General features: G+C 68.5%; 92 protein-coding genes, 1 pseudogene and 1 riboswitch (2 of these 94 cut by a window edge). Of the genes and pseudogenes, 47 read left to right on the forward strand and 46 right to left on the reverse strand.

What is annotated here, in order from left to right; translation table 11 throughout:
* The 3 genes in view from ACX9GQ_RS01435 to ACX9GQ_RS01445 are tightly spaced (at most 3 nt apart) and all read right to left on the reverse strand, a layout consistent with a single transcriptional unit that may run on beyond the window.
* Nucleotides 1–367 carry the start of a phosphoenolpyruvate hydrolase family protein gene (locus tag ACX9GQ_RS01435; RefSeq protein WP_459627744.1) on the reverse strand. 1,469 nt of this gene lie to the left of the window's left edge, so the window shows 367 of its 1,836 coding nt (coding positions 1–367); its start codon is at nucleotides 365–367; the stop codon falls past the left edge of the window.
* Nucleotides 336–1,400: a Gfo/Idh/MocA family protein gene (locus tag ACX9GQ_RS01440; protein ID WP_459627745.1), complete on the reverse strand. Its 1,065-nt coding sequence runs from the start codon at nucleotides 1,398–1,400 to the stop codon at nucleotides 336–338. Before ACX9GQ_RS01440 ends, ACX9GQ_RS01435 begins: the two co-directional genes overlap by 32 nt.
* 3 nt (nucleotides 1,401–1,403) lie before the next feature.
* Entirely contained in the window at nucleotides 1,404–2,039 is a 636-nt protein-coding gene (locus ACX9GQ_RS01445; RefSeq protein ID WP_459627746.1) for a cupin domain-containing protein, read from the reverse strand.
* Nucleotides 2,040–2,377: 338 nt separating this feature from the next.
* Between ACX9GQ_RS01445 and ACX9GQ_RS01450 the strand changes: the two genes are divergently transcribed.
* Entirely contained in the window at nucleotides 2,378–2,905 is a 528-nt protein-coding gene (locus tag ACX9GQ_RS01450) for a phosphoenolpyruvate hydrolase family protein (RefSeq protein ID WP_459627747.1), read from the forward strand.
* A gap of 38 nt (nucleotides 2,906–2,943) precedes the next feature.
* Here ACX9GQ_RS01450 and ACX9GQ_RS01455 read toward each other — a convergent pair whose 3' ends face one another.
* On the reverse strand, nucleotides 2,944–3,534 hold the full coding sequence (locus tag ACX9GQ_RS01455) for a hypothetical protein (protein WP_459627748.1): 591 nt from the start codon (nucleotides 3,532–3,534) through the stop codon (nucleotides 2,944–2,946).
* A gap of 87 nt (nucleotides 3,535–3,621) precedes the next feature.
* Here ACX9GQ_RS01455 and ACX9GQ_RS01460 point away from each other — a divergent pair, with 87 nt between their 5' ends.
* The 10 genes from ACX9GQ_RS01460 to ACX9GQ_RS01505 all read left to right on the forward strand — a co-directional run bounded on the left by ACX9GQ_RS01460 (nucleotide 3,622) and on the right by ACX9GQ_RS01505 (nucleotide 13,699).
* Complete coding sequence (locus tag ACX9GQ_RS01460; protein WP_459627749.1) at nucleotides 3,622–4,575, forward strand: NUDIX hydrolase; 954 nt, start codon at nucleotides 3,622–3,624, stop codon at nucleotides 4,573–4,575.
* 778 nt (nucleotides 4,576–5,353) lie between these two features.
* Entirely contained in the window at nucleotides 5,354–5,704 is a 351-nt protein-coding gene (locus tag ACX9GQ_RS01465) for a helix-turn-helix domain-containing protein (RefSeq protein WP_459627750.1), read from the forward strand.
* The gene (locus ACX9GQ_RS01470; protein ID WP_459627751.1) at nucleotides 5,701–7,701 is read left to right on the forward strand and encodes a VIT domain-containing protein; all 2,001 of its coding nucleotides are present in this window, start codon (nucleotides 5,701–5,703) and stop codon (nucleotides 7,699–7,701) included. The genes ACX9GQ_RS01465 and ACX9GQ_RS01470 overlap by 4 nt, the downstream gene beginning before the upstream one ends.
* 85 nt (nucleotides 7,702–7,786) lie before the next feature.
* Nucleotides 7,787–7,892, forward strand: a riboswitch (SAM-I-IV-variant riboswitch).
* A gap of 48 nt (nucleotides 7,893–7,940) precedes the next feature.
* Nucleotides 7,941–8,477, forward strand: coding sequence for a hypothetical protein (locus ACX9GQ_RS01475; protein ID WP_459627752.1), 537 nt, complete (start codon nucleotides 7,941–7,943; stop codon nucleotides 8,475–8,477).
* 116 nt (nucleotides 8,478–8,593) lie between these two features.
* Nucleotides 8,594–8,920 (forward strand): hypothetical protein, encoded by a 327-nt coding sequence (locus tag ACX9GQ_RS01480; RefSeq protein ID WP_459627753.1) that lies wholly within the window; start codon nucleotides 8,594–8,596, stop codon nucleotides 8,918–8,920.
* A gap of 119 nt (nucleotides 8,921–9,039) precedes the next feature.
* Entirely contained in the window at nucleotides 9,040–9,594 is a 555-nt protein-coding gene (locus ACX9GQ_RS01485) for an HD domain-containing protein (protein ID WP_459627754.1), read from the forward strand.
* Nucleotides 9,595–9,719: 125 nt separating this feature from the next.
* A complete protein-coding gene (locus ACX9GQ_RS01490) occupies nucleotides 9,720–10,724 on the forward strand; it encodes an ADP-ribosylglycohydrolase family protein (protein WP_459627755.1) in 1,005 nt (334 codons plus the stop codon).
* Nucleotide 10,725: 1 nt separating this feature from the next.
* Nucleotides 10,726–11,421, forward strand: coding sequence for a hypothetical protein (locus ACX9GQ_RS01495; RefSeq protein ID WP_459627756.1), 696 nt, complete (start codon nucleotides 10,726–10,728; stop codon nucleotides 11,419–11,421).
* 159 nt (nucleotides 11,422–11,580) lie between these two features.
* Entirely contained in the window at nucleotides 11,581–11,898 is a 318-nt protein-coding gene (locus tag ACX9GQ_RS01500) for a hypothetical protein (protein WP_459627757.1), read from the forward strand.
* A gap of 94 nt (nucleotides 11,899–11,992) precedes the next feature.
* The gene (locus tag ACX9GQ_RS01505; protein ID WP_459627758.1) at nucleotides 11,993–13,699 is read left to right on the forward strand and encodes a DEAD/DEAH box helicase; all 1,707 of its coding nucleotides are present in this window, start codon (nucleotides 11,993–11,995) and stop codon (nucleotides 13,697–13,699) included.
* 22 nt (nucleotides 13,700–13,721) lie between these two features.
* Here ACX9GQ_RS01505 and ACX9GQ_RS01510 read toward each other — a convergent pair whose 3' ends face one another.
* A complete protein-coding gene (locus tag ACX9GQ_RS01510; RefSeq protein WP_459627759.1) occupies nucleotides 13,722–15,110 on the reverse strand; it encodes a M24 family metallopeptidase in 1,389 nt (462 codons plus the stop codon).
* Nucleotides 15,111–15,575: 465 nt separating this feature from the next.
* Here ACX9GQ_RS01510 and ACX9GQ_RS01515 point away from each other — a divergent pair, with 465 nt between their 5' ends.
* The 4 genes from ACX9GQ_RS01515 (at nucleotide 15,576) to ACX9GQ_RS01530 (ending at nucleotide 29,481) form a co-directional block, all read left to right on the forward strand.
* Nucleotides 15,576–18,821 (forward strand): hypothetical protein, encoded by a 3,246-nt coding sequence (locus ACX9GQ_RS01515; RefSeq protein ID WP_459627760.1) that lies wholly within the window; start codon nucleotides 15,576–15,578, stop codon nucleotides 18,819–18,821.
* Nucleotides 18,818–24,700 carry a DEAD/DEAH box helicase gene (locus ACX9GQ_RS01520; RefSeq protein ID WP_459627761.1) on the forward strand — a complete coding sequence of 1,961 codons (5,883 nt, stop codon included), beginning with the start codon at nucleotides 18,818–18,820 and terminating at the stop codon, nucleotides 24,698–24,700. The genes ACX9GQ_RS01515 and ACX9GQ_RS01520 overlap by 4 nt, the downstream gene beginning before the upstream one ends.
* Before the next feature lie 217 nt (nucleotides 24,701–24,917).
* Nucleotides 24,918–28,532: a DUF3427 domain-containing protein gene (locus ACX9GQ_RS01525; RefSeq protein ID WP_459627762.1), complete on the forward strand. Its 3,615-nt coding sequence runs from the start codon at nucleotides 24,918–24,920 to the stop codon at nucleotides 28,530–28,532.
* A 532-nt stretch (nucleotides 28,533–29,064) separates the two neighbouring features.
* Nucleotides 29,065–29,481 (forward strand): very short patch repair endonuclease, encoded by a 417-nt coding sequence (locus ACX9GQ_RS01530; RefSeq protein ID WP_459627763.1) that lies wholly within the window; start codon nucleotides 29,065–29,067, stop codon nucleotides 29,479–29,481.
* Between the two features lie 39 nt (nucleotides 29,482–29,520).
* Here the strand turns inward: ACX9GQ_RS01530 and ACX9GQ_RS01535 are convergent.
* A protein-coding gene (locus tag ACX9GQ_RS01535; RefSeq protein ID WP_459627764.1) for an IS3 family transposase occupies nucleotides 29,521–30,749 on the reverse strand; the annotation gives its coding sequence in 2 pieces (ribosomal slippage) (nucleotides 29,521–30,413 and nucleotides 30,413–30,749; 1,230 coding nt in all).
* Nucleotides 30,750–30,927: 178 nt separating this feature from the next.
* Here ACX9GQ_RS01535 and ACX9GQ_RS01540 point away from each other — a divergent pair.
* Nucleotides 30,928–31,172 (forward strand): annotated as a pseudogene (locus tag ACX9GQ_RS01540) (transposase); the annotation flags it as partial.
* A 33-nt stretch (nucleotides 31,173–31,205) separates the two neighbouring features.
* Here the strand turns inward: ACX9GQ_RS01540 and ACX9GQ_RS01545 are convergent.
* The 11 genes from ACX9GQ_RS01545 to ACX9GQ_RS01595 form a co-directional block, all read right to left on the reverse strand.
* On the reverse strand, nucleotides 31,206–34,154 hold the full coding sequence (locus tag ACX9GQ_RS01545) for a restriction endonuclease (protein WP_459627765.1): 2,949 nt from the start codon (nucleotides 34,152–34,154) through the stop codon (nucleotides 31,206–31,208).
* Nucleotides 34,155–34,173: 19 nt separating this feature from the next.
* Complete coding sequence (locus tag ACX9GQ_RS01550) at nucleotides 34,174–35,679, reverse strand: site-specific DNA-methyltransferase (protein ID WP_459627766.1); 1,506 nt, start codon at nucleotides 35,677–35,679, stop codon at nucleotides 34,174–34,176.
* 293 nt (nucleotides 35,680–35,972) lie between these two features.
* Nucleotides 35,973–37,232 (reverse strand): DNA cytosine methyltransferase, encoded by a 1,260-nt coding sequence (locus ACX9GQ_RS01555; RefSeq protein ID WP_459627767.1) that lies wholly within the window; start codon nucleotides 37,230–37,232, stop codon nucleotides 35,973–35,975.
* A 156-nt stretch (nucleotides 37,233–37,388) separates the two neighbouring features.
* Nucleotides 37,389–40,181, reverse strand: a complete 2,793-nt coding sequence (locus ACX9GQ_RS01560; RefSeq protein ID WP_459627768.1) for an SNF2-related protein — start codon at nucleotides 40,179–40,181, stop codon at nucleotides 37,389–37,391.
* 123 nt (nucleotides 40,182–40,304) lie between these two features.
* The gene (locus ACX9GQ_RS01565) at nucleotides 40,305–40,490 is read right to left on the reverse strand and encodes a hypothetical protein (RefSeq protein ID WP_459627769.1); all 186 of its coding nucleotides are present in this window, start codon (nucleotides 40,488–40,490) and stop codon (nucleotides 40,305–40,307) included.
* A gap of 54 nt (nucleotides 40,491–40,544) precedes the next feature.
* Entirely contained in the window at nucleotides 40,545–40,895 is a 351-nt protein-coding gene (locus tag ACX9GQ_RS01570; protein WP_459627770.1) for a helix-turn-helix domain-containing protein, read from the reverse strand.
* Nucleotides 40,896–41,142: 247 nt separating this feature from the next.
* The gene (locus ACX9GQ_RS01575) at nucleotides 41,143–41,577 is read right to left on the reverse strand and encodes a hypothetical protein (protein WP_459627771.1); all 435 of its coding nucleotides are present in this window, start codon (nucleotides 41,575–41,577) and stop codon (nucleotides 41,143–41,145) included.
* A 39-nt stretch (nucleotides 41,578–41,616) separates the two neighbouring features.
* A complete protein-coding gene (locus ACX9GQ_RS01580) occupies nucleotides 41,617–41,820 on the reverse strand; it encodes a hypothetical protein (protein ID WP_459627772.1) in 204 nt (67 codons plus the stop codon).
* A 144-nt stretch (nucleotides 41,821–41,964) separates the two neighbouring features.
* Entirely contained in the window at nucleotides 41,965–45,270 is a 3,306-nt protein-coding gene (locus ACX9GQ_RS01585) for a TM0106 family RecB-like putative nuclease (protein ID WP_459627773.1), read from the reverse strand.
* A 136-nt stretch (nucleotides 45,271–45,406) separates the two neighbouring features.
* Nucleotides 45,407–45,952, reverse strand: coding sequence for a thermonuclease family protein (locus ACX9GQ_RS01590; protein ID WP_459627774.1), 546 nt, complete (start codon nucleotides 45,950–45,952; stop codon nucleotides 45,407–45,409).
* Between the two features lie 244 nt (nucleotides 45,953–46,196).
* Nucleotides 46,197–49,100 (reverse strand): UvrD-helicase domain-containing protein, encoded by a 2,904-nt coding sequence (locus ACX9GQ_RS01595; RefSeq protein ID WP_459627775.1) that lies wholly within the window; start codon nucleotides 49,098–49,100, stop codon nucleotides 46,197–46,199.
* 242 nt (nucleotides 49,101–49,342) lie between these two features.
* Between ACX9GQ_RS01595 and ACX9GQ_RS01600 the strand changes: the two genes are divergently transcribed.
* From ACX9GQ_RS01600 to ACX9GQ_RS01625, 6 genes are all read left to right on the forward strand, one after another.
* A complete protein-coding gene (locus ACX9GQ_RS01600; protein WP_459627776.1) occupies nucleotides 49,343–49,975 on the forward strand; it encodes a hypothetical protein in 633 nt (210 codons plus the stop codon).
* Between the two features lie 144 nt (nucleotides 49,976–50,119).
* On the forward strand, nucleotides 50,120–50,449 hold the full coding sequence (locus tag ACX9GQ_RS01605; RefSeq protein ID WP_459627777.1) for a hypothetical protein: 330 nt from the start codon (nucleotides 50,120–50,122) through the stop codon (nucleotides 50,447–50,449).
* The gene (locus tag ACX9GQ_RS01610; protein WP_459627778.1) at nucleotides 50,446–51,639 is read left to right on the forward strand and encodes a DUF3293 domain-containing protein; all 1,194 of its coding nucleotides are present in this window, start codon (nucleotides 50,446–50,448) and stop codon (nucleotides 51,637–51,639) included. Before ACX9GQ_RS01605 ends, ACX9GQ_RS01610 begins: the two co-directional genes overlap by 4 nt.
* Before the next feature lie 82 nt (nucleotides 51,640–51,721).
* Nucleotides 51,722–53,563 (forward strand): adenylate/guanylate cyclase domain-containing protein, encoded by a 1,842-nt coding sequence (locus ACX9GQ_RS01615; protein ID WP_459627779.1) that lies wholly within the window; start codon nucleotides 51,722–51,724, stop codon nucleotides 53,561–53,563.
* On the forward strand, nucleotides 53,563–54,726 hold the full coding sequence (locus ACX9GQ_RS01620) for a M24 family metallopeptidase (RefSeq protein ID WP_459627780.1): 1,164 nt from the start codon (nucleotides 53,563–53,565) through the stop codon (nucleotides 54,724–54,726). Before ACX9GQ_RS01615 ends, ACX9GQ_RS01620 begins: the two co-directional genes overlap by 1 nt.
* 166 nt (nucleotides 54,727–54,892) lie before the next feature.
* Nucleotides 54,893–55,876, forward strand: coding sequence for an NAD(P)H-dependent flavin oxidoreductase (locus ACX9GQ_RS01625; RefSeq protein ID WP_459627781.1), 984 nt, complete (start codon nucleotides 54,893–54,895; stop codon nucleotides 55,874–55,876).
* 82 nt (nucleotides 55,877–55,958) lie between these two features.
* Here the strand turns inward: ACX9GQ_RS01625 and ACX9GQ_RS01630 are convergent, their stop codons facing one another.
* From ACX9GQ_RS01630 to ACX9GQ_RS01690, 13 genes are all read right to left on the reverse strand, one after another.
* Nucleotides 55,959–56,105 (reverse strand): hypothetical protein, encoded by a 147-nt coding sequence (locus ACX9GQ_RS01630; protein ID WP_459627782.1) that lies wholly within the window; start codon nucleotides 56,103–56,105, stop codon nucleotides 55,959–55,961.
* 22 nt (nucleotides 56,106–56,127) lie between these two features.
* Nucleotides 56,128–57,006: a cobalamin B12-binding domain-containing protein gene (locus ACX9GQ_RS01635; RefSeq protein WP_459627783.1), complete on the reverse strand. Its 879-nt coding sequence runs from the start codon at nucleotides 57,004–57,006 to the stop codon at nucleotides 56,128–56,130.
* A gap of 424 nt (nucleotides 57,007–57,430) precedes the next feature.
* Nucleotides 57,431–58,552 carry a baeRF11 domain-containing protein gene (locus ACX9GQ_RS01640; RefSeq protein WP_459627784.1) on the reverse strand — a complete coding sequence of 374 codons (1,122 nt, stop codon included), beginning with the start codon at nucleotides 58,550–58,552 and terminating at the stop codon, nucleotides 57,431–57,433.
* Between the two features lie 188 nt (nucleotides 58,553–58,740).
* Entirely contained in the window at nucleotides 58,741–59,067 is a 327-nt protein-coding gene (locus tag ACX9GQ_RS01645; protein WP_459627785.1) for a DUF3303 domain-containing protein, read from the reverse strand.
* 181 nt (nucleotides 59,068–59,248) lie between these two features.
* On the reverse strand, nucleotides 59,249–61,345 hold the full coding sequence (locus ACX9GQ_RS01650) for a trypsin-like peptidase domain-containing protein (protein ID WP_459627786.1): 2,097 nt from the start codon (nucleotides 61,343–61,345) through the stop codon (nucleotides 59,249–59,251).
* A 4-nt stretch (nucleotides 61,346–61,349) separates the two neighbouring features.
* The gene (locus ACX9GQ_RS01655; RefSeq protein ID WP_459627787.1) at nucleotides 61,350–62,042 is read right to left on the reverse strand and encodes a hypothetical protein; all 693 of its coding nucleotides are present in this window, start codon (nucleotides 62,040–62,042) and stop codon (nucleotides 61,350–61,352) included.
* Entirely contained in the window at nucleotides 62,039–62,722 is a 684-nt protein-coding gene (locus tag ACX9GQ_RS01660) for a hypothetical protein (protein WP_459627788.1), read from the reverse strand. The genes ACX9GQ_RS01655 and ACX9GQ_RS01660 overlap by 4 nt, the downstream gene beginning before the upstream one ends.
* A gap of 7 nt (nucleotides 62,723–62,729) precedes the next feature.
* Nucleotides 62,730–64,082: an ATPase gene (locus ACX9GQ_RS01665; RefSeq protein WP_459627789.1), complete on the reverse strand. Its 1,353-nt coding sequence runs from the start codon at nucleotides 64,080–64,082 to the stop codon at nucleotides 62,730–62,732.
* A 243-nt stretch (nucleotides 64,083–64,325) separates the two neighbouring features.
* The gene (locus ACX9GQ_RS01670) at nucleotides 64,326–64,856 is read right to left on the reverse strand and encodes a hypothetical protein (protein ID WP_459627790.1); all 531 of its coding nucleotides are present in this window, start codon (nucleotides 64,854–64,856) and stop codon (nucleotides 64,326–64,328) included.
* Nucleotides 64,853–66,148 carry a Fic family protein gene (locus tag ACX9GQ_RS01675; protein ID WP_459627791.1) on the reverse strand — a complete coding sequence of 432 codons (1,296 nt, stop codon included), beginning with the start codon at nucleotides 66,146–66,148 and terminating at the stop codon, nucleotides 64,853–64,855. The genes ACX9GQ_RS01670 and ACX9GQ_RS01675 overlap by 4 nt, the downstream gene beginning before the upstream one ends.
* A 4-nt stretch (nucleotides 66,149–66,152) precedes the next feature.
* Nucleotides 66,153–66,608, reverse strand: coding sequence for an HNH endonuclease (locus ACX9GQ_RS01680; protein ID WP_459627792.1), 456 nt, complete (start codon nucleotides 66,606–66,608; stop codon nucleotides 66,153–66,155).
* Nucleotides 66,605–68,050, reverse strand: a complete 1,446-nt coding sequence (locus ACX9GQ_RS01685) for a recombinase family protein (RefSeq protein WP_459627793.1) — start codon at nucleotides 68,048–68,050, stop codon at nucleotides 66,605–66,607. The genes ACX9GQ_RS01680 and ACX9GQ_RS01685 overlap by 4 nt, the downstream gene beginning before the upstream one ends.
* 155 nt (nucleotides 68,051–68,205) lie before the next feature.
* On the reverse strand, nucleotides 68,206–69,159 hold the full coding sequence (locus tag ACX9GQ_RS01690) for a hypothetical protein (RefSeq protein ID WP_459627794.1): 954 nt from the start codon (nucleotides 69,157–69,159) through the stop codon (nucleotides 68,206–68,208).
* 82 nt (nucleotides 69,160–69,241) lie between these two features.
* Here ACX9GQ_RS01690 and ACX9GQ_RS01695 point away from each other — a divergent pair, with 82 nt between their 5' ends.
* The 4 genes from ACX9GQ_RS01695 to ACX9GQ_RS01710 all read left to right on the forward strand — a co-directional run bounded on the left by ACX9GQ_RS01695 (nucleotide 69,242) and on the right by ACX9GQ_RS01710 (nucleotide 72,340).
* Nucleotides 69,242–69,493: a helix-turn-helix domain-containing protein gene (locus tag ACX9GQ_RS01695; RefSeq protein WP_459627795.1), complete on the forward strand. Its 252-nt coding sequence runs from the start codon at nucleotides 69,242–69,244 to the stop codon at nucleotides 69,491–69,493.
* A 384-nt stretch (nucleotides 69,494–69,877) separates the two neighbouring features.
* Nucleotides 69,878–71,104 (forward strand): serine/threonine-protein kinase, encoded by a 1,227-nt coding sequence (locus tag ACX9GQ_RS01700; protein ID WP_459627796.1) that lies wholly within the window; start codon nucleotides 69,878–69,880, stop codon nucleotides 71,102–71,104.
* Entirely contained in the window at nucleotides 71,094–71,663 is a 570-nt protein-coding gene (locus tag ACX9GQ_RS01705) for a hypothetical protein (protein WP_459627797.1), read from the forward strand. Before ACX9GQ_RS01700 ends, ACX9GQ_RS01705 begins: the two co-directional genes overlap by 11 nt.
* A complete protein-coding gene (locus ACX9GQ_RS01710; protein ID WP_459627798.1) occupies nucleotides 71,660–72,340 on the forward strand; it encodes a hypothetical protein in 681 nt (226 codons plus the stop codon). The genes ACX9GQ_RS01705 and ACX9GQ_RS01710 overlap by 4 nt, the downstream gene beginning before the upstream one ends.
* Before the next feature lie 28 nt (nucleotides 72,341–72,368).
* Here the strand turns inward: ACX9GQ_RS01710 and ACX9GQ_RS01715 are convergent, their stop codons facing one another.
* Nucleotides 72,369–73,772, reverse strand: coding sequence for a sodium-dependent transporter (locus ACX9GQ_RS01715; RefSeq protein ID WP_459627799.1), 1,404 nt, complete (start codon nucleotides 73,770–73,772; stop codon nucleotides 72,369–72,371).
* 97 nt (nucleotides 73,773–73,869) lie between these two features.
* Between ACX9GQ_RS01715 and ACX9GQ_RS01720 the strand changes: the two genes are divergently transcribed.
* The 8 genes from ACX9GQ_RS01720 (at nucleotide 73,870) to ACX9GQ_RS01755 (ending at nucleotide 81,786) form a co-directional block, all read left to right on the forward strand.
* On the forward strand, nucleotides 73,870–75,669 hold the full coding sequence (locus tag ACX9GQ_RS01720; RefSeq protein WP_459627800.1) for an adenylate/guanylate cyclase domain-containing protein: 1,800 nt from the start codon (nucleotides 73,870–73,872) through the stop codon (nucleotides 75,667–75,669).
* Between the two features lie 111 nt (nucleotides 75,670–75,780).
* Nucleotides 75,781–76,503 carry a hypothetical protein gene (locus tag ACX9GQ_RS01725; protein WP_459627801.1) on the forward strand — a complete coding sequence of 241 codons (723 nt, stop codon included), beginning with the start codon at nucleotides 75,781–75,783 and terminating at the stop codon, nucleotides 76,501–76,503.
* A 257-nt stretch (nucleotides 76,504–76,760) separates the two neighbouring features.
* Nucleotides 76,761–77,597: a hypothetical protein gene (locus ACX9GQ_RS01730; protein WP_459627802.1), complete on the forward strand. Its 837-nt coding sequence runs from the start codon at nucleotides 76,761–76,763 to the stop codon at nucleotides 77,595–77,597.
* Entirely contained in the window at nucleotides 77,578–78,492 is a 915-nt protein-coding gene (locus ACX9GQ_RS01735) for a thermonuclease family protein (protein WP_459627803.1), read from the forward strand. Before ACX9GQ_RS01730 ends, ACX9GQ_RS01735 begins: the two co-directional genes overlap by 20 nt.
* A 254-nt stretch (nucleotides 78,493–78,746) precedes the next feature.
* On the forward strand, nucleotides 78,747–79,628 hold the full coding sequence (locus ACX9GQ_RS01740) for a transporter substrate-binding domain-containing protein (protein WP_459627804.1): 882 nt from the start codon (nucleotides 78,747–78,749) through the stop codon (nucleotides 79,626–79,628).
* A 45-nt stretch (nucleotides 79,629–79,673) separates the two neighbouring features.
* Nucleotides 79,674–80,345, forward strand: a complete 672-nt coding sequence (locus tag ACX9GQ_RS01745; protein ID WP_459627805.1) for an amino acid ABC transporter permease — start codon at nucleotides 79,674–79,676, stop codon at nucleotides 80,343–80,345.
* Entirely contained in the window at nucleotides 80,342–81,001 is a 660-nt protein-coding gene (locus tag ACX9GQ_RS01750; protein ID WP_459627806.1) for an amino acid ABC transporter permease, read from the forward strand. The genes ACX9GQ_RS01745 and ACX9GQ_RS01750 overlap by 4 nt, the downstream gene beginning before the upstream one ends.
* Before the next feature lie 2 nt (nucleotides 81,002–81,003).
* Nucleotides 81,004–81,786 (forward strand): amino acid ABC transporter ATP-binding protein, encoded by a 783-nt coding sequence (locus ACX9GQ_RS01755; protein ID WP_459627807.1) that lies wholly within the window; start codon nucleotides 81,004–81,006, stop codon nucleotides 81,784–81,786.
* Nucleotides 81,787–81,813: 27 nt separating this feature from the next.
* On the opposite strand, the gene ACX9GQ_RS01760 is transcribed toward ACX9GQ_RS01755, so the two are convergent.
* Complete coding sequence (locus ACX9GQ_RS01760; protein WP_459627808.1) at nucleotides 81,814–83,016, reverse strand: MFS transporter; 1,203 nt, start codon at nucleotides 83,014–83,016, stop codon at nucleotides 81,814–81,816.
* A gap of 57 nt (nucleotides 83,017–83,073) precedes the next feature.
* Nucleotides 83,074–83,862 carry an SDR family NAD(P)-dependent oxidoreductase gene (locus ACX9GQ_RS01765; RefSeq protein WP_459627809.1) on the reverse strand — a complete coding sequence of 263 codons (789 nt, stop codon included), beginning with the start codon at nucleotides 83,860–83,862 and terminating at the stop codon, nucleotides 83,074–83,076.
* Between the two features lie 380 nt (nucleotides 83,863–84,242).
* Between ACX9GQ_RS01765 and ACX9GQ_RS01770 the strand changes: the two genes are divergently transcribed.
* Genes ACX9GQ_RS01770 through ACX9GQ_RS01810 form a run of 9 tightly spaced genes read left to right on the forward strand, consistent with a single transcriptional unit; the run spans nucleotide 84,243 to nucleotide 93,521 of the window.
* Nucleotides 84,243–85,820 carry an ABC transporter substrate-binding protein gene (locus tag ACX9GQ_RS01770; protein ID WP_459627810.1) on the forward strand — a complete coding sequence of 526 codons (1,578 nt, stop codon included), beginning with the start codon at nucleotides 84,243–84,245 and terminating at the stop codon, nucleotides 85,818–85,820.
* A 27-nt stretch (nucleotides 85,821–85,847) separates the two neighbouring features.
* Nucleotides 85,848–86,855: an ABC transporter permease gene (locus ACX9GQ_RS01775; protein ID WP_459627811.1), complete on the forward strand. Its 1,008-nt coding sequence runs from the start codon at nucleotides 85,848–85,850 to the stop codon at nucleotides 86,853–86,855.
* Entirely contained in the window at nucleotides 86,852–87,736 is an 885-nt protein-coding gene (locus ACX9GQ_RS01780; protein ID WP_459627812.1) for an ABC transporter permease, read from the forward strand. Before ACX9GQ_RS01775 ends, ACX9GQ_RS01780 begins: the two co-directional genes overlap by 4 nt.
* Nucleotides 87,733–88,725 (forward strand): ABC transporter ATP-binding protein, encoded by a 993-nt coding sequence (locus ACX9GQ_RS01785; protein ID WP_459627813.1) that lies wholly within the window; start codon nucleotides 87,733–87,735, stop codon nucleotides 88,723–88,725. Before ACX9GQ_RS01780 ends, ACX9GQ_RS01785 begins: the two co-directional genes overlap by 4 nt.
* Nucleotides 88,718–89,719 carry an ABC transporter ATP-binding protein gene (locus ACX9GQ_RS01790; protein WP_459627814.1) on the forward strand — a complete coding sequence of 334 codons (1,002 nt, stop codon included), beginning with the start codon at nucleotides 88,718–88,720 and terminating at the stop codon, nucleotides 89,717–89,719. The genes ACX9GQ_RS01785 and ACX9GQ_RS01790 overlap by 8 nt, the downstream gene beginning before the upstream one ends.
* Complete coding sequence (locus ACX9GQ_RS01795; RefSeq protein ID WP_459627815.1) at nucleotides 89,716–90,807, forward strand: C45 family autoproteolytic acyltransferase/hydolase; 1,092 nt, start codon at nucleotides 89,716–89,718, stop codon at nucleotides 90,805–90,807. Before ACX9GQ_RS01790 ends, ACX9GQ_RS01795 begins: the two co-directional genes overlap by 4 nt.
* Nucleotides 90,804–91,814: a sigma-54 interaction domain-containing protein gene (locus ACX9GQ_RS01800; RefSeq protein ID WP_459627816.1), complete on the forward strand. Its 1,011-nt coding sequence runs from the start codon at nucleotides 90,804–90,806 to the stop codon at nucleotides 91,812–91,814. The genes ACX9GQ_RS01795 and ACX9GQ_RS01800 overlap by 4 nt, the downstream gene beginning before the upstream one ends.
* Nucleotides 91,815–91,824: 10 nt before the next feature.
* The gene (locus ACX9GQ_RS01805; RefSeq protein WP_459627817.1) at nucleotides 91,825–93,189 is read left to right on the forward strand and encodes an acyclic terpene utilization AtuA family protein; all 1,365 of its coding nucleotides are present in this window, start codon (nucleotides 91,825–91,827) and stop codon (nucleotides 93,187–93,189) included.
* A 17-nt stretch (nucleotides 93,190–93,206) separates the two neighbouring features.
* The gene (locus ACX9GQ_RS01810; protein ID WP_459627818.1) at nucleotides 93,207–93,521 is read left to right on the forward strand and encodes a DUF4387 domain-containing protein; all 315 of its coding nucleotides are present in this window, start codon (nucleotides 93,207–93,209) and stop codon (nucleotides 93,519–93,521) included.
* Between the two features lie 82 nt (nucleotides 93,522–93,603).
* On the opposite strand, the gene ACX9GQ_RS01815 is transcribed toward ACX9GQ_RS01810, so the two are convergent.
* Together ACX9GQ_RS01815 and ACX9GQ_RS01820 are read right to left on the reverse strand one after the other, a co-directional pair.
* Nucleotides 93,604–94,512 (reverse strand): 2-keto-4-pentenoate hydratase, encoded by a 909-nt coding sequence (locus tag ACX9GQ_RS01815; RefSeq protein ID WP_459627819.1) that lies wholly within the window; start codon nucleotides 94,510–94,512, stop codon nucleotides 93,604–93,606.
* Between the two features lie 257 nt (nucleotides 94,513–94,769).
* Entirely contained in the window at nucleotides 94,770–95,117 is a 348-nt protein-coding gene (locus ACX9GQ_RS01820) for a GYD domain-containing protein (RefSeq protein ID WP_459627820.1), read from the reverse strand.
* Between the two features lie 463 nt (nucleotides 95,118–95,580).
* On the opposite strand from ACX9GQ_RS01820, the gene ACX9GQ_RS01825 reads away from it, so the two are divergent.
* The gene (locus tag ACX9GQ_RS01825) at nucleotides 95,581–95,790 is read left to right on the forward strand and encodes a cold-shock protein (protein WP_459627821.1); all 210 of its coding nucleotides are present in this window, start codon (nucleotides 95,581–95,583) and stop codon (nucleotides 95,788–95,790) included.
* Nucleotides 95,791–95,947: 157 nt separating this feature from the next.
* The gene (locus ACX9GQ_RS01830) at nucleotides 95,948–96,196 is read left to right on the forward strand and encodes a hypothetical protein (protein ID WP_459627822.1); all 249 of its coding nucleotides are present in this window, start codon (nucleotides 95,948–95,950) and stop codon (nucleotides 96,194–96,196) included.
* A gap of 88 nt (nucleotides 96,197–96,284) precedes the next feature.
* Here the strand turns inward: ACX9GQ_RS01830 and ACX9GQ_RS01835 are convergent, their stop codons facing one another.
* The 4 genes from ACX9GQ_RS01835 to ACX9GQ_RS01850 form a co-directional block, all read right to left on the reverse strand.
* A complete protein-coding gene (locus ACX9GQ_RS01835) occupies nucleotides 96,285–97,187 on the reverse strand; it encodes a cobalamin B12-binding domain-containing protein (protein WP_459627823.1) in 903 nt (300 codons plus the stop codon).
* Nucleotides 97,188–97,377: 190 nt separating this feature from the next.
* The gene (locus ACX9GQ_RS01840) at nucleotides 97,378–98,853 is read right to left on the reverse strand and encodes a sensor histidine kinase (RefSeq protein WP_459627824.1); all 1,476 of its coding nucleotides are present in this window, start codon (nucleotides 98,851–98,853) and stop codon (nucleotides 97,378–97,380) included.
* 132 nt (nucleotides 98,854–98,985) lie between these two features.
* A complete protein-coding gene (locus ACX9GQ_RS01845) occupies nucleotides 98,986–102,750 on the reverse strand; it encodes an AAA family ATPase (protein WP_459627825.1) in 3,765 nt (1,254 codons plus the stop codon).
* A gap of 3 nt (nucleotides 102,751–102,753) precedes the next feature.
* A complete protein-coding gene (locus tag ACX9GQ_RS01850) occupies nucleotides 102,754–104,013 on the reverse strand; it encodes an exonuclease SbcCD subunit D (RefSeq protein WP_459627826.1) in 1,260 nt (419 codons plus the stop codon).
* 197 nt (nucleotides 104,014–104,210) lie between these two features.
* Here ACX9GQ_RS01850 and ACX9GQ_RS01855 point away from each other — a divergent pair, with 197 nt between their 5' ends.
* Nucleotides 104,211–105,401, forward strand: a complete 1,191-nt coding sequence (locus tag ACX9GQ_RS01855) for a M23 family metallopeptidase (protein ID WP_459627827.1) — start codon at nucleotides 104,211–104,213, stop codon at nucleotides 105,399–105,401.
* Between the two features lie 36 nt (nucleotides 105,402–105,437).
* Here ACX9GQ_RS01855 and ACX9GQ_RS01860 read toward each other — a convergent pair whose 3' ends face one another.
* Together ACX9GQ_RS01860 and ACX9GQ_RS01865 are read right to left on the reverse strand one after the other, a co-directional pair.
* Nucleotides 105,438–106,568, reverse strand: coding sequence for an alpha/beta hydrolase (locus ACX9GQ_RS01860; RefSeq protein WP_459627828.1), 1,131 nt, complete (start codon nucleotides 106,566–106,568; stop codon nucleotides 105,438–105,440).
* A complete protein-coding gene (locus ACX9GQ_RS01865; protein ID WP_459627829.1) occupies nucleotides 106,546–107,232 on the reverse strand; it encodes a Crp/Fnr family transcriptional regulator in 687 nt (228 codons plus the stop codon). The genes ACX9GQ_RS01860 and ACX9GQ_RS01865 overlap by 23 nt, the downstream gene beginning before the upstream one ends.
* A 215-nt stretch (nucleotides 107,233–107,447) precedes the next feature.
* Between ACX9GQ_RS01865 and ACX9GQ_RS01870 the strand changes: the two genes are divergently transcribed.
* Nucleotides 107,448–108,611 (forward strand): CapA family protein, encoded by a 1,164-nt coding sequence (locus ACX9GQ_RS01870; RefSeq protein WP_459627830.1) that lies wholly within the window; start codon nucleotides 107,448–107,450, stop codon nucleotides 108,609–108,611.
* On the opposite strand, the gene ACX9GQ_RS01875 is transcribed toward ACX9GQ_RS01870, so the two are convergent.
* The 5 genes in view from ACX9GQ_RS01875 to ACX9GQ_RS01895 are tightly spaced (at most 25 nt apart) and all read right to left on the reverse strand, a layout consistent with a single transcriptional unit that may run on beyond the window.
* A complete protein-coding gene (locus ACX9GQ_RS01875; RefSeq protein WP_459627831.1) occupies nucleotides 108,612–110,552 on the reverse strand; it encodes a CocE/NonD family hydrolase in 1,941 nt (646 codons plus the stop codon).
* Between the two features lie 25 nt (nucleotides 110,553–110,577).
* The gene (locus ACX9GQ_RS01880) at nucleotides 110,578–112,149 is read right to left on the reverse strand and encodes an ABC transporter substrate-binding protein (RefSeq protein ID WP_459627832.1); all 1,572 of its coding nucleotides are present in this window, start codon (nucleotides 112,147–112,149) and stop codon (nucleotides 110,578–110,580) included.
* A gap of 16 nt (nucleotides 112,150–112,165) precedes the next feature.
* A complete protein-coding gene (locus ACX9GQ_RS01885; RefSeq protein WP_459627833.1) occupies nucleotides 112,166–113,194 on the reverse strand; it encodes an ABC transporter ATP-binding protein in 1,029 nt (342 codons plus the stop codon).
* Complete coding sequence (locus ACX9GQ_RS01890) at nucleotides 113,191–114,162, reverse strand: ABC transporter ATP-binding protein (protein ID WP_459627834.1); 972 nt, start codon at nucleotides 114,160–114,162, stop codon at nucleotides 113,191–113,193. Before ACX9GQ_RS01890 ends, ACX9GQ_RS01885 begins: the two co-directional genes overlap by 4 nt.
* A 2-nt stretch (nucleotides 114,163–114,164) precedes the next feature.
* On the reverse strand, nucleotides 114,165–115,040 hold the 3' portion of the coding sequence (locus tag ACX9GQ_RS01895; protein ID WP_459627835.1) for an ABC transporter permease. Its footprint extends 45 nt past the window's final position; 876 of the gene's 921 nt are visible here — the last part of the coding sequence; its start codon lies beyond the right edge, outside the window; its stop codon occupies nucleotides 114,165–114,167.

Raw genomic sequence — 115,040 nt, forward strand, 5'->3', positions numbered from 1 at the left:
GCGCGTCTAGGTCCTCCCGCGGGTCGAAGCAGGACGCGCCGAAGAACACGGGAACCGACGCGCGCGGCAGGATCTCCGTGGTGGCGAAGCCGAGAACGAAGTCGTTGCTGGCGTGCATCGGCAGCATGGCGGCGATCGAGGGCTCGCCCATGTTGCGCATGCGGCCGGCGCTGAGCGCGATGAGGAAGTCGGCGCCGCCGCGGATGGCGGACTTCGCCGCGATGCCGGTGCCGATGGCCGCCCCCACGAGGAAGGACGGCCGGTTCGTCAGCCACGCCGGCCGCTGCCGGACCGGGCGGGAGCCGGCGGGAGCCCGGCCGCCGCCAGCCTTCGCCTCACTGGTGGGCGCGGATGTACTCCTGGACATCGACCGTGCGCCCCGAGCGCGCGCTCTCGATCCCGGCGAAGATGAGGGCGGCGGCGTGGAGGTTGGCGGCGACATTCGTCTCCATCTCCGGGCCCCCGTCGAGCCACTTGCAGAACTTCTCGATCAGCCACGTGTTCAGCCACTTGGGCTGCGTGATCAGCTGGATCTTCTGGCCCTGGCCTTCGCGGCAGCGCTGCCGCACGAGGTCGCTGCGGCTGAAGATCTCGATCTCGCGGTTGTTGAGGATGGCGGTTCCGAATTCGCAGTCAACCCGGACGTACTCCTTCGTCCAGTCGTTCAGGCCGACGGCGGCGCTCGACGAGCCCTCGTAGACGCCGCGCGCACCGTTGAGGAACGTCATCATCACGACGCCGTCGGTGTCGCCGGCGTACTTCGCCCAGTCCGGCTTCCACGTGGAGGCGGTGAGGGTGGCGCATTGTGCGCCGGCGAAGTCTGCCACGAGATCGAGGTGGTGCACCGCGCCCTCGATCATCAGCGGGTCCTGCATCGTGTGGCGGAAGAGTGCGCCCCACGCCATGTGCTCGCGCAGGTCGGCGGCGTAGCGGCAGCTCACAGAGTTTACCCGGCCGAGCTGGCCGGACCGGATGATCTGGCGCAGCGTCGTCTTGTCCTGGTCGAAGCGGTGGCTCATCGTCACCGCCATCTTGCGGCCCGCATCCTGCACCTTGCGGGCGATGCGGGCGGAGGCCTCCATCGTGTCGGCGATCGGCTTCTCGCAGAGGATGTCGACGCCGTGGCGGATGGCGACGTCGACGATGGCCTCGTGGAAGTTCGGCGGCACGACAATGGTGCAGAAGTCCGCCTTGTGGGCAGCGAAGGCCGCCTCCGGATCGGTGTAGCAGGCTGAGGCCGGCAGCTTCAGCGCGTTGCGGCCGAATTCCAGCGCCTGCGGGTTCACGTCGACGAGCGCGACCACCTCGATGGTGCGGTCGGCGATGTTGGTGGCCAGGAACTCCGTGCACCAGCGGCGCCCGAAGGTGCCGACGCCGACATGGATCACTTTCTTCGTCATGGGTCAGACTCGTTCCGGATGCGGGACCGCCGGGCCGTGGGTGTGGTTCCAGAGGTGCCCGACCCGCTTGAGGCCCTCCAGCGTCGTCTCGAAGAACACCGCCTTCACCGGCAAGGGCGCGTGCGGCATGTCGTGGTGGTGGCCCATGCCGATGCTCACGCAATCGCCCGGGCGCATGGCCATGTGATGGCTGCCCACGACCACCGTCGCCTCGCCCTCGAGGAGGATCCAGTACTCGTCGCAATCGTGGTAGTGGCTGTCGATGCGCGTCGTCTTGGGGTAGGGGACCGGGTCACCCTTGTCGGTGGGGTTCTCCTGGTCCTGCACGCGGAAGAGCCCGCAGCCGGCGATGTCCTCGCCCCAGCGGCCGCACAGCCGCACCGCCTGCGCGTCGGGCGTGCAGCCCTCGAGCGTCAAGGCCGTGCCCGGCAGGCGCTCGACGTCGACGAACTGTCCTTCCTTGAGCAGCGTCGAGCCGCCCTCGAAGCGGATGCGGCAGGTGCCGGCGGTGCCCATGACGCGCTCGCGCGGCGTCTCGCGGCGGCAGGCCTGCGCACCGCCCGCGCCGAGGTCGAGGATGTGGAACCGCTCCAGCTCGCACCAGCCCGGCGGCGCGTCCTCGCTGCGAAAGACCGGCACGCTCTCCTCCCTGTCGTTTCGTTCGTGCGACACGCTGCGCCGGCGGCCGCCACCGACAAACAAGCACGACTGGCGGCGCGGGGTAAGTTTGGGTAAAGCGGGGCAGGGCGGCTTCCAGCGGATGCCACCGCGTGCAGGTCGGCCGACAGCCCCGATGCCATGCCGGACGGCTGCGCTGGCTGCGACGGTGACGGTGGCAGGGTGGAACTCCGGCGACGGCCGGGAGGGAGCCGATAGGGAAGAGGGGCGGGGTGGTCGCCACGCGGCGCTCGCCGAGAAGCTTGGGATGGCGGGGCGACGGATCGCCACGCGGCGAGAGAGGAGGAGGACGGCGCGGCATGACGATCCCGACCCCCATGGTCTCGATCCATGCGAAGGTGCCGTCCGTCCGTGCGGTGCCGGCCGCGGGCCCCATCATCGTCTGCCCCTGCCTTGCGGGCTTTCCCGCCGCGACGGCGCTGCGCACCGCGATCCTGCCCGTACACGACGCCAATGCCTGGCTCGACGCCCCGAAGGCGCCGGCCATCCCGCCGGCGTTGCGCGAGCGCCTCTACTTCGGCGTTTTCGCCCTTGACCGGTTGCGCTCGCGCGAGCGCATCCTCACCCGCCTCGCCGCGCAGGGCATCCCCGGCGTCATCAACCTGCCGACGGTGGCCTGCTTCGACGGGCAGGCCGGCCTGACACTGGCCTCCCTCGGGTTCGGCACGGAGGAAGAACTCGAATTCCTCCTGGCCGCCCGCCAGGCCGGCCTGCGCGCCGGCTTCTGCACCCGCCCCGGCGACCACCCCCCGCCCCACGCCTTTGCGATGATTGACTTCGTCGCCTGGCAGGACGTCGCGACAGGGAGCGTGACGCTGGCGGGGTGAGCGGAGGTCATCCCCAGCGAACGGGCGCCGCTGCCGGGTCACGATGCTCTTAGACTCGTTCTTTCGATCGCGACGGCCAGTTCATCGTGCATCCTCCACAGCCAGTCGGGGGAATCGGGCCCTCCCGATCCCGGAATCGGCTGGGCGATCGCACAGGTCTTGAGTTCCTTTTTGGTGCCGTACGTAGGAAGTCTGATCTCCAGCCAGGCGGCCATCGCGCTGCCGAGGGTGCCGTAGTGGAGATTGGTATTCGTGTGGGACGCCCCCTGACCCCAGACTGCCTCGGACAGTCCACGCGACGTCAGCGATCGATCCGTTGCGTTTGCGTGGGCCAGCAGCATCTTGCGCTGAACCTCTGAGGTTTGGAGCGTCGAGAGCATTTCGACGAACTCGTCGATTGTACCAACTTCGCAATCCTCGCCACCCACCTTGATGCATCGACGAGCGGCCCTGCGGTCTGCGAGCATCTCATCGAGCCGTGCACCGGCCATGACGAAGGCCTCGTCGACCGTCCGGGCATCGATCCGGAAAATCATTCTACCGGAGCGCAACACCACTGCCGCTGCGCCAACTCCCTGCGTCCTGGCCTTGATGACATGCTGGCGATAGGACTTGATCTCGACGCTCATGTGTCCTGCCTGTGTTCCCGGTGTCGTTCATTGGATGCGCAAGGCTGCATGTCTTGCAAGCGACGACTTCCGGCCCGAGTCGTATCCATGACCGTTTTTGACATCCTTCTGGTGGATGCATGGCGTCGCCGGCCGCCCGAGACGGTCAACTGGTCGGACGAGAAGGAGAACGGCGACATGTGGCTCATCACGGACATCGGGTTCTTCAGCATCGTGCAGAAGCCGGGCGACGGGCCGAAGGGGCTGCTGACGGTCCGCGCGCGGGTGCGGTCGGACCTCGAGGCGCTCGTCGCAAAGCACCTTCCTGCCGTCGGTCCTATCGAGGAAAGCACGAACACCGACTACCGCTTCCGCGTGAAGGCGCGGCAGGCGGACGTGGCGGCGGCCATGGCGCGCCTCGCGGCGGCGATCGAGTACTCGAACTTCAAGGACCGCGTGGCTAAGACGCAAGGGCCGGCCCGTGCCGGTGTCTACCACGGCGTGTGGGACCTGCTGTACACGCTCCAATCCAAGGGCGCTGCGTCCGGCGGCCTGCCGTCTCGCGACCCCGAAAGGCCTGTCGCCAAGGCTCCTAGAGCCAAGGTCATCGGTTCGACCGGGCCAGGCGCGCAGACCGCCGCCGGCTCCGCCCTCAAGGCCGCCGCAGGTGGCGTCCTCGTCGACGGAGAGGGCTGCGTGCTCCTTCGCGAGCCCGCAGGCCACTACGACGGCTATGTCTGGACCTTCGCCAAGGGGAAGGTCGATCCGGGCGAGACGCCCGAACAGGCGGCGCTGCGCGAGGTGCGCGAGGAGACGGGCTACGACGCCGAGATCATCGCGCCCATCCCGGGCACGTTCGCCGGCGGCACCAGCCTCAACACCTACTACCTGATGCGCCCGGTCGGGCCCCAAGGCCCGTTCTGCAAGGAGACGCAGGCGACACGCTGGGTGACCTGGGACGACGCCAAGGCGCTCATCGCCTTGAGCACGAACGGGAAGGGACGGGCGCGGGATCTCGCCGTGCTGGAGGCGGCGCGGGCGGTGGCGGATGGAGGCAGATGAGCGGCGTGGTCAGCTTCCTCTGCCTGCCCGAGCCCGTCCCGATCCCAGCGCGATCCCGTACGAAGGATTGTGGACAGTGCAATTGTACCAGAGGTCGTCCGCCCGCTCGCAGACGCGGCCGGGCCGAAAGACCAGCATTCGCCCCTCGAGCCGGATCGGATGCCCGTCGAGCGACCGCAAGGCCCTCAGCACTGCCACGCGATGCCGCTTCTCGGGCGGGACGCCGTAGACGGCTTGGCAGAGTTCCGAAGTCGAGCGGACGGCATGAAGGTCCTGCGTGAAGATGGCGATGATCGCCCGCTGTACTGATCCGAGACCTCGCCCCACTGCGCAACCTTAAGTGTTTCCTTGAGAGAATGGTTCACCATCAGATGGAAGAAGCGTCAGCTTCGCAATCTCAGCACGTTCAGCGGGTGAAAGCTGCATCGTCATGGATCTCTCCATGGCCGTGCCTGTGCCCGCATGTTCGTGTCAGACTCAGGCAGGGGAGACACCATGACGATGCAGCGTCCGAAAGTGCCGTCGCCGCAGAACCCCCGTTCGGGAAGCGGAACCCGGCCTAGTCCCCACCGGTCGGAAACGGACGCGAAGCGTGCCCGCCGCCTCCCGTCCTACATGCTCGATGAGCGGGCCTATCTCCTGCACTTCGGATACTGGCAGAAGTAGACGGCGGTGACGAAAGAACGGCGCACAATAAACCCGACAAAAAATCTGTCGCCTTCTTGACTCCTCTCCTGGAACTCGACATATTCCATGTCACGTTCACGGGGAGATCGTCGTGACCCTGGCCGAACTGGCCGATGCGGCGGGTGTGCCGCCGCGGCAGATCCGCTTTCTCATCGCCGAGGGAATCCTGCCTCCGGCCACGAAGACCGGTCGCGGCGCGGACGGCTACGGCCAGGAGCATCTCGCCCGGGCGCGCCGCTACATGACGCTGCACGGCCTTGGCATGAAGCCCGCGGCGGTGAAGGTGCTCATGGCCTTCGACGAGGCCATCCCGATCCTGCAGGCGCACGGCGTGGAGCTGCGCGTCGATCCCTCCGTCGATCCCGGCACGATCGACCTGGAGGCCGTGCTCGCCGATGCGCGGCGGGCGCTCGAAACCTACGTGTCGAAGGAGAAACCATGACCGCTTCCGCCCTCGGACGCCCCCTTTCGACGCTGCGCGACGGCGTCACCGGCCTGGCCGGCGATCAGTCGCGGCCGATTCCCTTGTCGGCGATGCGCGTGGAGGTGGCGATCGAAGCCGGGCTCGCGGTGATCGCCACGACGCGCACGTTCCGCAACCAGGAGAGCGAGCCTGTCGAGGCCGTGCTCACCTTCCCGGTGCCGTTCGACGCCGTGGTCACCGGGCTTTCCGCCCAGGTCGACGGGCGCATGCTGACGGCAACCGCGCAGGCGAAGGCGCAGGCGCGTGAAACCTACGAGGGGGCCGTGGCCCGCGGCAAGCTCGCCATCCTGCACGAGGAGGCGCTGAAGGGTGTCCACGTGCTCTCGGTGGGCCAGCTTGGCCCCGGCGCGACGGCGGCGGTGACGGTGGAGACGGTGATGCCGCTCGCCGCGGTGGGCGACCTCCTGCTGCTGCGCCTGCCCATGACGGTGGGCGAGCTCTACGGCACCTCGCCGCTGATGCCGGCGGACGACCTCGTCACCGGCCCCGGTGCGCTCGCGGCGGCGACGCTGCGCGTGACGACGGACGCCGGGCGCGTCTCCCTCGACGGCCACGGCCCCCTGGCGGGCGAGGCGACGGTGCCGCTCGACCGCTCCATCGTGCTGCGGCTCGAGGGAGGGCGCCTCGGCGAGCGGCAGGGGCGCGATGCGTTCGGCCGCACCGTGCGCCTGTCGCTGCAGCCACTGCCGCGGGGAGACGGCGCGCTCGACTGCGCCGTGCTGTTCGACCGCTCGGGCTCCACGGGAGGCCGTGCGGGCGAGGGCGACGAGACGGTGTGGCAGGCCATGCGGCGGGGGCTGGCCGACGCGGCCGCCACGTTTCGCCCGACCGACTCCATCGCGCTGTGGCAGTTCGACAGCGGCTGCCAGAACCTCGGCGCCGGACGCGGCGCGCGGGCCGTGTCGGGCCTGCTCGCCCACCTCGGGCCGCCGGCCGGCGGGACCGAACTCGGCCAGGCGATCGACGCGCTGGCCGCGGCCGGCGTCCGCGACATCGCGGTGCTCACGGATGGGCAGACCCACGCCTCCGAGGCGCATGGCGCCGCTGCGAAGGGCTGCCGCGTCTCGGCCGTGCTGGTGGGCGACGGGAGCCTCGACGCCGGCGTCGACCACCTCGCCACGATGACCGGCGGTACTGTCGCCTGGGCTCCGGGCGCACAGGTCGGCACCGTCATCCGGCAGGCCCTCGAGAGCCTGCGGAGCGCCGGCGCCGCGACGACCGGAACGGTGCACGGCGGACGACCCGTCCGGGTCGATGCCCGCCGGTCCGGCGTGGCCCTGGCGGCGACGTGGGCGGACGACGGGGTGCCCGAGCCGGGCGCGCGGACCGCCGCGGCGGCCGATGCCGTGGGGCGCTTCTGCGCCGCGCTGGCCCTGCCGTTGATGGAGGAGGAGGAGGCTGGCGCGCTCGCGGCGGCGCACGGGCTGTGCACGCACCTCACCAGCCTCGTGCTCGTCGACGAGGCGGGGGAGGCGCAAGAGGGGCTGCCGGCGATGCGCAAGGTGCCGCTGATGGACCTGGCCCGATTCTCGATGCCAGCGCCCTCGGCGCGGCCTTCGCGGGTTGCTCATTTCGAGATGATCGCGCCATCCGCCGCGTGCATGCCGCCGCCTCCCAGCGCCGGGCCTCGTGGGAGCCGCGACCCGCGAGCGTTGGACCTGCTTCGCCGGCCCGATCTCATCGACTGGGCCACGCAGGGCGGCCGAATTGCCGCCGGCGACCTCAGCGCGCTGCCGCCCGCCGTCCTCCTGCGGCTGCGTCCGCTCGCCGCCGACCCGGAGGTGGAGGCGCTGGCGCGGGCACTAGGCCTCGACCCGCTGCTCGCCGTCCTGGCGCTCCTGGCGGAGCGCCATGGTGTGTTCGACCGCCATGCGCGGCGCGTGGCGCAGCGGCTGCTCGCGACGGCCGATCCGACGCTGCTGGCGGCCGCGCAGCTGTCGCTGGCGGCGGCGTGAGAGGCGATGGTCGAGGCACGGACGCCCGGGACATTCCGGGCCGCAGAATCCGTCTTGACGAACGCTACGTTCTGCACTAAGAACAATCCTGCATCGCGAGCAGGGTCTTTCGCCCTCGCCAACCTGCCCTCCCCGGGCAAGGTGGCACCCGCAAAGGGGATGCGGCCGAACCGGCAAAGAAACGGGGCTCCAGCCGCTCGGACGACAGATTTGCTGTGCGATGCTCGGAGGTGTTCGGCATGTTGCGCATCGTGCCCGGGGTTGACCTGACGGACCGGGAAGTCGTGGACGCACTCGTCGTCGACGCACTTCGCCACGGCCGGCCGGTGCCGAAGCCAGTGGCGGACGCGTTCTGGTCGCTGGTGGACGGGGACGAGGGACAGGCCTTCGTCGACCGGTTCGCCATCCGCCGGAGCGACGTTCCGGACGCCATCGACACGCGGCGCCTCGACCTCCTGGCCCCTGCCATGGATGACGCTCGCCTCGAGGAGCTCGAGGACGGCGCCGACCCCACGGCGGGCGAGCTGCGCCGGTGGCAGGAGGCGTGGATCGAGGCCGAGCTCCGCGGCGACGACCCGGACGTGGCGGGGGCGATCTGTCTCCTCCAGCTGCAGGGCGGGGGCGGCGCCGTGGCGGCGGCGATCCTGTTCGGGCACGAGGCGTACGGCTACCGGGTCGAGCGGATCGGCTTCTTCCCCGAAGCCGGGGTCGCGTTCGACGCGATGCGGCATCGCTTCCTCCTGTCGTGGGAGGCAGTGGACTGGCCTGACGCATAGTGACAGATTTTGTCATCTGCCGGTGCGATGCTCGCATCGTGGCGGACGGAAGCAGGAGGCGAGAAGACGGCGGCGGCGCCGCAAGGCCGCATGGCGCGAAGGAGGCGCCCTTCAGCATGGCAGAGGAGACCGACAAGACCGACGAGACGAAGACGGCGGAGGATCTGCAGCGCGACGAGGACCTGAAGTCCGCCGTCGCCATCGTGCGGATGATCGACGCCCTGGAGAAGGCCCACCCGGAGCGCATCCGGCGGATCGAGCAGGAGGTGGTGTGGGTGCTGGCGCGGCGCGCCGGATGGATGGGGCACGGCGACGCCTTCATCCGCTACGCCCACCGGGCCATCATGATCGGCGAGGACGACCGGCGCGAGGACGACGCCAAGGCCGCGCAGCCCGACCCCTCGCTGCCGCAGCCCACCACGGAATCGGTGGGCCACGCCTGACCGGCAGGCACGACGGGCGGCGCGCGACGGCGCCGCCTCCCCCGCCCGCGGGGACGAATACAACCGGGGCCGTCCATGCCTCGCGAACCGCATCCCATCCAACCGAGAAGGAGACGTTCATGGACCACTGGATCCGCGTGCTGAAGGCCGCCGACGCCGCCGCGCGCTGGCACGTGCACCAGCGCCGCAAGGGTCCGGCGCGCGAGCCCTACATCAACCACCTGCTCGAGGTGGCCGCCCTCGTCACCGAGGCGACCGAGGGGCGCGATCCCGACCTCGTCATCGCCGCGCTGCTGCACGACGCCATCGAGGACCAGGAGGTGCCGCGCGCCGTGATCGCCGCCCATTTCGGCGAGGACGTCGCCCGCCTCGTCGAGGAGGTGACCGACGACAAGGACGAGGACAAGGCGACGCGCAAGCGCCACCAGGTGGAGCACGCGCCGAAGAAGTCCGCCCGCGCCGCGCGGCTCAAGATGGCGGACAAGACCAGCAACCTGCGTGCCGTGGCGAAGAGCCCCGGCGACGACTGGTCCGTGCAGCGGCGCCTCGACTACGTCGCCTGGGCGCGCGAGGTGGTGGGCGGCCTCAAGGCGCAGGCCAACGACCCCTGGCTTCTGGCGCGCTTCGAGGAGGCGGCCGACGCGGCCGAGCGCTCGGTGCAGCCCTTCGCCTGAAGGGTCGAAGGAGCGGCACGTCAGCCGCACTTGGTATCGGGCCTGACACCAGTACTGCCGGCCGATGTCCCCCTTCCCATCACCGCACGACCCGATCCCACACCCCGAACCCCGCAGGAGGACGCATGACGCACGACCCGAACACCACGACCGCGTTCCCCGCCGGGGCCAACGTCGGGACACGCGACGCGGCGCTCGACCGCGCGCTGGGCGCGCTCGTGGGGCTTGCCGTGGGCGACGCGCTGGGCACGACCATCGAGTTTGCCGAGCGCGACACCTATGACCCCGTCACGGACATGGTGGGCGGCGGACCCTTCGGCCTCGATCCGGGCGCGTGGACCGACGACACCTCGATGGCGCTCTGCCTCGCCGACAGCCTCATCGCCACCGGCGGGGTTCTCGACCGGCACGACCTCGCGGCGCGCTTCGTGCGCTGGTGGCGTGACGGCGAGAACAGCGTCACGGGCCACTGCTTCGACATCGGCGGCGCGACTTCGTCGGCGCTCGACGCCTTCCGGCGCACCGGCTGGCCGGAGGGGAATACCGATCCCCGGTCCGCCGGCAACGGCGGCATCATGCGGCTCGCCCCGGCGGTGCTCGCGGCGCGCGGCGACCTCGACCGCGCCGTCGACCTCGCCCGACTGCAGTCGCTCGTCACCCATGCCGCTGCCGAGTGCCTCGACGCGGCCGAGGTGCTGGCGCGGGTGCTCCATGCCGGCATCGCCGGGTCGGGGTCGGCGGCGCTGGAGGCCGCGGCGGCGATCGGCGTTCCCTCGCCGAAAGTGAATGCCATCGCCCGCGGCGGCTGGCGCGGCAAGCGCCGGGTCGCGATCCGTTCCACGGGCTACGTCGTCGACACGCTGGAGGCGGCGCTGTGGGCCGTCGGCACGTCGGGCGGGTTCACGGAAGCGGTGCTCAAGGCGGTGAACCTCGGCCACGACGCCGACACCGTGGGTGCCGTGACGGGGCAGGTTGCGGGCGCCGTCTGGGGCTACGAGGCCATCCCTCGGCCTTGGCGCGACCGTCTCGCCTGGCATGACGCCATCGTGGCGCGCGGCCATGCGCTGTGGGGCGCCGGGCACGGGCCGGGCGCCGAAGCGGCCGGCGCGGATGCACGCGGGGAGGGCTGACATGGCCGGTCGTCCGCTCGGCCTCGGCCGGCTGCATCCCGATCATCCCGTCCTCACCGTCATGGACGAGGACCACGACGACTGGCGCGACGAGCTCGAGGCCGTGTCCGACGTGTTCCGCGAGCCGGAGCGCGAGGCGTGGCGGCGCCGCGCCTTCCGGCGGATGTTCATGTCGCACGGCGACGCTTTCGACGCGCTGGCGTGGTTCGACGGTGCGCCCGAGGCGCGGCCGGCCACCGTGGACGACTGGCGCTTCCTGCTCGCCGCCATGCTGCGCCAGTGCCCTCCGGCCCACCCGCGCGTCGGGCACCTGCAGGCGCTGCGGATCGTGGGGCAGGCCGGCGGTGGCCTGACGCGGGCGATGCTCGCGGAGCTTCGGGCCGCCGACCCGGACCTCTACCGCGAGGCAGGCGTGGCGCTGTGGCGCGGCATCCGGCGCGGCGCGCGCTTCGACGACCGCTTCGGCTTCCACAACGGTGCGGGCGGCATGGTGCACGCGGTCAAGACCGCCTTCGTCCGCTCGTTCGACCGCTTCCTCGTCACCTGGCCCGTGACCGTTGACCCGCTGCTCGAGGAGATCGCCGCCGACGTGGCGCCCATCTGGAACACGTGGGTGATGTGGATGGCGGAACACCGGCCGGACGAGCACCGGGAGATCGGCAAGCCGCTGCCGGAACTCTCCTCAGGAGACGACTAAACCTTGACGATTGAAGCGAAAATTGCCATTCTGGAGTCATCGAGGAACGAACCCGGGCATAATACCGGACAGGCCCTTCCCGCTCTCTTCCACACAAGGTTCAGCCCCTCCGCGGATTGCGCGGAGACGGTCGTTCTTTGTCACCGAGGGAGAGTTTCCATGAGCATCTATGCGCTGTCCGAGGCGGTGCGCCCGCTGTCCGATGATCCGGGCACGCAGTTCGCCCGGGACCTGCGGATCGAGATGGCGGTCCGCGAGGTTTCGGACTGGCATCTCAACCTCCAGACCGAGCCGAAGCTCGTCTGGCTCATCGCCTACCACGCCGCCTTCAACGGCGAGCAGGCGTTCTTCCGACGCTTCGTCGAGGAGGCGATCGCCGCCGGCATCCGGGACCGCGGCGACGTGCCGTTCCTGATGGACTTCGAGAACAACGACATCTCGCCGTGCCGCACCGTCTGCGACTTCGGCAACGCCTGACCCTTCACCCCCCGCGCCGGGGATTTGTCCTCCGGCTTGTGCCCCCGGCGCGGTCTTCGCCTGACACCCAACGCACTAAAGAGGAGAGAACCGAATGACCGACACGACCTTTTCCGTTCCGCATCTCGACGCCATCCGGAGCCTTCCCCCGGGCCTGCTCTACCCGCACCAGGCGGACGGCGTCGCCTTCCTGATCTCGAAGGGCCGCGCCATTCTCGCCGACGACATGGGGCTGGGGAAGACGCGGCAGGCCATCGTCGCCATGCAGGTGGCGGTGCCCACGGGGGCGATCCTCGTCGTCTGCCCGGCGTCCCTGAAGCTGAACTGGCGGCGCGAGATCCGCATGGTGGATCCCGCCGCCACGATCGAGGTGATCGGCGCGCGGGCCGACGCGGCGACCCCGGCGGACGACGCGCCGCCGCGCTGGGTGATCGTCAACTACGACCTCCTGCGCACGCACGCCGGACGCCTGCACGGCATCGGCTGGGCGGGCGTGATCCTCGACGAGGCGCACTTCATCAAGAACGCCTCGCAGCGGACCTCGCACGTGCTGAAGCTGCTCGGCGTTTCCGACAATGCCCGTGCGCCGGTGATCGGGCCCTCGCAGGTCTACCTCCTCACCGGCACGCCGATGACGAACCGGCCGCGCGACCTCTTCAACCTGCTGCGCTGCGTGGGGCACCCTGCAGCGCGCAGCTTCCTGAGCTTCGCCAGGCGGTACTGCGCCGCCTACCGCAACGACTACGGCTGGGTGACGAACGGCGCGTCGAACCTCGACGAGCTCAACCGCCTGATGAAGGAGGTGAGCCTGCGCCGGCTGAAGGAAGAGGTGCTCGACCTGCCGCCCAAGATCCGCACCTGGGTGCCGGTGGCCATCGAGGGCGAGAGCGCGCTCAACGCGCAGCGCGCCTTCGCCCGCTGGTTCGTGGAGAGCGACGCGAGCCGGCCGAACGACACCGCCTTCCTGGCCCATCTCACCAAGGTGCGCGTGGCGCTGCACAAGGCCAAGCACCGTGCCGTCGAGGAGCGCGTGAAGGACGTGCTGGCGACAGGGCAGAAGGTGATCGTCTTCACCGCCTTCCGCGAGGGGCTGGCGAAGCACCGCAAGACGTTCGGCGACTCCTGCGTCACCGTCGCCGGCGACGACACGGCGGAGCAGCGGCTCGCCGCGGTCGACCGCTTCCAGACCGATCCCGCGTGCCGCGTCGCGATCTGCAACCTCGTCGCGGGCGGCGTCGGGCTGACGCTGACGGCGGGCACGCACGTGATCTTCCAGGACCTCGACTGGGTGCCGGCGAACCACCGGCAGGCGGAGGACCGCGCCTACCGCCTCGGGCAGACGCAGCGCGTGACGGTGGAGTACATGCTCGCCGACGGCACGCTCGACGGTTTCATCGCAGAGCTCCTCGAGACGAAGCTCGCGCTCATCGGCGCGGTGGAGGGCGACCTGCCGCCCGACGCCTCGCTCCTCGACGATCTTTACGCGAAACTCCGCGCGCTCGGCCCTGCGCTGCTGCAGGAGACCCGGCTCGACGGCGCGGCCGGCGACGTCCGCGAGCGCCTCGAGGCGCTGGCGAAGGCGGGCCTCGGCGGCACGGCAGGTGGCGGCGCGTCCGACGCCGCATCGCAAGCCGCGCAGGATCTCCTCGACGCGGGCGTGCGCGAGTTCCGCTCCACCCGTGATCCCTCGCAGGTCTACCGCGTCACCTTCGGCCGGGCGGGTCACCTCGAATGCAGCTGCGACGGCTTCCGCTGGCGCGGCAACTGCAAGCACGTGCGGGAGGTGCGGGCGTCGGCGTGAGGGGGTGCGCGACCCGCTCCCTCTACAGCGTCAGATAGCTCCACTCTTTGCTGAAGGGTACGCGGCTCATCAGGACGCCGCCCTTCTCCGTCACCAGCACCGTGTCGCTCGGGTTGATGCCGAGGCCGCGGGCGGTGTCGTAAAGGCCGGGCTCGACGCTGAACATCATGCCGGCCTCGATCGTCGTCTCGTCGCCGAGCGAGAGGCAGGGCATCTGGTGGCCCTCGCCGTTCATGCCCATGCCGTGGCCGGGGCGATGGTAGATACAGTCGGCCATGCCGTTCTTCACCTGGTGGGCGTGCACGTCGCGCGCGACGTCGCAGCAGGCGCGGCCGGGTCGGCAGCCCTCCTCGATGATCTGTGCGGTCTCGGCGACCACCTGCCACATCCTGTCCTGGTAAGGCGCTACGGGGGCGATCTGGTAGTTGCGGTAACACTCGCCGCCATAGCCGCCGAGATACATGTCGGAGTTGACGTAGAGCGGTTCGCCGCGCTGCACCTTGTTGCAGAAGAACTGGTTGGGGTGCGGGTAGGCGGTGGCCGGGCCGCAGCGCACGTAGTGGGCCGTCACGTCGACGCCGACGGCACTGTGGGGGCGCCCGTCGCGCTGCACGTCCTGCAGCAGGAGGTGGATGCCGACGGCGCGCATGGCGAGGCCGATCTCGAAGTCCGTCGCCTCCGTGCCGCGCGCCAGAACGTAGTCGCGGGCGAAGCAGTGCAGCGTGTCGAAGGTACGGTAGACGCGCTGGGTGAGCGCGATCTCCTCCGGGGTCTTGCGGCAGCGCAGCGCGTGACAGTCCGCCGCGATGGGGACGACGCGCACGCCCGGCAGGATCGCCGCGACGGCTGCCTGCTCTTCCTCGGCGAGCCGCGCGTCGATGCCGACCGTGCGGTAGCCCTTGCCCTTCAGGTGCCCGAGCATCCAGGCGAAGAGGTCGACGCGGTGGCCCGGTGTCAGGCGCCCCTCGTTGGGATAACCGTCGGCGGCGTGGGGGTCGCAGAAGTAGGTGGTGCAGCTCGACGCCCACCACGCCTCGACCAGCGCGAGGTCGATGCGCGGGATGAACCAGTGCGCCGCTTTGGCCTCCCGCGCCGGCAGCAGCACCCACGAGCGCCGCGAGTCCCCGCCGCGGAAGCAGCCGGTGAAGTAGATCTGGTTCGTCTTGGTGGCGAGCAGGATCGCGTCCACGTCCGGCAGCCGCGCCTTCAGCGCCTCCGCCCGCGCCTGGTACCAGCCGACCGGCAGCCGGTCCGTCCCGAACGGCGCCGGCTCCGGCTGCAGCGGCCTATCGACGAGCAGCGCCGCCGAAGGCGAGACCGACGGATCCCGATACATCCGCGCCAACTCCACCGCGCCGTCGAAGCCGGCGCCGAGGGTGCGAAGGGCGGAAGTGAGGTCGGGGGAGGGCATGGGGAGCAGCCGGACGAGCGGGGAGCGGGATGATGCACCGCCATGGTGGCGACCAGGAACCGTAGCCGCGCTGTCGGCCCGGCCGCAATGGTCCTATGTGTGTGCCAAAGATCGCGATCGCGACCGGGATGAAACACTTTGCCATCCGCATCCGCTACTCGGTGCGCGAAAAGAGACACGGTTGCGGAGGCGTCTGACCACCACCTGCTGGCGTCGTAGTCCTCCCTTGTTCGTGTTCGATCGGCTACCCAACAAAGAGGCCTGTGCCGTGTGGAGGAGGATTAGATCCCGCACTTCTCAATAATGGCGACCCGAAGCCGCCAATAGCGTCGGGATTGCGACCATTTTCCATCGCGACAGCGTATTTTTGTCTCGCGACCTTTAGCGCACGCTACTCTTATGTGGTCTGGACGTGCGTAGCCGACGTCTTATGCTGGCGGGTGCGGCCTGACGGAGGGGGAGAACTTGGCTGGCACTGCCCATGACGCTCGTCTTGTCGTTCTTCAATCCGCCACTCACCAACTTCGGAAGCAACTCAACTCCGCTGACGCGTCCCCGTTTCTTGGGCATCATGCGCTTGAAGCCGCGTTGACCGACCGCGTTGCATTGGCGATCAAGACGATCGTTCAAGGTGACCAGGAGCGCTTCGTCAATCTCTTCAGAACTTTCCCGTTGGTTTCTGCTTGGTTCACAGTGTCTTCGCTTGCCACCCATTATGGTCATGAGGGCCACCTGGAAATCTATGGTCCAGTAGCGCGTGCGATCGGAGCGAATACTATCGATCCATCAATACGAGAGGCCTTGAGCAAGTGCTTCCGGGCTGCGTGCTTTAAATATGCCCTGCCTTTACCGCCGCCTGGTCAACACGATCGAACTGAGGACTATATTGTTCAGGCTGGAGCGGCTCATGCACAGCTCCCCGAACTTGCGAGGGCGTTCATTCGGGCGGAGCGAGACCATGGACCACCTCCCCTGGACGATACAGCCCAGCTCAGCGTCTGGTCGCTCCAGGCGATTTCGTTCGCCCATGTCGGCATGACGAGGCTCAGGCGTGTCATTCAGTACGACACTGCCGGGTATCATGCCGCGGCGTTCGAAAGGGTCCGTCGCGCGCAGGTTGCAAATACGCCGTTCGAGTCCAAGCTCCTAGAGGCCGTCAAGCGAGCGAGCGAGGACATTAAGCCGTCCTCCTCGGTGGTCGTTGCCCCCCCGAACCTCAGTTTTCTGGGAGGCGAACTCGCGTTGGAGTTGCCGAGGGGCGCCAACGCGGTAATGCTCGGCTTGCAAGCTCGAGAACGGCTTCTGCTTCCGGGCGAGCGTCTGGCGCTACCAGACCCATGGCCCGAGCATGTGTTTTGGAGCGTCGGCGACGGAACTCCGGCATCCATGCCCGTTGTTGGTTCGTCGGAAGGCTTGGCCTTCGATGCGAGCGACGGGCGTCTCCTGCGCCGCTTCCCGCTGACCAACGGGGAGACAAGCGTTGACGCGACGGCGGTCAATATCATTTCGCGCACTCGTTTCCAGGTCGACGGCGATGAAAGCACGACCATCGGGCGCGACGCCGAGGCCCACTATCTCGAGCTTTCCTCTAAGGCGACGGTCACGACGAAGCATGGCACCGTTATCCTGGTCCCGAGCGGCCGCCCGCGCCTGCTGTTCCATGAGGTGCCCATTGCCGTCGCAAGCTCTGCGGCATTGATCGCTTGCCCGGATCGGGTGGGCGTGACCGCCCATGCCGACACCCTCAAGGAAGAGCTCGAGGTCTTGGCCGAGCATCCCGCGCTTTCGGTGCCACTTCGCGTCCCGGTGCGCTTCAACGGCTCAGAGTGGTGTGCCGACCTGAAGGACCTGCCGCGCTCGGGGGTGTTCGGACGATTGAGGCTGTCGCTTGTGCAGCGTCAGCAGTTGCGGCCGCTCGCCCGCACCTCGGCTTGGCTCTGGCCGGGGTTGCGGGAACTCGTTGAGGGAATGGTCTTCGATGCGCTCGCCGTTCCAGGGAACCTGGACATTCAGGGATGCCGCAACGTGACTATTGTCGACGGAAAGCTCGGCCTCGACGTCCGAAGCAATTACGCGTCCGCGCAGATTTGCTTCCGTGACAAAGACGGGAGCCCAGTCATTTTCGATGTGCCTCGGCCCGGTTTGGGCCTCAGCATTGTCGCGAGAGACAAGACCGAGCGCGCACTGGCCCTGGGGTCCGAGGTTGTCATCTCCGGCGAGCTGGATTCGACGCTCGTCATCCGTTCGAGCGATCGAGCAGCAGAACTGGATGTGCTTGGCCGGAAGGAGAGGTCGCCGTTTCTCGCCGGACCCGAACGTCGATTGTCCCTCGCCTCGTTGCTCACCAACTCGGGCCACCAGGAGGTTCGCTACGCGCCCTACGGCGATTGGAACTTGGCCTATACGATCGCCACCGTCGTCAGCGGAACGGTGCCGCAGGCCATAACCATCGAAGGACAGAGCAACCGAAAGAAAATCACCTGGAGGTTTCGGCAGAAGTTGTCTGCAATTCAGGTCATCGGTCACAACCTGGTGTCTGGCGCCAGGGAGGAGATCACTTGCCGTCTCGAAGATCCACCCAATGACATCTTTGTAACGAGGTTTAGCCGTTCTCAAGATGGACGTGTCGGCTCCGTGGAATTGGACCCACGGCGCCTCGGCGCAGGCGTTTGGAGGATCGAGTTCCGCGCTCAGTTCGAGGGCGAAGCCCGCTGGGGACCGTTGATCAACGAACGCGCCGACGAGTTCAGTATCGCGATGTCGGGCAGCGTAGAGACTCGCCAAGAAGAAGATCCCGACAGCGCCATCGTCGAGCGGGAAACCGACGCCCTGATGCGCTGTTACGCTGTCGAATGCTGGCCCAGCATCGAGACCACCATCTTTGCCGATTGGCGACGCCGGGTAAGCCGATTGTCAGCAACCGATGACGGCCGGCGTGCCCTGCTGGCAGCGAGCGCGGCTGTCCCTCCGCCCTACTCCTCTCCGTCTTGGGTTCCGATCGTCCATCCATTGGAGGTCGTCCCGGATCTCTACGAGGCTCCCGCACGGGATTTTGCGGTTTTCAGCGAGGCGAATAGCGACGCTGGCGATCACCTTCAGAAAGTGGCTCTCCTCGCGAGATGTAAAATTGTGCAAGACGCGCGAGACCTTTTCCCGCTCACGCCAATGTTTCTGATCTCTTTTGCAAATGTAACCCGCGCCAAGCAAGATACATGGGTGCCGCTGCGCGGGTTCGACTTCGAGCGGTTCAAGAGCCTGTGTTCACTTTATTCCGTGGACCAGTTGGGTCGTTTCTGGACCCCTCGCCGCGAGTGGCTCAGTCTTGAACATCACAGTTGGTGTTGCGAGAGGGCCTTGAACCGTCTTCAGCGCGCCGCTCCCGAGGGAAGCGAGACGAACCTCCAGCGCTTGCCGGCAGCCACGCGCATCGCATTGAAGCTGGAGCGTGGAAGGTTGTCGTCTGCGCTTCCGGTCCCGGACGAGATTTCCGGAAGTTCGGCGCTCATCGGCGCTCTGCCTGCCGTCCTCTCTCATTTTGCGAGAGCGTGCCAATACAAGCGCAGTGCGTCCTTTTGGGATGACGTCAGAAACGATGCCGAGCCCGCGTTAGGCGTCCGAAGATCAATTGCGTTTCTGATCCGATTGGCTCCCGAGTTGTTTGCCTTCTACCTTATCTTGTGGGGGCTTGTCGCGATGAGTGAACCGAAATGAGCGACCTCGATCCAATCCGCTTCCGAGACGGCCTCGCCACCGCCATGGCGCGGTACATGGGAACGGCCGTTCCGGTGTCGCAGCAGAGGGCGCCTCAACTGTCCGCACGGATCGCTGCTGCGTTGCAGGACGGCCGGCCTGAGTTCGTGATCGGGCCCTTTCTCGAAAGCCTACCGGACTTTGAGAAGGGCCGGACGCTACGGGAACTCGTGGAAGCCGGTGTTCTGGTCAGAAGCTGGCTGAAGATGGACGAGACCGCTCATGGCTTCTTGCTGGATCGCAAGCTGCACAAGCACCAAGAGACGGCCATCCTTTCCGCCGCAATGGGGATGAACTACCTAGTGTCAACAGGAACAGGTTCAGGAAAAACAGAGAGTTTCCTATACCCTATCGTTGATCATCTTCTTAGAGACGGCACCTCCGGCCCCGGTGTCAGAGCCATCCTCGTCTATCCACTCAACGCTTTGGCGAACGATCAGCTGTATTTCAGGATTGCTCGGCTGCTGTTGCGTGAACTTGGCGATCCCGGGATTACGTTTGGCCGGTTTACAGGGCAGATCGGCTCAAGCGTAAGTCGCGCCGAGGAAGAGGCCCGTATTCTGGACAACAAGGCGGTCTGCCGTGCGCTTGACCTTCGTGGTCGGGTTCCACCGTCGTGGTTGCTCTCGCGCGACGAGATGCTGGCCAGACCTCCACATATTCTGGTGACGAACTATGCGATGCTCGAGCACCTCCTCCTGCTTCCTCGAAATGAGCCTCTCTTCACGGGAGCCGCGCTGGATTTCGTGGTCCTGGACGAGATCCACACCTACGCAGGCGCCCAGGCCGTCGAGGTCGCCTTCCTCCTCAGGAAGCTGAAAACGCGGCTTGGCCTGGCCCCGGGATCCGTCCGTGCAATCGGCACAAGCGCCAGTCTCGACGGGTCGCGCAGAGGTGAACTGGTCGAGTTCGCCAGCGCGCTTTTTGGTGCGCCATTTCCCTCCCCCGACCAAGCGGTCATTGTCGGCCGGCGCATGCTTCATCCTGCGCTGCGGGCGCCGCGACCGACCGAACGCGTTGGCGCAGAAGCTTGGGCAAGTCTATGCGAGGTTGTGGAGAAAGTTGCTGAGCTCGACGCCGGGAAATGGAATGCGGAGTGCCGCTCGCGCGGGCTCGAGAGGTTCGCGAAACTAACCCCCGACGAAGGACCCGGAGAAACGTTCCTCACCATTGCCTCGTGCCTGTGGGAGGTTCGGGAACTCGCACGTCTCCTGGAGGCAGGTGTGAAGCGGCTGGACGAGGCTGCGGCGGCGCTGTTCCCCGAGGCCACGCCATCGCTTCGCGCCCGGGCTCTTCGCGGCGTGGTCTCGTTTTGCATGCGGGCTCGGCGAGACGAGAGCGAATTTCCGATTCTTCCTGCCCGATATCACCTCGCCGCGAGCGGCATCGAAGGCGGGGTCGTCCGCCTCGATCCAACCCGCCCGGAGAAGTGGTGCGACTTCATGCCGAAGCGGTCGCACGAGGACGATAGCGGGGTGCCCTATTTTCCTCTTCTCGTTTGCCGCAACTGCGGAGAGCCGTACATCGAGGGATGGGTCGTCGGAGGGAAGCTGTCACCCAAGCCTGAACCGGGGGGGGACCGTCGCGTGCTTCGCCTGCTCGATGGCGTGGAAGCCATTGCTGACGACGACGAGGAAGACAACGACGACTCAAGCACGCCTTTCAGCTTTGACCCGCTGACCGGGGTCATCAGCCAACCGGGCCCGAGCACCGTGACGCTTGTTGAAGCCGAGATGGTCGAAGACGAGGAAGAGCGACGCCGTTTCGTGCGCCGCTGCAGTTGCTGCAAGGCAACCTCGGGAATCCACCGCGAGCCTCTATCGTCGCTCCACCCCGGTGATGACGCTCTTGCGGCCGTTGCATCTCAGCATCTCCTGGAAGCCATGCCCGTGAAGACGGCATCTGATGAGCCGCGTCCCATGAATGGTCGCAAGCTCCTCGCCTTTTCGGACAATCGTCAGGACGCCGCTTTTTTTGCCCCGTTCTTCGAAAGGACGAGCCGGGACCAAGCCATCCGCGCCGCCATCTGGCGCGCCGTCGAGCAACAGTCCGATGAACCCATGTTCCTGGCCGATCTGGCGGAGGAGGCCGGGAAGGTCCTGCGAGCACGGGGAAAAATTGCCTTCCCTTTGTACGCGCGGAACGGGCTCGACAAGCGAACGCCTAGCCAAACGAAGGCTGCTATCCTGAATTGGGTCGCAGCGGAGTTTTGCGCGCCTGGAAACGCTCGGGTTTCTCTCGAGGCGCTGGGACTGATCCGGGTGGGCTACGCTTCTCGAAAGCTGCGCGCCGTCGCAGACCGCGTTGGTCGCGACGTGCCAGAGATCGCGGCCGATGCTGATGCAATCACCAGCCTCTTCCTCGATTGGGTTCGACGCGGGCGGGCCATCACGAATCTCGGCGAGGAACTCGACTTAACTGACCCCAGCGTCTGGACCGAGAAGCACAACCAGAAAGAACGGGTTTATGTCCTTGAGCGGACCAAGGACCGAGGTTCAAGCATCCGCGGCTTCTTGCCAAGTGGAGGTTCCGAGAACCGCCTGACGTGGTTCCTCAGTCGCCTCGGCCTCGACCCCGCCAGGAGCCGCGCGGCGATCGTCGCCTTTTTCGAAGGGATTACCGACCAGCGTCTGCTGTGCAAGTTCGGTGCAGGCTATGCGCTTGACCTTTCCGAGGTCACGTTCGGGAGCGGCCGATCCATAGCACTGCATGTCTGCAACCTGTGCGGGACTCGCACCCAGTCGTGGATCCGAGGCATCTGCCCGGCTTGGCGCTGCAAGGGCGCATTGGTGACGTTGGAGCCGGATGAGCGAAACACCTTCGAGAGCCGCAATCACTACGTCAGTCGATATGTCTGTGATTCCCCCCTGACCGCGATCGCCCGCGAGCATACGGCTGCGATCGGCACGTCTCGACGGGAGCAAATCGAGGAGATGTTCCGCGAAGGGGAGGTCAACCTGCTGAGCTGCACGACGACCATGGAGATGGGTGTCGATCTTGGCGACCTTGAAGCGGTGGTTTGCAAGAACGTGCCGCCAGGCATCGCCAACTACCAACAGCGGGCTGGGCGTGCCGGCCGACGTGCCCAAGCGGCCCCCATTGCCCTGACGATGGCTCGCAACGGGAACTTCGATCAGCTTAAGTTCCGGGGGTTCGCCGATTTCCTCCAGGAGATGGCGCCCGTCCCCTATCTCGCACTCGACAATCCTGATTTCTTTCGGCGACACCAGCTTTCAACGATCCTTTCTGGATATCTGCGTCAGCGGCTCAGCGATGTGAAAGCGGGGGGAGCTCCTCGGCTCAAGGATGTGTTCGGCGACGTTATGGACGAGGCCGCTGAAGGTCTGCTTTTGGACGGCTTCGATCAATGGTCTGAGAGTGCCTCGGGGAGTGTGGCTCACGAGGAGTCCGAAGCGCTTTTGCGGCACCTGCCTGAGGGAATGCTGTCCATTGGTCTTTCCGGCATGGAACTCAGACGCTTTGCCAGAGACCGGACCAGAGCCTTCATTCGAGAAATTGCCGGGCAATGGCAGGCTCTGCAGCAACGGCGAACGGAAGCTCGGGAGGCCGGGAACGACAGGGCGGCGGCCGCACTTGGAGCCGAGCAGGAAAAGCTCCTCTCTCAATTCGTCGTGTCGGCGCTGTCCCGCTCGGCAATGATCCCGACCTACAGTTTCCCAGTCCACAGCTGCCGCCTCGAGATCACGCAGGATCACGGCAGGCGCTCTCATCTTGCGGGGGACAAGGACGCCGCCATTCAACTCGATCGGGATGCCACTGTCGCCATATCCGAATACGCGCCCGGCGCGGAAGTCGTTGCGGGCGGCCGGATTTGGGTCAGCGCCGGCATCATTCGATATCCCAAAGACTTTATGCCGCTTCAGTCCTACTGCGTGTGTCAAGCCTGCCAGCATGTGCAGATTGCCATGCACCGCGACGAGATTGAGCCTGAGTGCCCGCAGTGCGCGGCAGCCACTGGACAGATTGGCAGCTTCATCCAGCCGAAGGGATTTCTCACCGCATATCAGGATCGAGAGGGTAGGGATCCCGGCGCATCGCGGGTCCGGCAGCGGAGGGTCGAGGAGGCGCGCCTGGTGACCCAAGCGCCTTTCCATCTGCACGATCTCACCGACGTTCGCTTGGTCTCATCCTTCTTTGCTCCTGCGCGCGGTCTCGACGATCGCGCTCCGACCGGTCGGCTTTTCGTCGTTAACCGTGGCCCGCTGGGCGGTGGCTATGCGAGATGCCCCCGTTGCGAACACGCGGAGGCAGCTCCGCGCGATGCAAGGTTTGGCAAGCCTATCAAGACCAGTCATTCGGATCCCCGAACAGGGGAACGGTGCCCCGTGGACTCGCTGAATCGGCCGGCCGATCTCGGGCATGTATTCGAGACGGACGTTCGAACCTTCGCATTCCAGGCGCCGATCCCAAAATTCCAGAACGATCTGGAGCACCGAAAGCATCTGAACTTCACGCGTACGCTTGCGGAAGCTCTGCGGCTCGCTACGGCACGGCTACTAGAAACCGACGCGCGGGACGTAAGCGCCACAGTCCAAGTCGATGGTGGTCGACCTGTCGTCGTCCTTTACGACTCGATTGCAGGAGGCGCCGGCTACGTTCGCCGGTTGTGCGAGCCCGGACGACTGTCGGCATCGCAGCTGCTCCGTATGGCGCGGTCAATCCTGAATTGCCCCGCTCAGTGTGCCAGCTCTTGCGCGAAGTGTTTGAACGACTACGGAAATCAACACTACTGGGAGCAGTTCGACCGGACACTGGTGCTGCCCTGGCTGGATGAGCTGCTTGCTGACAGGGTGCCGCCATCCGCGTTCGCGCCGCCGGAGGCTACGGCTTGGACATCGCCGTCGCTGGCCGGCCTGCGCGACCGGATTTCCGGGGCCCACCGACTCAACCTCGTGGCGACCTCATTGTCAGGCGCCGCCAGCGAGGAGACAGCCAACGGCACGGTTCGGTTCATTCGCAGCTTTGTCGACTCGAGCAACGATCGCTCTGTGTACATTTTTGTCAATGAGCCGGCCTTCTCTATTGATCGTCTGTCATCGCCCACGCAGCTTTCAGCCATTGAAGAACTAGCCCGCATGGAGAAGTCCGGGCGGATCCTCTTTCATCGCCTGCCGCTTCGAGGGGATGTCCTCGTCCCTCGCATTTGGGCCGAGGCCAACGGTGAGTGCCTGGCAATCTATTCAGACACCCCGCAAGTACCAATCCTTGATGGACTACTGGTCGGCAATCTTTGGCTCGCCGCGGCACTTTCAGGGCCATTGCATGCTGCGCTGTCAGCTTTGGATACGACGCGACCTTCTGCATCTTGGCTTGGGAAGGTGCTTGCCGATACGCATAGGTTCGATTTTGAGCCTGACGGCAAGCCCCGCGATGTATCCACGCCATTCCAAATACTACGAGGTGTCACAAATCCCAACTTCAGAATCATCGACCCCTATCTTCTCTCTGGCGACCGGAATCGCCAAAAGGCAGCAGAGTTTCTCGCCTTGTTGGTAGACCTGTCGGACGGACTGGGAACGATCACGTTGCGGTGGCGGGAGGACGATGTGCGGCGGTCCTCGCGCGTCCCGGAGACGCTAGAGTATCAAAAGCGGGAGTTCCTGAATATTCTGCAAGAACTTCGCGTGCCGAAGTCTCATCTCATTTTCGATCCGCAAAGATCTGGGCAGCGCGCACATTTTCATGATAGAATTATTCTGGTTGACTATACATCGGGCGGCCAAAAACGGCGGGTGAGATGGGATGTTACGTCAGGCATCGACAACCTGATGGATCGAACGAAGGAAGCCAAGGTTTTTCGAACGCAAATGCATGTCTGAAGCGGAGCTTAACGTAGGGATGTCACAATTTGACATCCAAGTCGACGACTGTGGCCCTGTGAGAGAGGACCATCCCACCCGAGCCCGCAGATGACACGATCGAGGCGCCGCCAGTTCCATGCCCGACTGGCCGCAGAGCTATCGCTTGACGTTGCCGCACTGCACTTCAAACCATGAGCGAGACCATCCGCTCACCTCGTCGGTTCCCGCTTCCACGATGACTTGCCCCTTCTGCTCCATCGATCGCTCTCGCGTTGCGTTCGAGGACGAGATCATCCTCGCGCTATGGGATGGGTTCCCGGTGAACGAAGGGCACCTTCTCATCGTGCCCAAGGCGCATGCGGCGACGTGGGACGATCTGTCCCCGCTGCAAAAGGCCGCGATCTGGTCGGCCCTCGACCGGGCGCAGGCGCTGATCCGGGAGCGGCACCGGCCAGACGGGTTCAACGTCGGATTCAACCAGGGGGCGGCCGCGGGACAGACCGTCTTTCACTTTCACCTCCACGTGATTCCGCGCTACGCCGGCGACGTCGCCGATCCGCGGGGTGGCGTGCGGCATGTTATTCCCGCCAAGGCGAACTATCTGGCCGAGGGCGGCCCGAGCGGCCCGAGCGCTGCAAGCGGATCGAGCGGCGAGCTCGACGCCGTCGACGTCTCGCGGCGCCTCGTGAGAGGCGGCGAGATGGACCACCTCCTGACCCATCTGCGCGAGCGCCTCGACCGGGCCACGCACTGCGACATCGCTGTCGCGTTCCTGATGGACAGCGGAGCGCGGCTGATCGTCGAGCACCTGCGCGACTTCCTCACCCGTGGTGGCAAGGCGCGCCTGCTCGTCGGCGATTACCTGCAGGTGACGGAGCCGGTCGCCCTGCGCCGTCTCAACGACCTGGCGCTCGCGCCGGCTCGCGGCTCTTTCGATCTGCGCGTCTACGAAGCCCAGGACAAGAGCTTCCACCTCAAGACCTACATCTTCCTGACCGGGCGCGACGGCGTCGCGTTCGTCGGGAGCTCGAACCTGTCGCAATCCGCGCTCACCGACGGCATCGAGTGGAACTACCGCGTCATTGCAAGCAGCGACGCGCAGGGGTTCTGCGAGATCACCGCCGGGTTCGAGGATCTGTTCCACTCGTGCTCCACCAGGCGCGTCGACGAGGCCTGGATCGCCCGCTACGAGCAGGAGCGCGCCACACCGGACTGGAAGCAGGCCGGGCTCGCGGAGGATCCGCCTGCGCCGATCCCGACGCCGCATGCGCTCCAGATCGAAGCCCTCGAGGCACTCGAGGCGACGCGGGCGGACGGCTTCACGGCCGGCCTGGTCGTGCTGGCGACGGGGCTGGGCAAGACATGGCTCGCCGCCTTCGACAGCGACCGCCCGGCGTTTCAACGCGTGCTCTTCGTCGCGCACCGCGAAGAGATTCTGGGGCAGGCGATCGAGACGTTCCGTCGCATTCGACCCGCGGCCTCGATCGGCCGCATCGACGGGTCGAACCGGGATGAGCGCGCCGACCTCACCTTCGCCTCCGTCCAGACCCTGGGGCGCCTGAACCACCTCACGCGGTTCGCACCCGACGCCTTCGACTACATCGTCGTCGACGAGTTCCATCACGCTGCCGCCACCACCTATCGGCGGATCATCGACCACTTCTCGCCGAAGTTCCTGCTCGGGCTCACGGCGACGCCTGAGCGCATGGATGGCGGCGATCTCCTGGCGCTCTGCCAGGAGAATGTGGTGTTCGAGGCCTCCGTCACCCGTGGCATCGCGACGGGGCTTCTGTGTCCGTTCCAGTACTGGGGCGTCCCCGACACGGTCGACTACGAGAACATCCCGTGGCGCAACGCGCGGTTCGATCTCGACGAACTGACGGCGGCGGTGGCGACGGAGGCGCGCGCGCAGAACGCGCTCGACCAGTTCCGAAAGCACGGGGCCCAGCGCTGCATCGCCTTCTGCTGCTCGCAGCGTCATGCCGACTACATGGCTGACTTTTTCAGGGCGCGCGGCGTGAAGGCCGTGGCCGTCCATTCGGGATCCGGTAGCGCGCCGCGGACGACGTCCTTGCAGCAGCTCGCCGAGGGGCAGCTCGAGGTGATCTTCTCGGTCGATGTCTTCAACGAGGGCGTCGACGTGCCGGCGATCGACACAGTGCTGATGCTTCGGCCGACGGAGTCGACCGTCATCTGGATGCAGCAGTTCGGCCGCGGGCTGCGGCGGGCGCCCGAGAAGCCGCATCTCAACGTGATCGACTACGTCGGCAACCATCGCACCTTCCTGACGAAGCTGCGGTCCATCGCCGCCATGACGGGGATGGAGGCCAATAGCGACGGGGCTCTGCGGCGGGTGCTCGACGCCGTGCGTTCTGGTGGGCTCGATCTGCCTGACGGGTGCTCCGTCACCTACGATCTGGAGGCCGTCGACAGTCTCTCGACGCTTCTGCGGCCGACCTCCACCGACCAGGCCCTGGAGGCGTTCTACCGCGACTTTCTCGCCCAGCATGGCGCCAGGCCGACGGCCGTCGAGGCCTTCCACGAAGGCTTCAGTCCCCGCTCTAACAGCGATCGCTCGTGGCTCGGCTTCGTGGCGCGCATGGAGGGTCTGAGCGCCGCCGAAGGAGCGGCGTGGTCGCAGACGCGGACCCTGCTGGAACAACTGGAGAAGACCGAGGCGACACGCAGCTACAAGATTATCCTCCTGCTGGCGATGCTGGCCGCCGATGCACTGCCAGGCTCCATCGCGCTCGCCGATCTCACGCAACAGGTAAGCCGACTGGCGGCTCGGATGGCGAAGGTGCGGGCGGATTTCTCCGTCGACGTCGAGGACGCGGCCGCCCTCCAGCGCCTCCTCGTCGCGAACCCGGTCCGTGCACTGGTCGAGGCGCGAGGGACCGGCGGCGTCTCCTATTTCCGGCTCAACGACGGGCGCTTCGAGACGACCTTCACGGTAAGTGAGCGGGCGGCGTTCAAGGAACTCGCACGTGAGATCCTCGACTGGCGGCTGGCGCAATATCTCTCCCGTAAAGACCCGATAGTTCGGGACATCATCTGCCGTGTCTCAAGAGCCACCGGCGATCGGCCCATTCTGTTCCTCCCGAACTCGGCGGAAAGCCTCGGATTGGAGCGAGGCCCCCTGGTGGTCACCGTCGATGGCGGAGAGCGGGAGGCCGTCGTCGCGAAGATCGCGATCAACGTGCTGCGGCGTCCGGGGACGGACGAGAACGAGCTCCCCGACGTCCTGAGGCGCTGGTTCGGGCCCGATGCTGGGCTGCCGGGGCGTGGCGAGCGCGTGAAGCTCATCCCGACTGGCGGGACATGGAAAATGGAACCGCTGGGCGGCGCGAACATTGCGACCGGCAACCAAGGGGCAGGCGGTGTCGCATTATGGGAGCGCTATCTGCGCGAAGAGATACCCCCGGCCTTCGGGCTCACGTTCAGCCAAGCCATCTGGAACGCGGGGCTCGTGGTGCAGGACCCGGACGTCTTCCTCTTGGTAACGCTCTCGAAGGACGGGATGACCAGTGACCACCGCTATGTCGATCATTTCATCTCGGATCGGGAGTTCGCCTGGCAGAGCCAGAACCGGACGACACGCGCCTCGAAGCATGGACAGTTGCTCTCCCGTCACCGCGAAAAGGGAAAGCGGATCCATCTTTTCATCCGTCCGACCAAGAAGACGGGCTCGAAACCGACGCCGTTCGTCTATTGCGGGCAAGTCGAGTTTGTCTCGTGGGAGGGCGATGCGCCGATCTCGATCCATTGGCGGCTGAACGAGGTGGTGCCAGAGCGGCTGAGAACCTGGTTGGAGGTGCCTCTGACGCGAGGCGACGTGGGAGGGGCCTGAAGAGTTCAAGCTCGTCGGAAGCGTCTCGAACTGCGTCCGTTCGGCATCCACTTTCCAATTGGAGAAAGCCGAAATAATTATGGAGGGCTCTTTAGGACCAAGTTCGTAACGGGGCGAAATGTGAGTGAGCGTTCTTGATTCATGTGCGACTAATGATTGGCTTGAGCGAGGCAAAGACACATCTCGTGACGTGGGAGCTAGAGAGACTTTCCGCACACCTTGTGAGAAAAATCCGAAAATTGCTGGGCTGGCTCGAATTGCCGTGTTATTCTTCAACGAAGAATTCATGCCTCCAAGTTCAACATAATCGTGCGCCACCGTAACTTCGATACTCTCAATAAAGGTAGACACTTGTCGGCTGGTTGTCTGATGTCGAGAAAAATACATGACCGCGAAACCGTCCGTGATCGCAGTTTCCTATTCAATATTTATTATCGATATTCTGACGGATTGTTCCAAGTCTTGTGAATTTACATGGTCGCAGAATAACTTCGCCTGGAAGCGCAAAATATAACTGAGTTTCTATTCAAGCATGGTCGATAACTTGACCAAGGACGAACGATCTAAGCGCATGTCGCTGATTCGTTCAAAAAACACCTCCCCTGAACTATTACTTAGGAAGACGTTGTATGCGCTAGGCCTGCGCTACCGCATCCACGCAAAGGACCTGCCCGGAAAGCCCGACCTCGTCTTCCGTAAACAACAGGTCGCCGTCTTCGTCCATGGTTGCTTCTGGCACCGTCACAAAGGCTGCAAGGCCGCTAACATGCCTAAGTCAAACATCGAATTCTGGAAGCGCAAATTCGACCGTAACGTGCAGCGCGATGCCGAGAGAAAGGAGCGGTTAGAGCAACTCGGCTGGCGCGTTGAGATCGTTTGGGAATGCGAGCTCCATCCTCGCAATCTACACGAAACAGTGCGTCAACTTCGTGCATCCATCATGCGTTGAGTTTAAGCAAGAAAGATTCGGCTCCTGGAGTTGACCCCGTTAGACCGGACACGCGGCTGGCTGTGACATGACCCGGATGTACTCCCGAGGGGAGCGGTATCCGAGCCGGCTGTGCGGATGGACGTCGTTGTAGTCGTCCATCCAGAAGGGGATTGCCGCGAGAGCGGCTTCGGCGTTTGGGATCGGGTTCACGCGGACGTAGTCGCGCTTGAACGTCTTCACGAAGGCCTCGGCGATGCCGTTGCTCTCCGGGCTTTCGACCGGAGTGAAGCAGGGATCCAGGTTGAGCGCGAGGGCAATGTCGATGGTCTTCGCGGCCGCGTAGATCGACCCGTTGTCGCTGAGCCACTGCACGCGATGGGGCGCCCGAGGGCTGCCGAAGCGGGCCTCGACGCAGCTCACCATCATGTCCCGGATCATCTCGCCAGAAAGCCCCGCCGTCGTCGCTGTCCAACCGATCACCTCTCGATCGTGGCAGTCGAGAACGAAGGCGACGCGGACGACCTCGCCGTTCCAGCACGTGAACTCCAGACCATCGGAGCACCAGCGGACGTTCGAGTGCAGCGTGGCGACCTGGCCGTCATGCTCACGGGCATGTCGCCGGCCTGTGTGGCGGGCAAGCAGGAGGCCGAGCTTCCTCATGAGGCGATAGACCCGCTTGGCGTTGACGGGCGGCAGACCGGCTGATCGCCGCTCGCGCTTGAGGAGCGCGGCGATCCGCCTGTACCCGTAGGTTGGGCGAGCATCCACGAGGCGTCGGATCTCCACGCTGAGTTCGAGATCGCCTTCCCGTATCTGCGGCCCGCGCCTGGGGCGCACCCCCTTGACGCGTTCGGCGATGTTGGACCGCGCCACGCCAAGCGTCTCGGTGACCGCCTTCATCGGGAACCGTCCCTCGGCGCAGAGTTCGACAGCGAGATCGCTTTTTTTGCCCGCGCGAGGTCAAGGGCCTCCTTCAGGATCTCGACCTCCATGGTCTTGCGCCCGAGCATCCGTTCCAGTTCGCGGACCCGCTCCTCCAGCCGGCGTACCTCGTTGGCGCCCACGACATCGTCGTCGACCCGGACGGCTTCCTTGCCGCCTTCGCTCATCAGTTGCCTCCATCGGAACACGAGGCTGGGCGAGAGCCCATGGCGACGGGCAACATAACTGATCGACATGCCGGGCTGCATCGTCTCGGCCACGACGGAGAGCTTCTGCTCCGTCGTGAAGCGCCGGCGACGGGCGACACCGGTGATCAATTCCACCTTCGAGAAGGTCTCAGACATAGGCGTATCCCTAGGTCTATGCCTAGGTCCTCCGGCTGACGCCGGTGTCCGGTCGAAACGGGGTGCACTTCAGCTCCTGACTATCGTCGATACGTTCACGCGGGTTCTCGCCGGTGACCTGCCACTGAGATTCTCCTCCACGCGGAGTTTAGAGTCCGACCCTTCGAAGGATGGACAGATGAAGGAAGGGCGGTCCTCTGAAGAGCAGATCATCGGGGTGCTGAAGGAGGATGAGGCAGGCGCGAAGACCGCCGCTCTTGCGCGCAAGCACGGTTCTCGGAAGCGACGCTCTACAACTCGAAGGTCAAGTACGGCGGCATGGACGTCTCCGAAGCCAAGCGGTTGAAGTAGCTCGAGGACGAGAACGCCAAGCTGAAGAAGCTGCTGGCCGAGCAGATACTGAACGCTGTCGCACTCCGCGAGGCTAACGGGATATAGCGAAAGAATGAACCGCAGCTAGAAGGAGATCTCCGCCAACGACGTGACTACGTCATAGTCCACGCCCAAGATATCAAAATGCTTGCGACCGCAAGCGATTTTTTGGTTCTCCTTCGTCCGGAGCTCCTCGTTATCAAGAGTGCTCTTTGTCTCACGTACGAAATACAGTTTCTCATCACGTTCTGTGACGAAAGCCCAGTCGGGATTGTAGCTGCCGATCGGCGTATCAATCTTGAACCAGAAGGGCAGCTTGACGAACAGCTTGACGTTCTCATTGCTATCGAGGTCGCGGGCGAAATTCTTTTCGACTTCAGACTCGTACTCGATGGCGTCGAACAACGCCTTTTCGCGGTGTTTGACTTCATAAAGGTTGGTCAGGTAGCGGACAATGCCCTGTTCAGCTTCTTGCTCCAGCCGACTTTGCTCCCAAAAGTGGTTCGCGACTATTTCGTACTTGATCCCATCCAGCATCAGTTCCTGCAGGGCGCGCGAAATCTCTTTGGATAAGGCAGTCATGAAAGCCTGCGGGCTCACCTTGAACTCGGCAAGCCTCCCTGAGCGCTTCAGTATCTCGGCAAGCGTATGCCGGGTTAGCTCGGTCTCCTTCTGGAGGAATGCCAGAATGTCCGGCAGGATCCTCACTTGCTCCCTCTCGCGGACGCGGGTTGCGATCTGCTTGTCTGCGACGACACCTGCGTCCGTGATTTCCACCTCAACCACCGTGGTGGCAACCCGGGGGGCCTTGATCGGCTCTATGAGCTTGATACGGGCGAGCGCCTTGTCGATCAGGTCGGCTGTATCGAATGTTACCCTGTAACGGGTTCGGTGCTTGATCTTGTCCCAAAGCGCCTGGAAATCGGGGCTGAGTTGCACGTCCTTACGAAATTTTAACTCACGCCGGTCGCGTGCGTTCACTATGCGGTTCCTAAAGAGCTTGCGGTTGATCTCGTCAACAATCTCGGCCTTCAGATCGACGAACTCCGCCGGAATCTTCAAGTCGAAATGAGGATTCTTGGGGTCGAATTTCTCTAGGATCTCGCCCGTAGCATTAAGGTAGCCGTTCGCGACCAGATCGGTCCAGATTTTCACCGAATCATCTTGGCCGAGGACGGTCTCCTTGCCGTTCTCCCCGCGTCGCAGCAGCTTAGCAAAGGCAATCTTTTCGACCCGCCCGAACTGGATGTCGAAGTCCTCCTCGAACTCCGACTGCAGGGCCCGCGCGAACTCCTCGTATGACTCGTTTGCGATAACTGTCAGTCTGTTCACCGTCTCGTCATGCACTCGCTCGCCAAACCTATTTACCGGCAGACGCAAGCCACGCCCAATCTCCTGGCGCTTTCTCTCGGTCGACTTTGATTCATTCAAAGTGCAGATCTGGAAGACGTTTGGGTTATCCCAGCCCTCGCGCAACGCCGAGTGGGAGAAAATGAAGCGCAGCGCGACGTCCGCATCGAGCAGCCGCTCCTTATCGCGCATGATGAGGTTGTAGGTGTCCTCGTCGTCCGCCGTATTGCCGCGTGTGTCCTTCGCCCGGCCCTGCTTGTCTCGTGAGAAGTAGCCATCATGGACCTCGGCGACATCAAACGGGATAAGGCCCTTGTAGATCGGCCTCGCGGTTAGCTCCCGGTAGGCATCCACGAACCACTCCCCGATCTTCCCGAGGCTCGTGGTGCCGTCCTCGTTATAGACTCGGTAGTTCGCTACGCGGTCGATGAAGAACAGCGAGAGCACCTTGATACCCTTGCCATTAAGCGCGCGCTCTTTCTTGAGATGCTGCTCGACGGTCTCGTAGACCTGCGCCTTCATCATGTCGTCCGCCAACCCGCCGAGTTCCTGGCCAAGCTCCAGGAAGCGGCCTTGGTTGAACTCGATATACTCGGCGTCCTGAGTGCAATCGATGCTGTGCACGATATATCCGTAGCGGTAAGCTTCGCGCCCGCCTGATTTGACGTAAAGGTCGTCGCCCTGCTTCACCCAGAGCTTGACGGCAGTCGGCCCGCTCGGGCCTTCTTTATGGAGCTCGACCTGCGCCTTAGCGCCGTTTTTATTGTTGGTTTGCAGCAGCTTGACGTAGGCATCGTTGAAATTGCTGTCTGAACGTATTGAAGCAACCTCGATACGCTTCACGAGACGCAAATCGTAGGCCCTGATCGGATCGAGCTTGTATAGAAGGTTGTACGGATCGCGGTGGGTCGCGCTGTACCGCAACGTGAAAAGCGGAGCCAGGTTGCGAATTGCTTTCTTCGACTTCTCCGTCGTATCGACGCTCTGCGGCTCGTCGATAATGACGATCGGATTAGCCGCTTGGATGAACTCAATGGGTCGCCGACCTGACATGCGGTCGTTCTCACGGTTGATGATATTGAGCTTTTTGAGCGCATCCTCGTTCATCTCCGCAAGATCTTTGTCAGCTACGTCTTTCTGGAAAGATTGGATATTGATGATCATGATTTGAATTTGGTTGCTGCTCGCGAACTGGCGGACCTTGCCAAGACGTTTACTGTCATAGATGAAATGATCGAATGGCACCTTGTCGTAGAGTGTCTGGAAATGCTCTTTCATCATGTCGATGCTCTTGAGCACACCCTCGCGAATCGCAACACTCGGTACTACAATGATGAATTTCTTGAAGCCGTAGGTTTTGTTAAGCTCAAATATGGTGCGAAGATAGACGTATGTCTTGCCAGTACCGGTCTCCATTTCGATAGAAAACTCCCGACCAGCAAGCGCTGCGACTTTTACGATGTTATTGGTTTCCTGAACCGCATGGACGTTCTTGAGAATCTCGTCATCCAGTAAGTCGAGCCGGTTGCCCAGGCCGAGCTCAGTCTGAAATAGACCTCCCAGCTGCAAAGATTGGAACGCCATTGCCCCGGTCTGCGCGAAGGGCTGCCCGTTGAATACGGCGACGACGGCGTCGATGGCATCCCGTTGATACTGAATCGAGGCGTCGTATTTGAGTTTCATCCGCCGCGCCCCCCCCCACTCAAACCGTCTTGAAAACGATTTGGGAATCCTCTGCCTCCGCCCGCGCCTTGAAGGTTTGAACGGCATTCGCTTTCAGCTGATCGTTACCCTTGAAGCCCTCGTCCAGGCAGATGACCTGTAGCGGGTTGGCGTCAGCGAGTGCATCGATCAACTCGGGTGTGATCTCTCTCTCAAGGCATATGAGGAGTGCGCCGCCCTCGATAGAAAAAACCTTCTTCCCGGCCATCTCCACGGTCATATACCTCGTGGTAAGTGGAAAACCCGCGCCCAAGAGTAACTCGAATAGCAGATGATCAGGTGCAGCGCCCTCTCTGAGGTGATCCACATGGGTTTCGAGGCGGCGAACCATGTCTTCCTCAGAACTCGCCTCCCACCGCCTAAAATTCGAACGCGCTAGCTTGAAGCTTCGGAAACCTAGCGAACTATCTTTCTTATTTGTAGCATTGGAAGCCAACCTTCGTAGCATCGCCTCCGAGAGCGTTAGGTCGCTCCCCTCTAGCTTTTCCGGAAATTCAACGAGGACAAAAGATGGTGCCGGACCACTTTGTTCAAGAGAGAGAATTGCCTCTCCCATGGCTCCGGTTCCGGCGTAGCAGTCCAAGACCAAATCATTCGCCCCAACGTTTGCTATACTAAGCAAATGTTTCATAAGTCGCGTTGGCTTCGGAGACAACTTCAAATCCGGCAGATGCCTTCTCAATTCCTTCGTCGCTTCGTCAGTATGACCTACCTCGTCGTGCTGGAGAATTGTCTTTGGCATCGAGCCCTGTCTGATCTCAAACAAGTATTTCTTCTTTGCAGGGATTGAATTTCTGCCATCGACACCCCACCACAGCCTCCCTTCCGCGACATTATTCTCGTGTTCTGCAAGCGAGCAGGCCCATACCCTAGTTTTCTTTGGAAAATGTACTTTACCAGTATTCGGATTTGTCACCGGGTAGTACAGGTTTGGGCGCTCCTCGGCTGTGTACCGGCACGTATAGTCAGCTGCCTTCCAGGGCCCTCGGGGATCGTTGTCGGGGTTGGTGTATCTAGCCGATTGCTCGTCAGTCATGGGCAGAAGGCCGGCGGTGAACTCTTCAGAGCGCCGATAGCAAATGATGTTCTCATGCACGTAACCGACGTCTTTTGTGTCCGGAGGAGGCGAGTAGCGCTTCTCCCATACGAATGTAGCCACGAAATTCTCTTCGCCAAAAATCTCGTCCATGACGGCACGTAGGTGATGCGCCTCGTGGTCGTCTATGGATACAAAAATCACCCCGTCCCTCGAAAGGAGATTTCGACACAAGAAAAGCCGAGTATAGATCATATTCAGCCAACCAGAGTGATCAGAACCAGCAGTCAAACTAATACGTCCATTGCTTTCTGAATTATCGACATAATCGATATATCTGTCGAAGTAACCTTCGCTATCATCGAAAATGAGCTCGCTACCGATATTAAATGGAGGATTAAGATATATCATCTTGAACCGCCCGAAGTAGGATCGTTCGATGAGCTTCATTACTTCTAGATTTTCTCCTTGAATTGCAACGTGACGTGCCGCGCCGAAATTGATCGAAGTTGCTGGATCGGGATGTAGTGCGCCTTGTGGAGGTCTCTGGATTCGGCTTAAAATCTCAGACTTCCCGCGCCATTCGAATCGAAATCGGTTGGCGTCTTTGCCCGTTAGGTCTCGGGCAAAAGCGTCTAATACTAGATCCCGCAACAACTTTTCGTCGACACGCTCACCTGCAATCGACGATAGAAGGTCGTTAGTTCGCGTTTCTAAGCTGCCTGCGTTTTTTTTCTCGTCTCTCATATGCGAGCCCCCCGCTCAAGTTTCTCCAGTTTATTTCGATACTCTATGATTTCAGGGAGCATTTCCTCAAAGGCGGAAAGACTGTCCCCGCGGGATGGATGAATCTTCCCGCCTCTCAATAGCGACTGATGGTAGAGGGCATCGAACAGGTCAGACGGCATTGGGTTGCCGGATCGCACTGAACGGACAATTAGACCAGCCGAAGCTTGCGCGGAGAGAGGCGAATGGTCGCCAGGCTCCAAGAAGTCGGCGAGATTTGAAGCTAGCGTACTGGGCTCATGATCAATTGCCCATTCCACCTCACCGTCGAAATAGCCGCAGGCAGTGCGGACGGAGAAGCCGCTCCGCACTCCAGATGGTGGGCATGCGTTCATGACACTCGACAAAACAAATTCTCCGACCGGTCTTGCGACCGCATTGCCCGCCATCCTAAGCAGGGTCGAGGATGCGAAACCCAAAGTGCGAATGTCGGAGAAGCCTTGAAGGGCGAGGTTCTCTCCGACGGTCAACTTTCGGGCAATCCGACCATTGAACACCGCTACAGTGCCTCTACCTTTGTTGTCAGTCGCTCCGACCTTTAGCGCGGGCACATAACCTATCGAGTAGCAAATCGATCGTTTGCCGCCAGTCCAATAAAAACCGTTGGCGTTCTGGATAACATTTTCATTTAATGCCTCTCGACCCCGAATATCTGGTATTTTAGCATGAAGTCCGAGAGCATAAGTAGGGTGCTTTGATGCTACAATGAAGAGCCTGTTACGGTCTTGAGGAAGTCCGAATTCCCGGGCGTTGAGCAAACGCCATGAAATGTGGTTGAAGCCGTGACTTCGGACTGCCTGTTTCGCTGCGTGGAAGTCGGCTCCGCCTGCGAGTGTCAATAGGTTGGGGACGTTTTCCCCGACGATGGTATGCGCACCGGATGCAACGGCTACTCGCAGCATATCGAAGAACAATCCAGAACGGTTTCCGAAGAGACCGAATTGCTTACCTGCGGAACTTATGTCCTGGCAGGGCCAGCCCCCAACAATAAAGGACGCTGGCGGAGGCGCTATGAGGCTTCGGACGTCATCGTGAATCGGAACGCCCTGATTCAGCGGACGGCTTCTAATGATCGCACGGCACTCGGCGTCTTGCTCACAAAAAAGAATCGGCGGAACGGAGGGGTGTTCTAACCCCCCTATTCCAGAGAATAGGCTCAAATAAGCCTTCGGTACTTCGGTGGCTTCTGTTTGTCTATGGGGATTATTATCGTTCATGATTAGGTTGCCAGTGTACGGGCGCTAGACACAAGGAAGGAAGTGGTCCAGCCGCTATGCGGATGGTAAGCTTCGGCAGTTTGCGACATTGCGCCGTCCCTGATCTTGGGACCCGCCATTTCGGTATCGCTTCCGGCCTGTTCATTTCGGGCCCGTTCACAGGATTTGAAATCTGATGGAGAAGAGCTCCTCATCCGACGGGACCTGGAAGAGGCGTTCCTCCACCTGATCCAGAAGGCGATCCTTCTGAATCTCAATATCCTTTGCGGCAGCGTCATATGCGCGCCACGCTTCATTCCGCTGCTCTTCCAGTGCCCGCGCCTTGCGCTGCAGCCTGAGTTTTTCGGGCATGCTGCCTGTATAGCGGACTTCCCTTTTCAGCGCCTTGATCTGCTCGTCGAGCTCCTTCAAGTCCGCCTTCAGACCCGCGCGACGATCCTCTGCCCAGTGATCGAGCTTATCCATCTCCTCGTCGAACCACTTGGACTGATTGCGCGCGATCTCATCGAGGATGGCCTTTCGCTGATCGTCGATGGCCGCCGTCACCGATGGCGGCACACAAAATTCGGCCGAGCCATTCTTATGCGATGGCATTTCAAACAGACGCATCGCCGCCGCTTGATCCAGAAGAACGCCGTCGTCCGTGATGGCGGCGAGGATGAGATGATCCTGATCGTCCGCGCCTCGAATGGAAAGCTTATGCACGACAAGGGTTCCGGCCTTTCCAACAAACGGCGCGATAGAGACTGCCGTCTGCGGCCAGCCCGTATAATCGAAAACCAACTTGGCGCCATTGAGCTTACGCTCGCCAGCCACTGACAGGAGATGCTGCGCTAGCGGATGGCTTAGGCGATACCTATGGCCGTCAATGCCCTGCTTTGAAAGATAATAGCTGCCGGCCGGGGCCTGAACGCCATCCGGCACAGATTTCAGAATGAAGGTCATGTAATCGTCATCGAATTCAGCGTGCCTTGCCAGCTCATGCTTCGTGACGGCCCACAACATGCGCTCATAGCGATCAATGTAGGATTTGCTTTTCGCCATGTTGACCTTAAGGCGGTCATGTACCTCGGCGTCGAAGTTCTCCAGAAGTTTGCGGCGTGTATCTTCCATTGAGACGGAGATATCTGTCTCCATTTCAGCGCGCAGAAGCTCGAATGCTTTCTCGATATCCGCGACTGAACGGCAGGTTTGGTATATGGACATAATGCGTTTTTCAAATTCAACGCCAGATTCTATCGCGCCCAACACTTCATCGCTAGCGCCAAAGACGCCGGAGAAGAGCTTGAATTTTTCGGCCAGCAGTTCAAACACGCGCTGGTCCGCAGCGTTATTCTTATTGAGGAAGTTTACCACCACAACGTCGTGACGCTGGCCATAGCGGTGACAGCGCCCGATTCGCTGCTCAATTCGCTGCGGATTCCACGGCAAATCATAGTTCACCACCATCGAACAGAACTGAAGGTTGATGCCCTCGGCCGCTGCTTCGGTGGCGATCATGATTCCGGCCTTCTCGCGAAAATAATCGACGAGCGCGGCCCGCATATCGGCTGTCCGCAAACCGGTCACGCGGTCCGTCCCCTTATGGCGCTCTATCCAAGCATTGTAGATTGCCTTGGACTGGGGGTCGGCATTTGAACCATTGAACATCACGAGTTTGCCGTCATAGCCGTGGTCCGACAGCAGTTGAACGAGATACTCTTGTGTGCGCCGGGATTCTGTAAAGATGATCGCTTTCTCGGCGCTTCCCAATTCCTGCGCCTTGGCAAATCCCGCACGGAGCGCGCTCAGCAGCGCAAGACCCTTGGCGTTCTCCGAGATTGACACGGCCAGATCGCGGAAGGCCCGGAGAACAGCGATCTCCTGCTGAATGTTAGCGATGTCGCTTTCGGTGAGAAGCTCTGGCTCGTCGGATTCATCAGGCCACTCGTCGGCGGCCTCTTCATACTCTTCATAGTCTTCTGCGATTTCCTCGACAAGCTTCTCCGGCATTGTTCTGTCGTCATGAAGCTGGCATTCCAGCTTTCGTGCCAGCGAATCTAGAGCTCCCGCGATCGCAAAAGTTGATGACGCCAGAAGCTTGCGCATGATGAGAGTCATCAGAGTACGCTGGCTGGATGGCAGGGCCTTGAGCGAAGGACGCCGAAGATAATCCGACACCATATCGTACAGGGCCTGCTCGCTGTCGCTCGGCACGAATTCCTGGGTAAGGGGAATTCGGTTAGTGTAACGGATATACTCAAGGACCTGCCGCCGTAAGGTGCGGTGGCAAACGGGTTTCAGGCGGTCTTTGAGCTCGTCAAACTGCCCGTCTCCGGTGATCCGTGCGTACTGCGCGCGAAAGCTCTTCGCATCGCTGAACGTGTAATCGTCGATCAGGCTGACCAGTCCGTACAATTCCATGAGCGAGTTTTGTAGCGGGGTCGCGGTCAGTAGAATCTTTGGGGCGTTTCCAAGTGCTGTCTTCAGCGAACGACCGATGCGGTTGTCAGGTCTGTAGACATTACGAAGCCTGTGGGCTTCATCGATCACGACAAGGTCCCAAGGAATAACAATTAGCTCGTCAGCACACCGGGCGGCGAACTGAAAGGAGCAAATCACGATTGCCTTTTGCTCAAGCGGGCGGCGCACACCGCTTTTGGCAAGTTTGTTGTAGTTCTTGGTTTCGAGAATGACTGTCGGCAGAAAAAATTTCTCCTCGATCTCCTGCGACCACTGCTTGCGTAGATTAGCGGGGGTGATGATCAGGAGCCGCCGCTTCCTTTCCGTCCATTTCTGCGCGAGAACGAGCCCAGCTTCGATGGTTTTCCCTAGACCGACTTCGTCAGCAAGGATAGCGCCCTTCGACAGCGGCGACTTGAATGCGAAGAGTGCGGCTTCAACCTGGTGCGGATTGAGGTCTACTTGCGCGTCAAGCAGGGGGGCAGCAAGCTTTCCGGCGTCGGCCACCGAATACCGCCTACTCAGCTCATGCGCGAAAAGTTTGGCGTGATACTCCGTCGTCACCCTGGTGCCCTGCTTCTCTGTTTGCCGGTTTATCCAACTCTTGATCTTCCCCCTGTCGAGCCGCCATCAGCCCCCAACCTTGAATCGGGAAATCTCCCCCTTGGCCGCAAGCTGCTGGGGTTCAGCCGTCGAGGCTGGTATGGGCCTATGGTCATGGTAGCCGATTCGCCCAGCTTCAATGATCTGCTGAGACATCAGCAAGCCCTGGAACAGGCGCTCGTTCAGGTAATCATTTCGGCTGAGGCTGTTCATGCTCTCGAGGAAGGCGTCTTGAATAAGCTCGCTGCAGCAATATCGATCCGTGACCTATTCCTCCTGAACGTCATCGGCCGCAGGGTTCAGATCGGTCGATGACAAAGAAATAATCAGAAGTCGAATGAGAGCCTTTTTCTCAGGTTCTAATTGTCGATAACGCCGGAATAGCGCGATTTCCGCGGGATCGATGTCGCGAATACTGTCTCCATACAAAATTTGTTCAGTTGTTACGCCAAGTGCGTCGGCAAGTGCCGATATTCTTCGAAGAGTTATTTCACGGTTTTTGTTTTCTACTTCCCAGATATAGGATTTGCTTAAGCCAGCCAGTTCAGCCAGTGTGCCGAGCGAAAGTTTTCTCTTTAGACGGAGTGTTCTTACGCGCTGCCCGATGGGGGTCGACATTGTCGTCTCGCATTACATGCATCGTTTCTCATTTATACCCTTCGCTTGGGTTAAGCAAAGAGTAATCGTCAGGCTGTGCATTGAACGGGTTCGCGCCGATCCGTCCAGATTGTCGATCGTGCGAACTTCAGCGGCCGCATTGTATGATAGTCCTAGTTTTCTTCAGGGATCAATTCTTCCATTATGCAGTCGTCGTCTTCAAGCAGCAACTATTTATTGCGAATTGATTTCGCCCCCAAATTGCCGATTATAGTTGAAGTAAGGGCGTCTCGGATCCCAGTTCGATCAGCCGGCGCGCTGCGTCCACGGCCGCCTCCACGGTCGTCACTTGCGCTTCGAGCGGTTGTGACAGATCGACTGGCGGGACATCGATCACCGGACCCATGATCTGAAACGTCATCTGGTTGGTGGCGAACTTCCACCCAAGCATCTTGTTTGCGCTCGTTCCGGGATATCGAAATGTTGGTCCGGACTTGTCGACGCCAGGCTTGTGCGACAAGGCGTGGCCGTGGAAGCGAGCCAAGTAATCGGCTAGGGCCATGCTGAAACGGCTGGCCTCCTCTGTTCCCGCGGATGCTGTCCGGCTCATCCGGGTGAGTGCCCGGCGAAGCGCCGCGGCGCGCCAATGGGCGTGGTGATCCTCGCGCTGCACGAACCACTCAGCGAGGTCTTCAACAGGCACCTTCGTCTGCCAAGGCGCTTCGCTTCGAACGCTCGAAAGTTAGGCGCGGGGCGCAACGGGGACTGTCTGATAGCGGGCTGCAACCCCCTTGGCGACAAGTTCCTGCCCACGGTCATGAAAACGTTCGCCTTGTGTGTGCGTGAAGGCCGCAGCGATCTTGTGCTCTATCAGAACTACCGTGCGGATACCGTCTTTCTCGAATAGAGAGAGCACGTCCGATTCACCCCAGATGCCGCTGAACATGTTCCGAAGGGAGTGATGCGCCTAGACGGAGGACCGGCCGGACAAGCCGATCACGTCAGCGAAACCATTCCGCATAGCCGGATTCCAAGCGGAGTTCCTCGATCTGGATCATGTCGAGATCGCGCTTGGAGAGCATGAAGGGGATCAAGACTCCCCGGTCGATGAAGGCTCTAGCCACTCTTGCCCTAGGGCTTGCATTCCGCACAGCGCGTTCACCAGCCGCATCTGCTCCACCGTCGCGCATGACGTCTCACGCAGCCGTGGTGCCCCGAAGCAGAGCGCGAGCGCCTTGGCCCGCGAGATGGCCACGTTGATGCGGTTGAGGGAGAGCAGAAACTCGAGCCCTCGTGACGTCTCCTCTGCTGACGACGCCGTCATCGAAACCAGGCAGACGGGTGCCTCCTGGCCCTGGAATTTGTCGACCGTGCCGACCCGGATCGCATCGGGCAGGGCCGCACGAAGTGCGTTCACCTGCGCGTTGTAGGGAGCGACGACGATGATGTCCTCGGGCTTCATCGGCCGCGTGGCGCCGTCCTTGTCGGTCCACCGGCCCTTCAGGAGATCCTCGCAGGCGGCACGGATCGCCTCGACTTCCTCCGGAGACACCTGCGCATTCCCCTCGTGGTCCACCGGCACCCAGAAGGCGCCGGCGGTGGGGAAGGAGGTGCCCGTCACGGACTGCCGTTGCGTGTCCGGATGGCTCTCCAAACGGCCTTCGTAGACCTGCTCCGAGATGAAGCGGTTGACCTCCGGGTGCATCCGCCGCGTGACGCCCAGGAAGATGCCGCGGTCGTGAGGCACTGTCGCGTGGTCGCCCAGCATCCAGTCGAGGCAGGAGAGGTCGGCGGGGTCCGGGTGGGCGCCCTGGATCACCTGCGGGAGTTGCCGGGGATCGCCGACGAGCACGATGTTGCGGGCCGCGCGTCCCATCGCGACCATGTTGGCGAGGCTCACCTGGCCTGCCTCGTCGACGAACAGGACGTCGAAGGCCTGGACGTTCTCGTCGCGGGCGAAGAAGTAGGCGGTGCCGCCAACGACGCCGGTCCCCGAGGCCGCCTCGGCATTGTCCGTGGTGCGGCGGATGGGGCAGTCGTCCGGATAGCCGTCCTCGTCGTCGGAGAGCTTGTGGACGATGTCCGGCGTCACCGGCGGGTCGAGCGCGGCGCCGAGGCGGGCGCAGGTCATGAGGACGTTGCGGATCGCCTCGTGGCTGTTGGAGGTGACGCCGACGCGCTGGCCCTGCCGCATCAGCGCGAGGATAGCGTGGGCGGTGACATGGGTCTTGCCGGTGCCGGGTGGCCCCTGGATGGGCAGGACGGTTGCGTCCATGCGTTCGACCGCCGCGATGGTGCCGGCGACGAGGTCGTCGCCCTGCAGGATCGGGCCCTCGCCGACGAGGCGGGGCGGCGTGCGCGAGAGGAGATCGTCCACCGCGCGGTATCGGCGCGCCCCGCACTGGTCCTCGATGACATCGCGCAGCGCGGCCGCGATGACGTCGGTGTTGAGCGGCTTGTCGGGATGCAGGGAGAGGCGCTCGGTCAGCAGGTCTGCCCGCGCGACGCCGATCTTCACCGTGACGAGGCCGGTCTTGCGGTCGAGCCCGGTGATCGCGGCCGTCGCGAAGTTGTCCGTCGTCGGGATCGTCGCGTTCTTGCCGGCGCGCAGCTTCGTCTCCTGCGGCGGGAACCGGTATGTCCGCTGCACCGAGCGGTTCACGCGTTCGGCAGGTCCCGTCGCCACCAGTCCGCCCAGGGCATCGAGGTCGTCGATGAGGTCGTCGTCCTCCTTCCCCAGGCTGTCGAAGATCGCCCACCAGGCGGGCTTCGCCTCGCGCTTGTGGAACAGGCCCAGGTCGAACAGCATCGCCTGGCGGTCGGCGGGCAGGCCCGACGCGGCAAGGCAGGCGCGCAGGGCCGACGCGTCCTCGTCCTCCTGCGTCTCCTTCTCGCCGGCGTCCTCGCCCAGCTGCGGCCAGGGGCCGGCCGGGCGCAGGCTCACCAGCCAGTCGCGGAGCCTTTCGGTGGAGACGCAGTCGACGCGGTTGTAGGCCTCGATCTCGTCGAGGATCCGCTGCTCGCCCGTCTCGCGCCAGCGTTCGTAAGCGACCACCGAACCGCCCGCCGTCGTCACCTCGCCGTCGCGCTTGAGGCCATAGAAGACCTCGAGCGCCTTGATCGAGTAGCTGGGCTCCGAGCAGACAAGGGCACCGCGCACCACGGCGTAGAGGTCGACGAAGCGGCGCTCGCGCAGCAGCCGGTCGAGGAACGCCTCGCCGATCCCGTGCTTCGCGGTGAGCCGCCGCAGTGCGGTGATCTCGTAGGGCGCGTAGTGGTAGATATGTGCGGACGGGAAGGCGGCGAGGTGCGCGCGGAAGAACGCGATGAGGTCGGCGAGGGCCTGCCTCTCGGCGGCGTGGGCGTGTGCCCAGAAGCTCCGGAACGCGCCGTCGCACCAGACCCCGTGGAGATACTCAAGGCCGCCCTCGACGTGGGGATCGCCCTCGATGTCGTAGAAAAGGTCGCCGGGCTGCGGCTCGGGCAGCAGGTCGAAGCCCTTCCCCGGCTGGTGGGGCCGCAACACGGCCGTCGGCGTGCCGGTCTTCCGGGCGTGCTGCAGTTGCGCCTGCGCGATCAGCTTCCCGAGCGTCTCGGAGGCCATGCCCCTGACGGGCCCGGTGGCGGCGGCAAGGCCCGCCATCGTCGTGATGTCGGCGGCGTCGAGCTTCTTGACCTGTCCGCGCGTGATGTTGGCCACGGTGAAGAGGCTGTCCTCCGCGGTCCAGACGCTCTCGCAATGGTTCGCCCAGCGACACAGGGAGCAGTCCGGGCAGGGCACCGGGCGGGTGGGTGGCGGAGCGTCGAGGAAGGCCTCGAGCCGCGCCCGGGCGGCGCGGGCATAGTGCGCGTAGTCCGCCAGGCGCAGCGTCACGCGCTCTCCCGAGCCGAGTTCGACATGGGCGAATTCCGGCGCGACGCCCTGCACCTCGGCCAGCAGGTCCGAGTAGACCACGAGTTGAAGCACGTGCTTGGGATGGACGCTGCGCTTGAGCTTCGTGTCGGCGACCTCGTAGCTGAACGCGCCGAGATCGGACGGCCGCTCGACCCGCTCGAGGAAGTCCGACCAGCCGCCCCAGCAGCCCGAGAGCAGGGCGCCCTGGAACACGACGTCGGCTCCCTCGACCAGCGCCGCCCGGGTCGCCTGCGCATCCGCCGCGAGATCGCCCCGTGGCATCTCGACCACGCGCCTGCCGGCCGCCCTGAGACGCGCGAGGTGGGCGGCCTCGTGGGCATCCCCGTGCTTCTGCAGCAGCAGGGCGTCCTCGCTGTCCTCGAGCGGTTGCGGCCCCTCGCCGCGCAGGCGCATCAGGTCGAGCGTCGTCGCATGGGCGCAGCCCATGAAGCGCATGAGGTCGGTGGCTGACAGCAGGATCGTGCCGTCGATGAGGCGCATCGGTCCGTTCTCGCCCTTGCCGGCCGCGCCAGCATCGCGCCCGCTTCGTTTCGCATGAAAGATATCAACTCAAGGTTGCATTACCTTGAATGTTGTGGGCGTCAGTTCCTGACATGGGCCCGCATCGTCCCGGTCCTCATCCGCAATACGGCTTCTGCCGCAGCCGCAAACGGGCCTCCCGCGGCTCCAGGCGCCGGTAGCGCCCGCCCGAGTAGCGGGCGCAGTCGAGGGCGAGGCCCTGGCGGATCAACTCAGCGGCGATGTCGTGCCCGCGCAGGTTGAAGCACGTCGCCACGTAGCGCTCGTAGGTGCGCTCGCCGTTCAGGACGCACCGGACCGGCGCGCCGACCCCGACGATGGCCTGCAGCCCGGCGCGCGCTGCCGGCCCATTCGGTTCGGCAGGATGTGAAACCTCCTCGGCGTCGATGCCGTTGAGGCGCAGATGGATGCCCGCAACAACGATGGTGTCGCCGTCGAGGACCCGAGGAATTCCCTGGATGATCTGCTGCGCAGCGGCGAGAGAGGTAGTATGTGCGAGGCCTGCGACCGAGAAGAACAATGCCGCGGCCAGACAACACCAGCGGGGTAGCACGTTGCGATGACGGTTGGACTGGAGCGCAAGTGCGTTTCGGTCTGATGCCGCCGCTCTCAGTTCCCAGTTGCCGAAGACGGCGTCGCACATCAACTCACCCCTCGTTGAGCATTCCTGTTCCAGCCACCCACCGCGGTCGTCATGTCAGCCTCAGGGCTACAATCAGAAGTTGCAACGAAGATCGATGATGGGGGTGACAAAACCTGCCAGCGGCTCGGCTTGTTGGGTGGATGGGGGACGAGTGTCGTGCATGATGCAGTGCGGCGGGGGACACGATCATTTTGGACTTGGCCCATGAGCTTCTCATTAGGGCCGATGTGTCGCATGACGCCCTTCAGGAGCGCCGAGATCTGAACGGGCGACCAGTGTTTTCGGAGCCGTCCTGATGAGGAAGACGCTGCGTGCCCCTGCAGGTCGGATAGCTCACACAGCCGAGAAATCGGCCATGACGGCCCTTGCGTTCCAGAAGCCATCCATCGGCGCAGACAGGGCAGGCTGGGAACTCAGCCCCGCAACTGCACGTCATTCTATCCGGGTTCGCAGCGTCTCGTTCGGGCAAGCCGACGCCACAGGCGCTGCATGCCTTGAGTCTGTGGCCGCAAAGGTGGCGATGCTCACATGCGAAGAAGGAGCGTCCATTCGTTGCGGGCTGCTGGAGCATCCGGCCGCCGCACGCGCGGCAGCGCCGTGGGGCATGGCCGGCTTCGCCGACTTCCATGACCTCGTAGTCTGGGCTTCCGGTGAGTTCACGGACAAAGGTGGAGGGCCTCTCCCGATCTGCGAGGATCGTGACGGACGTCCGTGCCCGGGTCAGTGCCACGTAGAAGAGGCGACGCTCCTCGGCATGCTCAAAGGATTCAGGTTCGGGCAGCACGACGTCGAGAACCGGGTCGTCGACGATCTCCGAGGGAAAACCCATTCGCCCGCCTACCGCACGCAGGATGACGACGTGATCGGCTTCGAGCCCCTTCGATGCGTGCATCGTCATGAAACGAATAGAAAACCTAGGGAACTGCCCGGCGAGCCCTTCGAGCGACGACGGCCTGACGTGGTTGTACCGGCCCAGAAGAAGAACGCTGGTGCCGCGGACCGTGCCGGTTGAAAGCCCCTCAAGTGCCATTCTGACGGCATCGTCATCCTGGCCCCGCTCGACGTATGCGACCCTGATCGCCGGGTTCGCAGTTGTTGCTGCGGGCACGACCGTCTTTGGGATCTGTGCGGGATTGCGGAGCACGAAGTGCCGGGCCGGGCCCGCGATCTTGTCGACGCTGCGGAAGGTGCGTCCCAGATCGACGACGCTATGCACCGCCTCCTGGTCGCCAAACCGACCACCGAAGACAGCGCCGAAACTTCGCATAAGACGGATGTCGGCACCCGAGAAGCGATAGATCGACTGCCAGTCGTCGCCCACGGCAAAAAGGCGCGCATCGTCGTGCTGCGATTTCAGGGCGAGGAGCAGGCGTGCCCGTCCTTCCGAGATATCCTGGAATTCATCGACCAAAAGATGCCGGTAGGGGCTTCGGTAGCGGCCGGTCTCGACGTGGGCTGCCGCACGGATGATCATGTCCTCGAAGTCGATGGTCCCGTCGAGGCGGGCTTCGTAGGCGTTGATCACGGCCTTGAAGATCTTGAGGAACGCGAGGCTACGCGGGACGTCGTCCGTCGAGGCTGCGCGCTCCTCGCATCGGGCGATGGTCGCACCGGAACCCTTGAAGTGCTTGAGGAACGTGCCGAGCGTCTGCGTGAACGCGTCGACCTGCCCCATTTCGGCCAGGGTCCGGAACACCAGATCATCCGGGACGGGATTTCGCGTTACGTAGGGAGCAAGCTTCTCAGCGAGCTTCTCGAACAGCGTTCCCTCGACCTTCTCGTAACTGAACGTCTCGATGAGGTTCGTGCCATTCGCGTGGTGCAGTTCTCGCTTCCACGCCATGTCGGCCAGGTAGCGGTCCCGATCGATGAAGGGCGCGGTGGTCAGGCGGACGGAGCCGTCGGGCTGGATCGCCTTCCGGACGCCGAAGTGTTCGATGTAGATTCCGCTCTCGGTCAGCCGGAAGTCGGGACGGTAGGGGCCCCGTGCGTCCGCCGGGAGCGGACCTTCGTAGAGAGGCTCATATTCGTGAGCGATGCCATTGCGGTAGAGCCAGTTCGCAATCAGCCACTCTTCATAACTCCTGACGAGGTCACCATTGAGCGTGCGGAGGTCATGCGTCTCCACCCACTGGAAGTAGCCATCCTGTGTCTTGAAGTCCCACTCACTCTTGTACGGCCAGACAAACTCGGAAAACCAACTTAGAATAAGCGTGCCAACCTCGGTACCGGCCGCGATTTCGTCGTGCAGGATCTCTCGCAGCAGCATCCGAAGCTTCACGTCGTCGGCGGCATGATGGGCCAGCGCCGGCTTCCTGCCTTCGACGGCGCGGAAGATACTCATCCCAAGCGCGTGAAACGTCATCGCGTCGACGGCTGCGCCAGTCCGCTCCCTGATGCGCGTCGCCATCTCCGACGCCGCATCCTTTCCGAAGGCCAGCAGCAGGACTTCATGAGGCTGTCGGATACCGCGCTCGACGAGGTAGCCCGCCTTCGCGACGATGACGCTCGTCTTGCCCGAGCCCGCACCCGCGAGAACGAGAGTGGCGTCTTCATCCGTCACCACGGCGAGGCGCTGCTCGGGTGTGAGGGGGTTTTTCTCGATCGTATCGAAGAACCGCTGCATGCCGGTAAGGTCGAAGCCGATGAAGCGCTCGATTGCAGCTTGACGGCACTTCTCCGGTGAGGACAGGAAGCGCTGCACGTTTCCGATCCGACGTTGTCGTTCCTCGGACAGCATGTCCTTGGGAATGGTCCTGGGAAACGCGGCGGTGATCGCCCGGGCGCGCGCCAGGAATGGAGCGACAAGGCAGGCAGCCGGGTAGCGGCGCGGCTGTTCGAGCCGCTCCAGGGCGTCGGACAGCGATTTCAGTTCTTCGTCCACGGCGTCGAACTGCCGGAGAATGTGCGTGCGGAACGCCGCGTTCGCCGAGGAGACAAATCGGGCCGCGTCGTCCTTCGCGAGGCCCGCAAAGCGGGCGACAGATCCTCCATCGAGCGGGACGATGATAGTCGAAAAGCCGAACGTCTTGGCCAGCCGCGCAGGCCCTGCCCACTCACTGAAAGGCGCTTCCGGCCCACCGAGGAAGCGGATGCCCAAGACGGTCTGCTCGGCAGCCCACGGCTTGTGGCCAAGGATGCGAAGCAACGCGCCCCCCAGTGGACCTCTCTTTAGCCGCTCTGGCGATCCCATTCGACGGTTGCTCCCAGGCACATCCGAGGCCGCCTTACCGGCTCTCCGGATCGTGAGTTTTGCAACCCAAGGTTGCAAGATGGTGGAAGATGGAGATCGACAAACAGAGGGGCGCTGTTCCTGGGAAAGGTCGCTCGCGCGGACGCTTTGCGAAGCCGTTGCGATCGCGCTTCATGATCTGAAGGGGGATTGACGTCATGCCGCTGCAGAACAGGGTCACACCGTTCGGAGAAATCATCGCCACGCCCGAGCTTGGCCTCTTCATGGGCAACAGGGGCGCCATTCACACGGCCGACGGCCGGCTCGCGCAGCGTCGTTGGGCCCGCCAAAGCTGGGTCACCTGCCGCCTCGAATGGAAGGACATCAACCGCATCCGGAAGAACGGGCGGCTCATGGCGCCGAACTCCTACACGGAGTTGTTCTTACTCGACGAAGCGACTGCCCTGGCCGCCGGCCACAGGCCCTGCAACGATTGCCGCAAGGAGGACCTCGGTCGGCTCAAGGCTGCGTGGGTCGGAGCGCCCAAGAGTGTCGTGCCCATCGACGAGGCGCTTCATCGAGAGCGGATCGACCGTGAAGGGCGGAAGGTGACGTACACCGCCCGTCTGGACACTCTCCCCGATGGTGCGATCGTCGAGCTTCCGTCGCTGCCGGGGACGGCCTGGCTGGTTCATGGCGGACGCCTCAAGCAGTGGAGTGCGGGAGGGTACGTTGCCGCTCGCTTATGCGATGGTGCGACGGACGTTACGGTCCTGACGCCACGCTCCACGGTCGGCGCTCTGTCGAGCGGCTACCGACCGGTCATCCACCCCAGCGCCGAAAGCCTGTGAGCGTCGCGGCGACCGACGCCTCCACCCGGGTGGACCACCCGCAACTCACAGGCCCATCGCGATCCTTCCCCCTCGCCAGAACCCGCTGACCATGCTGACATGCGGCATCGGCGAGGCGGGCTCGCCGCGCGACACGGGAGTGCCATGAGCCGGGGTCCGGGACGCGTGCAACGCGCCATCCTGGCGCTGTTCTCCGAGACGCCGAAGGCGATCCTGTCCACGGCGGAACTCTGCGCGGCCGTCTACGGCACGACGCCGGACAAGCGGCACCGGGTCGCGGTGCTGCGGGCGCTGCGGGCCTGCGAGGGGCTGGACCTCCGGCACGCCGGTCATCGCCATGTGCGCTTCGTGCCCGGGCGCGTGCACGAGCGGGCCGACGACCTGTGGTACAACGCCGAAATCTGGACCCCGCGCTACGGCGAGGTGCTGCGCGTCCGCCGGCGACAGGCCCGGCGCATGGAGGCCGGCACATGAGGCGCTCTGTCGTCGTCCACGTCCCGCATGCCTCGGTCCTCGTGCCGCCTGACGAGACCTCGTCGTTCCGGCTGTCGCAGGCCGAGCTGGCGCGCGAGCTGCTGCGCATGACCGACCGCTGGACGGACGAGCTCTTTCCCGTCACGCCGGTGGAGGCCGGGCGGGTGGTGTTCGAGGCGAGCCGCCTCTTGTGCGACGTCGAGCGCTTTCCCGACGACCGCGACGAGCCGATGGCGGCCCGCGGCATGGGGATGCTCTACACGCGCACGAGCGACGGGCTGCCGCTGCGCGCGGCCCCGGCACAGGACGAGCGGCGCCGGCTGCACGAGACCTGGTACAGGCCCCATCATGCCCGGCTGGAGGCGGCCGTGCGGGCGGTGCTCGACGGTGCGGGCCATGCCCTCCTGATCGACGCCCACAGCTTCGCGCGCCACCCGTTGCCGCACGAGCCCGACCAGGCGCCCGACCGCCCCGCGATCTGCATCGGCACGGACGCGTTCCACACGCCGCCTGCCGTGCGCGATGCCGCGGTCGCGGCGGCGCAGGCGTGCGGATGGAGCGTCGCGGTCGACCGCCCCTTCGCCGGCGCCCTGGTCCCCGCCGCGTTTCACCGGACGGATCCCCGTGTCCAGTCGCTCATGATCGAGGTGCGCCGCGACCTCTACATGGACGAGGCAAGCGGGGCCAAGCACGACGGCTTCGCCGGCGTTCGCAGCGGCCTCGCGGTGATCATCGAGGCCGCCGCCAATGCAGCGGCGCGAGACGCCCTCACCGCGGCCTATCGCGCGACGAGCTACGTCGCGGGTGCCGGCGACCAACGGATCGTCCTGCGGGTCGGCGAGCGGTCGGAGGCGCTCCTGCGCGCCATGGCCGGGCGGGGCGTCGCCAGCGCGGCCTTCGTCACCGCGTGGAACCCCTTCAGCGTGTCCCTTCCCCCGGCGGAGAACGAGGCCGCGCAGCGCGCGCTGGCCGCCGACGTCGCGGCGGGCGGCTGGTACGCGATCGAGGGGCACGGCAGCGGCGACGACGGCGCGTGGCCGCCGGAGCCGAGCCTCCTCGTCCTCGGCCTCCACGAGGGTGCCGCCCGGGCGCTGATGGTGCGCTACCGCCAGAATGCCATCGTCTGGTGCGGAGAGGACGGCGTGCCGCAGCTTCTTCTCAACGACGCCCTCGGCGGATCCGTCCCCTAGGGCAAGGTCGGTGCCACCTGCACCGATGCAGCCCGCCGCGGCGATCCATGCTATCGTGCCCGGGAATGCGACCGGAGCCACGATGGAACGGCGGCTGAGCGCAATCCTCGCAGCCGACGTCGTCGGCTACAGTCGCCTCATCGCTCGCGATGAGGGGGCGACGCTCGACGCGCTCGCCCGCTGCCGCGACGACGTCCTCGTGCCCGGGGTGGCGCGGCACGGCGGGCGCATCGTCAAGCACACGGGGGACGGGGTCCTCGCCGAGTTCGCGAGCGTCGTGGAAGCCCTGAACGCGGCGCTCGCCATCCAGCGCCACCAGGGCGCGCGCAACGCGCCCCTGCCGCAGGACCGTCGCCTCGAACTGAGGATCGGGATCAACATCGGCGACGTCGTGCTGCGCGACGGCGACATCTTCGGCGACGGCGTCAACATCGCGGCGCGCATCGAGGCCCTCGCCAGGCCCGGCGGGATCGCCGTCTCCGGGTCCGCGCGCGACCACATCGGTTCCCGCGTTCCGGTCCGCTTCGAGGATGCCGGCCCGCAGGCTCTCAAGAACATCGAGGCGCCGGTCCGGGTCTTCCACGTCGTCGACGGCCCTGCGGCGGAGGGCGGCGCGCAGCCCGACGAGGCCGCCAAGCAGGAGACGCCGTCCATCGCGGTGCTCCCGTTCAACAACATGAGCGGCGACCCGGAGCAGGAGTACTTCTCCGACGGGATCGCCGAGGACATCATCACCGACCTGTCCAAGCTCTCCGGACTGCGCGTCATCGCGCGCAACTCGTCCTTCACCTACAAGGGCAAGGCGGTCGACGTGCAGGAGGTGAGCCGGCGCTTCGGCGTGCGCGCCGTCCTCGAGGGGAGCGTGCGCAAGGCCGGATCCCGCGTCCGGGTCACCGCGCAGCTCATCGCGGGGCGCGACGGCAGCCACCTGTGGGCCGACCGGTTCGACCGCGACCTCACCGACATCTTCGCGATCCAGGACGAGATCACGCAGCGCATCGTCGACGAGCTGAAGGTCCGGCTGCTCCCCGACGAGGTCGAGGAACTGGCCAGCAAGGCGACGACCGACGTCACCGCCTACGAACTGTTCCTCAAGGCCCGCCAGCTGTCGCGGCTGCATACGCGCCAAGCGCTGCACGAGGCGCGGGCCTGCTTCAGCGAGGCCATCGCGCGCGACACCGGGTTCGCGCGGGCCTATGCGGGGCTCGCCAACTGTTACGTCTATCTCGGCTCCTGGCACCGCGAGGACGTTGCCGTCGGCACGATCCTCGGGCTTGCCGGCTATGCCCTTTCCCTCGATCCCGGCCTGGCGGAGGCGAAGACCGCGCAGGCCTACGCGCTTTACCTCGCGGGCCACCCCGACCGCGCCCGCGCCGCGTTCGACGAGGCGCTGGCCCTCGGGCCACGCGACACCGAGGTGTGCTTTGCCGCGGCGCGCTTCGCCTTCGCGCGTGGCGAGACCGCAAGGGCGGCCGAGCTGTTCCGGCGGGCCATGGAGAGCGACCCGAACGAGTTCCGGTCGGTGAACCTCCTGCGCAAGTGCCTCGCGCGGCTCGGCCAGGTCGACGAGGCGGCCGCGGCGGCCGCACTGACGCTCGCGCGGTCGAAGGACAGCATCGACGCAGGTGGCGAGAGCGTCGCCGCCCTGCAGGCCGGCGCCTGTGCGCTCGCGGCCCTCGGCGACCGCGACGGCGCGCGCGCGTGGATCGAGCGCGCCCTGGGGCTCGACCCGGACGACCACAATTCGCGTTTCAACGCCGCCTGCACCTACGCCCTGCTCGGCGACCGGAGCACGGCGGCCCACCATCTGAGGGATTATCTCGCGCCCCTCGGACCCGACGAGCACGACTGGTGCCGGCACGACCCCGACCTCGCCGGCCTCCTCGACGAGGTGGTCGGGCCGCCGTCCGCCGGGAGGACCTGATGGGACCCGATCTGCCCCTTCCGCGCGCCCGGTACCTCGAGCGGCTGGCCTGGCTCGCCGGCCACCTGAGGGAGCAGGACCTCGACGCCGCCCTCGTCGTCGGGCCGGAGGCCCAGTTCTGGCTGTGCGGCTACGACAGCTACCTGGGATCGGTGATCGCGCAGGCCCTCGTCGTCACGGCCGCGCCGTCCCCGCCCACGATCGTGGTCTGGGACGCCGACGTGGCGATCGCGCACCAGACGAGCCTCGTGGAGGATGTCCGCACGTTCCGCTTCGGGGTCGACGATCCCGTCGCGGTGTTCCGCGCGACCGTCGAGGCGCGGGTCCCGCGCCTGCGCCGTCTCGGCGTGGACCTCGGCAGCGCGGCCCTGTCGGACGGCACCGGCCAGGCGCTGCGCGCCGCGCTCGACGGCATCGACCTCGTCGACCTGCACCTCGACCTCGCGCGGGCGCGCGCCATCAAGTCCGCGGCCGAACTCGACCTGATGACGCGGGCGGGCGGCTTTGCCGACAGGGGGCTCGAGGCGGCCCGCCGTTGCGCGCAGGCCGGCATCACCGAGATCGCCCTCGCCGCGGAGATCGAGTACGCGATGCGCCGGGCGGGGTCCGACTACTGGGCCATTCCGACCGAGCTCGCGAGCGGCCCGCGCTCCGTCCAGGGGCACGGCACGCCCACGGGGCGCGTCCTCGAACCGGGCGATCTCGTGCATGTCGAGATCGGCGGCGTCGCGCACCGCTACCATGCGATCGGCATGGGAACGTTCGTCGTGCCCGGCGCACCGCCGCGGCGCGAGGCCGCCGAGCTCTACGAACTGGCGCTGCGGTGCCTGCGCTCGGGGCTCGCGCAGCTGCGCCCCGGCGTCCCGGCGCCGGAGGTCGAGGGCCCTGCGCTGGAGCTGATCCGGCAGTCCGGCCGGGGCGACAACTTCAAGATGCGGTTCGGCTACGGCGTGGGCATCGGCTATCCCCCGAGCTGGCTGGAGCCGCTGAAGATCACGCGGACCTCGACGGACGTCATCGTCCCCGGCATGACCTTCGTCCTGCACGCCTGCCTCATCGACGACGCGGCCGAAGCCGGCATTCTCGTCGGCGGGACCTACGCGATGCTCGACGACGGCCCCCGCATGCTGGCCGGGTTCGGCGACGTGCCCCTCGAGCGGTGAGCGCGCAGCGGCGACGGGCTTCCTGCGCGAGCGGCAGGGGCGAGGCTCGTGCGGCGATCGTGTCCGACCGAACGGCCGTGGTTGCGGATATCGGAATGGGCGCGGTCTTCCCGTGAGCGCCGTGGGCGCGCAGAATGCGCCGAGGCCCCTGCCCACGGAGGTTCCGATGCCGCTCGCGACCCGCCTCACGGAACGGCTCGGCCTTGCGATGCCGATCCTCTCCGCGCCGATGGGCGGCATCGCGGGCGGGGCGCTGGCGGCGGCGGTGTCGCACGCCGGCGGGCTCGGCCTGATCGGCGGCGGCTACGGCGACGCGGCCTGGCTCGAGCAGGAGTTCGCAGCGGCCGGCAACGCCCGGATCGGATGCGGCTTCATCACGTGGGCGCTCGCCCGCAAGCCCGACCTTCTCGACCTCGCCCTCGCGCGGCGACCGGCCGCGGTGATGCTCTCCTTCGGCGCGCCGGCCCCGTTCGCGGATCGCATCAGGGAGGCCGGCGCGGCGCTGGTGTGCCAGGTGCAGTCGCTCGCGCACGCGCGGGCCGCGGTCGATGCGGGCGCGGATATCGTCGTGGCGCAGGGCGGGGAGGCGGGCGGCCACAGCGGGCGGCGGGCGACGTTCACGCTCGTTCCCGAGGTGGCGGACCTCTTGGCGCAGAGGGCGCCGGATACGCTGCTCGTCGCGGCGGGCGGCGTGGCGGACGGGCGCGGCCTGGCCGCGGCGCTCATGCTGGGGGCCGACGGCGTCCTCCTCGGATCACGGCTGGTCGCGAGCCGGGAGTCGGCCGTTCCCACCGGCTTCCACGGGGCCATCGTCTGGGCGGACGGCGACGCGACGCTGAAGACGACGTCGATCGACGTGGTTCGCGGCCATGACTGGCCGGGCGACGAGTTCCAGGTGCGGGCGCTGCGCAACCGGTTCACGCAGACCTGGCACGGTCGAGAGGGGGTCCTTGCCGACCCGGCCACGCACGCCGTCGAGAACGAGCGCTACTGGGCCGCCTTCCGGGCTGGCAATGCCGAGGACGCCGGCGTGCTCATCGGGGAGGCGGTCGGGATGATCCGGGAGATCGCCCCGGCACGCGAGATCCTCGAGCGCATCGTGGCCCAGGCGACGGAGTGTCTCGCCCGCGGGGCGCGCTCCACCGCTTGATCCTTCGCCACCCGGTCGGGCGAGACCCGGCGGCATCGGCCGCGGCGTCCGGCGGTCATTCCCGCTCCCTCTGCCCGCCTCGTCACCGGTGGCAGCCCGTGCACGTCGTGCGAGCCCAAGCCGCCGTCGCGCCGGATCCGCCTGCCGCCGACGTGAGGACCGCATGCGATGCCATGGCCAGCAGGGCGAGGGCCCCCGCGCCGGCGGCCACGACCAGAAACCGTCTCATCTCGCCCTCCGGCGCGCCGCGATCAGCCGGGCGCGCGCCAGTTCGTCCTCGCGCCGAGGTCGAAGAGCCTCTGGGCCAGCAGCACGGCCGTCGGCGCGTCGGTCGCGGTGGCGTCGGCCCCGACCCTGGTCGCCAGTTCGGCATGATCGGCGAAGGGCGGACCGCCCACCATGATCCCGATGCAGGGGTTGCAGGACGCCTGGCGGATCGACCGGATGACCGCCGCCAGGGTGTCGAGGCATCCGTCGGTCCCGATGGTCAGGCCGGCGACGGCATACCACGCGTTCGCCATCAGGCCGGGGATCTCGTCCACGACGATCCCCCGCTGCGAGTCGACCCGCCAGCCGCCGGCCCGCAGGAACGTCTCGACCATGGCGATGCCGAACGAATGGCCCTCGTCCCCGAGCGTCATCATGCAGACCCGGCGCTTCTCGCCCGCTGACTGGACGGACATGGACGCGCCGTACAGCGACAGCAGCTGCTGGAGCCGGGCCACGCCGGGCGTGACGTCGACGAAATCGCACGCGTCGTTCTCCCACATCTCGCCGAGGCGGCGGGCGGCGGGCGCGAGGAGATCGACGAACAGGCGCTCCGTCGACAGGCCGCGGTCCTTCAGTGCGGCGATGTAGTGCGACGAGGGCCCGATGTCGGGCTCGATCATCATGCGGGCGAGGAGGGCCACGTGATCGCCCGACGGACCCGCGGGATCGCCCGCCGGGGCGCGGGGCGTCGTGCCGTGAAGCGTCCTCAGGCGCGGAACGATGTCGGTCTCGATGATCGTGGCGAGCTTGCGCCGCCGGGCCGCGACATCGACGCCATCGAGGATGTCCGGGGCGATGTAGGGGACCGCAGGGACCGGGGATGACCGCGCGTCGCCTTCGCCTGTGGCATCGTCGCCCATCCGGCCCCCCATCCCGGAACCCTGGTCAAGTTAACGGCACGTCGCGCGGCAGTTCAAGTCGATTTGTCTGAATGTATACAGAATAAAATGGACACCTTGAGCGTGGCGTTTGCTCATCTGACTGGGCGGCGATACTGGGCAGACAAAAATCAAAATGCCGAAAGATCGGCGACCCGCAGGTCCGACCGTCATGGCCGGCGTGGTCCCCGTCGGAGGACAGGCGCCTGCATCGGGGGCCCCGGAGCGAGCGCCCGGGCATCGATGTCCGCCTGCGCAACGCCCCCGACGATCAGGCCGCAGAAGGCCGTCGCCGCAGGACGGGCGGTGCGGCGCGGCCAAGGGGGCCGTGGCGCGCCGCGAGAAAAATGGCCGGAGGCCCAGCGGTCTCCGGGGCGCCGGCGATCCGCTGGCGCGGCGCCGCCGCCTAGAGCGGATAGCGCAGGATGGCCGCGAGCGATGCCGACCCGGGGATGTCGGCCTGCCTCACGCCGAGGACGCGCCCGCCCGAGCGGATGACGCGCGTGGCGATCTCGCCGAGCACGTCGTAGCTGCGGGCGCTGGCGTGATCGGCGAAGCGGACGGCGCCGTCGTCGTCGCTCAACGTGCCGAGGACGCTCTGGTCGATATCCACGAGCAGGGACTCGACCGCGCCGATCGTCGCCGCCCGGGCGGCCTGCGCCACGTCCGTCGTGGCGCGGCCCCGGTTCTCCATGCCGGCGAAGCGGCCGGCCCAGGCCGCGACCTCGCCCCGGTAGATCCCGTCGAGGACGGCGCGGGCCTGGTCGGAGAGCTCCCCGTCCGTCATCCGGTCGGGGCTCGCCGTGATGGCGGGGCCGGCGAGGTGCGCATAGGTGTTGACCGACCGGTAGATCGACAGCAGCGGCTCCGTCGAGGCGAGGATCAGGGGGATGTCCGAGCCGGTCAGCATCGGCCGCAGGGCGCGGTCCACCTGCCGGGCGTACTGGGCCAGCAGCACCTTCTGCCCCTGCCCGCCCTCGAGGCGCGTGTTGGCGCGGACTTGGTTGACGCTGGCGCGGCCCACCGCGCTGGCGGCGTCGGCGGGCAGGCCCGCCACCCTGACGGTCACGGCGGGCAGGTCGGGCGAGACCTCGACGAGCCGCACGGCGCCCTCGGAGAGCGCGAGGACGTGCGCCGCGTTGGGAAAGGCGACGGCACGCAGGAGCGGGGTCAGGTGGAACCGGTCGGAGACCTCCACGCTGGCGTGAAGCGCGTTCGGCAGGCGGAAGGTCCGCACGTTGTCCGGCGTGGCGAAGACGGCGAGGCTGCGCGCCTGCACCTGCCAGAACGCGTCGTCCTCGAGCAGGTGGTCGAGATGCTCCGCGAGGGACGCGACGGCGCGCTTGTCCGCGTCGGCGGCCTGCAGCTGGTCCATCGCCTCCTTCGCGAGGTTCTTGAGGTGGGTCCGGCTCGCCGCCACGTCCTGCGTCAGCGGCGTGGTGGGCACGTAGATCGAAACGCTCGCCGGGTCGCGATGGCTGCCGAGATGGGCGAAGTCGGCGCGCGTGGGAATGTCGACGTGGAGCATGGGATGGTCCCTCCCTGTTGCGACCCACCCTAGAGCGTTGTCCGGCCCACCGCCAATCGGCCCGGCTCGCGGGTCCCGGCACCGCCGACGTCGGGCGTCCCCCGAAGCGGCACGGCGCCGGGAGGCCGGGGCTCCGCAAGCCCTTCCGCCATCGCGCGGCAACAGGCGCCGGCGCCGTTGGTGCCGCGTCAGGCGAATGGCGGCGCCAGCTTGACCGAGTCGCGCCAGGTGATCGCCTCCACCTCCGTCGCGACCGCCTCCTGGACGTCCACGACGGCGTCGAGCCGGAACTGGAACGCGGGGAACACCGACGTCACCTTGTGAAGCGCGGCGAGGTCGTCCGTCTCCACCAGCATGAACCCGCCGTACTCGCCGACCCGGACGAGGAACTGGTGGATCTTCAGGCTTTCGGGCATGGGCCATTGGCTGAAGAGGCCGAGGATGCGTTTCTGCGCCTCCTCGTAGGCCACGGCCGTGCCCATGGGCCGTTCGTGCCACGTCAACATGAACTTCATGGCGGATCCCCCCTTCGGTCCGCGGCTGCACCGTGGCGACCGACGCGGTGGAACCGATGTCCGGCTGGATCAGGCCCGTGCGGCGGTCGCTGGATGTCCGCCGGATGGCTCGACGATGCCCCAGTCCGTCGCCCGCGAAAACCGGAAGACCTCGCACCTGCGCGCGGAGGCGGGGACCGGCTCACCCCGGCGCGCCGGTGCGCGCCTCGCACGCGATCCCGACGGTGATCGCCTGTGCCCGCCGCGCGAGGTCCTCGGGCTTCAGCGGCGTGCCGTTGGGTGCCTGCGCCACCCCATCGCCGTCCTCCGGCAGCATGGCGCGGGCGAGGCCGGCCTTGATGGCGAAGTTGACGTTCTGCGGCAGGTCGCCAAACGCCACGGACACCTTCTCCGCGTTGAGCTTGCCGACGACGATGCCGACGACCGCGCCCTGCGCGTCGAGGAGCGGCCCGCCGGAGTTGCCCGCCTGCACGGGCACCGACACCTGCAGCAGCCGTTCGTCGTCGCCGAGCCCTCGCGTCGCGGTCACTGTGCCGGTCGTGAAGTTGCCGGTGCGCGAGAGCAGGCCGGCGAGGGGGAAGCCGTAGGCGGCGACGCTCTCGCCCTGGCGCACGTCGGGCCGCAGCCGCGCGACGCCGGTCACGTGCCGGCGGTCGGCCTTGAGCAGCGCGAGGTCGTGCCGCGCGTTGCGGGCGAGGATCGTCACGGCGAAGGGCGCGCTCGCCACCTCGCCGGCCACGGTGAACGCCGTCGCTTGATCGCAGCCGTCGACCACGTGCGCGTTGGTCAGGATGAGCCCGTCGGCGCTCGCGAAGAAGCCGGAGCCCGACTGCTGGCGCGGCTGCACGTCGTGCCCTTCCGGCCGCCGCGGCGCCGCCGTCCGGGGGGCCCGGGGAGCGGGCCGCAGGCTCGGAGGCACCGCGTCCGAGAGGCTCCCCTGCGCCGGTCCGGACGGCGCGGTGACGACGCCGGGCCCGGGCCGCAGCGCGGGAGGCACCAGCGCCGCGATCCGCACCGCGCCGCCGGCTCCGCCGCGGCCCGCGTGGCTCTGCGGCATCATGACGGCGGGGGAGGGACGGGCCCCGCCATCGGCCGACGAGGGGAGGGGCGGTCCGACGACGACCGGGCCCGTCGGCGAGGGACGGTCGGTGACCGGTCCCTGGCCGGTCGAAGGGCTGCCGACCGGCTCGGGTGCGATCATGCTGTCTGGCGCCGCGGAGGGAGCCGGGAGCACGGCGACGCCGCCCGGTGTCGGGGAGCCAGAGGCCGCTCCCGAAGCGGGGCCGCCCGAGACCGGCCCCTGCGTCGATGCTCCCGCATCCGGAACGATCGGAAGCGAACCGACCAGCGGCGGAGCCGGGACGTCGATGGAGGGCGTCGGCTCGACCGGCGGAACCGGGGCGGCCTGCGGAGGTGGCGGGGGCAGGGTGCCTACCGGAAACTCCGGCTCCGGCGGCGCCGGCGGCGGCGGCAGGGGCGGCAACCCGCCGAGCGGCAGCGGCGGAGAGCGCGTCTCGCCGGCGCGGGAGGCGCGGAAGAGGTCGGACATCAGCGTCACGAGGCGCCGGGCCTCCAGCGCCGTGTGCCCGCTGTTCCAGAACACGGAGAAGCCGACGAGGCCGTCCGGCGTCGCGTGATAGCGGATGACGGTCTCCACGCCCGGCTTGCTCGCCGTCACGGCGAAGAAGTCCTCGCCCGTGGATCGGTCATCGATGGCGAAGCCGTTCTCCTGCCTGCGGTCGACGACGTCCTTCATCGTCCGGGCCAGCGCCGCGCCGGGCAGGTGGTGGAAGTAGATGCGCAGGGTCTGGTGCGGCGGGTTGTCGAACTGGAGGCCACTGCCGCTCGCCTTGGTGGAGAGCCCGAGGCCCGCCGGCACCCACAGCGTCGCCTGCGTGCCGGGATGGCGCACCGGCTGCAGCCGCCACAGGCGCAGCAGCGGGTCGGCGAGGGCGTGCAGGCGCAATATCTGCGCGCCGTCGAACTGCCCCGTCGCGGGAAAGCCCTGCTCCTGCTGGAAGCGCTGGAGCGCCGCGTGGAGCCGCCGCGGGTCGGTGTCGGTCGACACCGCAGGCCCGTAGCCCGCCGCGATCAGCAACATCCGGATCTCGTGCCGCTGTGCGACGTCGAGCGCGCGGAACGCCGTCACCGCCGCGGCGGAGGAGGGGGCCGGCGGCGCGGATTGCGCGAGCGCCGGAGCCGGCCCGGCGAGCGCCCCGAGCACGAGGCCGAGGACACCCGCCGCGGCGCGCCGGGACCGATGCGAAGCCGCCCCCATCGCCTCAGCCCCGGAACCAGACGCAGCGGTCGAAGGCGGCGGCGAGGTCCACCCCCGGCCGCTCCTTCAGGTTGCGCAGCATGGTGCCGTTGGCGGCGATGTCGATGCGCACCAGCGCGCCGTCCGACACGGGCTGCGCGTAGTAGCAGTACTGCTCCGACGGGGTCGGCTGCTCGCTGTTGGGGAACGTCCAGCCCGTGACGACGCTGCCGCCGGAAAAGGCGACGTGCTTGAACACCGTGAACTCGGTGACGACCTTCGCCGGCACCGCGGCCTTCGCGTCCGCCCCGAGTTGTGCGGCCGCCGGGCGCGGCGGCGCGGGCGGGCTTTCCACGCGCACCGTCGAGGACGGGTCGACCTTCACGAGGCCGCCCGGCGCGAGCGCCACCTGGGCACCCGGGGCGAGCGTCACGGCCTGGCCGTCGGCGAGGCGCACCTCGCCCGCCGTCTGTAGCGTCGTGCGCTCGAGCGCCTGCGTCAGCGCCTGCGCCATCGTCTCGGCGGCGACGAGCCGGTCCTGCGAGCGGCCCCAGCCATAGAGCGCCGCGCCGATCCCGCCGCCGGCGAGCGCGAGGCAGAGCCCGGCCGCGGCGAGCTTCACGGCGGTGGCGCGCGCCGCGTCGAAGCGCGCGTCGGCGTGGATGCGGGCCTCCACGGCGGCATCGAGCGCGCCGGGCATCCTCATCGGCATCGTCATGGACGACCTCCCTGGAACCAGATGCAGGACTGGCGGGCGTGCGCCGGGTCGAAGCCCTTGCGCGCCACGGCCTTGGGGTTCGGCACGCCGTCGTAGGCGAGGCTGAAGCGCACCGCCGTGTCCGTGTCGCCGAGGTCCTGGGTGAAGTAGCAGTACTGCGCGCTCGGCCGGCGCTCCTCGCTGGAGGCGAAGCGCCAGCCCGTGACGACGGAGCCGCCCTGGTAGGGCACGCTCTTGAAGATCGTGAAGTTGGTCACGACCGTCGCGTCGCCCGCAGGCCCCGCGAGCACTTCGGGCGCGGGGCGCGGGATCGGGTCGGCCTCCACCTTGCCGGTCACGGTCACGCTGGCGTCGGGCGCGAGGCCCACGGTCGTGTCAGGTGCGAGGGCGACGACCGGCGTGCCGCCGAGGCGCACGGTCCCGGTGACCTTGAGCGGCGTCTCGGCGAGCGCGCGCCCGAGCACTTCGGCGATGGCCGCCGCGCCGGCATGGGGCGCGCGGGCCATGGCGAGGGCGACCGTCAAGGCACCCAGCGCGCAGCCGGCACCGGCGAGCAGCACGCCCCATCCCGCGGCGCGGACGAGGAAGGCGCGGGCCGCCTCGGCGTGGCCGGCACGGGCGATGCGGCGGTTGAGCGTGGCGACGAAGTCGCGGTTCAGCGGCGTGGCCGGGATCTGCATGGCGTCCTCACTTGCGCCGCAGAGGCGTCACCGACGCCAGCTCGTCGACGGGTGGGGCCGGGTCCTGCGCCGCGTCCGCGGAGGCTGGCGCCGCCGCCGCTGCCGTCGGAGATCCTCCGTCCGCATCCGCCGTTGCCGCCTGCGCCGGCGCTTCCGGAGCCGGGGCCGCGCCCGCTTCGCGCCGGACGATCCGGCCCCACCAGCCGCCGGAGCGGCGCGCGGCCTCCGCCTTGATCGCCCGCAGCGCCTCGGCCCGCGCCTCGTCGAGCGCGGCGGTCTGCGCCGCGGCCGCCGTGCGGGCCGCCTCGTCGATGATGGTGGCCGCGTAGGGCCCGAGGATGAACTGCGCGGCCTCGTCCGGCAGCGTCACGGTCTCGTCCCTGCGCTGCAGGCGCTCGATCGAGGTCAGCGCCAGCATGGTCGAGGCCAGGGAGATGAAGATCGCGGGCCCGAACACGAAGATCCGCAGGAATTGCGCGATCTCGCCGTCCTTCACCTCCAGCGGATCCTTGCCGAAGGCCATGGCGGTGAAGGAGTGAAGTTGCGAGTGCGACACGGCCTCGTCGAGCCGCACCTTCGCGGCGGTCACCGCCTCCTCGGCCACCCTCGCCGAAAGGGGCCGGCGCAGTGCCTGCGCCTGGTCGTGCGTCGCCCGTGCGTCGGCCAGCGCCTTCTCCGCCGCCTGCAGCGCGCTGTTCTGCGCCTTGACGCGCGGGTCCGTGGTGCACTGCTGCCGGCTGACGAGGCGCCCGTTCGCGTCCCGCCGCTGCGACGTCCAGCACTTCGCCGGCGGAAGGCTCGCGTTCTCCTTCATGGCCTGCGACAGGTTCTCGGTGGCTGACTTCAGCGCCGTCTCGCTCGCCGCGACGTCGCGGTCGGCCGCGGCGATGCGGCCGGCGACCTCGTCGCGCGTGCCCTCGGCCTGCTTCAGCGCCTGCCGCGCCTGCGCCACCTCGGCGAGCCGCGGGCGGAACATCAGCTCGCCGAGCTGCGACATCGACTTCACGGTGACGCCCGCCGCGGCGACGACGCCCACCACGGCCATGAGCCGCATCAGCGCCGACGTCTGCGTGCGGATGGTGTAGGCGAGGGGCACCCGCGAGAACTCGAGCACCGCGTACCCGACCGGGGCCAGCATCATCATCAGCACGATGTCGCCGTTGCCGTGGGACGCCTGCCTGGCGAAGAGCCACGCGCCCACGAGGGAGGCCGTGATGACGATCAGCTCGATGGCGTAGGCCAGCGCCAGGCGCACGCCATGCACCCGGTAGCCGCGCGCCTCGTCACGCGCCGCGGTGGCGGCCCGCCAAGCCGTCCACCGATCCATGAGGGAGCCGTCCGCCCCCGCGACTGCGCTCATCGAAGTCCATCTCCTTCCGGGAGCCGGCCTGCCGGCGCAGCCATGCGCTGCGCTGCCTCGAGGGCCGCCGATTCGCTCGTCCATGTGGTGCCGCGATTTCACCGTCCCACGCCCGGGTGACAGATCGTGTCACCCTCCAAAAAGGCGTGGTTCGTCTCGCGTGCGGAGGCGAAACTCTGCCCGGGATCGAGCGTGCCGTCGCGCGCGCGGGCCCCCCGGATTCCGGCAGATCGTGGGTCTTGATCAGCCGATGCGCAGCAGGGCCTTGAGGGTGATGAGCGACTTTTCCGTCCGGCTCAGGCCGGGGTCGGCGGCCAGTCGCTGGCCCAGCAGGCGCGTCATGGCCGCGTTCAACTGGTAGAGCGGAGTTCGTTGCAGAGCGGCGGTATCCGTCCAGTCGATGCTGGGGATTTCAGGATCCTCCCGGACGGCCCGGGAGTATTGGACCTCCGGCCGGGGTTTCCTCTTTTCCTCTTCCCGCGCGGCCTCCTCGCGCCGGTCGAGTTCCGCTCGGATCGCGATGAGGCGCTGGAGATCATCGCCCGCAGGGCCATCCTGGCCGGCGAAGACGTACTCGAGGAACGGTCGCCCCCAGCGCGCCGACATCTCCTCGAGGATGCGCACGGTCGGCGCCTCTCCGGCGAGCCAGCGCCAGACCGTGCTCTCGCTGACGTCGAAGTCGCGCGCGATGAGCTTGCCCCTGTGGTTCGGATAAAGCTCCTTCAGCCACGTGGCGCAGCGGGGGCCGACACCGTGTCTGTTGCGGGCGGTCATGATCCGTCCTTGGGCCTTTCTCGCAGGAGAGGTCGGAGGCGTCCTCGAGCTTCGTCGTCGGGCGGCATTTCAGGGAAGAGCCCAGGCATCCACCGCGAGGCCAGCGTCGCGGGGAAGGCCAAGTGCAAGGGCGCGCGCGGATGGGGCGAGACCAGGACGCCCGCGTCGAGAAGAGCCGACGTGATGCGCCGTGCATGGCGGTCAGTGGCGCCGAGGATGCCGGCGACCTCGCCCCGCGGCACCTCTCCCCGATAAAGAACCGCCTCTAGCACGCGACCGGCCTTCGGTGGCAGTACGTCCCGATCTGCTTCCTCGTCCGCCCACACAAGGATCCGGCGGCGCAACGTTCCAGGCTCGACGAGGTCACGCATGAAGCGGACCTGGTCGATACAGGTCTCCAGGAAGAACCTTGTGAATTCGGCGAGCGCCTCCTCGCTCAGGTTTCCGCGTCCGTCGAGATCGTTTCGACGGGGAAGGTCGCATTGGGCGAGATGCTGCTTGTATGCGCGCTCGCTGCGTGCGAGCCCCCGGGCCACCGACCAGACGGCGCCCGTGTCCAGACTGTCGAGCAGCATCGCATGGGACATCAGGCGGGCCACCCGGCCATTGCCGTCCAGGAACGGGTGGATCCAGAGGACACGGTGATGAGCTGCAGCCGCCGCGAGGATCGAGTCGACCCTTCCGAGCTTCGCATATGCAGCCTCGAAACGCTCGAGAAACCGCGGCACGGCGCCCGGGCTGACGGCCACGTGGCGCCCGACGCGCACGTCGCGCCGGCGCAACTCGCCAGGCAGGACACGCAGTCGCTGCCCGCTGTCCGGGTCGTCCACCCAGAGCAGGTCTTCGGGCAGGTTTTCGCAGAAGCGACGGTGGATCTGGATCAGGTTGGCAGCCGCCGTGGCGGCTCCCTTTATCCCTCCCTCGTCGATCCATTTCTGCACCCCGATATGGGCCAACGCCTCCCGTTGAAGATCCCGCTTGTGCGGATCGGCGCTGTAGTCGTCCATGAGGGCCCGTTCGATATCGACGGGGTGCGTGTTATGGCCCTCGATGAGGTTGCTGTAGTAGCAGTTCATCGATCGTACGAGGGTCGCCAGCGCGGCCATCACGCCTGGCGGAAGACTGGTGCGGAAGCTGGCGGACTGCGCCGCAAGCTCCAGCGCAAGGTCAGCCAGCGCGGCCCTGTGGCGGGAACTCTCGGAGACCAGCATCGGCTCCATCAATCCCGTGGATTCATGTCTGTCTGAAGCCGGTTCCATGTCCGCATCCGTGGCCGGAAAGGTTTCGCCCATAACATCATCTATACATGAAGGATTTCCCGATTTCTTCTATCGCGGGATCCTCATCCGTGTCCGCGTCTGTGTCCGCCAGACCGAACGAAGATCGGCGGCCAGTTCCCGCGCGTCCCACGACCCGTCCGTCGACCGTCCTCTTCCACCTCGACGCTTTCCCGCCAGGCATCGGCCGCCGCGATCGTGCGGCGCCGACGTGCCGCGCCCTGACGCGCGCCACCTTCGCGATCGCCGGCACGTCCTGCCGACTCGTCTTGCCGGAGTGGCACGGCACACACAGCACCTGCATGTTGTCGATGTCGTCCCTCCCGCTGAGGGCGAGCGGGATGACGTGATCGACCTCCCAGCGGACGCCAGGCGTGAGGCTCCATCCGCAGCGCTGGCAGCGGCCATGGGCGGCGAGGAAGAGGTCGAGGCGCTCGCGGGTGGAGATGGAGCGCCGGCGTTGGATCTCGGTCATGCCGCATCTCCTTCGGTGCCCGGCTCGACCTCTGCGGCTGCGCTCGGTTCGCCGTCGTTGCCGGCGGGTCGGCTCGCCACATACGCCTTCGGCTGTTCCAGTTCCACGACGCGTTGGCGATGCCGGTTCAGGACCCGCGCTGCCGCCGCGCGGATCTCGCGGCTGGCTTTGGAGAGGCGCGGCGTGAACTCCTGCACGATCTCGTCGAGAGTGGCGCGGTCGCGGGCGCAGGAGAGGGCGTCGTCGAAGAGCGAGACGTCGTCGTGGGAGGCCGGAGCCGGCGATGGATCCGCCGTCGTCGTCTCCGTGGCGACGGGATCCCTTGGCGAACGTCGCGCCGGCTGCGGCGTCGATGATTTCGGCTGGAGGGTGCGCGGTCGCCCGACGGCCCAGCCCTGGGCGTAGCGAAGGCGCTGCGCCTCGCGGGCGGAGGCCGTGCGACGCCGGGTGAGGGCTGGAAGGGGAGGCATAGAGGCCGTGGCGGAGTCGCCGGCGACGTCGCCGTTCAGGTCGCCTGCCTCTGCCCGTGCGCTCGCCGCCGAACCAGCAGCCGGTTCCCGCCCTGTCGTTGTTGCTGCCTCCCCCCATCCGGGCGGTGGCGGCGCGACGACCCGCGGGCGTCCGTTCGTGCTCCCGCGTGGCGGCATCTCGTAACGAAGCGGACGTTTCTGTTCGACAACCGGGAGCGGTGAACCGCCGGCGTTGCCTGACCGTCCGGGGCCCTCCACCACTTCGACGGTGTCCAAGTGCGCATCGGCGATGGCGGCCTCCACACCCTCGACCTCCTCCCGCAGGTAGAGACCGCCGAGCACGTCGGCGAAGACGTCGCGCAGCGCGAAGGCCCGGGCCCGCATCTGCAGCATGCGGCGGGGGTAGTCCGACCAGGGTCCGGGCTTGCCCCACAGCCGCGCGCGGCGGGCGTCGTCAACGGAGAACCGCCGCTCGACCGGCAGCGGCTCGCCCCTGCGCCGGACTGTGCAGACCGCCACCCAGTCGGTCGGGCCGGCGCCGTCGACGCGCTCGTCGATGGCGGCGGCGAGGCCGGAGGCGCGCACCAGCGCCATGGCCCCGTCGCCCCAGATGGTGGGCCGCCCGCCGATGACGGCGATGCGCTGCAGGGCCGAGAGCGGGGTGAGCCCGACCTCGAGGCCGTGCAGGATGGCGATCATGCAGGCCTCGGGCGTGTCGAGGCCGGCAGGCGCCATGCGGGCGGCGACGACGGCGCGGGCGAAGCCGAGGGCCTCGTCCAGGGTCCTCGGCACGATGGCGCGGGCGCGCAGGGGCAGGCGGGACTGGGGACGCGGGAAGAGCTCGCCCTGCACGGCGCCGGCGAGCGAGGAGGGCAGGGGAGGGGAGGACGAGTGCGACGACGGAGACGTGTGCGAGGACGATGTCGGCGATGACGTCGCCGAGTTCGTCCGCGTGGATGCTGCGATGGACATGCGATCTCTCCTTCGGCGCCGACGGTCGGTCGGCCCGCTGCGGCCCCGGGAGGGGCTCGGGTTGCGATGTGGGTGGTGTCGAAGTCGCGGTGACGCCGAAGCGTCACTGCCCGCCGGTCACGCGGCCAGGGTCTTGTTCAAGTGGGGTCCGGCGCTCAGGCCGCGACCTGCTCCTCGACGAGTTCGGCGCCGGGCACGCGGCGTCCGGCGGCAAGGTCCGCCTCGGCGAGCCGCAGCACGACCTTCTGCACCGCCTCGTCGTCCCAGACGCGGGCGTCGCGCCGGTAGTGGGCGATGAAGGCGTTGCGGTCGGAGACGGACACCCGGCGTGTCCTGCGCAGCGACACCCGCCGCCCGTTCGTGCCCGCCTTGACGCTGTCGGCCGTCTCCCCGAAGCCGCCCGCCTCCTGCAGGCGCCTTGTCTCGGCGAGGAGGTACGGCTCCAGCGCCTTCTTCATCGCCCGCTTGGCGTCGTCGGCCGCCCCGATGACGGGCTTCCACTTCGCGTCGATGGCGCGGCCCTGCTCGAGGACAGGCTTCTTCTCGCGCGTGCGCTCCTCCTCGGCGCTCTTCTCGAGGGATGAGAAGCGCTCGGCGAAGTTGGCGCAGCGGTCGGCCTCGAGCTGCGAGGAGACGGTTCCGATGGCGCCCAGCCAGTCGGAGGCCTGGAGCCAGAGGCCGTCGATGGTGGCCTTGAGCTCGAGGGCGGGATCGACGGCGGCGCCGAGGCTGTTGTGGCCCGGGCCGGGGAGGGCCAACCCGTCCGGCGAAGCCACAGCCGCCGACACGACGGTCGATGACACCGCTTCCGCCACCCCAACCACCGGAACGTCCTCCGGCCACGGCTCCCCCTTCTCGGCGACGGCGACGTAGGTCTCGTACGCGACGGGGTTGCGGCAGCACCACGTCCAGACCATCGACGAGTCGACGTCGACACCGTCGCGGATGGCGCGGACCGTCCCGTCGGCCTCCTTCCAGATGGCGACCGGCAGCATGCGTCCGTCGCGTCCGGGCCGGGTGCGGTAGTATCCCGGCTGGGGATCATTCTCGTGCACGGGCCCGAAGGACCCACAAAGGGCATTGCGCCAGTAGGCGAATGTGTCAGACATGGTCAGTGTCTCCTCTGCGAGGCGCGTCAAATTACCTCGATAGTGGTATAAATTATACCACTGCAGTGTGGAGTCAACCGTCATGCTCGTGACGGGCAGTCAAATCCGCGCGGCACGAGGCTTTCTCGGTTGGTCTGCCCGGGAATTGGCCGAAGCAAGTGGCGTGGCGCTTCAAACCATCCAGCGGTTGGAGCAGCATCAGGGCACCCCCAGTGCGCGGGTCCATACCCTTCAGGACGTCGTTGAGGCCCTCGAACGAGCCGGCATCGCCTTTACTGGCACGCCGGAGGAACCGGGCGTGATCCTTCGGCGTCGCGCAGGCGGATCGGCGTAGACGTTCATCAACGTCAACGAGCATCGACTGGGCGTTGATTCCGAATCGGCTGGAGGGGGTGATTCGCCGCCGCAGCCCATGTCGGCGGGCGCAGCGGGCCGATCGGGGTGCCCTGGGAGGGCCTCTGCAAAGTTTTTTTTGGGCTTCCGAAAAGGATTCTCCAAAAGCGCTGGAGTCTATTTCGCCCATCCCTCTGGACACGTGTTCCGGCGGTGCGCCGCAGGGCCCGACGTCGGCTGTTCCCTACCCAGCCCCCCTTTTCCTCGATCGATCTCGGTGCATCCTCTCTGTCGCGACCACGACGGCCGGCCCCGTTCCTGCAGGAGGACGGAGCCGGACCGGGCAGCAGGGGGAGGTGGCGACTGGTGAAAGAGGAGTACGAGCATGCCGATGCAAAGGACGACCCCGCCGGACGCGGCGGTGGACCACGCGGGGCCCGGACCTGGACCTGATCCGACGCTGGGCGGGGCCGGAGCCCGCTTCCGTCCTGCCGGGACCCCGACGCCCGGCACGGCCCCCGACGGCCTCGACGCGCTGTTCGAGGTCCAGCTTGCCCGGCTGCCCGTCGCGCTGCGGGGCAGCCTTCTCGAGACGCCCTTCACCCACGCGGACGAGGAGCGGCGCTACCGCGAGACGGTCGTGCTGCTCGCCGCTGACCAGCCGCACCTGGCAGGCCCCGACTGGCTGGATATCCGGCAGGTCGCCCGGCTCACGGTGGAGGAGCGCCGCCTGGAGGACGCGCTGGCGGGCCTCGCCGACCTCAACCGCGAGGAGGCGCTCCAGGCGCTCCTGCTGCGCGGGGTCGACGGCGCGGGTGACGAGCGCCCCCATCTGGCTCGCGAGGCCGAGGCGCTGGCCCGCCGGGCGGTGGCGGGCGACCCCGAGGCCATCGGGGTGGTGGAGTTGCGGCTCAGGGCCCTGGGCCTCGGCCCGCGGGCGCCCGGCGACCAGGCCCTGATCGACGGCATGGACATGCGCGAGCGCCTCGAGCGCGGCCTGCACCGGGTGCAGACGCAGCAGCGGCAGTTGATCCGGCAGATCGAGGCGCGCCAGGCGCGCCGGCGCAAGGAGGCGCGCGAGGACGCGAAGGCGGCCTCAGAGCCCCGCTCCGGGGAGCGCCAGAGGCGGCGCGCGCGGGACGCCGTCGGTCCGCCCGACGCCGTCGGTCTGCCCGACGCCAGGTCCGACGCCGTCGGGCCCCGGAGCGCCGCGTCCTCCGACGACGAGGGGCCGGTCGCCACGTCGTCTCCGGCCGTCACGTCCGCGCGGCGTCGTGCCCGCGGACCGGAGGCGGGTGCGTCCCTCGGGGCCGGCATGAGGGTGGCCCATCCCTCACCGGGGATTCTGCAGAACGAACCTGGAGCGTCGATCCGCGAGCCGCCCTCCGGCGCCGACCCGACTCTCCCGGCAAAGCGGCCGCCGTCGCCGCATGCGTCCCCGCCGGGGGCGCCCTCCGTGTCCGCGTCGCCCCCAGCGTCGGCATCGCCCCCCGCATCCTCAACGTTCTCGGCCCCTCCGCAGACCGTGGCGTCGCCGCCGCGGCAGGGCCTGCCCCGGCAGATCGACCTGTTCGGCAGCCCGGATCCGGACGGAGGCGGCGATGGCCGGTGACGTCAGCCGCCGCAACGGCGCGAAGAGCCGGGGTCCGCGCACCGCGGCCGGGAAGGCGCGCGCATCCCGCAACGCCGTGAGCCACGGCCTCTCCGTCCTGCTCGCCGCCGGCATCGGGGACGACGCCGCGGTCGCCGGCCGCACCGCGCTGCTGCTGCACGGCGTGCCGGGGCCGGTCCCGGCCCACCTGCACGACCTCGCGCGCGAGGCGGCTCGTGCCGATCTCCTCGTCGACCGGGTGCGGGGCGTCGCCGATCGCGTGCGTCGCGAGGCGACCGCCGCCCAGCAGGGCCGCATCGCCGTCCTGCACCTCACCGCCCCCGGGCGGTCGGGACCCGTGGATCCGCAGACGATCCTCGAGGAGGCAGCGCGCCACGCCCCCACCGTGGCCCTCGCGGCGCCGGCGCTCGCCCGGTTTGCCCGCTACGAGGCGGCCGCGCGGGCCCGCCGCCGCAGGGCCTTCGCCGCCCTCGACGCCGCCCTCGACGCCGCGCGGAATGACGCCCTCGATCGCGCCGTCGACGCCGCGCCCGCCCGCGTCCAGAAGGAGACCTCATGACGACCCCGCCCCGCACCGCCCCGGGATCCGATCGCCCGCTCACCGCCGAGGACGTCCTCGCCGATGTCTGGCGCAGCGTCGCCATCATCGAGGTCCTCGCCGACCAGCGTCGCGCGCAGGCGCGCGATCCCGTGCGGCGCGCGTTTGGCCTGCTCCCGGATCTCTCCCAGGGCGACATCGCCGCGCTGCGCGCCGCCGCCCGGGCCCACGCTCGCCGGATGCGCTCTCCCGCGCTTCGCCCCGTGCCGGCAGGGCCGGGCCAGCCCACGCCGTTTTTGCAGAACGAACCTGGCGGGGAGGGCGTGCGTCCGTCGCGGCCGCCGCGGCGCCGCAATCAGAAGGCGCCCGCCCGGCCCGGTGACGGGACCCGGTCGGCCGGGTGGAACGAACCCGGGACGATGCAGCGGCATGAATCCGGCACGACGCAACGCCGTCCCCCCGTGCCGCCGGCCGCGCAGCAGGGGGTGCAGCCGCCGGCGAAGCCCATCCCGGTGAACCCCGAAGAGGATGCCCGCCTGAAGCGGATGCCGGAGGACCCGGATCCCGGGGCGTGGACGCCCCCGGAGCCCAGCCAGACCCGCTTCCTCGGTGGCGTTCCGGTGCACGACATCGAGCGCACACCCTTGATCAAGCCAGCCTGGTGGGACGAGCGCGACGATCCGGACTGGAAAGGGTAGGGGCGGCGGAATGGACGCGGCGGTCCGCTCAGGCGAGCCAGCGCGCGGCGATGAGGGCGGCGATGAGGCCCGGGACGACGAGGCGCAGCAGGGCCGCGAGCAGGGCCAGGGGCAGCCCGGAGAGGCCGAGTTCGCGCCCGAGCGTCGCCGCGGGGACGATCCAGCCGGCGAAGACGGCGAGGGCGAGCCCGGCCGCCGGCAGCATCAGGTCGGAGGTGGCGAAGTCGATGAGGTCGAAGAGGCTGGCGTGGGCGAAGCCGGGCAGGCCGGCGAGCGGCCGCCAGCCGGACCACGGGCCGAAGGACAGGATGGTCGGCACGGCGAGGGCCGCGATGGCGCCGCCCGCGGCCATCGCCGCCGCGGGCCGCGGCCAGCCGCGGGCGCACAGGCGCGCGACGGGGAGCTCCAGCAGGCTCACGGCCGAGGCGAGCGCCGACATCGCCAGCAGCAGGTAGAAGGCGAGCCCGATCACGCCGCCGAAAGGCAGCTGCGCGAAGGCGAGCGGCAGCGTCACGAACATCAGCCCCGGCCCGCCCGCCGGATCGAGCCCGAAGCGGAACACCAGCGGGAAGATGGCGAGGCCCGCGAGCAGCGAGACGGTGGTGTCGCCCACCATGGTGAGGAGCGCCGTGCGCTTCAGGTCGATCGCCTCCCCGGCATAGGCGGCGTAGGTGATCATCGCCCCGAGCCCCACGCCGATCGAGAAGAAGCCGAGGCCGAGCGCGTCGAGCCACGCGCCGGGGCGCATCCGCGCGGGGTCGAAGCCGAACAGGAAGTCCAGCGCGGCCCGCGCGTCCCCGACCGCGAGGGACACGGCCGCGAGCAGCAGCACGGTGACGAACAGGGCCGGCATCAGCAGGCGGCAGGCCGCCTCGATCCCCTTCTCGACCCCGGCGGCGACGACGCCGGTCGTCAGCGCGAGGAAGAGCAGCGTGAAGCCGAGCACCCGCCCGGGCGCGGCGAGCAGCGCGTCGAACCGCTGCTGCGTCTGCGCCGCCGTGGCGCCGGGCGGCGCCATGAGGAGCGCGTCGAGCGCGTAGGCCAGCGTCCAGCCGCCGATGACCGCGTAGAAGCTCAGGATGGCGACGCCGGTCGCGATGCCGAGCAGGCCCACGAGACCCCAGGCGCGCGAGGCGCCGGCGTGGCCGGCGACGGTCTCGATGCTCGCCACGGCGTCGCCGCGTCCCGCGCGCCCCACCGCGAACTCGGCGAGCAGCAGCGGCAGCACCACGAGCGCGAGGCCGGCGAGATAGGGCACGACGAAGAGCCCGCCGCCGTTCGCCCCCGCCTCGTAGGGGAACTTCCAGACGCTGCCGAGGCCGATGGCCGAGCCGATCGTCGCCAGCACGAAGCCGATCCCGCCCGACCAGCGCGGCGGCGGGCGGCCGGCTTCGCCGCTGGCGTCGGCGTGGCCTGCCGGACGATCGCTCATGGAGGCACGATACCGGCTTGCCCTTGCCGTGTCCCCCTTCCTGTCGGCACGGAACGGGCGGATAGTGGGGCGGTTCCAGGGGCGCCGCGAGGCTTCGATGCCACATCAGCCGTCACCGCCCACGCGCAGGCTCGCGGCCATCATGGCGGCCGACGTGGTCGGCTCGTCCCGGATGATGGGGCAGGACGAGGCCGGCACGCTCGCCGCCATCCGCGCCCTGCTCGAGGAGGTGATCGGGCCGGCGGCGGCGCGGCGCAACGGGCGGGTGGTGAAGACGCTCGGCGACGGCGCGCTCATCGAGTTCGCGAGCCCCGTCGAGGCGGTGCTGTGCGCGGTGGAGACGCAGGCCGCCCTCGGCGAGAGGATGGCGGACGCGGCGGCGGGGGGCGCCGGGCCGGGAGGCACGGCCCTGCGGCTGCGCATCGGCGTCAACTGCGGCGACACGGTCATCTCGCCCGAGGGCGACGTGCACGGCGACAGCGTCAACGTCGCGGTGCGCCTCGAGGGCCTCGCCGACCCGGGCGGCCTGTGCATCTCGGGCAAGGTCTACGACGAGCTCGAGGGGCGCCTCGTCCTGCCGTTCGAGGACCGTGGCGAGCAGGCTTTGAAGAACATCGCGCGGCCGGTGCGCGTCTACGCGCTGCGGGCCGGCCACGTGTCGGCGCGCGAGCCCGCGGCCGCCCGCCCGGCGCCCGAGCGCGGCGACCGGCCGTCGATCGCCGTGCTGCCCTTCACCAACCTCAGCGGCGACCCCGGGCAGGAGTACCTCGCGGACGGGATCGCCGACGACATCCTGACCGCGCTCGCCAAGGCCCGGTGGCTCTTCGTCATGGCGCGCAGCTCCTCCTTCGCCTTCAAGGGACGGGCGATCGAGACGGACCAGATCGCCCGCCGCCTCGGCGTGCGCTACGTCCTCTCCGGGAGCCTGCGGCGCAGCGCGGCCCGCATCCGCGTCTCGGTGCAGCTCGTCGATGCCGAGACCGGCGTCTCGCTGTGGGCCGAGCGCTACGACCGGCCGCTCGACGACGTCCTCGACCTGCAGGACGAGGTGGCCGAGGCGGTGGCGGGCGCCATCGAGCCCGAGCTGCTGCGCACGGAGGGCCGGCGCGGCGCCGAGCGCAGCCAGAGCCTGTCGGCCTGGGAGCTCGTGCGCCGCGGCATGTGGGAGTTCCACAAGATCCGGCCGGACGGCCACCGGGCCGCGCGCGAGCTCTTCCGGCAGGCGATCGCCGCGGAGCCGAACGGCGCCGACGGCCACGTCTGGCTGGCGCGGGCCGAGGCAGGACTGGCCGCCTATGGCTGGACCGACGACATCGCCGCGACGCTCGACAGCGGCCTCGAGGCGGGGCGGCGCGCCGTCGCGCTCGACGAGCGCAACCCCTACGCCCACTACGCGGTGGCGGTGACCCACATGGTCGCGGGCCTGCCCGACCCCGCCATCGCGGCGGCCCGGCGGGCGCTGGCGCTGAGCCCGTCCTTCGCGCTCGGGCACCTCGTGCTCGGCGGCTCCTTCGCCTACGGGGGCCGGGCGGCGGAGGCCATCGCGCCGCTCGAGCATGGCCTCCGGCTATCGCCCTACGACCCCCAGAACTTCACCTGGTTTCTCCTGCTGGCGCTGTCGCACGGCTTCTCCGGCGACCCGGCGAAGGGGCTGCAGGAGGCGCGGCATGCGCTCGCCCTGCGGCCGCACTGGCCCCCGGCGAACCTCGCGGTGGCGCTCTGCGCGCTCGCGCTCGGCGACAAGCCGCAGGCCCGGGCCGCGCTCGCCGACGCCGGCACGCCCGATCCGGCCGCCGGCGACCCGCTCGGCCTGATCGCCCGCTACAATCCCGCGTGGGCCGAGCGCATCGGCGACGTCGTCGCGCGGCTCCGGGAGCCGGACGCGGGGATGGCCTGAGGCGAGGGGCTCGGGCCGTCTTGGCGGCGTGAGCTCCCCTCCCGCCCATTGCTGTTAACGTTCGCATTACAATTCGCCGCGCCTTCGCGGCGATTGCGGTAGTCTTCCGCCATGCCGTCGTCCTCGCGTCCCGCGCACCTGTCGCCGGAGGCGCTGAAGCGCAAGCAGCGGGAGGTGCGGGAGGGTTTCCCTCCGGCCCTGGCGCTGCGGGTGCACCGCGCCCTCTCCTGGTTCACCCGCGCCGAGGAGGCCGCGGACGACCTCGACGTGCGCTTCATCCTGCTCTGGATCGCCTTCAACTCGGCCTATGCCGCAGACATCGGCCGGGAGGGAACAAACGGGGATGGGGCGGACGGCGGGGCCGGTGCCGACAGGGCGTGGTCCGGCGAGCGGCGGCGGTTCCGCGCCTTCTTCGAGCGCCTCGTCGCGCTCGACAAGGGCGACCGCATCTACAACGCGGTCTGGACGCGCTTCCCGCACGAGATCCGCGTGCTGCTCGACAACCGCTACGTCTTCGCACCCTTCTGGGACCACCAGAACGGCGTGCCGGGCTGCGCCGACTGGGAGGACCGGTTCGCGGCGGGGCGGCGCGCCGTGGCGGCGGCGATGGCGGCCAAGGACACCGCGCGCCTCCTCGAGATCGTCTTCGACCGGCTCTACGTGCTGCGCAACCAGATCGTCCACGGCGGCGCCACATGGAACAGCAGCGTCAACCGCCACCAGGTGCGCGACGGGGCCGCGGTGCTGGGCTGGCTCATGCCCGTCTTCATCGACCTGATGATGGACCACCCCGGCGAGGACTGGGGCAGTCCGTTCTATCCCGTCGTGGAGTGACCGGCGGCTTCGCACCCGCAGCGCGCGGCGGATCGGGTCGGGTCAAGCTTTGCCCGGCCTCTGAGTGCCCGGCCCGGACAGTGTCCGCAGGCCGGCTGCTGGGGCGCGGCGGCCGACCTGGGTGCGGGGCGGCTGGCCGGGATGACGCGTGCCGTCGCTTCCTGTCGCCGTCGCCATTGATCTAGCTCCCCGAACCTCCCGCCGCGGGGCTGCGTTGCCTATGAGCGCGGCGCCTGCCGCGGCTCGGAGAACGGCACGTGGCCAGGACGCGGAGCATCGCCGGTCTTGCGTTGGCATCCTCGGCCATGGCCCTGGCGCTCGCGCCATGGCCCGACGCCGCGAGGGCGCAGGAGCGGCCGTGGGTCGATCCGCCGCTTCGCATCGAGCCGGCCCCGGAGCCTGCTCCGGCACAGCCCCCGCCGGCTCCGGCCCAGCCCCTTCCGGCGCCGGCCCAGCCCCTGCCGCCGCTGCCCCAGCCCGCACCTCAGGCGGCTCCCGCGCCGCCTCAGCGCGCCCCTGCTCCTCCGCAGCAGGCCACGCCGGCGCCGAAGCCTGCGCCGCAGATGATCCCCGTTCCGCCGCCCAGCCCGCCGTCGGAGCACGGCGCAGCGCCGCCGCCGCCCGACGATCGGCCGCCGCAAAGGCCTGCGCTGGCGCGGCCGGGACCGGTCGAGGGGCCGGTGGAGGCGGCGGAGGATTTCGTGCGGCGCTACCTGGAGGCCTGGTCGCGGCCGAACGCGGAGGCGCTCGCCGCGATGCCGGAGTTCTACGGCGAGCGCGTGACGTTCCACGGTCGCTCGCGGTCGTTCGCCTCCCTGATGCGCGAGAAGGTGCGCTTCGTCCGCCGCTGGCCCGAGCGGGACTATCGCCCGCGGCAGGGCGATGTCACGGTCCGGTGCCACCCGGACGGGTTGTCGTGCCGGGTGAGCCTGCTGGTCGACTTCGACGCCCGAGGCCGGGGCCGCACGTCGAGCGGCGTCACGACGCTCGACATCGACGTCCGCTTCGTCGACGGGCGGCCCGTCATCGCCTCCGAGACGAGCCGGGTCGTCGAGCGTGTGCCGGGAGCCGACGATGACAGCACCATCGAGTGAGCCTGCCGACACGGCTCGCCGGGTGCAAGCCGAGGGCGTGGCCGAGGCCGTCTCAGCGCGCCGTCCGCTGCCGGGGATGGAGGGGGCTGTCTGCCGCATGGTGGATGCGCGGCTGGCAGCCTCGGCGCCGCAGGCCTTCGATGCCGATGCGGCCCGCGCGCTGCGCGCCGCCGTCGAGGACGTCGCGGCGCAGCACCCCGAGCTGTTCGCCCCGCCGCCCCCGCCGCAGCGCGACCTCCTGCGCCTCGACAGTCCGTCGGCGGGACGCACGCTGCAAGAGCTCCGGGAGCGCTGGACCCGGATCCGGGACCACTGGACGCGGCGTCGCCTCTCGGCGCGGTTGCCGAAGCCGCCGCCGTCATCGCCATCCCGGTCCCCGGCCCGGAGGTCGGCCTGGCGCCGGGCCTTGCCCGTGTGGGTGATGGGCGTGGCGATGGCGCTGGTCGCCGCTCTGGCCGCGGCCGTGGGGTCGCGGTTGTCACCGCCCGACGCGGGCGCCCCGGAGGTCACGGGAACCGTCGTCATCGGACCGCGCCGGACTCCGGCCGGCCCGGCCGCGCCGCAGCGGACAGAGGCGACAGGGGTGGTCTCGGGCGTGCCCGAGGTGCTCGACACCACGACGATGCGTGTCGGGGACGCGATCGTCCGGCTCAAGGGGCTGGAATGGTCGCGCGGCGGCAACCCTGACGAGCTTCGCAGCTACATCGCCGGCCGCGCCGTCGAGTGCCGTCCCGCCAGGCCGTCGGAGGCCTACGCCTGCACGGTGGGCGGACGGGACCTGGCGACCGCGATCCTCTTCAACGGCGGTGCGCGGGCGACGGCCGAAGCCTCGCCCGAGCAGAAGGCGGCCGAGAGCCAGGCGCGCGCGCAAGGGCTCGGGGTCTGGAAGCGGTAGGGCGGGGGGGGGCCGCCAGCCGAGGCTGTCGGCATGGCGCGTCCGAGTGCCGATCGTCTGCCGAGGCTCAATCGATCCAGCCCCGCCGGCGCGTGCCTGCGCGCCCCCCGGTCCGACCGCGCCTCTCGCGGGACGCAGGGCTCCCCAGCGTCTGGGGCGCGGCCGATCGATTGCCGCGCCCAAGATCAGATGTAAGCTGGCAGGGCCGGCGGGCGGCGAGGGGCCGCGCGACAATGGCGAGGGAGGATTCTGTCATGGACGATGCGCATGAGGGCGCCTCGGGACGGCGTGACTTTCTGAAGTTCGGCGCCGTCGCGGCGGCCGGCGCGGCCGCGGTGGCCCTGTCGGCCGAGAAGGCCGCCGCCCAGGCGGCGGGAACGAGCACGCTGCGGACGGTGCTGGACCGCGGCAAGCTGATCGTGGGCACGGGCTCGACCAACGCGCCCTGGCACTTCGAGGACGAGAAGGGCCAGCTCACCGGCATGGACATCGCCATCGCGCGGATCCTCGCCAAGGGCCTCTTCGACGACGTCAACAAGGTCGAGTTCGTCCGTCAGGAACCGGCGGCCCGCATTCCCAACATCGCCACGGGCAAGGTCGACATCGTCATCCAGTTCATGACGGTCTCGCCCGCGCGCGCCCAGCTCGTGAACTTCTCGCGCCCCTACTACGTCGAGGGCGTGGCGCTCCTGACCTCGGTCAAGGGCAAGTACAAGACCCACAAGGAGCTCATCGACGCCGGCTCGGCCGCCAAGGCCTCGGTCCTGCAGAACGTCGATGCCGACCAGCTCGTCAAGCAGGCGCTGCCGCAGGCGCAGGTGCTGCAGCTCGACACGCAGGCCAACGCCATCCAGGCGCTCGACTCCGGGCGCGCCGACGCGGCGGTGGTCGATCTCTCGACCGTGGGCTGGCTCGTCAAGCGCAATCCGGACCGCTACCTCGACAGCGGCTTCCACTACAACACGCAGCTCTATTCCTGCGCGATGCGCCAGGGCGACCTCGACTGGCTGTCGTTCGTCAACACCACGCTCAACGTGGCGATGCACGGCCACCAGACCGAGCTCTACGACAAGGCGTTCATGGACTTCTTCGGCACGACGCCGCCGCGGCGCGTGCCGGGCTTCCCCGTGATCTGAGGACGCGGCCTCCCGCCGGGCTCACCGGCGGGAGGCCCTTCGCTCGTGAACTACCACATCAACTTCAACTTCGTCTGGAAGTACGCGGACAAGCTCTATTGGGGCCTCGTCCTGTCGCTGGAGCTCGCCGCCGTCTCGATCCTGATCGGCTGCGTCATCGGGCTCGCGCTGGCGGTGGTCTACAACGACGGCCATCCGTGGCTGCGCCGCGCCGTCTCGGCCTATGTCGAGTTCGTGCGCAACGTCCCGCTGCTGCTGCTCATCTACCTCGTCTTCTACGGCATCCCCTCGATCGGCGGCTTCGCCTTCGACGCGACGGAGAGCTTCGTCCTGACGCTCTCGCTCTACGCGGGCGCCTACCTCGTCGAGGTGTTCCGCGCCGGCCTCGCGGCCGTGTCGCCCGGCATCATCGACGCCGGCAAGGCCATCGGGCTGACGGCGTGGCAGCGCCTCGTCTACGTCCGCTTTCCGACGATGCTGCGCATCGTGCTGCCGTCGCTGTCGAACGCGTTCATCTCGCTGTTCAAGGACACCTCGCTCGCCTCGGTCATCGCCGTCCCGGAGCTGACGTTCGGCGCCAACTGGATCAAGACCAACACGTTCCGCGCGGTCGAGGTCTGGATCGTCGTGGCGGCCGTCTACCTCGTCGTCGGCTGGATCCTGCTGGCCGCGCTGCGCCTCGTGGAGCGCGCTCTGATGCCGGGGCGGCGGACGTGAGCGGCGCGCTCGCCTTCGTCACGACCACGCTGCCCTTCCTGTGGCAGGGGCTCCTCGTCACGCTCGGCGTCTCTGCGGCCGTCGTCGTCATCTCGCTCGCCACGGGCGCGCTCGCCGGCGTCGGCCTCGCCTACGGGCCGTGGTGGGTGCGGCTGCCGCTCAGGGCGTTCTCGGACATCCTGCGCGGGATGCCGCTGCTCGTCGTGATCTTCACCATCTACTACCTTCTGCCCTTCGTCGGGCTGAACATGCAGCCGCTGCCCTCGGTGGTGCTGGCGCTGGTGGCGTTCAAGACGGCGCATGTCGGCGAGATCACGCGCGGCGCCATCCAGTCGATCCCGCAGGGCCAGTCCGACGCGGCGAAGGCCATCGGGCTCACCTTCCGCCAGCGCCTCGCCTGGGTGATCCTCCCGCAGGCGGTGCGGCGGTTCCTGCCGCCGTGGCTGAACTCCGTCACCGACACGGTCAAGGGCTCGGCGCTGGTCTCCTTGGTGGGCATCGTCGACCTGATGCTCGCGGCGCAGCAGGTGATCGGCCGCACCTACGAGCCGATGCCCGTCTACCTGCTGGCGTCGGCCATGTACTTCGTCATCAACTACGCCCTCAGCGCGGCCAGCCGCCGGCTCGAGGCGCGCTACGCCTACATCCGGGAGTGACCATGGCCGTTCCTCTCGTCCGCATCCGCGGGGTGAAGAAGTCCTTCGGCTCCACCCTCGTCCTCGACGGGGTCGACCTCGACGTGCCGCGCGGCGAGGTCGTCGTCATCATCGGCCCCTCCGGCAGCGGCAAGACCACGCTGCTGCGCTGCATCAACGCGCTGGAGACCTACGACGAGGGCTCGATCACCGTCGACGACGTCGAGATCGGCTTCCGCGGCGAGCCGGGCGGCGCGCGCAGGCGGCGCTCGGACGGCGAGCTCTCGCGCATCCGCGCCGACATCGGCATGGTCTTCCAACTGTTCAACCTGTTTCCCCATCTCTCCGCGCTCGAGAACGTCATGCTCGGCCTGACGAAGGTGCGCGGGATGCCGCGGGCGCAGGCGCGCGAGAAGGCGCTGCACTGGCTCGACAAGGTCGGCCTGTCGCAGAAGACCGAAAACCTGCCCAGCCAGCTCTCGGGCGGGCAGCAGCAGCGCGTGGGCATCGCGCGCGCCGTTGCCATGGACCCCAAGGTGCTGCTGCTCGACGAGATCACGTCGGCGCTCGATCCCGAGCTGGTCGGCGAGGTGATGTCCGTGGTGCGCGGCCTCGCCGCCGACGGCATGACCATGGTCGTCGTCACCCACGAGATGACGTTCGCCCGCGACGTCGGCACGCGGGTCGTCTTCATGGACAAGGGTCGCAAGGTCGTCGAGGGGACGCCCGACGACGTCCTGCGACGCTCCGGCAACGAGCGCCTCGGGGCGTTCCTGTCGCGCATCGAGTTCCGGCCGCAGGGCTGATGCCCGGCAGGCGTGACGCGCCGCCCGCTACGCGGTCCGGCGCCTCCGCTCCACGCCGATGAAGCTGGCATAGAGCAGGGTCATCAGCGCCGCCATCGCCGCGGCGAAGAAGGCCGCCGCGTCGGCCGAGCCCGCCCGGTCCTGCAGCCATCCCGCCAGCGGCGGAAGCGCGCCGTGGCCGATGTAGAGCCACGTGAAGAACAGTCCCATGCCGAGCGACCGGCTCTCCGGGCGCAGCACCCGTGCGGGCAGCGCGAGGATCGCGCCGACGGGCAGGCCCATCACGAGGCCGGCCACGGCCATCGCTGGCAGGAACAACGGCGGCCGCAGGGCCAGCACCACCATGCACAGCGCCCAGACGAGGCCGCCGATCGCCATCAGGCGGCCCGGCGCGACCCGCTTCGGCGCGAGGGCACCACCCGCGAGGACCGAGGCGACGAGCAGCCAGGTCGCCAGCCCGACGGCGAGCCGCACCTGCGCGGGGTCGATCCCGGCCTGCAGGCCGACCTGCGGGACGAGGCCGACGGTGATGGCGAAGACGCCGTTGAAGATCCCCCAGATCGCGCCCGCGAGGCACACCAGCACGACCTCGCGGCCGAGGAGGCGGGACGAGGCGGCGGCCACGCCGCGGCCGTCGTTGGGGTGCGGACGGTAGCCGAAGGCGAGGATGCAGAGCGCCACGCCCGCCAGCGCCGCCGCGACCTCGAAGGCCGTCCGCCATCCGGCGCCCGTCGCCACGGGCCCGAGGACCAGCGCGGACAGCCCGACGCCGACGGGGAAGGAGTTCACGAAGACGGCCATGGCGAGGAACAACGCCGGCCGGCCCGAGAACCAGTCCGCCACCATCTTCGTCATCAGCACGTTCAGGAGGACGCCGCCCACCCCCGACACCAGCCGCGCCGCCGCCAGAGTGCCGAAGCTGTCGGCGAAGGCGGCCCCAAGGCCGCCGACGGCCATCAAGGCGAGGCCGGCCATCACCATTCGCCGATCGCCGAAGCGCGCGCCGAGGGCGCCGCCCGGCAGGGCGATGAGGATCCCCGGCGCGAAGTAGAGCCCGATGAGGGTGCCGATGTCGGCCTGCGACAGGCCGAACTGCTGGCCCAGCGGACCCGACACCGACGCGAAGGACTGGAACTGGAAGCCCATCGCCGTGCGGGCCGCCGTCAGCAGCGCAAGAGCTCGCCAGGCCTCGGCCGGCACGGAGCTGGATGTCTTCGATGGCTCGCTCACCATCCCTCGTCCCCACGATCACGCCGCGCTGCCGCGGGCGGAACCGCCCCCTCTATTTCACCGCGCCAGATAGCCTCCGTCCACCGGTAAGATGGCTCCGGTGATCATGCTCGCGGCGGGGCTCGCGAGGAAGACGATGGCGGCGGCGATCTCCTCCGGCTCGGCGAGGCGGCCCATCGGGCTCGCGTCGATCACCCGCGCGGCCTTCACGGGGTCGCTCATCAGGCCGGTGATGAAGCCGGTGCGCACGAAGGTCGGGGCGACCGCGTTGACGCGGATGCCGTCCTCGACCCATTCGAGCGCCAGCGCGCGGGTCATGTTGACGACGCCGCCCTTGGTCGTCTGGTAGGCGACATTGGGATAGAGGCCACCCGAGAGCCCCATGATCGAGGCGGTGTTGACGATGGCGCCGCCCCGGCCGCGCATGCCGCGCGCGGCGTTGCGGGCGCACAGGAACATGCCCGTCAGGTTGACGGCGAGCACCCGGTTCCAGTCCTCCAGCGACAGCGTGTCCGCCGCTGCCCGCACGGCGAGCCCCGCGTTGTTCACCAGGACGTTGACCGGGCCCAACGCCCGCGCCGCCTTGGCGAAGGCCGCCTCGACGGCGGCCTCGTCGGTCACGTCGGCCGCCACGGGCAGCGCGCGGCCTCCGGCGTCCTCGACGCTCCGGGCCACGGCGTCGGCCTTCGCACCGTTGACATCCAGAACGACGACCGCCGCGCCCGCTTCCGCCAGCAGCAGGGCCGACGAGCGGCCGATGCCGTCGCCGCCACCCGTGACGAGCGCCACGGCTCCGTCCAGCCGGAAGCGCTCCATTCCCCTCGGCCCCGCGCTCGCCTGTTCCATTGCCGTCTCCGCCTGCACGACCCGCCCCGCGGGCTTGTTCCCGATGCCATCCTCGTAGCGCGCTCGGCACCGCAGCGCGAGGCCTGCTCGCCTGCGGGCGGCAGTGCGCCGTGGTCCCGGCGATGGTCACGCGCGGTTGCGGCGGATGCGCCGTCGTCCTGCCGGGTGGCGCGCGACAGCGCGTTCAGCCGGCGTGAAATTCACGCGTTGCATGCGTGGAACGCGCGCGCTGTGAGGTGTAGGCTTCTCCCGCCGCGCCCGCCGTCCAAGGCTTTTCCGGGGGTTGGAAGGCCTTTCCTGCCGAAGTACCGGTGGCACGGAAATTGAACCGCGGCCGTTTCCGGGGCCGGGCTCCGGATGAAGGCGAGGGAGGAGACACGATGACGAGGAACGGCATTCCCTTCGGCGGTGTCCGCCTGTCGGCGGCCGCCCGGGCATGGCTGCTCGGGGGCGCGGTGGCGGTCTGCGCGGCGTCCGGGCCGGCGCTGGCGGCCGGCGAGATCCGCGTCGGCTTCAGCCAGGATGCGCAGACGCTCGATCCGGCGAACCACCGCAACCGCGAGACCGAAACCATCATCCGCAACATGTGCGACGGGCTGCTGACGCGCGACTCGGCGATGAAGGTCGTTCCGGAACTCGCCGAGTCGTACCGGCAGGTCGACGACAAGACGTGGGAGTTCAAGATCCGCGAGGGGCTGAAGTCGCACTCCGGGGCGCCCTTCACCGCGGCGGACGTGAAATTCAACATCGACCGCCTCACGAAGCCGAACGCGATGGGCGGCCAGACCAGCCCGCGCCAGAGCCTGCTCGGTCCGGTCGTCGACAGCGAACTGGTCGATGCCAGGACGATCCGCCTCAAGCTCTCGGCGCCGTGGGCGATCCTGCCGGCGATGCTGCCGTTCCAGGAGATGGTCTCGGAAGCGCACGCCAGGAAGGTGGGCGACGCGGCCCTCGCCACGCAGGTCGATTGCGTCGGACCCTACAAGCTCGTCGAGTGGCGACGGGGCGACAGCGTGATCATGGCGCGCGACCCCAACTACTACGGCGGTTCGACGGCGATCCCGCCCGTCGGCCCGGCGAAGCCCGACCGGGTCATCTTCCGGATCATCCCCGAGAACGCGTCGCGCGTCGCCGCGCTGCTCGCCGGAGAGGTCGACATCATCAACGAGCTGCCGGCCTCCGCCATCAAGCAGGTGGATGCCAGCGACCGGGCGAAGGTGATGGCCGTCAACGGGACGCGCACCTTCTTCGTCGCGCTCAACATGGACAGGAAGCCCTTCAACGACCCGCGCGTCCGCAAGGCGCTGAACCATGCCGTCGACCGCAAGCTGATCATCGACCGCATCCTCGAGGGCAAGGCCACCGCCCTCAACGGCGTCATGAGCCCCGACGCCTTCGCGTTCAACGACCGCCTGCCCGAGTACCGCTACGATCCGGAGGCCGCCAGGAAGCTGCTCGCGGAGGCCGGCTACCCGAACGGGATCGAGTTCACCATCGACACGACGGGGGCCTTCAAATCGACGGCGGAGGCCATCGCGGCCCTTCTCTCCCGCGCCAACATCCGCGCCAAGGTGCAGGTGTGGGAAGGCGCGGTGATCTCGCCGATGTGGGCGACCGCCGACAAGCGCGCCGAGCGTGACGCCTACCTCACCTCGTGGGGCAACGGCGCGCTCGATCCGTCCGACATCATGGTGCCGACGCTGCGCACCAAGGGGCGCGGCAACTTCGCCGGGTTCTCCAACGCCCGCGTCGACCAGCTGCTCGATGCGGCCGAGACCGAGACCGACCAGGCGCGGCGGGCCGACATGTACAAGGAGGCGCAGGCCATCGTGAACGCCGAGGCGCCGTGGATCTTCCTGTGGCTGCCGCAGGATCTCTACGGGGTGTCGAAGCGGCTGAAGGGCTGGGTTCCGTCGGCGGATGCCCGCATCAACCTCCACGACGCCAGCGTGGACTGACGGGCCCGGACCGGCAGGATCCACGGCATGAATCTCGGCCGCCTCCTCGAGCGCATCGCGGGACTCGTCCCGGTGCTGCTGGGCGTGAGCGTGATCGTGTTCCTCATGATCACGCTCACGCCCGGCGATCCGGTGCAGATCATGCTCGGGGATTCCCGATCGTCGCCGGAGCAGGAGGCCGCGCTCCGCCGCGACATGGGGCTCGACCGCCCGCTCCACGAGCGGTTCCTGCTGTTCCTCGCCAACGCGGCGCGCGGCGAGTTCGGACTGTCGTTCTTCCACCGGCGGCCGGTGATCGACGTCATCGGGGAGCGGCTGCCGGCGACGATCGAGCTCACGCTCGCCGCGCTGCTCCTCTCCCTCCTGATCGCCATCCCGCTCGGCGTGCTCGCGGCCGTGCGGAAGAACTCGTGGCTCGACCGCACGGCCACCGTGGGGTCGCTCTTCGGCGTGTCGATGCCCGGCTTCTGGTTCGGGATCCTGCTCATCCTGCTGTTCGCGGTGAAGCTCGGCTGGTTCCCGGTGTCCGGCCGCATCGGCTACGCCAGCGAGGTGCCGATGGTGACGGGCCTTCTCCTCGTCGACACCCTGCTCGCCGGACGGCCGGACAGCTTCCTGCAGGCGCTGCGCCACATCGCCCTTCCGGCCCTCACCCTGGCCCTGCCGATGGCGGCGGTGCTCATGCGCGTGACACGGTCCTCGATGATCGAGGTGCTGCGTGCCGACTACGTGCTCTTCGCGGAGGCCAAGGGTCTCACCCGCGCCCGGGTCATCGGTCGACACGCGCTCAAGAACGCGCTGATCCCCACCGTCACCGTCGCGGCGCTGGAGACAGGCTCGCTGCTGGGCGGCAACATGATCGTGGAGACGGTGTTCGGCTGGCCGGGCCTCGGCAGGCTCGTCGTCGAGGCGATCTTCAGCCGCAACTATCCCCTCGTGCAGGCGGCGGTGCTCCTCTACGCCGTCACCTACGTGCTCCTGAACTTCATCGCCGACCTGCTCTACACCCGCCTCAACCCGAGGGTCCGGCTGTGAGCGCGGCGATCCTTCCGGCGGATGCCGAGTCGCCCTTCCGGCTGGGCCTCGAGCGCTTCCGGGAGAACCGCCTCGCCATGGCCGCGATGCTGGTGACCCTGCTCTTCGTGCTGGCCGCCGCCTTCGCCCCTTGGATCGCGCCGCACGATCCCAACGAGGCCGACCTCTTCCGCCGCCTGCAGCCCCCGGCGTGGCTCGGAGGCGAATGGGCCTTTCCGCTCGGCTGCGACGCGCTGGGCCGCGACATCCTCTCGCGCCTCATCTACGGGGCGCGGGTCTCGATCCTGGTGGGATCCATCGTGGTGCTGGTGGCGACGGTCGCCGGCGTGCTGGCCGGGCTCGCCGCCGGATACATCGGCGGCTGGGTCGACACCGTGATCATGGGGCTGGTCAACATCCTGCTCGGCTTCCCCTACCTGATCTTCGCCATCGGCCTCATGGCGATGATGGGCCCGGGCTTCGAGAACATCGTCCTCGCGCTCGTCTACAAGGAATGGGTCGTGCCCTGCCGCATCGTGCGCGGCGAGACGCTGGCGGCGCGCGAGCTCGAGTACGTCGAGGCGGCCCGCTCCCTCGGCGCCTCCCGCGCCCACATCATGGTCCGCGAGATCCTGCCCAACATCGTGTCCCCCGTCGTCGTCGTGGCCACGGTGCGGGTGGCCCACGTCATCATCCTGGAGGCGAGCCTCTCGTTCCTCGGCCTCGGCGTGCAGCCGCCCACCGCGTCCTGGGGCTCGATGGTGGCGGACGGCCGCGAGTTCCTGATCGACGCATGGTGGGTCTCCACCTTCCCGGGCATCGCCATCCTGCTCCTCGTCATGGCGATCAACGTCGTCAGCCAGTCGCTCCGCGACAGTTTCGACCCGAGGATCCAGGAATGACCGCCCGGCCCGGCACCCCGCTCCTCGTGGTCGAGGGACTGCGGACGACGTTCCCCACCCGCGCGGGGCTCGTGAAGGCGGTCGATGACGTCTCGCTCACGGTCGGCGCCGGCGAGTGCCTCGGCGTCGTGGGCGAATCCGGCTCGGGCAAGAGCGTGACGTTCCTCAGCGTGCTCGGCCTCGTGCGGCCGCCGGGCCGCGTCGAGGCGGCCCGCCTGTCGTTCGACGGCGTCGATCTTCTCGGGCTCGACGAGGCCGGACGCAGGGCGATCCGGGGCCGGGACATCGCCATCACGATGCAGGACGCCCTGACCGCGCTGAACCCGGCCTTCACCGTCGCGACCCAGATCACCGAGGTGATGCTCGCGCACGGTCGCGCAGCGTCGATGGACGAGGCGCGAAAGAAGGCGGTCGACATGATGCGGCTCGTCGGCATCCCGGCCGCCGCCAGCCGGCTGGACGACTATCCCCACCAGTTCTCCGGCGGCATGCGCCAGCGCATCATGATCGCCACCGCGCTCGCCTGCCGGCCGCGCCTGCTCATTGCCGACGAGCCGACGACGGCCCTCGACGTCACCATCCAGGCGCAGGTCCTGGACCTGATCGCCGACCTGCGCGCCGAACTCGGCATGGCCGTGGTTCTCATCACGCACGACCTCGGGGTCGTCGCCGAGCAGGCCGAGCGGGTGATGGTGATGTACGCGGGGCAGGTCGTGGAGGAGGGCCTGACGCAGGACGTCATCGAGCGGCCGCTGCATCCCTACACGCGCGGGTTGCTGGCCTCCATGCCGAGCCTCGACACGCTGGACCGGCCGATCCGCCCGATCCCGGGCCAGGTGCCGCCGGCCGCGCGCCTGCCCGCGCACTGCCGGTTCCTCGACCGGTGCGACATGGCGCTTGAGACGTGCCGCGTGCCCGTGCCGCTCGCCGGTGATGCAGGCGAGCGCCGCGTCCGCTGCCTGCGCGCGAGGGAGCTTGCCGATGCGTGAGCCCGCCGCCGCCCCGCTGCTCGACGCGCGCGACGTGGTCAAGCACTTCGCGCTGCCGCAGCCGCTGTTCGACCGCCTCGCCCGCCGTCCCGCGAAGCTCGTGCGCGCGCTCAACGGCGTCAGCCTGTCGGTCGCCCGCGGCGAGACGCTGGGCCTGATCGGCGAGTCCGGGTGCGGCAAGTCGACCTTCGGGCGCACCGTGCTGAACCTGCACCGCGCCGACGGCGGCGAGGTGACCTTCGACGGCGTGCCGGTCTCGCGCATGCCCGACGAGGCCTTCCGCCGCTACCGGCGGCGCATGCAGATCATCTTCCAGGACCCCTACGCGTCGCTCAACCCGCGCCGCTCCGTGGGCGAGATCGTCGGCCTCCCGGTCCGCCTGCACGAGGGCGCCGGCCGGCGCGAGGCGGAGGCGCGCGCCGCTGCGTTCCTGCCGCGCGTGGGCCTGTCGCCGGACCACCTTCGCCGCTACCCCCACCAGTTCTCGGGCGGGCAGCGGCAGCGCATCGGCATTGCGCGGGCGCTCATCCTCCGGCCCGACTTCGTCGTGTGCGACGAGCCCGTCTCGGCCCTCGACGTGTCGATCCAGGCGCAGATCCTCGAGCTCCTCCTCGCATTCCGCCAGGAGTTCGGGCTCACCTACCTGTTCATCAGCCACGACCTCGCGGTCGTGGGCCGCCTCGCCGACCGGATCGCCGTGATGTATCTCGGCGAGATCGTCGAGATCGGTCCGCGCGACGCGGTGCTGCATGCCCCGGCGCACCCCTACACCCAGGCCCTGCTCGCCGCCGCCCCGCGGCTGAAGGGGCGCGACGGGACCCGGCGCATGCGGCTGCAGGGCGACCTGCCTTCGCCGCTCGATCCGCCCTCGGGGTGCCGCTTCCACACGCGGTGCCCGCGCGCCATGCCCGTCTGCTCCACCCTTGCGCCGCGTTCCGTGAGGATCGGCGCCGGTCACGCGGCGGCCTGCCACCTGCACGGAGAACCGTCATGACCGCGAGCCTCCGCCCCTGCGTCCTGTCGGGCGCACCCCATGCGCGCGGGCTTGCCCAGGCCGCCGTGGCCGGCAGCGCCGTGCCGGGCATTCGCGCCACCGTGGAGGAGCGCTATCACGCCGCCCGCCCCGTGCTGGAGACGCCGGAGGCGCGCCTCTTCCTCGATCGGCAGCGCGCCTTCGCCGAGCGCGAGTGCGGACCGGAACTCGCCGAGTTGCAAGGCGTCTGCGAGGGCTTCGGCATCGACCCGCGGATGCTCTTCGCCCTCTTCCACCTCTCGCCGCTGTCGGGCGCGTTCGAGACGGACGGATGCTCGGCCTTCGCCCTTCCGCAGGCGGCCGGCGGTGCCCTGCTCGCGAAGAACCGGGACCTCTCGGGGCCGCATCGCAACTGGCAGGAGACGTTCCTGCACCGGGACCCGCAGGCGCGGGGAGGGGCGGTGTTCTGCGTCGGCACGCTCGGCGCTCCCGGCGTCTATTCGTCCGGCCTCAACGAGGCCGGACTGGCGCTGGCCGACACCGCCATCCAGGCGCCGCTGCACGGGGTGGGCTGGCCCCGCTACTTCCTGATGACGCGGCTCCTCGCCTCCTGCCGCACGGTGTCGGAGGCCTGCGACCTCATCGCCGGCGCGCGCCACGGCGGCGGCGGCAGCCTCGTCCTCGCGGACGCGTCGGGCGACGTCGCCGCGGTGGAACTCCTGCATGATCGCGCGCGGATCAACCGCGGAGTACCGGCCTTCCGGAGCAACCACTTCTGGTGCGAGGACCCAGCCGCCGTGCGCGCCCGCCTCTCGCCGGCGGCGCTGCGCTCGACGCTGGGACGGCGCGACACGCTCGCGGCGGTTCTCGCTCCCGCCTGGCCCGCGGCGGACGCGGCCATCGCCGCAGCGAAGCGCACGCTCGCGGACCATGGCGACGGCCGGCGCGAGGCGCTGTGCCGGCATGGCGGCGAGGACGGCGCGCACACCGTGTCCGGGGTGGTCTACCGCACCGGCGACCGCACCGTCGCCTTCGCGCGCGGCGGGCCCTGCGCCGCCCCCTGGGAGACGGCGACGCTGGCCGAGATGGTGGCGGGGGGAGAGCCGTGAGGGCCGCCGCGTCCGCCTTCCAGCAGATCCTGGGCCGTCATCCGGCCGTCGAGGACGTGCGGCGCCTCGTCGGCAAGGCCGCGCGCAGCCCGGCCCGCACGATCCTGATCTATGGCGAGACGGGCACGGGCAAGGGCCTCGTCGCCCGGGCCATCCACGAGCTGTCGGCGCGCGGCGCCGGGCCGTTCATGGACATCAACTGCGCGGCGATTCCGGGCGAGCTCGTCGAGTCCGAGCTGTTCGGGCACGAGCGCGGAGCGTTCACCGGGGCGGCGGCCAAGAAGGTCGGCCTCGTCGAGGCGGCGCACGGCGGCACGCTCTTCCTCGACGAGATCCGCGAACTGAGCCCGGTCCTGCAGGCGAAGCTGCTGACGCTCATGGACACCCAGCGCTTCCGGCGGATCGGCTCGGTCGAGCCCATCACGGTCGACGTGCGCTTCATCGCCGCGACGAACCGCATCCTCTTCGGCGAGGTGCGGGAGGGCCGGTTCCGCGAGGACCTCTACTACCGGCTGCAGGTGATCGCGATCAACCTGCCGCCCCTGCGCGAGCGCGGCGACGACATCCTGTTCCTCGCCAACCACTTCCTGCGGGAGCTGTGCGAGCGCTACGGCCGCGCGCCGATGACGATCGCCGCCGAGGTGGAGACCCTGTTCGCGGTGTACCGCTGGCCCGGCAACGTGCGCGAGCTGCAGAACCTGCTCGAACGCATCGTGGCGCTGGAGGAGGCCGACAGGGTCGAGCTCGGCCACGTGCCGGCGCGCGTGCACCGCTCCGTGGCCGCGGGCGAAGCCGGCGTTGCCGGCAGCACGCCCGCTTCTGCCCCCGTCTCCGACTTCCACGGCGCGACGCGCGCATGGCAGCGCGATCTCGTCGCCCGCACGCTCTCTGCCCACGGCGGCAACGTCGCCCGTGCCGCCGCGGCGCTGCGCCTGTCGCGCCATGCGCTGCGCCACCAGATGCTGCGGCTCGGCCTCGCCGATGCCGCATCCCACGACAAAGCCTGAGGAGGTTCCAGTGTCGCGCTCGATGAAGGTCATCTGTCCCAACGGACATCTGGGCTTCGCGCCCTCGAGGGCCGGCAGCTTCGCCATCGGGGTGGAGGCGGGTCCCGACATCATCGCGGCCGATTCCGGCAGCGACGACGTGGGTCCGGGCCCGCTGGGCTCCGACACCTCCACCAGCCCGCTCGCGTGGCAGACGCACGACCTGGAGATGATGCTGCTGGCCGCGCGCCGGAAGGGCGTGCCGATGATCATCGGTTCGGCCGGCGACACCGGCACGAACAGCCGCGTCGACCTCTATGTCCGCGTCATCCGCGAACTCGCGGCGAAGCACGGGCTGCCGCCGTTCAGGCTCGGGTACTTCTACTCCGAGGTGGACCGCGAATGGCTGCGCGGCAAGATCCGCTCCGGCGATGCGGTGACGGGGCTCGACGCGCGGGAGGACCTGACCGAGGCCGAACTCGACGCCACCGAGCGTGTCGTGGCGATGGCCGGGGTGCACCCCTTCATCCGCCTCCTCGACATGGGTGCCGATGTGATCATCGGCGGGCGGTCCAGCGACTGCGCCATCTTCGCGGCGCCGGCGATCCGCGCCGGCTATCCGGAGGCGCTCTCCTACTATCTCGGCAAGGTCCTGGAGTGCGCGTCCTTCTGCGCCGAGCCCTATGGCGGCAAGGAGACGGTGCTGGGGGAGATCACGGACGGCGAGGTGCGGGTGACCGCGATGCACCCCGACCAGCGCTGCACCGTGGCCTCCGTCGCCGGCCACGCGATGTACGAGCGCTCCAATCCGTTCTACGAGTACGTCGCCGGCGGGCGCCTCGACATGAGCGACTGCCGCTACGAGGAGGTCGGCCCGAAGACGACCCGCGTCACCGGCCCGCGCTTCGAGCCGGCGGGCCGCGTCCGCGTCAAGCTGGAGGGCGCCGGCAAGGTCGGCGAGCGTTTCGTCGGCATCGTCGGCATCCGCGACCCCTACACGATCGCCAACGTCGACAAGGTCATCGAGTGGGCCCGCGAGCAGGCGCGCGAGCGCTTCGGCAACGCGCCCTACGAGCTCCACTACACGGTCTACGGCCGCAACGGGGTCATGGGCGCCATGGAGCCGCTGCGTGGCGAGCCGGCGCACGAGATCGCGGTGATGGTGCAGGGCGTCGCGCCGACGGCCGAGATGGCCGAGGAGGTGTGCATGACCGGCACGCGGCAGATGTTCTACGCCCGCCTGCCGGAGGTGAAGGGCACCGCCGGTTCCGTCGCCTTCGCGCTCGACGAGGTGATGCGGGCGAGCCCGGCCTATCGCTGGACGCTGAACCACACCGTGGGGGTCGACGATCCGCTCGAACTCTTCCCCTGCCACATGACCACCATCGGCCACTGAAAGGGAGGACGCCCGCCATGCCGACGAGGCTCTCCGATCTCGCCAAGACGATCCGCTCCAAGAACGCGGGGACGGACAAGATCACCTTCGACATCATCTTCACGGACCGCGCGACCTACGACCGCGTGCGGGCCTCCAACGTGCTGACCCGCGCCAGCATGGCCGCGCTCTACGGCATCGACGAGCGGCGCATCACCGACTTCGTCGCCTTCGACCCGGCCTTCGCGATCAAGTTCACGATCCTGCGCGAGCGTCCCTCCGGATCGGCGGGCGACGGCGACATCTTCGGCGCGCAGCAATACGCGCCGCTGCTCTCCCTCGAGATCCCCTGACGCCGGGCCATCGCTCCGTCGTCATCCCCGGCGGCCTGCGCAGCAGGCCGGGAAGGGGATTCAGCGCAGGCCACGCTCTGCCTCAGCCGTACGTCACCTCGACCCGCCCGATCTCGCCGTAGTCGATGGTGAGACGGTCGCCGCGGGCGGCGAAGAAGTGGCCGGTGCAGGTGCCGGTGCTGACGATCTCGCCCGCGTGCAGCGTGCGGCCGCGCTCGCGCAGCCAGTTCGCCATCCACGTCAGCGAGGTGAGGGGGTGGCCCATGGCCGCCCGGCCGTGACCCGACTTGACGTACTGGCCGTTGAGATGGAGGTCGATGCGCGCGTTGGGCAGGTCGAGCCGGCGCCAGTCGTGCACCGGCGCGCCGTGGACGAGCGCCGCCGCCCCGCCATTGTCGAGGGAGGAGCCCTGGTAGCCGCTCGCGGCGTACCAGTCGTCGAACACCGTGTCGCCGATCTCCAGCGCCGGCAGCAGCGCCTCCACAGCCTCCGCCACCTCGTCCTCGGAGAAGGGCGTGTCGCGCGGCCTGAGGTCGGCCCCCATGCGGAAGGCGAACTCGCATTCCGAGCAGCGGTAGTTGATGAACAGGTGGGCCGGCAGCACGGCCGGGCTCGCATGGATCGCGTCCCGCCGCAGCATCCCCGGCGCGGGGCCGGGCATGCCCTCCGCCCGCTGCACCTCGACGCTGGCCGCACCGATCTTCCACCCGCCGGAGGGCCAGCCGAGCGTCTCGTTGAGGCGGTCCATCACGGCCTCGATGCTGCCCCAGTCGCGCGTGCGCAGGCGCTCGGGCAGAGTCATGGTCCTGCGTTCGCGCCGGCCGGTGGCGATGATCCCCGCCACCTCCTCCACCTCGTCCGGCGAGAGCGGCGTCTCGCGCCGGCAGCGCACGCCCTGCCCGGGCAGCGTCGGCCCATGGATCCGCCGCCCCCACGGGGTCACCTCCGCGGTGGCGTCGTCGGGGCGTGCGGTGGTGGTGTCGTCGGCCATGGCGTCCTCCCGCGGCCTCTTCGGCGGGCCGCAGGCGGCACTGTCTCATGGCGGCTGGATTGTTCAACCGGCCTGCCCCAGGCCGCCGCCGTTTTCCGTCCCCGCCGGGACCCCGCTGCAGCGCGGGAGACCCACGGCGCTTGGGATTCGCGGCCCGGTTGACCCCGGGGATGCAGCCGGACCGGTGTCGCCGTCCCGCCTGCATCCTCGAATGCGGTGCCGGCACCAGCACCCTGCCGCGCCTGCCGCGACCGCGGTCAGCCCTTCTTCGCGGCCCGCTTCGGCTTGGCGCCGGGGGCGCGGTAGGCGGGTGACTTCTTCGTCGCCTTGTCGATCTCCTCGGGCGTCAGCAGCACGGTCATCCGGCCGCGCACCGCGCCGGAGGCGGCGACCGTCAGGCCGACGGCCGCAGCGCTCACGTTGTCCGGCGCATCGACGATGATGACCACGTCGTCGCCGCCGAAGCTGAAGTAGAAGGACTCGAGCCTGCCGCCCATCGCCGCCAGCATCTTCTCGACCACCGCCCGGCGCGATGTCCCGCCCTCGGCGATCACCCCCTTGGTGCCTTCCACCGTGTAACTGCCTGTCCACATGTACTTGGCCATGCTGTCCTCCTGCGGTCGCCGGTTCGCGGCGGAGTTGGCCGGAGCATCCTGCCGCCAGTCGTCCTGTCTCGCGGCACCCCCCGGCAAGCGTGAGCGTAGCACGGGCCTTCAGACCCATGCAGATCCCGCACGGACGAGTTGTGGAGGGCCGAGGGTCATCCGCCCGCGTCCCGACGCCGCATGTTGCGGATCTGCCGGGGGGCCCGAACTCCATCGGGACAGGCGGGTTTGAAGCGATTTTCGGTCCGTCGCTTCACGTATTTTCCGAGTTTTTGAATTCGACCTTGCAATTCTTCTGGATGCATCTATATAAACCCCATCGACTTTGGCCAGAAAATCAGGCCGTGGCCCTACGCTTCAGCTAGGCGCGCGTTCAGAACTCTCTCTCCAAAATTCGACCTGAAGAGCAGGTGGCGTTCCACCTGGCTCGTAGCGCACGTCGCTGAACAAAGGAAATACTCAAATGACCCACGGCACCGTGAAGTTCTACAACGAAATGAAGGGTTTCGGTTTCATCTCCCCGGATGATGGCGGCCCGGATGCCTTCGTCCACGCCACGGCTCTCGAGCGCGCCGGCATGCGCACGCTCAGCGAGGGCCAGAAGGTGATCTTCGAGACGCAGGTCGATCGTCGCAACGGCAAGATGGCCGTCAGCAACATCCAGAACGCCTGACACGCGAACGACAGGCGATCCGGGGGCTCAGCCTCCGGGTCGCCGCCCCGGTCCCAACCGCCTGCGGCGGGACGCGACAGCTGATCCGGCCGGGCCGGGAGCCCGGCACGCGTGGCAGGCCCGACCGTTCTACAGCCTGCACCGGGAGACGGATTTCATGGCAGACACACGACCCTTCCCCCTCGACGCCAAGGCGCGGGCCGATGCCCGTTTCGCCAGGGCCGAGGCCCGTGACCGGCAGGTCGAGGAGCGCATCCGCGAGCAGGCCAACGCGGCCGCCGCGCTCGCCGCCAAGACCGAGCGCCTGCGCGCCCTGCGCCTCGCCCGCGACGCCGAGGCCGCCCTTTCCGCGCCCCCTCCGCCCGCTCCCAGGACGGCCCGCAAGAAGAAGCCCGGCGCCGCCTGACGGGCGCTCCGCTCTGCTCACCGTTCCCTGACAGCGGCACGGCCGATGGCCGTCGTCGCCCGCTCGCGTTTGCTGACGCCTCCGGCCCTCAGGGCGCGCCTGCGCGGTCGCCTGATCCGTCGCGCGCGCGCCAGTTCGTCCGTGCGCCGAGGTCGAAGAGCCTCTGGGCCAGCAACACGGCCGTGGGCGCGTCGATCGCCGTCGCGTCGGCGCCGACCCGGGCGGCGAGTTCGGCATGCTCGGCGAAGGGCGGGCCGCCCACCATGATCCCGATGCACGGATTGCAGGACGTCTGGCGGATCGAGCGGATGATCGCCGCGAGTTCGTCGAGGCTCCCGTCGGTTCCGATGGTCAGGCCCGCCACGGCGTGCCACGTGCCCGCCATCAGGCCGGGGATCTCGGCGAGTTCCACGCCGCGGCGCGAGTCGACCCGCCAGCCGCCGGCGCGCAGGAACGTCTCCACCATGGAGATGCCGAAGGAATGTCCCTCGCCCCCCAGCGTCATCATGCAGACCCGGCGCTTCTCGATCACGGCGGGGGCGGGGATCGACGCGCTGAAGGCCGAGAGCACCTGCTGCAGGCGGGCGACGCCCAGCGCGACGTCGATGAAGTCGCACTTGTCGTTCTCCCACATCGCGCCGAGGCAGCGGGCCGTTGGCGAGAGCAGGTCGAGGAACAGGCGCTCCGTCGAAAGACCGCGTCCCTTGAGTTCGCTGACGTAGTTCGACGAGGGGCCGACGTCGGGATCGATCATCATCCGGGCGAGGGTGGCGACCTCGTCGACCGTCGGGCGTGCGTCGTCTGCGGACGGGGCCTGCGCCTTGCCGCCGTGCAGGGTCATCAGGCGTGGAACGATGTCGCTCTCGATGATCCTGGCGAGTTTCTGGCGTCGGGCGGGGAGATCGACGCCCTGCAGGATCTCCGGAGCGATGTAGGGACCCGCAACGATCGCCTGCGATCCGTCGTGCTCCTCTCCGTGGTCGTCGCTCATCCGCCCCCCGGTGTGCAGCCCCTGCCACGGTAAAGGCAGGCGGCGGCGGACTTCAAGCAGCTCTGTCTAACTGCATACATCTGCAGGCCCTGTCGCCGTGCTGCGGAGAGGTGCCCGGACCGCCGCTCCCTTGGCGGTTCGGCCGCCGCCTGCGACATCTTGACCGACCCGCCCTCGCGCCGATGCCGGCTCAGTCCGTCCGGTCCCCCGACACGCTGCCGCGCGGCAGCCGGATGGCGAACTCGGCGAAGGATCCGGGCTCCGTCACGACGTCGATGCGGCCCCCGTGCTGCTTCACCACGATGTCATGGCTGAGAGAGAGGCCGAGGCCCGTGCCCTCGCCCGCCGGCTTGGTCGTGAAGAAAGGCTCGAACATCTTCTGCCCGACGTCGTCGGGAATGCCCGTCCCGTTGTCCCGCACCCGGATCTCGACGGTGTCGGCCGTGCCGCCGGTCGCCACGGTGACGCTCGGCTCGTACGCCGGTCCGGCGTGCTCGGCGCGCTTGCGGACGGCATGGAGCGCGTTGCCGATCAGATTGAGGAGGACGCGGGTGATCTCCTGCGGCAGCACGAGGGCCCGCCCCGCGGCGGGATCGAGCATCCGCTCCAGCCTGACGTTGAAGCCCGGCCAGTCGGCGCGGGCGCTGTGGTAGGCGAGGTTCACGCCGTCGTCGACGAGCGCGTTGACGTCGACCTCGCGCCGCTCGCCCGCGCCGGTGCGCGAGTGCAGCAGCATGTTCCTGACGATCGAATCCGCGCGCTGTCCGTGGCTCGCGACCTTCTCGAGGTTGCCCCTGAGCAGGCCCGCGATCTCCTCGACGTCCCGTCGCAGGTCGCCATCCAGCGGGGCGCGGTCGAGCAGGTCCAGCAGCTCGCCCACGAGTTCCGACGAGAGCAGCGAGAAGTTGTTGATGAAGTTGAGCGGGTTCTTGATCTCGTGGGCGATGCCGGCGGTCAGCTGCCCGAGGGATGCGAGCTTCTCGGTCTGGACCAGCCGGTCCTGCGCCGTCCGGAGCTCCTCCAGCGAGCCTGCGAGTTCATGGGTGCGCGCCTTCAGATCCTCGAATAGGCGCGCGTTGGCGATGGCGATGAGGGCCTGGTCGCGAAACGCCTCGGCCTGGGCCACTTCCAACGCTCCGAAGTTGTTCGGCCGGCTGCCCACCAGCGCGAGCAGCCCGAGGCACTCGTTCCCCCGCATCAACGGCAGGTAGAGCGCCGACCTCACGCCCAGCTCCGCCTGGACCCGGCGCTCGTGCTCGGGCAGCGCGATGAGCGACCAGTCCGGGATGTGGAGGACCTGCTTCTGCACCAGGGCCCGGGAGGGGAAGTTCGCCTCGACGTCGATGGGCACGCGCTTGCGCGAGAGCTCCGTGACCAGCCCCTTCGGGGTCATGATGGCTGCTGAGTAGAAGCTGTCGCCCTCGCGCAGCAGCACCACCGCCGTCTCGCAGTCGAGCACGCGCTTGGCCGTGGTGACGATCCGGTCGAGCACGTGCTGCAGGTCGGTCGGCGCCTCGCTGATGACCCTCAGGATCTCCGCCGTCGCGGCCTGCCGGTCGAGCGCCTCCTGCCTCTCCCTGGCGAGGCGGGCGCCGTCGCTCCGCGCCTGCGCCAGCTCCCGGCGCAGATGATCAGGATCAGGTTGTTCGTCCCCGGCCGACACCATGGCTTCGTCACGCCCCGACGTTCAGCAGGACCAGGGCTCGCCGTCCCGGCAAAGCTCTGGCTGCGCCGTGACTGTAGCGCGCTGCGGGGCGACGCGGCGACGATTCGTTGCGCGGCGAGGGACAGGACCTCCTCACGCGGCCCAACCCTCCGGGGCCGTCACCGCGACGGCGCTCCGCCCGGCGCCGTGGCGGGTGACCCGGACCTGCACCGGAATGCGGTCCTTCATCGCCTCGACGTGGCTGATGACCCCGACGGTGCGGCCCTGGCTCTGCAGCGCCTCCAGCGCGTCGATCGCCACTTCCAGGCTGTCGGCGTCCAGCGAGCCGAACCCCTCGTCGATGAACAGCGTGCCGGCAAGGCTGCGGCGCCCGCCGAGGCCGGCGAGCGCGAGGGCGAGCGCCAGCGACACGAGGAAGCGCTCGCCGCCCGACAGGCTGCGGGTGGAGCGCACCTCGTCCGCCATGTCGGCGTCGATGACGTGCAGCGCGAGGTCGCCCGCCCGCGCCAGCCGGTAGCGCGGCTTCAGCTCGGCCAGCCGCTCGTTGGCGAGCTCGACCAGCATGTCCAGCGTCACGCCCTGCGCGAAGCGGGCGAACCGGTCGCCGTTGCGGGAGCCGATGGCGGCGTTGACAGCGCGCCAGACCCCGGCCTTCTCCTTCGCCGCGGCGATCTCGCTTTCGAGATCCGCCACGGTGGCGCGCAGCGTGTCGTCGGTCTCGAGGGCGTTGCGGATCGCGCCGAGGCGCCCCTGCCGCTCGCCCAGCCGCGCGTCGATCTCCTCGCGCTGCGCGACGAGGGCGTCGCGGGATTCCTCGGGCATCCCCGCGGCCATCTGAGCGTCGCGGTCGGCCACTCGCGTCCGGCACAGCAGCGTCGCCGTCTGCACCGCCTCGTCGGCCGCGTGCAAGGCGGCACGCCAGCCGCCAACCTCGTGCGTCGGCACCGCCAGCAGGGCATCGCGTTCCTGCGCGGCGAAGCCCGCGTCCTGCGTGGCGCGCGCCAGCGCCTCGGCGGCGAGGGCCTGTGCCTCGCGCGCGTCCTCTGCGGCGCGGGCTCGCTCCAGCATGGCCGCCCGTGCCGCCGCGGCCCCGGCGTCGGCGCGCCGCAGGGCTTCGGCCGCGACATCCATGGCCTTGCCCGCGGCGATCCGCGCCGCGTTGACGCGCGAGCGGTGGCTCTCCGTGGGTTCGCCGCCGAGCAGCCGCGAGCGCTCGGCGACGATGGCGTCGCGCGCCGAAAGGCGGGCCGCCAGCAGGTCGGCCGTCTCGCGCAGGCTGCCGGCGGCGGCGGCCAGCTGCGCCCGTGCCTCTGCCTCGCGCGGGCGCAGGTCGGCGAGCATGGCGGCCGCATGGCCCGTGGCGGTCTCCGCCGCGCGGAAGGCCGGCGCAGCGGCGGCCAGCACGTCGCGTGCCGCCGCTGCCCGTGCGTCGCAGGCGTCGAGCTCCTCCAGGGTGACGCCGCCGGGAGCGATGAGCGGATGGAGTTCGCGTCCGCTGGACTCCAGCCGCTCGCCGAGGGTCTCCACCGTCTGGCGCGCCAGCGCCTGCGCCTCGCGCGCTCCTGCCGTTTCCCGTTCCAGGCGCCCCCGCTCGGCTCCCCTTGCCTCGATACGCTGCTGTGCCGCCTGCCGCTCGGCGACGAGAGCATCCAGCGCAGCGCGCTCGGCGCCGATCGCGGCGAAGGTCGCGCGCGCCTCCTCCAGCGCGCGGCCCGCCGCCGCTTCGGCCTCCCGCGCCAGAAGCGCCTGGCCTCCCGGCCGGTCGGCCAGCCCGAGCGGGAGGCCGAGGTCCGTCGCCAGCGGCCGGGCCGCTTCAAGGGCCTTCCGGTAGCGCAGCGTCTCCTCGTCCGCCTGCGCGGCGGCGCGGCGCGCCTCTTCGCCGGCGGAGGACGCCGCTGCCTCGGCACCCGCATGGCGCTGCTGGGCCTCCTTCAGGGCCTCGTTCGCCCCGCGCAGGCGAACGTGCGCGGCCTCCACGTCGGCCGCGAGATCCGCGGCCAGCTTTGCCAGCGCGCCATCCGCATGCAGCGGATGCTCCGTGGAGCCGCACACGGGGCAGGCCTCGCCGGGCACGAGCCGAAGGCGCAGCGCCGCCGCCTGCTCGGAGGCGGCATCCCGCGCCCGCGCCAGCGGCGCGCCGAGAGCCTCGATCCGGGCTTCGGCCAGCCGCGCCGCGTCGGTCGCCGCCGTCCTGTCCGCATCGGCCCGCGCGCGGGCTTCGCTCGCCGCCGCCTCGCGTCGCGCCGCGGCCTCCCGGTCGACGGCCGCCCGGTCGAACGCCTCGGCCGCCCGCGCCACCCCGGCGAGATGATCGCGCAGCGTTCCGAGGGCGGACATGCGATGGTGCGTGCCCGCCTCGTCGCGGGCATCCAGGGCGGTCCGCGCCTGCCCGAGCTCCCCGTCCAGTTCGTCGCGGCGCGAGACATCCGCGCGGTCGGCCGCGTCGATCTCCGAGAGACGGCGGGAGGCCGCCGCAGCGGTGGCCTCGTGGTCGGCGGCCTTCGTCAACGCCGCTGCCCGTTCGGCATGGAAGCTCTGGCGCTTCCTCAGCATGCCGTCGATCTCGTCCCACCGCTCGGCGAGCGGCCGCAGCGGAGCAAGGCGCGCGCGTTCGGCGGCTGCCGCAGTCTCCGCGGCCTGCGCCTCGGCGAGCCTTGTGGCCAGTTCGCGGGCCGTCCCCGCAAGGGCGGCGTGGCCGGTGGCGGCGTCCTCATGCCGACGCTGCGCGCTCTCGACTTCCGCTGTGGCCGTGGCCACGCCGGAGTCGAGGCGCTCCGCGTGCGACCAGACGGGCCCGAAGGACTTGAACCGTGCTTCCTCGGCGTCGTGCCCGGCGCGGGCGTTCGCCTCGACCTCCTTCGCGGCGGCCAGCGCCGCCTCCGCGCCTTCGGCCTGCAGGCGGGCCGTTTCCGCGGCCGCCTCGGCGCGTGCGGTCGCCGCCCGGGCCTCCGCTTCGCGCGCGTGGAGCGGCCGCAGGGGGTCCGCCCGGTCGTGGAGCGCCACGCGCCCGCGCGTCTCCGCGAGACTTGCCGCGGCCGCCGTGGCCTGCGCGAGGGCGGCCTCCGCCTCGGCTGCCGCGCGTTCCGCCGCCGCGATGGCGTCCCATCGGCCGATGGCGTCCGCGACCTCACGCCGCCGGCCGGCTTCGGCGGCGACCGCCGCATCGAGATCCGAGCGTTCGGCCACCAGCGCCGCGCGTTCCTCCTCGGTCTTCACCGCCACGCTGCCGCGGCGCACCTCGAGGTCGTGAACGATCCTGTCCGCCTCGGCGGTCCGCTCGAACACGCGCCGGGACATCTCGCGGTAGATGCCGGTGCCGGTCACCTTCTCCAGCACGTCGGCGCGGGCGGCGGTGTCGGCCCGCAGGAAGGCGTCGAAGTCGCCCTGCGCCAGCAGAACGGTGCGGCGGAACTCCTCGTAGGTCAGCCCGCTCGCGCGCTCCACCGCCTCGTCCGCCTCCCGGATGCTGCGGGCGATGACCTGGCCGTCGTCGATCCGCGCGACCTGACGGTCGACCGACTGCAGCCGTCCCGTCCCGCGGCCATGGGCCCGGCGCGCCGTCCACCGTGCGCGGTAGGCGATGCCGTCCACGCCGAGGAAGTCGACTTCGGCGAAGCCCTCCGCCGCGCCGCGGCGCAGGCAGGAACGAGGGTCGCTCGACTTCAGGGCGTCGCCGCTGGGGTCGGGAACATCCTCCGCGCCGCTCCCCGTGCCCAGCCGCGGGCAGTGCCCGTAGAGGGCGAGGCACATGGCGTCGAGGATCGACGACTTGCCCGCGCCCGTCTCGCCCGTGATCGCGAAGAGCCCCGCGGAGCGGAGCGGTTCGGCGGTGAAGTCGATGGAGAAGGTCTCGGCGAGGCTGGCGATGTTGCGTCCGCGGATGGCGAGGATGCGCATGGGTCAGCCCTCCATCTCGACGGCATGGAAGGCCGCCACGTGTTCCGGACCGGGAGGCACGCCGTGTTCCTCGACGAAGGCCTGGGCGAAAAGCTCGGCGGGCGACCGCTCGGAGAGCGGGACAGCGGGCTGGTTGGAGGCTTCGGCCGGGGTGGTCGACGCCGGCCGCTCCACCTTCACGCCCGCGCAGCGCACGGGGTGGTCCTGCAGCACCCGTTCCACCTCCGAGGCGAGGCCCGCCGTCGGCCCGTCGGGCGCGATGCAGACGTGGACGAAGGCGCGGCGCTCCGGCGGGGTGTCCGCGTCGAGAGGCAGTTCCGCGAGCGCGCGGTCCAGCGCCGACAGGGGCAGGGAGCCCGTCTCCGGCACCCGGATGCAGGGGACGGGGCGCGGCAGCGCGAGGTGCTCCTGGCGCACGCCGCTCCCGTCGATCTCGACCAGCGTCACGCCGTGCCGGTAGGGGAGCTCGGTCGCCGAGAGGGGAAAGGGCGAGCCCGCGTAGCGCACGGTCTCGCGGCCGACCGCCTGCGGCTTGTGCAGGTGCCCGAGGGCGACGTAGGCGAGATCGGCGGGAAAGACGTCGGACGGCACGGCGTGCTCGCCGCCCACGAGGATCCGCCGCTCCGCGCCCTCCGACTCCAGGCCCCCGGAGCAGTGCAGGTGCCCCGTCGCGACGAGGGGCAGGCCCCCGGCGGCGGCGACGGCGGCCTGCGTGGCCTCGGCGTACAGGCGGCGGGTGGCGCGCACGACCGGCGAGCCGCCCTTGGCGGCCTCGGCGTCCTCTGTACCCGCCTCCTGCGCCGCGAGCCCGAGGCCGGGCAGGTCGGCGGCACGCAGGAACGGAATGGCGAGGACGTGGGCGCGGACCGTGCCCTGCGCGTCGCGCAGCGGCACGAGGTGGCGGTCGAGGTCGATGGCGCCGTCGCGGCGGTGCATGACGCCGACCACATGGACGCCGATCGCCCGCAGCACCGCCGCCGGCGCTTCGAGCCGCCCCGCGGGATCGTGGTTGCCGGCGACCATCACCGTCGTCAGGTGCGGCCTGCGGCTGCGCATCGCCACGAGGGCCTCGTAGAGCATCTGCAGCGAGTCGCCGGAGGGGTTGATGCCGTCGAACACGTCTCCGGCCACCACCACCGCGTCGGCCTCGTGCTCGGCGACCATGTCGGCGATGCGGGCCAGGAACGCCCGGTGCTCGACCTCCCGCGACCACCCGTTGAGGGTCTGCCCGATGTGCCAGTCCGCCGTGTGGATGAAACGCATGACCCGCTCCTGCTCGTCTCCAGCCGTGCAGGCTAAGGCGCGGGGATGTCAAATGGTGACGCCGGGTGGAGGTTGTCCTTCCACCGTCCGCGCACTCTCCACGGGCATTTCTTCCGGAGGACGGTTCTCCCCGGCTTGACGCCGCACTCTCCACGCGGGGTACGCTGCTGCGGTAACTGCAGCGCGAGGCGTTTCCCATGCTCCGTTCGATCCTGGCCGCCTCGATACTTTCCGCGGCCGTCGGATGCCTGTCCCTCCCGGCCACGCCCGCCCGCAGCGCGTCGCCGCCCCAGTTCACCGCCATCTCCGTCGCGGGCGGGGACGGCAGGACGCACCTGGCCTACGAACTGCTCGTCGTGAACATGACGAACCTGGTGGTCGCGATCGACACGCTGGCCGTCGTCGATCCGGCATCCGGCGCCGTGCTGGCCTCGCTGTCGGGCGAGGGCCTGCGCAGCGTGTTCCGGCTCAACGGGCACGATCCGGCCGGCAATCTCGGACCGGCGCAGTCGGCGCTGGTGTTCGTCGACGTGGCGCTCCCGGCCGGCCTCGCGGCGCCGCAGGCGCTCGTCCACCGCATCACGACGACGCGGCAGATGAAGGCGGACGGGCCGGACATCCACAAGGGCAAACCCCTCGACGCCTCGATTCCGCTGCCCGGCCAGATCACGTTTGACACGGCGCCGCTTCCGGTCGACCGGCAGCCTGCCATCCGCCTCGCGCCGCCCCTGCGCGGGCCCGGCTGGATCGCAGCCAACGGCTGCTGCGCCACGATCACCTCCCACCGCGGGGCGGCCATGGCCTTCGACGGCCAGGTGCAGGTCCCGGAGCGCTTCGCCATCGATTTCGTCCAGATCGGCCCCGACGGCCGGCTCTTCTCCGGCCCCGCCGACCAGGTCGGGAGCTATCGCTACTACGGCGTGCCGGTGCACGCGGCTGCCGGCGGGACGGTGACGATGGTCGTGGACGGCATGGAGGAGCAGGTGCCGGGCGCCGTGCGCGCCGGCGTCACGCCCGAGAACGCGGCCGGCAACAGCGTGGTCGTCGACATGGGCGGCGGCAACTTCGCGCTCTACGCCCACCTGCAGACCGGCTCGGTGAAGGTGCGGGTCGGCGACACCGTGACGACGGGGCAGGTGCTCGGCCTGCTCGGCAACACCGGCAACTCCGACGCGCCGCACCTGCATTTCCACGTCATGAACGGCCCGACCCCGCTCGCATCGCAGGGCCTGCCCTACGTTTTCGACCGCTTCACCAGCGCCGGCCTCGCCGACCTCGACGATCCTGGGGCGCTGGACGGAAAGCCGGTGAGGGTGAACGGCGGGTGGAACGCCGGTCCGGCCCGCGACCGGCTGCCGCTCAACAACCAGGTGGTGAACTTCGACTGAGGATCGCGGACCGATCGCCTTGCCGAACCATCCGGCTCAGGGCGCGAGCCGGCGGTCGAGGAAGCCGGAAATCTCGGCAAAAGCCTCCTGCGTCTCGGGCGCGAAGGGCGTCAGGAACTGCGCGTGGCTCTGGGCCTCGAAAACCTGCAGCGCTGCCTCGACGCCGGCTTGTCGCAACCGCCGATGCACCCGGACCGTGTCGCTCAACAGCAGGTCGCGGGTGCCGGACGTGAGGATGACCGGCGGCAGGCCCTCGAAGCGGCCGTAGAGCGGCGACACGAGGGGGTGGTCCAGCGCCTCCCGCCCGGCATAGAGCCGTGCCGCACCACCCAGCCAGCCGTCCATCGACACGACGGCGTTGTCGACGAGGGCATTGGTCGCGGTGCTGTCGCCGCGCCCCGCGAGATCGGCCCACGGGCTGCCCGCCGCCGCGGCCGCGGGGAGAGCGGTCCCTTCGTCCCGCGCCCGCATCAGCAGGGACAACGTCAGGCCGCCGCCCGCGGAGGTGCCGAAGACGGCCATCCGCGAGGGGTCGGCCTGCGCCAGCAGGGCGCGCCACACGGCCAGGGCGTCGTCGAGCGCGGCCGGGAACGGGAAGTCTGGCGCCATCCGGTAATCGACCGAGACCACGCGCATGCGGGCGTAGCCGGCCATCATCATCCCCTCGCCAGCCCCGATCTCGCCGGGGAACAGCACGTAGCCGCCTCCATGCAGGTGCAGGAGAACGCGCCGGCGTTGGCGCTCGGGCATGTCGTCGGGAGTCGAGACGAAGACAGGCACGCCGCCGAGCGTGGCCGGTTCCACCGAGACTCGCAGACGCTCGCGGATCTCGGCCAGGATGGGATGGGGGCCCCTGGCGGTGCTGGCCGCCAGCGCGCGCCATCCCTCCGCGTCCGCGGGAACGCTGTTCCAGCCGGCGGGCAGCGGTGCGCCCACCACCTGGCGCATGAGGCTGCTCAGGTCGCCGGGAACGGGCAGGATCCGCGCCGGCACCTCGCGCGCGGCCGGCTCCGCGGCCTTCGCAGCCGCCGCGGCCAGCAACGGGAGTCCGCCCGCGAGCCGCAGCGCGGCCCAGCCGCCGGCCGTGGCGAAGAGGTTGCGGCGGGACAGGCCGATGCGGTGGATGCCGTCCATCTCCCGTGGCTCAGGCGCGCCTGCGGATGTCACGGTCCTCCTGCAACGGCCCCGTATCGTGGAGACGTGCGAGTTCCGTGCGCGCCTCGCCGAGTTCGCGTTCGAGGCGACCGAGGTTGGAGAACAGGCGGGCGCTCGCGAGACGCAGGAAGTAGAAGCCGAATTCCGGGTTCTGGAAGTAGAGAACGCGCCAGTCGGCGTAGGTCAGGACGAGAAGGCTGCCGTCCGACGAGCAGGCCAGCGTATCCGTGCGTGTCGTGCTCGGGTTGAGGATGCCCAGTTCTCCCACGATGTCGCCCTGCTGCAGGTCGATACCGAGGTCGATCAGGCGGAACGTGCCGCTGTCGACGACGAACATCTCCGCGGCGGTATCGTTCTTGCGGAAGACGACCTCGCCCGTCGAGACGCGGCGGCGCGACATGTAGGGCTTCATCCAGTCGAGCTTGAGATCGGATGCCGCTGCGCGGCTGACGTTGCGCGTCAGCGTCTGCATCTCCCTGAGGCGGATGATGTTCAGCGGCAGGAGCAGGCCGTGCAGCACGAGGATCGGCGTTGCGTGCGCCATGATCGCATAGGCGATGAAGGCCACGTTGCTGGCGATGGCCACCATGCGGATGTTGATCGCGGTCTTCATGAAGAAGGCCGCAAAGACCAGCCCGGCGGCGAGGTAGCCGCTCAATTCGACCCATACCGCCATGTGCCGCGCGCCCGCTTTGCCGCGATACGTCCAGCGGTCGCCGGACGCTAGAATTGCAATCTATAGCTGTAGAGAACGCGCGTCCGGTCAAGGCAGGAATCCCTGTTCCCCCTAGGATCGCGCTCCTCGACTGTCGCGGCCACGGAAGGAATCGCGTCGGAGGAGGTCGCCCCGTCCGCTTGCCATCGCGCCGGGCGCCGTCGCATCGTCCCGCCATGGCACCTCTCCTTGCGACGACGGGACAACTTCTGCTGCACGGCCCGCTCGAGACCGGCGAGGCGGCCGAGCCCCTGCGCCGGTTCCTCTCCGCCGCCGCTGCCTTCTCCAACCTGGAGGCCTGCGTCGATACGCCGGGAGCCTGGCCCACGAAGACCAAGACCCTCCATCTCGCCTCTCGCGACACCGTCGCGGGACTCCGGGACTTGGGCTTCCGGGCCCTGACCCACGCCAACAACCATGCCTTCGACCTCGGCCCTCCCGGGCTTGCACGGACGCGTGCCGTCGCGGAAGAGGCAGGGCTCGCCTTCACGGGGAGCGGCGTCGATGCGGCGTCTGCCCGGGTCCCGGCGTGGATTAGGACGGCGGACGGGGACGTCGCCGTTCTCGCCGTCGACCTTGGGCCGCAGCAAGATGTCGTCTATGCCGGTGCGGATCGGCCCGGCATCGCGCGGCTCGCTGTCCGCCGCACGATCACCCTGCCGGCGCGGCTCGCGGGTGCCCTGCGCGAGATCGACGACGCCCTCGGCGAGAGCGGGCGCCACCGCGTGCGGTCCGCCGTGGGGTACGAAGATCCGCAGGATGACGGAGGCTTCTCGCTGTTCGGCACGCGGTTCGTCGAAGGGACTGCCGTCGGCGACTGGCGACAGGCCGATCCGGGCGATTTCGCGTCGCTCGCATCGGCGTTCGATGCCGCCCGCGAGGCGGGAGCGGCGCTGGTTGCCGCGGTCCTTCACTCACACCACTGGGACGCGGACTGGGCCTGCACGCCCGGCTGGATGCTCGACCTCGCCCGCAGGCTGATCGACGCCGGCGCCGACTGCGTCGTCGGCCACGGCGCTCCCGTGCTTCAGGCCATGGCGATGCACCGGGGCAAGCCGATCCTCGCCGGGCTGGGAAATGCGGTCTTCCACACGCGACGGGGTGACGTCTATCGCCGCGAAGGGGTCGACGTGTTCCGCGGAGTCGCCGTCCGCCTCGCCTTTTCCGGCCGCTCGTGCGGGCGCATCGAGGTCATGCCGCTCCGTGTCGCGGAAGAGGCGGCCGATGGCGCGAGCCCGCCACCTCTTCCGCTCACCGGGGACGATGCGGAAGCCATGCTCGATCGCTTCACGAGCACGCTATCGCAGGCCGAGCGCGCCCTCGTCGTCCGCGTCGGCTGATCAGTTCGTCGCGACCTTTCGCAGCGGCACGAGCGTCGCGGGGTCGACCATCGGCAGCAGGATCCGGGACGGGCGCCCCTCGTCGCAGAACACCGTGTTGCGGGCCACGCGACGCGTGCGGCCGCGCCCCTCCGGCGCGCCGGTGTTGGGGTTCACGTCGAACTTCGGGAAGTTCGACGACGAAATGTCGATACGCAGCCGGTGGCCAGCCTTGACCAGCGCGGCCGTCGCGAAGGGTTCGATCGTGATGCGGAAGGGCACGCCGGCCTCGATCGGCTGCGGATTGTCCCAGCCGGTGCGGTAGCGACAGCGGAAGATGCCGTCCGTCAGCAGAACGGAATAGCCGGTGGGCCAGTCCTGCGACGGCGGGTGCACGTCGACGAGCTTGGCGGTGAAGTCCGTGTCGGGTGCGTCGGATGCGACCCACAGTTCGACCACGATGGGTCCGATGAGCGCGATGTCCCTCTCCAGCGGCGCACTCTCGAAGGCGAGCACGTCGCGCCGGGCCGTGAGCGGCATGCCGGATGCGGTGCAGCCGAAGAAGCGCTCGCCTTCGCGCTGGTCGAAGACGCCGCCCTCGAAGATCGGCTGCCCACTCGTCAGCGCCCCGCCAATGGTCGGGACGGGCCGATCGGGATCGAAGTCGTAGACGAACGGCTCAGCATCTGCGGCGGGCAAGGCCGGGTCGAGGCTGCCGTCGTCGTGCAGGTGCCACGCCTGCGTGACCGTGCCGGGCAACGGCCATGACGGCGCCTCGATCCAGCGGCCGCCGAGCCGGATCCGCCCCTTCTCCGTCCGGTCCCCGGGCCCGCCGCCCATGACGAAGAGGCGCGCCGCTGGGTCGCGGTCGGCGCCGTTTTCGACATCACGCAACCAGCGGTCGAACCAACGACGCCGGAAGCCGAGCCAACTGTCGCCGACCTGCCCGTTGAACGGCGCCTGCGGGCCGAAGTCGCCGTCGCCGGCGGTGGGCTTCTGGCGGTCGCCGTGCAAGCCTGCGCCCATGATCACCTGCACGTGCCGGCGCCCCCCGGCCGAGAGGCCGGCGAGATTGTCGAAGGTGGTCTTCACGTAGACGTCGTACCAGCTCGACATGAGCAGGACGGGGATGTCGGGCACGGCGTCATAGTGACCCTCGAGCCAGAGACCCGGCCGTTGCCACTCGGGACCGAAGGTCCCGGCGCGCCACTGGTCGAGGAGGTAGGACTCGTATTCCGGCACCCACCGCACAGGCGACCGCCCCTCGCTCCACGGCATGGAGCGGAACCACGCGTGCAGGTCCTCGGCGGCGAGAGCACGAGCCACCAGCGGATCCGCCTGCGCGACCGGCGCCTCGTGCGCCCGGTTGTAGGCCCAGGTCGCCTGCTTCAGTTCGAAGGCGCCACCCTGGCGGATGCCGCACAGGAAGGCGTTCGAGAAGCCGCCGGAGTCGAGCACCATGCAGGCAAGGCCAGGCGGCGACAGGGACGCGAGCGCCGCCTGCGTGTGGGCGGCGTAGGAAAGGCCCATCGTGCCGATGCGCCCGTTGCACCAGTCCTGCGCGACGATCCACGTGCAGGTGTCGAACCCGTCGGCGGCGTCGGACACATACTTGATGAACTCGCCTTCCGACCCGTACCGGCCACGGCAGTCCTGGTAGATGACGGCGTAGCCGGCGCGGACGAAGTGGCTAGCCACCTCGCCGCGCGCCATCGGGGCGTCCATCCCGAGTTCGATTTCCGCCCGGGACCGGGCGGTCTTGCCGTAGGGCGTGCGCTCCATGATCACCGGGAAGCGGCCCGCGCGCAGGCGCCCGGCTTCTGCCGGGAGGTAGACGTCGGTGGCGAGCCGCACCCCGTCGCGCATCTCCACCATGACGTCGCGCAGGACCGCGACGTCGTCGGCGATGGCGGCAAGGGTGCCGCCGGCGGGGCCGCGCACGGCTGTGGTGTTGGCAGTCACGGGCGGCTCCCGGTCGCGACGCTCGTCACTTGGCGATGGTGGCGAGCGCGGCGGAGGTGTCCTCGGCCATGTTCGCCTCGTAGCCGATGGTGTCCTTCGACGCCCACGAGACCGTCTGCCAGTAGAGCGGGACGATCGGCATGTCGGCGAAGACCATCCTCGTCGCTGCCTGGATGCCGGCGATCCGCTTGGCCTCGTCGAACTGACCCAATGCCTCGGTGAGCGCCTTGTCAAAGGCGGGGTTGGAATAGCGGGTGCGGTTGAACCCGCCGGTGCCGGCCTTGGGGTCGTTGGTCATGAAGAGGTTGCGCAGGCCCGGGCCCGAGGTCGGCGTGGTGTTGCCGAGCGAGAAGATGAAGGCCGAGAAGCTCTGCTTCGTCGCGGCGCCGGCATAGACGTTGTAGGGCTGGGCGACGACGCCGTTAACCTTGATGCCGCCGCGCGACAGCATCTGGCCGATCGCCTGCGCGATGTCCTTGTCGCCGGCGAAGCGGTCGTTCGAGGTGTGGATGGTGATGCCGAAGCCGTCCTTGAGCCCGGCCTCCGCGAGGAGCTTCTTCGCCCCGTCGAGGTCGAAGGCAATCGGCTTCAGGGCCGGGTCGTTCCCCTGCACGCCGGGCGGCACCAGCTGGCCGGCCGGGACGCCGGCCTTGTTCAGCACGCGGTCCACGATGGCGGGCGTGTTGATCATCCTGGCGATGGCGGTGCGGACGCGGACGTCCTTCAGCGGGTTCGGCACCAGCGGCTTGCCGGCGGCGTCGGTCACGAAGGGCGACTCGTCGCGCGAACTGTCGAGGGCAAGGTAGATCAGCCGCGCCGAGGCCGTCGTGTGCACCTTGATCCCCGGCGTCTTCTCCAGCGTCGGAAGGTCGGCCGGCGGCACGCCGTCGATGAGGTCCACCGCGCCCGAGCGCAGTGCGGCGACGCGGGCGGCGTCGTTGGTGATGAACTTGATCGTCACCGTCTCGAAGGCGGGCTTCCTGCCCCAGTAGGCGTCGTTCCGGGTCAGCACGACGCGGTCGCCCGGCACCCACTCCTTGAACTTGTATGGACCGGAGCCGATGGTCCCGTCGCCCCGGTTGTAGTCCTGCAGGCTCTTCCCCTGCGCGGCGGCGCGCTGGAGGATGTAGACGAAGCCGACGCGCTCCATGAGGTCCGGCGTCGGCTGCTCCGTCTTGATCTCGACGGTCGTCGCGTCGACGGCCTTCAGCCCCGTCACGCCGGAAACATTGTTGGAGAAGGGCGCCGGACTGTTCGGCACATTCTTCGCGCGCTCCAGCGAGAACACGACGTCGTCGGCCGTCACCGGCTTGCCGTCGTGAAAACGGGCGTCCGGCCGCAGCTTGATGACCCATGTGGTCGGGTCGGTGGTCGTCCAGCTCAGGGCGAGGCCGGGATGCATCGCGAGGCTCGCGTCGGGTTCGACCAACCGGTCGAAGATCTGCTGCGCGATGTTCTGGTTGGGGCCGGTGCGGGAGAACAGGGGGTCCATCGCCGACGGCTCGGTTGCCGTGCCGATGACGAGGTCCGCCGCGAACGCGGGTCCCGCCAGGACTGTTGCGGCGAGGAGCAGGGCTGCGAGACGACGATGCTTCATGGACGTTTCCCCAAGGTCATGCGGATGCGGCGGCCGGCGGGGCCGCCACTGTTCCGTCGTTGAGATGGCAGGCGGAAAGGTGTTTCTCGCCGACCGGGGCGAGCCGGGGTCGGGCGGCGGAGCAGGGCGCGAAGGCGCGCGGGCAGCGCGGGTGGAAGGCGCAGCCGGAGGGCGGGTCGAGGGGCGAGGGGATCTCGCCCCGGATGGGCGTGAAGTCGCGGCGACGGTCGCGGATCGACGGACGCTCCTTCAGCAGCGCGGCGGTGTAGGGGTGGTTCGGCCGCCCGAACACCGCGTCCGTCCCGGCGGTCTCGACGATGCGGCCGAGATACATGATCGACACCCGGTCCGAGACGTGGCGCACGACCTCGAGGTCGTGGCTGATGAAGACGTAGGTGAGGTCGAAGGCCTCGCGCAGGTCCATGAACAGGTTGAGGACCTGGGCCTGGATCGAGACGTCGAGGGCGGACACGGATTCGTCGCAGATGATCAGCTTCGGCCGCACGGCGAGAGCGCGGGCGATGCCGATGCGCTGGCGCTGCCCGCCGGAGAACTGGTGCGGGTAGCGCTTGCGATAGGACGGGTCGAGCCCCACGCGTTCCAGCAGCTCGCAGACCCGGTCGTCGACCTCACCCCGCCGCATCAGCCCATGGGCGAGCGGCGCCTCGCCGATGATGTCGACGACGCGCTTGCGCGGGTTCAGCGAGGACATCGGGTCCTGGAAGATCATCTGCACGGCGAGGCGCATCTCGAGTGCCTCGGCGCGCGCGAGGTCGCGGACGTCCCTTCCACGCCATAGCAGCGTCCCGGCCGTCGGCGGGATCAGCCCGGCCAGCACCCGCCCGAGGGTCGACTTGCCGCACCCGGATTCGCCGACGAGGCCGAAGACCTCGCCCTGGCGCACGGCGACGTCCACGTCCTCCACCGCGTGCACGACCTCCTTCTTCACATCGACGCCGAGGAGGCGTGCGGCGCGCTCGGCGATGTCGAGGTCGCGCGTGAAGCGGCGGGTGAGGCCCCGTCCCTCGATCAGCGGCGCGCTCATGCGGCGGCTTCCGCGAGCGGGTGGTGGCAGCGCCATTGGCGATGCCCGGCGATGGTGACGGTGGGCTCGCGCTCGCAGTCCGGCCGGGCGGCGAAGCAGCGCGTGCGGAAGGCGCAGCCGGTCGGCCGTGCGCCGGGGGCGGGCGAGAGGCCCGGAATCGGGCGCAGGCGCTGGCCGCGCTGCGTGCTCCCAGGGAGCGCATCCATCAGGCCGCGGGTGTAGGGGTGGGCCGGCCGGTCGAGCACGTCGTCGACGCCGCCTTCCTCGACGATGCGGCCGGCGTACATCACGGCGATCCGGTCGGCGAGGCTCGCCACCACGCCGAGGTCGTGGCTGATCCAGATCAGAGCCATGCCGAACCCGTCGGCGAGTTTCCGGACCTCGTACAGGATCTGCGACTGGATGGTCACGTCGAGCGCCGTCGTCGGCTCGTCGGCGATGATGACGTCGGGGCGGTGCAGGAGCGCGATGGCGATGGCGACGCGCTGGCGCATGCCGCCGGAGAACTGGTGCGGATAGGCCTTCAGCCGCTCGTCCGGCGAGGGGATGCCGACGAGACCCAGCGCATCGCGCGAGCGCGCACGGGCGTCGGCGTGCGACACCGCGTCATGCGCCAGCACCGCCTCCACCATCTGCGTCTCGATGGTGAGCACCGGGTTCAGCGTCATCATCGGGTCCTGGAAGATCATCGCGATCCGCCTGCCCCGCACCCGGCGCAGCGTTTCGGGCGATGCGCCGACGAGGTTCTCGCCATCGAGCAGCACGCGCCCTCCGGCGACCCGGCCGGGCGGCTCGACGAGGCCGAGGATCGAGAAGCCCGTCACCGACTTGCCAGAGCCGGACTCGCCGACGAGGCCCAGGATCTCCCCGCGCCCGACAGAGAAGCTGACGCCGTCCACGGCGCGCAGAGGCCGGTCCGGCGGGCCGAAATGGGTCTCGAGGTTCTCGACACGGAGCACGGCCGTCACGGTCAGCGCTCCGCCAGCCGCGGGTTCAGCACCTCGCGCAGCCGGTCCCCGACGATGTTGATGCTGAAGACGAGGGTGAGTAGCAGCAGGCCGGGATAGACGCTGATCCAGTACTGCCCCGAGAGCAGCACCTGGTAGCCGTTGGCGATCAGCAGCCCGAGGGAAGGCTGCGTGATCGGCAGGCCGATGCCGAGGAAGGAGAGCGTCGCCTCCGCGGCGATGGCGTTGGCCACCTGCAGAGTGCCGATGACGATGAGGGGCGAGAGGCAGTTCGGGAGCAGGTGGCCGAAGAGGATGCGGGGCTTCGACAGGCCGAGCATCCGCGCCGCCTCGATGTAGTCCTTCTGCTTCTCCACGAGCGCGGCGCCGCGCACCGCACGCGCGAACATCGCCCACTGCACCAGCACGAGCGCGAAGATCACCTTGCCGACGCCCTGCCCGAGCAGGGCGAGGAGGATCAGTGCGACGAGCAGCGTTGGAAAGCCCAGCATCAGGTCGACGATGCGCATGATCAGGCTTTCCACGCGGCCGCCGAAGAACGCCGCGGCGAGGCCCAGCGTCGTGCCGACGACGAGCGCCGCCACGCCGGCGAAGACGCCGACGAAGAGCGACGTGCGCAGCCCGTAGATCATGGCCGAAAGCATGTCGCGGCCCTGGCCGTCAGTGCCGAGCCAGAAGGTGCCCCCGCTCATGCTCTCCGATCCCGGCGGGAGCTTGGCGTCCATGATGTCGAGCGTGTTGAGGTCGTAGGGATCCTGCGGGGCGAGTGCAGGGCCGAACAGGGCGGCCGCAAGGAGCAGGAGGCAGACGACGGCCGCCACCGTCGCCTTGGGGCTCTTCAGCACCCCGGCGAGCGCACGGCCGGCGGGTGCGTCGGA

This window comes from Alsobacter sp. R-9, from assembly GCF_054612375.1.

Coding starts and splice junctions, on each gene's coding strand:
- ACX9GQ_RS01440 (WP_459627745.1), bottom strand. CDS start 1,400: ATGACGAAGAAAGTGATCCATGTCGGCGTCGGCACCTTCGGGCGCCGC.
- ACX9GQ_RS01450 (WP_459627747.1), top strand. CDS start 2,378: ATGACGATCCCGACCCCCATGGTCTCGATCCATGCGAAGGTGCCGTCC.
- ACX9GQ_RS01455 (WP_459627748.1), bottom strand. CDS start 3,534: ATGAGCGTCGAGATCAAGTCCTATCGCCAGCATGTCATCAAGGCCAGG.
- ACX9GQ_RS01460 (WP_459627749.1), top strand. CDS start 3,622: ATGACCGTTTTTGACATCCTTCTGGTGGATGCATGGCGTCGCCGGCCG.
- ACX9GQ_RS01470 (WP_459627751.1), top strand. CDS start 5,701: ATGACCGCTTCCGCCCTCGGACGCCCCCTTTCGACGCTGCGCGACGGC.
- ACX9GQ_RS01475 (WP_459627752.1), top strand. CDS start 7,941: ATGTTGCGCATCGTGCCCGGGGTTGACCTGACGGACCGGGAAGTCGTG.
- ACX9GQ_RS01480 (WP_459627753.1), top strand. CDS start 8,594: ATGGCAGAGGAGACCGACAAGACCGACGAGACGAAGACGGCGGAGGAT.
- ACX9GQ_RS01485 (WP_459627754.1), top strand. CDS start 9,040: ATGGACCACTGGATCCGCGTGCTGAAGGCCGCCGACGCCGCCGCGCGC.
- ACX9GQ_RS01490 (WP_459627755.1), top strand. CDS start 9,720: ATGACGCACGACCCGAACACCACGACCGCGTTCCCCGCCGGGGCCAAC.
- ACX9GQ_RS01495 (WP_459627756.1), top strand. CDS start 10,726: ATGGCCGGTCGTCCGCTCGGCCTCGGCCGGCTGCATCCCGATCATCCC.
- ACX9GQ_RS01500 (WP_459627757.1), top strand. CDS start 11,581: ATGAGCATCTATGCGCTGTCCGAGGCGGTGCGCCCGCTGTCCGATGAT.
- ACX9GQ_RS01505 (WP_459627758.1), top strand. CDS start 11,993: ATGACCGACACGACCTTTTCCGTTCCGCATCTCGACGCCATCCGGAGC.
- ACX9GQ_RS01510 (WP_459627759.1), bottom strand. CDS start 15,110: ATGCCCTCCCCCGACCTCACTTCCGCCCTTCGCACCCTCGGCGCCGGC.
- ACX9GQ_RS01520 (WP_459627761.1), top strand. CDS start 18,818: ATGAGCGACCTCGATCCAATCCGCTTCCGAGACGGCCTCGCCACCGCC.
- ACX9GQ_RS01525 (WP_459627762.1), top strand. CDS start 24,918: ATGACTTGCCCCTTCTGCTCCATCGATCGCTCTCGCGTTGCGTTCGAG.
- ACX9GQ_RS01530 (WP_459627763.1), top strand. CDS start 29,065: ATGGTCGATAACTTGACCAAGGACGAACGATCTAAGCGCATGTCGCTG.
- ACX9GQ_RS01545 (WP_459627765.1), bottom strand. CDS start 34,154: ATGAAACTCAAATACGACGCCTCGATTCAGTATCAACGGGATGCCATC.
- ACX9GQ_RS01550 (WP_459627766.1), bottom strand. CDS start 35,679: ATGAAGCTCATCGAACGATCCTACTTCGGGCGGTTCAAGATGATATAT.
- ACX9GQ_RS01555 (WP_459627767.1), bottom strand. CDS start 37,232: ATGAACGATAATAATCCCCATAGACAAACAGAAGCCACCGAAGTACCG.
- ACX9GQ_RS01565 (WP_459627769.1), bottom strand. CDS start 40,490: ATGAACAGCCTCAGCCGAAATGATTACCTGAACGAGCGCCTGTTCCAG.
- ACX9GQ_RS01570 (WP_459627770.1), bottom strand. CDS start 40,895: ATGTCGACCCCCATCGGGCAGCGCGTAAGAACACTCCGTCTAAAGAGA.
- ACX9GQ_RS01580 (WP_459627772.1), bottom strand. CDS start 41,820: ATGTTCAGCGGCATCTGGGGTGAATCGGACGTGCTCTCTCTATTCGAG.
- ACX9GQ_RS01585 (WP_459627773.1), bottom strand. CDS start 45,270: ATGCGCCTCATCGACGGCACGATCCTGCTGTCAGCCACCGACCTCATG.
- ACX9GQ_RS01590 (WP_459627774.1), bottom strand. CDS start 45,952: ATGTGCGACGCCGTCTTCGGCAACTGGGAACTGAGAGCGGCGGCATCA.
- ACX9GQ_RS01600 (WP_459627776.1), top strand. CDS start 49,343: ATGCCGCTGCAGAACAGGGTCACACCGTTCGGAGAAATCATCGCCACG.
- ACX9GQ_RS01605 (WP_459627777.1), top strand. CDS start 50,120: ATGAGCCGGGGTCCGGGACGCGTGCAACGCGCCATCCTGGCGCTGTTC.
- ACX9GQ_RS01610 (WP_459627778.1), top strand. CDS start 50,446: ATGAGGCGCTCTGTCGTCGTCCACGTCCCGCATGCCTCGGTCCTCGTG.
- ACX9GQ_RS01615 (WP_459627779.1), top strand. CDS start 51,722: ATGGAACGGCGGCTGAGCGCAATCCTCGCAGCCGACGTCGTCGGCTAC.
- ACX9GQ_RS01620 (WP_459627780.1), top strand. CDS start 53,563: ATGGGACCCGATCTGCCCCTTCCGCGCGCCCGGTACCTCGAGCGGCTG.
- ACX9GQ_RS01625 (WP_459627781.1), top strand. CDS start 54,893: ATGCCGCTCGCGACCCGCCTCACGGAACGGCTCGGCCTTGCGATGCCG.
- ACX9GQ_RS01630 (WP_459627782.1), bottom strand. CDS start 56,105: ATGAGACGGTTTCTGGTCGTGGCCGCCGGCGCGGGGGCCCTCGCCCTG.
- ACX9GQ_RS01635 (WP_459627783.1), bottom strand. CDS start 57,006: ATGGGCGACGATGCCACAGGCGAAGGCGACGCGCGGTCATCCCCGGTC.
- ACX9GQ_RS01640 (WP_459627784.1), bottom strand. CDS start 58,552: ATGCTCCACGTCGACATTCCCACGCGCGCCGACTTCGCCCATCTCGGC.
- ACX9GQ_RS01645 (WP_459627785.1), bottom strand. CDS start 59,067: ATGAAGTTCATGTTGACGTGGCACGAACGGCCCATGGGCACGGCCGTG.
- ACX9GQ_RS01650 (WP_459627786.1), bottom strand. CDS start 61,345: ATGGGGGCGGCTTCGCATCGGTCCCGGCGCGCCGCGGCGGGTGTCCTC.
- ACX9GQ_RS01655 (WP_459627787.1), bottom strand. CDS start 62,042: ATGACGATGCCGATGAGGATGCCCGGCGCGCTCGATGCCGCCGTGGAG.
- ACX9GQ_RS01660 (WP_459627788.1), bottom strand. CDS start 62,722: ATGCAGATCCCGGCCACGCCGCTGAACCGCGACTTCGTCGCCACGCTC.
- ACX9GQ_RS01665 (WP_459627789.1), bottom strand. CDS start 64,082: ATGAGCGCAGTCGCGGGGGCGGACGGCTCCCTCATGGATCGGTGGACG.
- ACX9GQ_RS01670 (WP_459627790.1), bottom strand. CDS start 64,856: ATGACCGCCCGCAACAGACACGGTGTCGGCCCCCGCTGCGCCACGTGG.
- ACX9GQ_RS01675 (WP_459627791.1), bottom strand. CDS start 66,148: ATGGGCGAAACCTTTCCGGCCACGGATGCGGACATGGAACCGGCTTCA.
- ACX9GQ_RS01680 (WP_459627792.1), bottom strand. CDS start 66,608: ATGACCGAGATCCAACGCCGGCGCTCCATCTCCACCCGCGAGCGCCTC.
- ACX9GQ_RS01685 (WP_459627793.1), bottom strand. CDS start 68,050: ATGTCCATCGCAGCATCCACGCGGACGAACTCGGCGACGTCATCGCCG.
- ACX9GQ_RS01690 (WP_459627794.1), bottom strand. CDS start 69,159: ATGTCTGACACATTCGCCTACTGGCGCAATGCCCTTTGTGGGTCCTTC.
- ACX9GQ_RS01695 (WP_459627795.1), top strand. CDS start 69,242: ATGCTCGTGACGGGCAGTCAAATCCGCGCGGCACGAGGCTTTCTCGGT.
- ACX9GQ_RS01700 (WP_459627796.1), top strand. CDS start 69,878: ATGCCGATGCAAAGGACGACCCCGCCGGACGCGGCGGTGGACCACGCG.
- ACX9GQ_RS01705 (WP_459627797.1), top strand. CDS start 71,094: ATGGCCGGTGACGTCAGCCGCCGCAACGGCGCGAAGAGCCGGGGTCCG.
- ACX9GQ_RS01710 (WP_459627798.1), top strand. CDS start 71,660: ATGACGACCCCGCCCCGCACCGCCCCGGGATCCGATCGCCCGCTCACC.
- ACX9GQ_RS01715 (WP_459627799.1), bottom strand. CDS start 73,772: ATGAGCGATCGTCCGGCAGGCCACGCCGACGCCAGCGGCGAAGCCGGC.
- ACX9GQ_RS01720 (WP_459627800.1), top strand. CDS start 73,870: ATGCCACATCAGCCGTCACCGCCCACGCGCAGGCTCGCGGCCATCATG.
- ACX9GQ_RS01725 (WP_459627801.1), top strand. CDS start 75,781: ATGCCGTCGTCCTCGCGTCCCGCGCACCTGTCGCCGGAGGCGCTGAAG.
- ACX9GQ_RS01735 (WP_459627803.1), top strand. CDS start 77,578: ATGACAGCACCATCGAGTGAGCCTGCCGACACGGCTCGCCGGGTGCAA.
- ACX9GQ_RS01740 (WP_459627804.1), top strand. CDS start 78,747: ATGGACGATGCGCATGAGGGCGCCTCGGGACGGCGTGACTTTCTGAAG.
- ACX9GQ_RS01755 (WP_459627807.1), top strand. CDS start 81,004: ATGGCCGTTCCTCTCGTCCGCATCCGCGGGGTGAAGAAGTCCTTCGGC.
- ACX9GQ_RS01765 (WP_459627809.1), bottom strand. CDS start 83,862: ATGGAACAGGCGAGCGCGGGGCCGAGGGGAATGGAGCGCTTCCGGCTG.
- ACX9GQ_RS01770 (WP_459627810.1), top strand. CDS start 84,243: ATGACGAGGAACGGCATTCCCTTCGGCGGTGTCCGCCTGTCGGCGGCC.
- ACX9GQ_RS01775 (WP_459627811.1), top strand. CDS start 85,848: ATGAATCTCGGCCGCCTCCTCGAGCGCATCGCGGGACTCGTCCCGGTG.
- ACX9GQ_RS01785 (WP_459627813.1), top strand. CDS start 87,733: ATGACCGCCCGGCCCGGCACCCCGCTCCTCGTGGTCGAGGGACTGCGG.
- ACX9GQ_RS01790 (WP_459627814.1), top strand. CDS start 88,718: ATGCGTGAGCCCGCCGCCGCCCCGCTGCTCGACGCGCGCGACGTGGTC.
- ACX9GQ_RS01795 (WP_459627815.1), top strand. CDS start 89,716: ATGACCGCGAGCCTCCGCCCCTGCGTCCTGTCGGGCGCACCCCATGCG.
- ACX9GQ_RS01810 (WP_459627818.1), top strand. CDS start 93,207: ATGCCGACGAGGCTCTCCGATCTCGCCAAGACGATCCGCTCCAAGAAC.
- ACX9GQ_RS01815 (WP_459627819.1), bottom strand. CDS start 94,512: ATGGCCGACGACACCACCACCGCACGCCCCGACGACGCCACCGCGGAG.
- ACX9GQ_RS01820 (WP_459627820.1), bottom strand. CDS start 95,117: ATGGCCAAGTACATGTGGACAGGCAGTTACACGGTGGAAGGCACCAAG.
- ACX9GQ_RS01825 (WP_459627821.1), top strand. CDS start 95,581: ATGACCCACGGCACCGTGAAGTTCTACAACGAAATGAAGGGTTTCGGT.
- ACX9GQ_RS01830 (WP_459627822.1), top strand. CDS start 95,948: ATGGCAGACACACGACCCTTCCCCCTCGACGCCAAGGCGCGGGCCGAT.
- ACX9GQ_RS01835 (WP_459627823.1), bottom strand. CDS start 97,187: ATGAGCGACGACCACGGAGAGGAGCACGACGGATCGCAGGCGATCGTT.
- ACX9GQ_RS01840 (WP_459627824.1), bottom strand. CDS start 98,853: ATGGTGTCGGCCGGGGACGAACAACCTGATCCTGATCATCTGCGCCGG.
- ACX9GQ_RS01845 (WP_459627825.1), bottom strand. CDS start 102,750: ATGCGCATCCTCGCCATCCGCGGACGCAACATCGCCAGCCTCGCCGAG.
- ACX9GQ_RS01850 (WP_459627826.1), bottom strand. CDS start 104,013: ATGCGTTTCATCCACACGGCGGACTGGCACATCGGGCAGACCCTCAAC.
- ACX9GQ_RS01855 (WP_459627827.1), top strand. CDS start 104,211: ATGCTCCGTTCGATCCTGGCCGCCTCGATACTTTCCGCGGCCGTCGGA.
- ACX9GQ_RS01865 (WP_459627829.1), bottom strand. CDS start 107,232: ATGGCGGTATGGGTCGAATTGAGCGGCTACCTCGCCGCCGGGCTGGTC.
- ACX9GQ_RS01870 (WP_459627830.1), top strand. CDS start 107,448: ATGGCACCTCTCCTTGCGACGACGGGACAACTTCTGCTGCACGGCCCG.
- ACX9GQ_RS01880 (WP_459627832.1), bottom strand. CDS start 112,149: ATGAAGCATCGTCGTCTCGCAGCCCTGCTCCTCGCCGCAACAGTCCTG.
- ACX9GQ_RS01885 (WP_459627833.1), bottom strand. CDS start 113,194: ATGAGCGCGCCGCTGATCGAGGGACGGGGCCTCACCCGCCGCTTCACG.